This window comes from Neorhizobium sp. SOG26 (assembly GCF_003491345.1).
GTDB lineage: Bacteria > Pseudomonadota > Alphaproteobacteria > Rhizobiales > Rhizobiaceae > Neorhizobium > Neorhizobium turbinariae.
Map to the genome: position 1 here is coordinate 57,672 of NZ_CP025513.1, position 113,693 is coordinate 171,364.

The following is a 113,693-nucleotide window of genomic DNA, read 5'->3' on the forward strand; positions in this document are numbered from 1 at the left end:
ACCTATGAGGTGCGGATGAAGGCCGCCGAGGGCTCCGGTTTCAACTCAGCCTTCTTCACCTATATCGGCCCGACCGACAAGAAGCCGCACGACGAGATTGACTTCGAAGTTCTAGGCAAGAACCCGCGCCAGGTGCAGGTGAACCAGTATGTTGGCGCCAAGGGCGGTAACGAGAAACTGGTCGACCTCGACAAGAAGGCCGACGCGGCCTTCAACGACTTTGCCTTCATCTGGGAAGAAGGCCGGCTGCGCTACTTCGTAAATAGCAAGCTCGTCCATGAAGTCACGGACCCCAGGAAAATCCCGTCCAACCCCCAGAAGATTTTCCTGAGCTTCTGGGGCTCCGACACGCTCAAGGACTGGATGGGCGCGTTCTCCTATCAGGGTCCACGCACGATGGAGGTCGAACGCGTTGCCTTCACAGCCCAAGGCGACGACTGCCAGTTCCCGAAATCGGTTGCTTGCAAGCTTGACTGAAGAGTTCGCAGACCCAACGCAGCAAGGGAAGCAGGCATCAATGACAGAGATTCTGTATCTTGCGCATGACCTGAGCGACGCGGCGGTACGCCGACGGGTGCTGATGCTGAAGACCGGCGGCGCCCGCGTCACCGTGGCAGGCTTTCAGCGCGCGGGTAATGTTCTTGCCGATGACCCGGATGTGCCGATCGTGGTTCTCGGACGGACGGCTGATGCCAAGATGGGCCAGCGGATGGCCGCCGTGCTGGGCGCCTCGTTTGCGCTCAAGCAGAAGCTCGCTCATGTGCGCAAGCCCGACGTCATCGTGGCGCGTAATCTTGAGATGCTGGCCCTTGCAGGACGTGCCTCGCGCTTGTTCGGCGGCGAAATTCCGGTCGCCTATGAGTGTCTCGACATCCACCGGCTGCTTCTTGATGAGGGCGCTAAGGGATACATGCTGCGATTGGCTGAAGGGCATTTTGGCCGCAACGCCAGCCTTCTTTTGACAAGCTCTCCGGCATTCATCGAGAACTATTTCAAGCAGCGTTCGCGGTTGGATCTTCCGACGCTGCTTGTTGAGAACAAGGTACTGGACATCGAGGGCGACCTCGCGACGGCATGGCGTCGACCGCCGGCTCCGGCTGTTGGTCAGCCGTGGCGGATTGGCTGGTTCGGAGCGCTTCGTTGTCGCAAGTCCCTGCAGATCTTGACGGACCTCGCGGCGCGGCTGGAAGGGCGCGTCGAAATCGTGTTGCGAGGCCGGCCCGCCCATACCGAATTTGATGACTTCGACGGACAGGTCGGGCAGGCGCCGCATGTCGAGTTTCATGGGCCTTACCGCAATCCGGAGGATCTCGGCGACATCTACGGGGACATCCACTTCGCCTGGGCGATAGACTTTTTCGAAGAGGGCCTGAACTCGCGATGGCTGCTCCCGAACCGGCTCTATGAAAGCTCGCTCTACGGGGCGGTGCCGATCGCTTTGGCTTCCACCGAAACGGGCCGTTTTCTCCAACGTAGATCGGTCGGCCTGACAGTTGAAGCTGCGACGTCGGACCAATTGGTCAACCTGTTCAACGGGATGGATCGCGAGCGCTACAACGATCTCGTCGGCACCATCGCGGCTAGCGACAGGAAATCCTGGATCACCGGGCCAGAGGAATGTCGTGCACTGGTGCGGCACCTGGCAGATCTTCCGCGTCACGCTGACGCGAAAGTCGTCTCCCTTTCATCCCCCCTGCACTCCGGAGGCACGTCATGATGACGGATACGAACACCAGTCAGACGGCAGCACTGATCGTGATCCCCTGCCTCAACGAGGAGGCGAACATCGAGCGGCTGTTACGCCAACTCGTCCAGGAACGCGGTGATCAGTGCATGCCGATCGTTGTGGTCGACGGAGGCAGCACCGACAGTACCCGCGGCATCGTTCAGGCACTGAGGGCGGAGGTTGCAGACCTCTACCTCCTCGACAATCCGAAGCGGCTGCAGGCGCCAGGGATCAATCTTGCGGTCGAACGGTTCGGTGACGATTGCGAATTTCTCATCCGGATCGATGCCCACGGCGACTATCCGTCAGACTATTGCCAGGTTCTGTTGCGAGAAGCGGTCGATCGACAGGCTGACTCCGTTGTCGTCGGCATGAAGACCGTCGGGTTCGGCTTTTTCCAGAAGGCAACCGCGGTTGCCCAGAACTCAAAACTCGGAAACGGCGGGTCGAAACATCGCGACGGCGGCGGCGGCCAGTGGGTCGATCATGGCCACCATGCATTGATGCGGATCGCCGCCTTCCGCGCCGTCGGTGGTTATGACGAGAGCTTCAGCCACAACGAAGATGCTGAACTCGATCACCGCCTGCGTACTGCGGGCTTCCGCATCTGGATGACCAGCGAGACTTACATGACCTACTATCCACGTTCCTCCGCATGGTCCCTTTACCGCCAGTATTTCGGTTACGGCCGGGGACGGGCGCGGAACATGATGAAGCACCGGATGCTGCCCAAGCTCCGTCAGGCGCTTCCCTTAGCTGTGGTTCCGGTCTTTGCCGGGGCGCTTCTCGCGTTCCTGTACTGGATTGTCGCGGTTCCCTTTATCCTTTGGGCCGGCCTCTGTGTTGCCTATGGTTTCTGGATTGCCGTTTCGCAGAAGAACCCCTACGGGGCGGCCGCGGCCGTGTCGGCGATGATCATGCACTTTGCCTGGTCGGCCGGGTTTTGGGCGGAACTGCTGACACCTCGAAAACGGAGGGCCGTGCAGTGACCCATTCCCCACAAACTAGGGCATCTATCAACATCGCCGTGTGCACCTACCGCCGCCCGGCGCTACGCAAGACGCTGTCATCGCTTTTCGCGCTGCAGGTTCCGGAGGAGTTCGAGGTGCGGATCATCGTGGCAGACAATGATGCAGAGCCAAGCGCACACGCGCTGGTCCACGAGATGCGGGCCGCCTCGCCGTTCGAGATCGAATATGTGCATTGCCCGAAATCGAACATCTCGATCGCGCGCAACGCTTGCCTCGACGCCAGCAAGAGCGATTACCTCGCTTTCATCGATGACGACGAAGTGGCGTCCCCGGAATGGCTGCAGGAGTTGCTCGAAACAATACGCGCAACCGGCTCCGATGCCGTCCTTGGACCCGTCCGCGCGATATATGACGATGACGCGCCGGGATGGATGCGACGCGGCGACGTGCATTCCACCTTCCCCGTCTGTGTCTCCGGCGCGATCAGGACCGGATATACCTGCAACGTGATCCTCGACATGCGCTCACCCCATGTCGCTGGCCGGCGCTTTCATCTGGGTCTCGGGCAAAGCGGGGGCGAGGATACGCAGTTCTTCTCGGCGATGACCGAGAGCGGCGGGCGGATCGAGTTCGCCCCTGCGGCCCTCGTCACGGAACCGGTTCCGGACAGCCGCGCCAGCCTTTCCTGGCTCTGCAAGCGTCGCTTCCGGTCCGGACAGACGCATGGACGGATCCTGGCAAGCAAATACGCGAGCAACAGTCGGCTCCTGCAGGTCGGCCTCGCTGCGGCGAAGGCCAGCTACTGCATGCTGGCCGCACTACTGACGGCCGCGGCCACGGTTCGCCGCAATCAATTCATCCTGCGCGGCGTGCTCCATGCCGGTGTCGTTTCGGGCCTCGTCGGGATGCAGGAAATTCGTCAATACGGATTGGTGGAAATATCATGAGTGAGCCGTCACAACAGCCGGACGTCAGCTTCGTCATCGCTGCCTACAATGCGGAGGATACCCTCGCTCCCGCGATACAGAGCGCGCTGGAGCAGGTGTCCGTTTCCGTGGAAGTCGTTGTGGTCGATGACTGCTCCACGGATAGCACCTTAGAGATTGTTCGTTCGTTCGATGATCCACGGGTCAAGCCAATCCGCCAACCGGAAAACGGCGGGCCGGGCAAGGCGCGCAACACGGGAATTGCCTCGGCAACTGGTCGCTGGATCGCGGTTCTGGATTCAGACGACACGGTTCTCCCGGAGCGGACCGCCGCAATGATTACACGTGCCGATGACATGGGTGCCGAAGTGGTCGTCGACAACCTCGAGATTGTACCGATGGACGGCTCGCCGACCTACCGGATGTTCGACGCTGGCGAACTGGCGAAGCGGAAGACCATTTCGCTTGCGGACTACATCGGCTCGAACGTGATCTTCAGCGAGACCTTCAACTTCGGCTACATGAAGCCGATGTTTTCGCGCGCGTTTCTTATCGAGCACGGCCTCGGCTACGGCGAAGACCTGCGCATCGGTGAGGACTACATCATGATGGCATCGGCTCTGGCAAGCGGTGCTTTGTGCGCCATTGAACCGTCCGCCGGTTACGTCTACCATTTGCGGCAGGACTCCATCTCACGAGTCCTGAACCTCGGCCATGTCGATGACATGCTGAGGACCGACCAAGCCTTCAACGCACGTTTCCCGCTGACGGGCAGCGCGCTTGCGGCACAGCTGCGCCGCACCCGCAGCCTCCTCGATGCCAGGGCCTTCCTGACGCTTGTTGATGCGATCAAGACACGCTCACCCGGCGCGGCCATCGGAACGGCAATCGCAAATCCTTCGGCGCTACGTCACCTGCGCATGCCGATTACCAAGCGGGTTCAACGCGTTTTTGCGCGCTGGTCGGTCAATCGCAACAAGCCGAAGCCCCCGAAGCGCATGCAGGAAGCGGGTTGATCCGCCGCGGCGCCCGTTGTCGTGGCGGCCGCCAACAAGTTCATGGCGATCCGGCTGGAGAACTGCACCGGGCCGCAGAAACAAATGGCGCACCAGCGCCGAACCTGAGGTAGCCGCATGGATCAGATGAACTTTCGATCGCGGTCGATGTTTCGAAACAGCGAGCCGAACAGCGACGGCTTCATTGACCTGGACAAACTCTGGTCTGCCGTCGTGCGTCGGCTGGGCATCATTATCGCCTGCGTGCTTGTCTCGATGGTGCTGGCGGCGATCTACCTGTTTGCCGCAACACCGACCTACACCGCCGCGACGCAGATACTCATCGACGACAACCTCTCGCGCTACGCGGAGGAGCAGGAAGAGATCAAGAGCGCGCAGCAGATCGACAACCGCATGTCAAGCGCCGTCGAAATCCTGAAATCGAAGGCGCTCGCCCTGCGCGTGGTGGATGAGGCGCAGCTGGCGGACAATCCACTGGTCACCGATCCCCCGCGCTCGCCGGTCGATTTTCTCAAGAGCACGGTCAAGAGCGTCGTTTTCGCCCTGACGCCAGCATCTACGCCAGCATCTGAAGACGCCGTGCGGAATGGACGACGGGAGAAGGCTGCGGCGGTGCTTCAGCAATCGCTGACCGTCAACAGGATCGGCCGCAGCTCGGTCATCGCGCTTGCCGTCGGCTCGCCGGATCCGGTTCTCTCCACCAAGATCGCCAAGACCTATGCCGATGCCTATATCGAGGAGCAGTTGAACGCCAACTTCGACGCGAGCGAGAAAGCGTCTGTCTGGCTGCAAGAGCGGCTCAACGACCTGAACAAGCGCTCGCAGGAAGCCTCACTTGCCGTCGAGAAATACAAGCGCGAGCATGGCCTCGTTTCTCCACGCGGCGAACTGCTTTCTTCCCAGCAACTGTCGGATCTCAACAGCCAGCTGATTGTGGCGCAGGCCGATGCCGCGACCGCCTCCGCACGCTACCATCAGTACAAGGCGATCATCGACAAGGGTCCCGAGGCGGCGGTGAACAACGCCGTCGTGTCCACTCGCGAAACCGATAATTCCATCCTCCAGGACCTAAGGAAGCGCTACCTCACCGCCAACGAACGCGAGCAGGCGATCGTCCAGCAGTTCGGCGCCGATCACCCGCAGGCCGTTGCGCTTGCCTCCGAAAAGGGGGACCTGTCACAGCAGATCTATCGAGAACTGGAGCAACTGACCGGCAGCTTCCGAAACGAGTTCGAGGTGGCGAGTTCACGCGAGAAGTCGCTGCGGGAGAGTATCGAAAAGGTTGCCGGCACCAATTCCGAGGCCAATGTCTCGCTGGTGCAACTGGCCGAACTTGAACAAAAGGCGGCAGCGCTGAAGACGCTCTACCAGTCTTATCTCACCAGGTTCGAGCAGGCATCGCAGCAGCAGTCCTTCCCAATTGCCAAAGCGCGGGTGATCTCCGAAGCAGGCGTTCCGACCGCTCCGTCCAGCCCCAGAAAAACACTCACCATGGCCCTATCCGTCGTGCTGGGGCTGATGGCGGGCGGCGTCTCCGCTGGTTTCCTCGAAATGCGCGAACGCTTCTTCCGCACCGGTGACGAGATCCAGGACAAGTTGGGGCTGCGGTTCCTTGGCTACCTTCCGCATATCACTGGCAAGAAACTCGGCGCAGAACCGCCTGCCGCCGAGGAGCCGAAGCCACTATCGGATGGCGCACCGGTCGATTTCCGGCAAATGATGCGCTACGCCGTCGATGCCCCACGCTCGAGCTTCGCCGAAACGCTGCGCAACGCGCGCCTCGCCTGTGATGTGCTGCTGCAAGGCAAGAGCCCACGGGTGATCGGTGTTGTCTCCTGCCTGCCGGGCGAAGGCAAATCGACTGTTGCGGCGAATTTCGCCGGCATCCTTTCGACGGCCGGTGTGCGCACCTTAGTGGTCGATGCAGACCTTCGCAATCCAGGCCTCACCAAGATGCTTTCAGCCGAGCCGCAGACGGGGCTGGTTGAAGTCGTTCTCGGCGAAGTCGACTGGATGCATGCTGTTCGCGTAGACCGACGTTCAAAGCTCGCCATCATGCCGATCGCCGGTTATGCGGGGAAGCTCGCCCATACCAGCGAACTGCTTTCATCGCCGGGGATGTCGCGGTTCCTCGACAGCGCACGGGAAAAGTTCGACGTCATCGTTGTCGACCTCGCGCCGCTGGTGCCGGTGATCGATGCCAAGGCGCTGGAGGCGCAAATCGATGGCTTCATCTTCGTCACCCAGTGGGGTGTGACGCCGAAGAAGACGGTCCAGAACGTTCTGTCGGCCGAACCGCAGATCGCCTCAAAGCTGATCGGCGCGATCCTCAACAACACCGACATGTCCCAACTTTCGCGTTATGCGGACCCGGGAACACCTGAGCGGTTCCGCGATCGGTACATGTCGTATTACGAATCCTGAAAAAGAGAAGGCGGGACAATGCCCGCCTACTCAAGCTCACCTAAGTTTTAGTCTCAGAACTCTTCCCAGCTCTCGTTGCTAACCGCGACTGCAGCATTACCCTTGCTGGTAAAGGCGCGCGCGATCTTGTTGACCATGCCACGTGCCGGCGAAGAGACCGGGGCGGCGGCAGGGCTGGCAACGGCCGGAGCGGCACGTCGAACCGGGTTGGCGGCTGAAACTGCGCCCACCTGGAACTGCGAGACGATTTCGCGCAGGCGGCTTGCTTCGTTGGCGAGCGTTGCGCCGGCGGCATTGGCTTCCTCCACCATGGCGGCGTTCTGCTGCGTCACCTGGTCCATCTGGTTGACGGCGGTGTTGACTTCCGACAGGCCGACCGACTGTTCGCGAGCAGAGGTGGCGATCGCATCCATGTGCTGGTTGATGGTGACGATATAGCCCTCGATGGTCTTCAGTGCTTCACCCGTTTCGCTGACCAGCTTGACGCCGGTGGCGACTTCGCCAGACGAGTTGCGGATCAGATCCTTGATCTCCTTGGCGGCCGTGGCGGAACGCTGTGCAAGTTCGCGTACTTCCTGGGCGACGACTGCAAAGCCCTTGCCGGCGTCGCCGGCGCGTGCCGCTTCCACACCGGCGTTCAACGCCAGCAGGTTGGTCTGGAAGGCGATGTCGTCGATGACGCCGATGATGTTGGAGATCTGGTTCGACGACTGTTCGATTCGGCCCATGGCGTCAACAGCGTTGGCAACCACCGAGCCGGAATGATTGGCGCTTTCGTTCGCCTGGATTGCCACTGCGCGGGCCTCTTCGGCACGCTTGGAGGAATTCGCGACATTGGTGGTGATCTGGTCGAGTGCTGCGGCGGTCTCTTCGAGCGAGGCAGCCTGCTGTTCAGTGCGCTTCGACAGATCCTCGGCGCTCTGGCTGATTTCGCGCGAGCCGCTGTCGATCGAGCCGGTGGATTCAGCAACCGAGGCAATCGTCTGCCGAAGCTGCGCCACGGCCTGGTTGAAGTCGGTCCTGAGGGTCTCGAATTCCTGTGCGAAGGACTGCGACAGCTGGAAGGTCAGGTTGCCGGCGGCCAGTTGCTTCAGACCATCGGCAAGGCCGGAAGTCGCCTGTGCCATGGCTTCGGCACGAATGCGCTCCTGTTCGGCGGCGCGGCGACGCTGTTCTTCCGACTGCGAGCGCTGCGCATTGGCTTCCTGCTCCAGCCGGCGGTTTTCCAGGGCGTTGCTACGGAACACCTCGACAGCCGCAGCCATCTCGCCGAGTTCATCCGTGCGATCGGCGAAGGGAATCGGCGTCTCCGCGTCACCCTTGGCGAGATTGTTCATCGAATGGGTGATGGTGGCGATCGGGCGAGCGATATTGGTGATTGCAAACCAGATGGCAGCCACCACGATTGCGGCAAGCACCGCGAGGGCCACGAACGTTACCGTCAGTGCAGAGGCATAAGCCTGTTCCGCCCTTGCTTCGGATCCGACTGCATCCGCAACACTCATCTTGGTAAGCTCTTCGAGGCTCGCGGCTGCGGCTTCAGCCGGCTTCACCATCTGACTCGTGAGAATCCTGTTTGCACCTTGTACGTCACCGAGCTTCGAGAGCTCGAGCACGCGCGCGCCGGTTGCGACGTAGCTCTCGACCGCAGCTTCAACTTCAGCAAGCATCTGCTTTTCGCGTTCACTCGGGTTGAGCAGCTTGAACTTCCGCGAACGTTCCGCAAGCGCCTTGCGCGCCTTGTCGATGGACCGTTCGGCCGCGGCCTTGCCCTCGGCATCCGACCACAGCAGATGGCTGCGATAGCCGTTGCGGATGGTCATCACCTGGATCTCGACATCCTTGACCGAAGCGATCTTCGGCATCGTCGTCTCGATAACCTCGATAAACTGGTTATTGAGCATTCCCATGCGGTTGATCGCGAAGGTCGCAAACACAGCGAATGCCACGCCTAACAGGACCAGGATCCCGGCGAGTGCGGTTTTAACTTTGGGTCGTGACATTGGGCTCATCCATCCAGCGTACGAGAAACGAAGCAGAGCATCTTGGTATTGCTGCTGGCGCGACCCTAAGTCTTCGAATTTACTAAAATCCGAACTAGAAAACCCTATAGTTGCATGGCGAAAATTAGTAGCTTGCGGTTTGGGGTCAAATCGCTCTCTGCGAGAGTCACTGGTCGGTTCGTTACGGGCGTCACCGACGACTCCAATGAAACGAATGCCTTAGCCAAACCGGGGCAGCCGGAACCGCGCAGATCCGAAGGAGCTGCCGACGCCCCCCGGCGCGAGCCCCCCCGATTTTTCATGGGTGCAATGACGAATATGAGCGTTGTCTGTTTCAGGCAAGGCGCGTAAGCGACCCGCGTCACACATATCATTAAATAGCCACAATTGGTGTGGCGCGGAAACAAATCAAGGAGTAGGACTTGTCTGGGTCCCAACGTATATCGGAGCGGACGCTGTACATAGCGTCGCTCGTCATCGCCGCCCTCTTCCTCGTAAACATCTATTACCAGCTTCATGTCGCTCCCGGCTGGCAGTGGGGCCCTGCCCTGGACAAGATGCCAAAGACCATGCTCACGGACTTCCGTGACGAGGTCTATACCAATGCCAAGGGCGGATGGGCTGCCGGCGAATACATCGCCTCGGACGCGAAATTCGACAAGGCGCTCTTCCCGGAGTTCGTTGATGGCGCCCAGGTGAAGTCGGAACTGCTCCAGCCACTCGTTGGCGACGGCCGTACCGTCGTCGCGATCCACAAACTAACGGATGCAGGCATCGAAAAGACGGTTGTCGACGTCTATCACATCGGCCCGCGCGGCGGCCGCATCGACAGCATTCAGCGCTACGTTTCGCAGGAGTAATCAGACATGTCGAAGGAAATCACCTACTCCTGGAACCTCGCAACGGCCGTGAAGATCCTGCTGACGCTTGGACGCCTTTACCTTGGTGGCTGGATGCTCACCTCGGGCACGTCCTACTGGCTGACGCAGGCTGGCCTGCCGACGATCTTTCCGCAGCCGGTCGGCAACACGCCGCTGTCCTCGCAGATGCTCGTCACCATGATCGAGGTCGGCCTGTTCGACATCGTCAAGACGCTGGAAATCGTCTGCGGCCTGATGCTGATCTTCAACCGCTTCGTGCCGCTCGGGCTGGTCATCGCCATGCCGATCTCGGCTGTCGTATGGTATAACGCCATCGTCCTGAACGGCCGTTACGACCGCCTGTTCAGCCCGACCTACATGGGCGTGATGTGCTTCTACCTGTCGATCGTGCTGATGCTCGCCTACCTGCGCTTCTACGCACCGCTGCTGACCTGGAAGGCCAAGATGGGCGGCCTCGGCGACGTCAAGGAACTGATCAAGGCTGCCAAGACCGAGGCCTGATAACCCCTCGATCCTCTTCGGATGTCTCGACCTTGGGCATCGACCGATGCCCAAGGTTTTTTAATGCCGTGAAGGTGGTGGCAGTCTTCAGACTAGCGCGTCGAACGCGTCTGCCTCACCCTGGGTGAGAAAATTGAAGGTGATCACCTCGCTGTCGTCGTCCTGACGAAGGCCGATCGCCGTGATGATCAACCGAGCGACCTCATCCTGCGCTTCCGTTCCCGAGCGCGCCGACCGCACCGCCTTTTCGATTGCGGGTGCAAAGACCTCGCTGATCAGGCCAAGGCGCATGTTGTGCTTCATGATGATATCCCGGTCCTCCATGATCGCGGCCTGTTCAGCCTTCGGGATCTCGGCGTTGTCCATCGCCGTCAGCGTGGCGTTGGTGGCGAGCTTGATCGGGCCTTCCTGCAGCCAGCGATCCACCATCTCGTTGAACTGGCGCATGCGCGCCGCGGGAATGGTTTTCTGTACTGTGATCGACATCTGAATTCCTTCGTCGGCACCCTGCCGACAGCTTTCTTGTGTTGCCGCGGAAGCTCGAAGTTCTACGACTCGAACTTGACGGTCACGCCGCGCTGGCGAAAGTAGGCCTGCATCAGCTTCCTGCCCTGCCGGTTGTTCTGCACCAGCTTGGCCGGGTCGAAGATCGCTTCCTTCAGACCCTCGCGTGCCAAGGCAGCCTTCAAGACTGCGATGTGCTGGTCAAGATCGGCGTTATCGGCCTGAAGCGACGCGTAGATCCGATCTATCGCCTCTGCTACCGTCGTTTCGCTCATGTGGTAAAACTCCTGTCGCTGTTTCGTTGGCCCTCCCTACAATATCCTGCCGCTCCTGCTTAGAGAAAATGCACCTCGATCAGGCGAAAGATGACTCGATCAGCCATTGTCGCGAAATTCCGGGTAGAGCGACATGCCGCCATCAACGAACAGCGTCGTACCGGTGACATAGTCGGCTTCGTCCGACGCCAGCCAGACCACAGCCCGCGCAACATCTTGAGGCGCGCCGATGCGGCCGTAGGGGATCAGCTTTAGCAGCGCCTTCAGCGCGTCCTCGGTCTCCCAGGCCTCCTTGTTGATCGGGGTCTTGATGGCGCCCGGCGCAATCGCATTCACCCGAATGCCTTCCGCCGCGACTTCCTGGGCGAGAGACTGCACGAACATGCGAACGCCGCCCTTGGAGGACGCATAGTTGATGTGCCCCGCCCAGGGGATCAACTCGTGGACCGAACTCATGGCAATGATGGTGCCCTTGCTTCGTGCCGGTGCGCCTTCCCTCCCCTGCGCTCGAAAGCGGCGGACAGCCTCCCGCGCACATAGAAACTGCCCGGTCAGGTTGACGCCGATGACAGTGTTCCAGTCCTGGAGGGTCATCCCGGCAATTGCGGCATCCTTCTGGATCCCGGCATTCGACACGACGACATCGACGCGGCCAAAGGCGGCGATGGTTTCGTCAAAGAGACGGATGACGTCTTCTTCCTTGGAAACGTCCGCTTTCACGGCCACGGATCGCCCGCCATTCGCTTTGATCCGCTCGACCAACGCGTTGGCAGCCTGCTCGTCCGAACGGTAGTTGACGACGACGCTTGCACCTTCGCCAGCCATCGCTTCAGCAATGGCCAAACCGATACCCGAGCTTGATCCGGTGACGAGGGCAACGTGATTTTCAAGACGGTTGGCGTATGCTGGCATTCAGGTCTCCTGCCGCAGTTCTGTTTCAGGTTTCGGGGGTTTAACTGACCGTGCCGGTCTTCGTTGCAGACCGAGTTTGAAACTGTCGCTCTTTCTCTTCTCACGCCTCTCGGTCTATGGAAGTCAAAGATAGTCGCTCGAGGGTGCAGAGGGTCATGGCAAGCAAGGACGCCCGTTCCGCAAAGCACGCAGACGCCTTGGCGCTTGCGGAAAACCTTCGCGTGGTTGTGGGGCGATTTGTTCGACGTATCAAGGCGGAAGCCAAGACACCAACGACGGCGCAATCAGAAACACTGTCGCTTCTCGATCGTGAGGGGCCACTTAGTGTCGCAGAACTGGCCGACCGCCGCGGCGTCCGACATCAGAGCATGCGGCTCGTCGCCGGCCAACTGGAAGCTGACGGGCTGATCAGCAAGACGCCGAACCCGGCGGATGGACGCAGCCAGCTTCTTGCCATTACCGATGCCGGGCGGTTCGAATTATCCCGCTTCCGCCAGGCCCGCGCATCACAGATCGCCCGCCTGATCGAGGAGCGTCTGTCAGACGAGGAGAAGCGCACGCTCGAAGCGGCGGTTCGTATGATCGAGCGGCTGTGCTAACGCACAAGATTTGGATTCGACAGCGAAGAGAGCACGTTTGACAGTGTGTTCAAGCCCCAGTGCTCTGCATATCTGCCGTGGTCGACGCGGACAATATCGATCACGCTGATCGCGACCTTTCGCCCTGTCGCAGGAACGCCCAGCAGTGTACCGGTATGGACGCCACTGATCGTCTTGCGGGTCGTCACCTTGTCGTGTTCGGCGATCTGGTCGTGGATCGTGACGGTGAGGTTCGACAGCGCGGGACGAAGAACCTTTTCGAACGTGTTCCACATGCTGTCCGGCCCGTTCGGCATTCCTTGCGGCGCGGCGTGGTTGATGAAATCGGGCGCCATCAAGGCTTCGAACGTGCTTCGGTCGCCATTTTGGATCACCTCGATGTTGAAGCGACGAACTACTTCCTTGTCCTCTGCAGACATGACCATTCCTCAAATTTGCCAGTTGTACAGTTCACCTGTATAATTACCTACGCTCCTTGTGCCCCAGTTGCAAGATGCCGACCTTGGCGTTTGCGCCTGACGCAGTTATGAGAGTCCGAGATTGTGAGGGCTTATGCAGCGCATCGTATTGTTTTCCGGCGGTACAGCGTGCCGCGCCATCAATATTGCGCTCGCGCGCAAGCAGGTGCACCTGACGCGGGTAGTTCCTGCCTGGGACAGTGGCGGCAGCTCAAAGCTGATCCGCGAGAAGCTCGGGATCCTGTCGGTGGGCGACATCCGGCAGGCGCTGATGACTATGGCTCACGGCGAACGTCGCTCCGGCGATGTGGTAAGGATCTTCAACACACGTATCTCTGCTCTGGGCGAGGCTGGAGATGCTCGGCAGGAATTCCAGCTTTATGCAGAGGGCCGACACCTTCTCCTGGAGCGCATGGAGCCGGGGCTTAGAGGCGCGATCCTGAACTATTTGCGAACCTTTGCGACCGCGGTCGGTCCTGACTTCGACTTCCGGAACGGCAGCATCGGCAACTTCATCCTGACCGGTGCATGCATCGCTCACAACGGCGACGTCAACACCGCCATCTTTGTGTTCCGCAAGCTCTGCGGCATTGACGGGAACGTCTGGCCGTCCTCGCTCGACAGCGATCTTATCCTGTCCGGCCGCCTCAGGAACGGCGCGCGCCGTGCGCCGCAGGACGTACTCTCGAAACTGTCGGAAGCCGATGCGGCAATCGGGATCGAGGACATCGAGCTCACCAGTGAGAGCGGTAAGAATCCTGCTGCAAACAACGCCGTCATCGAAGCCATCGAGGCCGCCGATGTGGTGGTGTTCGGCCCGGGGAGTTTTTACACCAGCATTCTCCCGCATCTGCTTGTCGGAGGCGTCGTTGAGGCCGTCGAGCGCGCACGTTGCCCGGTTCTGTTTGTCGGCAACATTCTGCAATGCCGCGAAACGCTGGGCATGACGCTGGACGACGTTATGGACCGGTTCCTTCGCACGTGGCGGAACGTGAGCAGCACCCAATCCGCACCGCTTGTACAGGTCCTGGCCAACCGGGTGCTGCTGCCGTTTGGACGTTCGCTCGGCGCTTTTCCCTACCTGACGGCACACGCCGAAACCCAAGGTGCCGGCACCGGCTACGATCTCATCGAAGATGAGCTCGAGGACGCCTGGAACAGAGGCCAGCATGACGGGGATCTGGTTGCCGAACGCATACTGGCGCTCGCGGGCTAGGCATGGCGCCTGCGCTTGAGCCACTGATCCGTTGCCTGAGTCAGGCAGGCTTCAAAACTGCGGCGCGAGTCACGTGAGATCGCAAAGAGCGCCGTCGCTGCCGTATAGATAATCGAGGCCTCGGCCAGATCGTCACGAGCCGCACCCGACCACACGGCCTCCCAATATTCCCTTTGACTGAAACCGCTGCTTGGCAGCCCGGTACCGGTGATACCTGAGCATGCCGGCACCCGCTCACTCGACTCCTCACCATTGATGATGCGCATCAGGTTTGTCACGCGGCTCGGATTGATCTGGGCGAAACTGCGCACGGCGCCCAAGATCGTCACGTTCTCCATCCCCAACAGCTTCACGACGTCTCCATAGATCGCCAACGAAGCGCCGCCAGGGGCTCCCGTCAATGTTGCAGACGCAGCGAATGGATTGATGAGCGGCACGACGTTGTGAAGCGGCGTGCGGGTTTCAAGCAGCGGGTGGAGGTTGAGGATGCTCTGCGTACGCGGCGCAAAGGCGGCCAGCGGCACATAAGCGATGTTGCACGCACCAAGCGCCGCAGAGACTTCCGGTGCCGTCACGCAGACCGGGATGCCGGCGTATTCGGCAGCCTGCTCGAGCTTGCCACTATCGCGACCGTTGCCGAAATGGCCGTGCATGACGACGCGGTAGCCCGCCGCCGCGACAAGCCGTGCCGAATGGATGAACCATGGCGGCCTCTTCCAGCGGGGCGATACATAGACCGGCCAGTCCAGATCCGGCTGATGATTGATCGCAACCGTTGGAGCGATTGCCTCGCGTATCGCCTCCACGAATCCCGCAAGCTCCAGCGCCGTCGGTCCACGATATTGCAGGGTCATCAACAGTGCACCAAGCTGCACCGCATCTGCCTCCCCCCGCAGGATGATGGTCAGAGCATCGCACGCTTCCTCCCGCGCGAGCGTGCGGCTTCGTCCCGGGCCCGGGGAGGTGAGCGCGATATATTTAGCCAGTCTGCGCTGCGGTTCTTCGTTGTCGCCGATTGCAGCAATCCGCCTTGCGATCACCGACGGCGTCGGTGCGGCTTCGAGAAGGTCACCGCGGGAGACCGCGAGCGGCGGGGCTGCGACCCTCGAGCGCTTCTGCCAGCCGTCCGCCGGCGGTTCGACCACTCGCTGGGCGACATGTACGTCCGGCGCTCGAGTCCATCCCTCTCCCTTCAGAAGCGCTTCCGTTTCTTCCGCCAGCGCGCGAACCCGCAACCTCAGGGATTCAGCAAACGGCGTTGGTCGCAAGCCCCGGCCGGTCCGAATGAAGATCGGATCGTTGTAGAGGTTTCTCAACTCACCCAGCATGCGGCTGACGGCAGACACCTGCAGTTCCAAGCTGGCGGCAGCACCCGTCACGCTTCCTTCCCGCAACAAGGCATCGAGCGCGAGAAGAAGCTTGATCTTGCCGATCGGTGGAAGCTTGCCGTCGTTCGTCATTTCGTGTCGTCAGATCGTTTGTCGGCACAAGCAGAACGATCAGGAACGACCTTGCTCGCCGGATTCCGTCGCGCCTAACATAAGCTTCCTCATCTTCTCAACTTTCTTTTTGAACCCGGTACCATTTTGCGATAATCGCAAATTGGAACGGCTAAAGAAAAGATGATTTGACGCTCCCCTTGGCCGATCGATAACTGGCTTCAACCACTCAACTTATCTTGGCCAAGCGCGTTTGGCCAAGCGCGGAGATGATAATGTTCGCAATACCCCGGACCTTCCACCTTGCTCTCGCCCTTGCCGGTGCGGTCTTTGCTGCTCAGGCAATGCCATCGGCGGCTGCCGAGATCGTCGTCAAGCACAGCAAGGGTGAAACCACCCTGCCGTCGACGCCTGCAAAGGTGCTTGTGTTCGACATGGCGAGCCTTGACACGCTCCATACCCTCGGCATCGAAGTCGCAGGCGTTCCTTCTGGGGCGAAGCCTGAGTATCTTTCGAAATATGCGGGCAAGGATGTCCTGAACATCGGGTCCCTCTTCGAGCCGGATTATGAAGCGGTTAACGCCGCACAGCCGGACCTCATCATCGTCGGCGGCCGGTCGTCAGCGAAGTTCGAGGACCTGGCAAAGATCGCGCCGACCATCGACATGACGATCGACCAGACGAAGTTCGTTGAAAGCGCCAAGCAGAACGTCGAGACGTTGGCGGAAGTCTTTGGCAAAAAAGCCGAAGCTGATGCTGCCCTTCAGAAGCTCGACGCCTCTGTCTCTACGCTGAAGGCCAAGGCAGCGTCTGCCGGCAAGGGGCTGCTCATCCTCACCACCGGTGGCAAGATGAGCACCTATGGTGCGGGTTCACGTTTCGGTCTGCTCTTCACCGACTACGGCGTTCAGCAGGCGGATGAGAACATCAAGGTCGGCCAGCACGGCCAGCCGATTTCGTTCGAATACATACTCGAGCGTAACCCTGACTGGCTGTTCGTCATCGACCGCGACGCAGCGATCGGCCGCGACGGACAGGCGGCTGCCAAATTCCTCGACAACGAGATCGTCGCCCAGACCACTGCCTGGAAAAAGAAGCAGGTTGTCTATCTCGACTCGACCGCATGGTACTTGGTTGGTGGTGGCCTCACCGCCATGCAGAACACCGTGGATCAGTTGACCAAGGCCTTCGACGCCAAGTAATCAGGTCCGAACAGAAATGATCGGCAGCAACCGGTTCATCGGTTGCTGCCGCTTCTGCATTTTCATGGTGACGTCTTGAAGCTCTTCCTCCTTGCCCTGCTGGCCACCGCTGCCGTCGCAGTCGCAAGCTTGTTTGTGGGCGTCAGCGAGGTGTCACTCCTTCGCCTGATTTCTGGCGAGGGTGACGAGAAGATGCTGATGGTGCTCGCCGGAAGCCGCGTGCCCCGGACATTGGCCCTGATCCTGGCCGGCGCCGGAATGGCCGTGGCCGGAACGATCATGCAGATGCTTTCCCGCAACCGCTTCGTTGAACCGTCGACGGCTGGTACGGTGGAATCGGCAAGCCTCGGCATGCTGTTTGTGCTTCTTGTGGCGCCGGACCTGCCGGTGATGGCGAAGATGCTGGTCGCGGCCGCCTTCGCGCTGGCGGGAACGGCTGTCTTCCTCGGCATTCTGCGGCGGGTACCGTTGCGCTCCCCTGTACTGGTGCCGCTCGTCGGCCTGATGCTCGGAGGCATCATCAACGCCTGCACCACCTTCTTCGCATACCGTTACGACCTGATGCAGGCCATGGGTGCCTGGACGAGCGGCGACTTCTCGGCGGTCCTGCGGGGCCGTTATGAGGTGCTTTGGATAGCGCTCGCGTTGACCATGGCCGCTTATATTGCCGCTGACCGCTTCACCGTGGCCGGCATGGGAGAGGATTTTTCGACCAATCTCGGGCTGAACTACCGCACGGTCGTCACGCTCGGCCTCGTCATCGTATCCATGGTGACGGCATCGGTGGTGGTGACCGCCGGCATTCTGCCCTTCATCGGCCTGATCATCCCTAATCTCGTCAGCATGGCGATGGGTGATCGGCTGCGCCACACGCTGCCGTGGATCGCGCTTAGCGGTGCAGCACTCGTGCTCCTGTGTGACACGGTCGGACGCATCATCAACGCGCCTTACGAGATCCCGGTCAGCTCGGTGCTCGGCATCATCGGCAGCATCTTCTTCCTGCATATGCTGTTGCGGAGGCGATACCGTGCAGCATGAGAAAAAGCGTTCGCCGATCGTGGTCCTCACGATCACCGCGGCCGTTGCGGCTGCCGCAGTTGTCGCCTTCATGACGGTTGGCGCCCGCGGCAACTGGGGCTTCGTCCTGTCATTCCGCGGCACCAAGCTTTTTGCGCTGATCCTCGTTGCCTACTCCATTGCCGTCTCGACGGTGCTGTTCCAGACGATCACCAACAACCGGATCCTGACACCGGCGATCATGGGCTTCGACTGGCTCTACATGCTGCTGCAGACGCTTTTCGTATTCGTGCTGGGCGCGGCTGCGACGTCCGCTATCGATGCGCGACTGATGTTTGCCATCGAGGTCGGCACCATGCTGGCCTTCTCCCTGGTGCTCTACCGCTTCATGTTTTCCGGCGCAGTGAAGGACCTGCACCTGCTGCTGCTGATCGGGGTGGTGTTCGGCACCCTGTTCCGCAGCCTGTCTGGCTTTCTCCAGCGTCTAATCGATCCGAACGACTTCGTGGTTCTCCAGGACCGGTTGTTTGCAAGCTTCAATGGGGTCGACTCGAACCTTCTGCTGATCTCAACGCTGTTCGTTGCCGGCGCTAGTGCATTGGGACTGCGGATCTTCCACACCTTCGACGTGATGTCCTTGGGGCGGGAAACAGCGATCTCGCTTGGTGTCGATCATCGGCGGGTGACGATGACGGTGCTTGCGATCGTGACCGTGCTCGTTTCGGTCTCTGCAGCACTGGTCGGCCCGGTAACCTTCTTTGGCCTGCTCGTCGCCAACCTCGCTTATATCCTGATGCCGACTGGCAAACATCGCTTCGTCCTTCCGGCGGCGATCCTGCTTGCAGTGATCTGTCTCGTGGGTGGCCAGACGATCCTTGAGCGGGTCTTTGCCTTCGACACCGCGCTCTCCATTGTCATCGAGTTTGCGGGCGGGCTTTTCTTCATCTTCTATCTTCTCAGGGGCAATGCCCGATGATCGAAATCACTGACGTCACCAAAGCCTATGGCAATACAACCGTGGTGGACCATGTTACCGCGAAGCTGCCGAAGGGCGGCATCACCTCCATCATCGGGCCTAACGGCGCCGGCAAATCGACGCTTCTGTCGATGATCGCCCGACTGATTCCGAGCGACCAAGGCACGGTGCTGGTGGACGGATTGGATGTTGCCCACACCTCAGGTGAAACGCTAGCACGCCGGCTGTCGATCCTGCGCCAGGACAACCACATGACGGCACGGCTTACCGTGAGGGATCTCGTGGCATTCGGGCGCTACCCGTACAGCAAGGGGCGGACGACTGCGGAAGATCAGGCTCATATCGCTCGCGCGCTTGGCTATCTCGGACTGGAAGAACTGGGTGACCGCTTCCTGGACGAGCTCTCCGGCGGACAAAGGCAGCGCGCCTTCGTTGCCATGGTGCTCTGCCAGGACACCGACTACATGCTTTTCGACGAACCGTTGAACAACCTCGACATCCGCCATGCTGTCGGCATGATGAAGCTTCTTGGCAACGCCGCGCGGGATTTCGGCAAGACCGTGGTCGTTGTCCTCCACGACGTCAACTTCGCCTCCTGCTACTCGAACCACATCATCGTCATGCGCAACGGCAAGCTTTTCCTGCAGGGCACACCACACGAGATCATCCGTCCCGAAACGCTGGAGCAGACCTATGGCTGCCCGTTCGATGTCCAGGACATCGGCGGAAACCGGATTGCCGTCTATTACACGTAATCGAGAGGGTCGCCTGCCGCGCTCCAAAACGTCACCTCAACGATAGAAGAAGATACCATGACCGAACAGCAGACCCGCGCCACAAGCCACGCCAGTATCCCGACTGAGCATGCGAGCAAATACCTGCAGCAGTTGTGCAAGCATTTCGCGCATAAGCGCCCCGTGACGTTCGACGAACACAGAGGTCAGATCAGCCTGATGAGCGGCGATTGTTACTTGCAGGCCGAAGACGCGGCGCTGGCTCTCCGCGTGGAGGCCGAAGACGCCGAGAACCTGCCACAGCTGGAGGATGTTGTGGTGCGCCACCTTGTCCGTTTTGCTTTCCGTGAAGAACTGCAGGTCGAGTGGACGAAGGCCTGATCAAAGCCTTCCGCAGCGAGGGTCAAAACATAAAAAGCCCTGCCGATCGATACTGGCGGGGCCTTTTTCGTTTGGGCAAACAGCCGGCACTGAATCCACCAGCGCCGGTTGTTGTCTTGATTAAAACGACTTGCTGACGCTGAGCCAGAAGCGGCGTCCTTCGACGACAGTGTTGAAGTCCGTCTGCTCGATCTTCTTGTCGAAGACGTTGTAGACGGCCGCATTCATCGTCACGCCTTCGCCCGCGTCGAACTTCGCGCCGATATCGAACGTGGCGTAAGCGTCGTACTTGCGTCCCGGCTGGCCATTGATCGTCACCGGACGACCATTCGTTCCAATCCGGGCACCAGCCGCGATTTCTTCACCGTGGTAGTTGCCGGACACCCATGCCTCAAGGCCTTCGATCGGCGTGACCCAGTCCAGGCGGATATTGGCCATGTGCTCTGGCGTGCGGGCGAGCGGGAAGCCAGCGTAATCACCGGTCTGCTGCTCCGAATGTGTATAGGTGTAGCTACCGCGGACCGTCAGCTCTGGCGTCGCATACCATTTGGCCGTCAGCTCAACGCCCTGGATCACCGCATCGTCAATGTTGTAGCTGTACCAGAGCCGGTAGTTCGGATCTTCCGACCAGCGCTCGGGCGTGCCATCGGGCCGTAGGACCAGCGCATTGCTGATCTTGTCCTTGAAGTCGGTGTAGAAATAGGTCGCACCGAGAACCAGATCATCCTGCTCCCAGACCGCACCGATTTCATAGCTGGTGCTAGTTTCCGCCTTCAGGTCCGGATCCCCGATGATGACACCGCAGGTGCCCGCCGGACCGTAGGAGCAGCCGCTGCCGCCGGTCGTCATGGCGTAACCGGGCGCAATCTGGCGGATGTCCGGTGCACGGAAACCGGTCGAAACGCCGCCCTTGATTGTCAGGTCGTCGGTCGCGTTCCAGACGCCGTAGATGCGTGGGGTCAGGTTATCGCCGTAAACGTCGTGGTGGTTAAGGCGCAAGCCCGTGGTCAGTGCGAAGTCATCCGTGATCTTCCACTCGTCTTCGGCAAATAGCGCCCACTGTTCAATGCTGAAGGTTTCGGTGACACCGGTGCGCCGGCCCGGGTTCTGGTCACGCAGCCGGCCTTCCATGTACTGCCCGCCTGTAATGACCGTGTGCTGACCCAGAAGTTCAAACGGCGTCGTGAACTTGCCGTCGACGACGGTGTTACGGATCTGCGGCGCACGCGGATTGCGCACGAAATCGCCGGTCGCAGCATCATAGTTGTAGGTCGTCCGCGTCCCCCATTCCTGCTGGATGGAGAATTCCGAGGTTGTCCGTCCCCAGCGCCCGGTATGCGACAGTGACCAATGATCACGGTCGTGGTGAGGCTCGGTGGCAGCGGCAGTCGCCTCCAGGGTTTCACCCGGACGCGCCTTGCGCTCGATGCGGCTCAGGCCGCCCTGAAGGACGATGTCATGGTCTTCATTCGGCGTCAGCGTCAGGCGGCCGGCAATATCGCCTTCCTTGGCACCCGTGATGCCGCTGAGGAAGCTGTCTTCGCCGCGCTTGTAGCCACGTCCCCAGATCTGCAGGCCGAGCGTATCCTTCAGGATCGGGCCATTGGCATAGAAGGAGACCTGACCGCTATTGCCGAACTTGCTGTGCTGCTGAAGGGTGGCTTCGGTCGTGACACTTCCGGACCAGGCGTTCGAGACCTTGCGGGTGATGATGTTGATAACACCGCCCATGGCATCCGAACCGTAGAGCGAGGACATCGGACCGCGAACGACCTCGATGCGCTCGATGGCGGAAACCGGAGGAATGAAGCTCTGCTCAAAGCCGGAGCTTCCGTTTGGGCGGGCGTCTCTGGTGCTCTGCCGCTTTCCGTCAACCAGGATCAATGTGTAGGTCCCGGGCAGGCCTCGGATATAGATGTCCTTCTCGTTGGCAACACCGGTCACGGCGACACCCTGGACTTCGCGAAGCGCATCGGTCAGGTCACGGAACGCACCTTTTTCCAAATCCTCGCGCGTGACGACGGTGATGCTCGCAGGTGCATCCTTCACGTTCTGCTCGAACCCCGATGCCGTCACGACGATCGTCTCGAGGACGGAATCGTCTTGCGCATCCTGCGCCAGGGAATTGCCGGCAGCGCTGAGGATTGTTCCGGCCAGCATCAGCCGAACCACCCTCTTGCGTCTAGCCTTGCTGTTATCCCGCCCCGGAACTGCTGCCCCTGTCATTTACGCATCACCCCATAAACTTGATTTTGCCGGTCAGGTTCTTAGCGGGGAAGAACTGAGCCAACAATACGGCTCTTTTAGAAGGTTTCTAAATGCATAAGATCGCAAATTGCCCCGCCGCACGCGATTGCACGACGGTCTACACACCCATTCGGGTCGGCGAAAAAACGGCAACGGGAAAGCAAAAACTGGCGGATCAATCGAGCAGAAAACGCAGGGCGCGCTGGACCTCGAAAAAGTCATCAGACTTAAAGGCGATAGTGCGTGGTCTGCAAATAGAAGCACCCGGATACCACGACGCGCGATAGGCATCGGTTGGGTTCACGAACTCGACCGTTACCTCGTACGGGCCATCGACGGTCGGCACGGTACGCGAGGAAAGACGTTCCAGGCCCGTCTTCACGCCGTTGAAGATCGACTCTCGCGCCTGCGCTGGCGAAATGGAAAGTGACGCACGGCCGAAACCTTCAAGGGTTGCGACCGTCTCGATGTTCGGCACTAACGCGCGTGCGTCAACGCAGATCTCCGCATCACCGGCGAGGAAGGCAGACGGCACCTTGTAGCGGGCTGCGCAGAGCGCATTGAAGGTGAACTCGGAAGCAACTTCACCGTTGAGGAGCACGCGCGAAACACGTCTTGTCGTGGTGTGGGCGAGCGGGTTGGCTTCCGACCCCGCCTTTGCATGATAGCCCGTATAGATGGCAGCGGCGAAGTCTGAACCGATGCCGAACATCATGGAGTCCGGGTGGCCGGACCAGCCGCGCATGATCTTTGCATAGGCTGGCAAACGATCAACGATGATGTTGCGGCCGCTCTCATGCGCGTCCTTGATCAAAACCTCGGTTGCACCCGCCGCACGCGCACCTTGGCAAGCCGCGAGCACCTCGCCGGTCATCAACTCGCGAAACTCTTGGTAGTCGGCCTTTTCACGATCGGCCTCATCCCAGTGGGCGATGCCGGCGGTACCCTCGATGTCGGCGGATAGGAAGACCTTCATCTCTGTTGCTCTTTCGCCCAATCCGCAAGCGACGGGAACACCTTGCCGGAGCGGCCAGTCGCTGCCGGGGCCGCAGCGAGAGCATTCAAGATCGCTTCCTGTGTCGCCTCTGCCGCCGCACGAAATGCCACGTCGATGTGGTCGTTGTCGAGCATCTGTACAGTCTGGAAATCAGGCCCTTCGTGCACAACCTGGTCGGCGGTCGTGAAACTCACCACAATGTCGCCAGAACCGTTGCCCCAGAAGGCACCGAGACGCGCAATACCGGCGCCTGCACGACGGGCAACGCGCTGCAATTGCCGATCGCCAAGCGGCAGGTCGGTGGCGAGGATGACGATGATCGAGCCCTTCTCCGGTGCGCTGACGTCATTCGGCGAAGGACGGCGTCCATCCGGTAAGGTCAGGTCGCCGGCGCGACCAAAGTTGGCGAGCACCAGGGAACCGAGCGTGAACTCCTGTTTGCCGATGCTCAAGCGGCGGGAGGATGTGCCAATGCCGGCCTTGAAGCCGAAGGCTGTCATGCCGGTTCCAGCCCCAACCGCGCCCTGTTCAACGACTCCGGGTGCGGCTGCATCCAACGCAGCGGATGCATCGTCCACGGTCACCGCCATGGCCTGGATGTCGCTGATCTGGCCATCGTTGCATTCGCAAACAACGGCGTTCACCGTCGACGTCTGTCTGCCGATCTTCGGGTTCTGCTCAATCGCCCGCCGGATCAGCGCCTCGGTGCAGGCAGCGACGCCGAAGGTATTGGTCAGCAGAATGGGCGTTTCGATTGTACCGAGTTCGGCGATCTGCACGAGGCCGCCTGACTTCCCGAAACCGTTGATGACCTCGACCGCCCCACGTACCTTCGAGCGGAAGAGATCGCCCTGATGCGGCACGACTGCCGTCACGCCGGTCGCAAGCCCGTTACCTTGAAGTGTGCGGTGCCCGACGGTCACGCCGGGTACATCGGTGATGGCATTGTTCGCGCCGGTCGGGAGGCTGTTGACGCCATCGGTCCAGAGGCCAAGGCTGCGGGCTGTACTCATGATCAATGTCCTCGTCCGGCTGCCGTTAGATGCGGCCAGCTTTCTTCAAGCTTCTCAGGAAGGCCTGCGTCCGCTCACCCTTCGGATTGCCGAACAATTCGGCCGGCGGGCCCTGCTCGTAAACCTGTCCAGACTGCAGGAAGCAGATCCGGTTGGCCACCTCGCGCGCAAAACCCATCTCATGCGTCGCAAGGATCATGGTCATGCCACGGGCCGCAAGATCGCGCACGATATCCAGCACTTCGGAAACCAGTTCCGGGTCAAGCGCCGAGGTGATCTCGTCGAGGAGGAGCAGCATCGGATCCATCATCAGGGCGCGGACAATGGCCACCCGCTGCTGCTGGCCGCCAGACATCCGGTCCGGATATTCGTTGGCCTTATGGGCGAGGCCGATCCGCTCCAGGAAGGCCATGGCCTTTTCGCTCGCTTCGCGCTTACCCATCCCGAGCACCTTCGTTGGTGCAAGGATGGTGTTCTCGAGCACCGTCATGTGCGGGAAGAGGTTATACCCCTGGAAGACGATGCCGATGTCGCGGCGCAACCGGTCAAGATCCACGCCCGGGCCGGTAATGCGATCGCCGTGGATGCGGATCTCGCCTGAGGAGATCTCCTCGAGCCGGTTGATACAGCGAAGCAGAGTAGACTTGCCGCAGCCCGACGGGCCGATGAGGCAGACGACCTCGTGTTCGTCAACATTCAGCGTCAGGTTGGATATGACTTCCAGCACGCCGTAGTGCTTTGTGACGCCATTGATTTCAAGAAGCGACATGCGCTCAACCCCCTGCTCGCATGCGTTTACGATCACGATCGATCAACTTGTCCACCAGGCGCGCCTGCGGAATGGTGATAACGATGAAGAGGATGGCGACCGTCGTCACAGCCGAAAGATTGAAGTTGTTGGCGGCGATGATCTTCGACTGGTTGAAGGCGTCGATCGTGCCGATGATGGCAACCAGCGCCGTATCTTTCTGCAAACTGATGCAGTTGTTCATCAGCGGCGGGATGATGTTGCGTACCGCGAGCGGCACCACGACATACCGCATCGTCTTGGTGTGGCTGAGCCCGAGCGAGCGCGCCGCAGCGACCTGGCTGTGGTGCACGCCTTCGATGCCTGCGCGATAAACCTCCGACGTATAGGCGCCATAGGTCAGCGTCAGGGCGATGATCGCATAAGAGGTAGAGCCGAGATCCGACAGGATCGGAAGATTGGTGAGCGGCAGGCCAAAACCGATGAGATAGATCGTGATGATGGCCGGAAGACCACGGAAAAGGTCACCATAGGCCGTTGCGAGATAACGCAAGGGCCGGCCAGCCTCGCCGGGAAGCGTACGGGCGATCGCGATCAGCAAGGACCATACAAGGATCAGCACCGCCGACACCGCGAAGATGGTCACATTGGTGCCGAAGGCCCAGATCACCTTGCCAGCCGAGCTTTGGATGAGTTCGAGGTCGAAGAACGTGCGGCTGACTGCGGCGTCATTGACTGCCATGAACCAGGCGCCGGCGGTCACCACCAGCAGCGCTCCGCTCCAGGACAAGGCCTTCCACGATGCCAGCGAGGCCTCGGCGCCGAGTGCGCGTGCCTCATAGACATCCGCATGACGACGCGCCGCTGCCGATTTCATCGCAGCCCGAATGGCCAGCAGCAGGACGTAACCCGCGGCCACGGCCGCAATGCCGCCGGGAATCAAGGCCGCGACTTTGGAAACGCCCTGCTCGACAGCATAGCTGCCGATGTGCTGCGCCGAAACGGCCACGAGGAAGAAACAGAAGATTGCGACGACAAGCGTCAGCGTTGTGCGCAGACCGTGGGTCTGCGTGGTGCCCCGGGCGCGCCACGTTGCAGCGCGCCCGGTTTCACTATGCAATTCTGAGGACGAACCAGCCATCAGCTCAGTATTTCCAGACCGGCACGTCTTCCGGCTTCAGCCCGCCGCGTTCGGCGGCGAGATACTGTTCTTCGAGAGCCTTGAGCGTACCATCTGCCGCAAGATCAGCAATAACCTTGTCGATTGCCGGCTTTGCAGCGGATCCCTTCTGGTAGATGCCGGCGGTATCGCGGCCGCTCGGGAACTGACCGACGACCTTCAGCTTGCCGTTGGAGTTTGCAACCTGACCGAGGATGACAGAGATATCTGTCATGACGACATCGACATTGCCCGCGGCAAGCGCGGTGAACATGGCGCCCGTATCGTCGAATACTGAGAGCTTGGCGTCCGGCAGGTTTTCCTGCGCCCACTGAACCATGATCGTGCCGGCCTGGGTCCCAAGCTTGGTGGTCTTGATGCCGGCTTCATCAACAGGAGCATCCGCACGCGTTGCGAGACCAAAAGCACCGCTCGCGTAAGGGGTCGAGAAGTCGACCACCTTCTTACGAGGCTCGGTCACGGAGATCAGCGCAAGCGCGATGTCGAATTCCTTGTTCTGACCAGCGACGATCGAGTCGAAGGAAGCGTTCTTCAGCACGACCTTGTCGATGCCCAGGCGGTGCGCAATGTTGACCGCCATGCAGAACTCGCGGCCGCTCTTCACTGTTTCAGGCGTGTCGCCGTTGAACTCGCCGACTGCCGGAAGGTTGATGACCACCGTGAACTGGCCGGGAACAGCCGTTTCGACCTTCTCGCTGCCACGCTCGCCATAGAGCTTGCAATCGCCATAGCCTTCGGCGGCAAGTGCCGGAGCGGACAATGCCATCAGGCAACCAAGAGCAGTTCCGATCAATTTCGAATTGAGTTTCATGTGTTCGCCTCTGTCGATGCTTCGTTGTGGTTTTGGTCTTAGCCCGCTGCCTTGGGTATGTTTACCGTTTCAAGGTAGTAGGCCTGCAATTGCCGGGTCACGGGACCGGGCACACCCCCATTCAGGCTGACGTCACTGATACGAACGATAGGCGTCACTAGACTGGTTGCGGATGTTTGGAACGCCTCAGCCGCACCCTGGGCTTCGGCAATGGTGAATGGGCGCTCCTCCAGGACAACGTCATGGGCGCTGCAAAGCTTGAGAAGCGCCGCACGAGTGCAGCCCGGCAGGATAGCCTTCGAATTGCCGCGCGTGATGATGCGCCTATCATGCGTCACGATGAACGCGGTCGAAGACGCCCCTTCGGTAATCGCGCCATCTTCGAAGAACCAGGTGTCGTCGAAACCCGTAGCCTTTGCCTGGCGCTTGGCCATCACCTGCCCGAGCAGCATGACCGTCTTGATATCGCGGCGCTCCCAGCGGGGGTCCTCAACAAGATTGACCGACAGGCCCTGCTTCTGGCCTTTGCTGCCGAGCAGGTTCTTGACCTGCGTGAAGGCAATGAAGGTCGGCTCGAGACCATCGGAATAAAGGAAATCGCGGTCTTCCGCGCCACGCGAAACCTGAAGATAAACCGTGCCCTCTACCAGCGCGTTCTTCTCGATGAGCGCGAGCTGGATCGCTTCGATCTCCTCACGTGAGAGCGGCATGGGAATGGAAAGTTCCGACAGCGAGCGCTCCAGGCGCGCCAGATGCAAGTCGTTGTCGACCATCTTGCCGCCGATCACGGCAGTGACTTCGTACACGGCGTCGCCGAACAAGAAGCCGCGATCAAACAGGCTCAGCTTGGCCTCGTTTTCGGCGACGAACTCCCCGCCGCAATACACTACTCTGGCCATATCCTAGCCCAGCCCCCGCATGTCATTTCCGAGTCGGAGCCTATTGCGCTGCACAAAGATTGGCCAATTCACATTGAGCAGCAGATGATGCAAAAAATGCATACTCATTCGAAATCAATGGCTTTATGAAGGGATGCGGGGGTTGAAGAAGATGCGCGACTTCGCGCGGGGCGGTGTTGAATGGAATTAAAGTGGCTGGAAGATTTTGTAACGCTTGCGGATACGTCGAGCTTTTCGCGCTCCGCTGAACTGCGGAATGTGTCGCAGCCGGCCTTCAGTCGACGCATCAAGCAACTGGAAGTCTGGCTTGGTGCTGCACTCATCAAACGCGGAGCGGTTCCCGCGGAATTGACACCCGCGGGCCGCAGCTTTCTTCCCGTCGCACAAGACACGATCCGGGCACTTTATGCGGCGCGCGAGACGCTGCAACCGGCTTCCGATGCAGGAATGGTCAGGTTCGCCGCGCTCCATACGCTGACTGTCACCTTCATTCCGAACTGGCTGCAGGCGCTCGAAAAGACCGCGCCCGACACGCGTCTCTGCTTTATACCCGACCGCGGCGGCATCGAAGCCAATCTCGCTGCTCTCGTGGATGGGGAGGCGGACTTTTTCCTCACCTATACAAACCCGCGGGTTCCGCTTCATCTCGACCGCGAGCACTTCGACTTCCTGTCGGTTGGCCGCGATCGCCTGCTGCCCGTCGCGGCACCCATGCTACGTCTCGATCGCGATCGCTGGACGGCGGGAGAAAACATTCTTGACAAGGCTTTGGCCGAACACTTCACCCTGCCCTATCTCAGCTATGGCTACAGCTCGTTCTTCGGCGTGGCGCTGGGCAAGCTCTTTTCCCAACACCCCAGCTTCCGCCGGCGCGCAGTCCATGAGAACGCGATCAGCGCTGGCCTCAAGACCATGACCTGCACGGGCGCCGGCATCTGCTGGCTGCCGGAAAGCCTGGTGGAGGAAGAACTTAGGACCGGCAAACTCGTTTCGGCAACATCCAGTTCGGACTGGACGCTTGACCTCGAGATCGTTCTCTACCGGCATGTCGGCAACCAGACGCGCAACGTCAACGCCTTTTGGAACAATGCCCGCCAGGTAAGCGGGACAGCCGTCGGGCAGAAGTTGCCTGTCGCGGAAACGGTGATGCAAATGGCTTCAGGAGAGTAGTTTTATCCGTAGGGAAGAAGCGTTCGTTGGCGGTCGCTCCGCCGCCGTCTGACGGCCACACGTTCGGCATCAGAGTACGTCATCGTGGTCTTGGCAGGTCCCAGGTGCGATACAACTGGTTCAGCGCGGCGGCCGTGCCGCACTCCACCGCAGGAAGACCGGACTGGCGGATCGCCTGCGCATACTTGAGGCTACTGTCCCGGGTCCTCACGGCGACCCAGTGGATCATCTCCCACTTGATGCTGTCTTGCGCACCTTCGAGATGCCCAGCGCGGTCGCTGCGGTTGATAAGCGTCCGCTTGAGGTACCTGCCGAGGCGGAGCCAGTGGTTGGAGGACAGGAGGATTGCGCCAGTCGCCCGGGCGAAGCGCTGGGGCATCAGGCGCGAATAATTGCCGTCCATTACCCATTGCTCTCCAAGGATCGCCGCATCATGAAGCGCGGCAAATTCTGCATCCGGGCGCTGCTGCCAGTCGGTGTTCGGCAGATGCTTGAGCTGGTCGAGATGAATGGCAGGAAAACCGAGCTTCTTTGACAGCGAGACGGCAAGGGTCGACTTGCCCGCATTGGACGGGCCGAGGACGACGATGCGTTCGCCAAGGGAGTGCAAGGGCAGCATGCGACACCAAGCGGGATTGGGTTCAACGTCCCTTGGCAAAGCAACCGATGGTGTCAAAGTCGAGGCAAGTGCATCGTCTCAACCAGGCCATCGCTCGTGTCTGGTTGCTGATCAGGGGTGGTGCCGTACTTTGGGCTTGGTTCGCCTTTGTTCGTCCGGTAAGAGATCTCTAAATCAAGTTAAAGCCCGCCGCTGCCTGCGGCCCGCTACATATTTCCTCGCGAGGCTTGATGCCTCGGTCGGAAGAGGCAAACACATGCTACATCTTCATCCAGGGAAGCGCCTCGCGTGCCGCACGCCATGCGTCGCATAGATGCCATTCGTCGTCTGCTGACGCCCCACCAGATCCGTGAAAGCATGACGCTCGCTCCCCAGGCGCGTTGGCGGGTCAGCGTAGTCGCCGGGGTTCAGGCGGCACTCTGTGCAGCCATAGCGCTCCCCTTGGTGTCAGTCTCGCCGTGGTCACACCTGATTGGCTTTGCCTCGCTTGGTTCTCTCGTGGCGTTGTTTGGCCGGTTTGCTCCGAGAGCAGATCGGAGCTCGATCATCCTGCAGTGCCTTCTCTGGCAGGTCTTCGCGGTGACGGTCGTCTCGCTTGCAGGTTGGGCAGGCGCACCTGATTGGCTGCAGCTTATGCTGATCGCAATCGGCTGCGGTGCGTTCTTCTTTATCAGCACCACGGGTCGGTTCGGTCCCCCTGGCGCCCTGATTTTCGTTTTTGCGGCAAGCGCCTCGGTCAATTTTACCGGTTCGTTTGCCCAGGTGGCCGAAAGAAGCACCGCAGTTCTCGTTGTTGGCATCTTGGCGTGGGTCATCTGCAGGCTGACCGATACACTGCGCTACAGGCGCGGCGATCCCGACTTGCCCCGTGAAACCCTCCACCCGCTACGAGACCGCCTCAACCGATCTCTGCAGATCGCCCTCGGAGGCGCGGCCTCTGCCTTCACAGCCTATGCGCTGGGCTTGGCACATCCCGGCTGGGCTGCATTGGGCACTGTTGCCGTCATGCAAGGACCGCACCTGCATATCGGCATGAACCGGGCGCTGCAGCGCACAATCGGCACGTTGGTCGGCGCGGGTTTCGTCTGGCTGCTCCTGACCCAGGAGCCACCGGTTTGGGTCGTCATCGCCGTCGTGGTTTGCCTGATGGTTGGGACGGAAATCGTCATCGGCAGCAATTATGCGCTGGGCCAAGTGCTGGTAACGCCGATGGCCCTGCTCATGACCTTCCTCGCCAGACCGACGACCGATCTTGGCATGGTGCCGGAGCGCGTGTTGGATACGCTGATCGGTGCCGCCGTGGGCATGGCGCTGGCGGTGCTTTTCTCCACCGTCGAGGAACGACGGCACCTGGAGGATCACCACTCCAGGCGTTCAGGCTGAGCGCGGTCAATTAAAGAGGAGCTTACGTGACCCGTTGGTGACGCCTCGCCCGGGCAGCCACGTTTCCAAACGCAGCGACGCCCACGGCTCCCAAAGCGGCGGTCCCAAACAACGACACCTCGATTCCGACCCGCTCCATCGCAGCGGCGAAGGCGAAGGGTGCGGCGGCTCCGGCGGCCAGTCGCACGGCGGCCATCTTGCCGGTCACCGCGCCGTATCCTTCACTGCCGAACAGATAAAGCGGCAGGCTGCCTTGCGCGATCGAATTGATGCCGGACCCCAGCCCCAGGCAGATGGCAAATGCCACCGCCCCCATAAGTGAGCTCCCTACACTTCCAAGGATGACGATGCCGCCGACCATTAAGGCAGCGGAAATCACCGCCAGCATGGGTGGCGTCAATCGCGTGCCAAAAACCATGTTTATCAATCGGCTCAGGACCTGAGCAGGACCGAACAAGGTGCCGACAACGACAGCAGCAGTGCCTAGCCCTAGAGCGCCGAGCATTGGAACCATGTGGGCAAGGATGGACGACAGGGCGAAACCCAGGATCGCGAAGGCGGTGGATACGATAAGCATCGTCTCGCGCCGGTTTTCCACTGGAATGGCCCCGACAATGGGTTCGCGGGTCTGTCTCACGCCACTTTCCCTGACGGCCTTGCGCTGCGCCATGATCCAGAAATGCAGAGGCATGCACAGCACGAGATTGAGCGCGGCGAACAGGACGTAGATTTCCCGCCAGGTGATGTGGTCGAGCAAGCTGGCGGAGATCGGCCAGAAGATCGTTGAGGCAAAGCCGCCGATCAAGGTGAGGTAGGTGATATTGCGCGATGCCGTCTTCGGATTGTTTTCCACCAGGGCTGCACAGGCCGCCTGGTACTGCACCATGCCCGAGGACACTTCGAGGAGGATGATCCCGATGGCAAAGGCGGCGATCGACGGTGACCAGGCGCAGAATACCAATGTCAGGGCCGAAAAAAGCGAGCCGACCGTCAATACGGTTGCGGCGCCGAGCCTGTCCATCTGCCGGCCTATGATCGGTGCTGCGAGCCCGCCGAATAGCAGGGAAACGGAGAAGACGGCAAAGACCTGCTCGAGGCTGATCTCGAGATCGGCGGCTATGTGCGGCGCGAGGATCGAGAACGAATAATACAGCGTGCCGTAGCCGATGATCTGCGTCAGCCCAAGCGCGACCACCACTGCTGCGCGAGAAATGCCATTACCCACGAAAACCACCCCGTTCGCTGCCTTGGAAATATTGCCCAGGTGAGGTTCCGAAGGCTGCTCTGAAAACGGCAATGAAGGCGCTAGGCCCTGAATAGCCAAGCGCGAAGGAGATGTCGCCAACGCTCTTGCCGGCCGCAAGCCACTCCACAGCCTTGAGGAGCTTTGCCTGCTGGCGCCACGCCCGGAAGCTCATGCCGGTTTCCAGCTGGAAATGACGCTGGAAGCTGCGTGGCGACATCGCTGCCCGGGAGGCGAGCTCCTTGAGCGGCCACTCCTCGCCCGGCTCGCGGCGGATGCCGGCCGCAATCGCTCGCAGCCGTCCTGAGGTGGGTGACGGAAGCGAAAGCGGCGCAACCGGGCTCGTCTCCAGTTGGTCGATGATGACCGCCGCCAGCCGCTCCGCACGCGGACTGCCGGCGTCTGCTCGCGGGATCTCCAGAAAGGCGAGGATAAGTTCGCGCAGAAGCGGCGTCGTGCCGATCACCGAGACATCTCGAGGGAGATCGACCACAGCCTCAGGACGGAAGAAGAGGTAACTGCGTTCAGTTTCCTGGAGATAAGTGACTTCATGCAAGACGCCTGAGGGAACGAAAACGGCCCGCTCGGGCGGCACGATGAAATAGCCACTCTCCGTCTCGAGCCGCAACGACCCGCGCACGATCTGAAACAACTGGGCACGGTGGTGTGTATGAAAAGTATATGTCTGGCCAGCGGGCTCTGATCCACCCTGGCCGACGGCGGTGAACGGATAGTCTCCAACCGCATCTTCAGGCAGATGCACGTTGATCAGGTTGTCCGCGGCAATCATGGCGTCTCCCCGACATTTATTGACAGGATACCGATAACAGGTCTTGACGCAAATACGTAGATTGACGGTCACACAGCAACCAAGGCTGGAGACAAAGTCATGTCAGTAGAACGAGTTGACCCGGTTGGACGGTTCTATCGGGACGCTGTTGCGGTGGTTTCGCGCTGGTGGCAGCAAGCGACAACCGAGCAGGAACTGCAGTGGCTATCCGATCGCGATCTGGCGGACATTGGTGTCGTCCGCAGAGATATCGCTGAGCTGGCGCGCAAACGCGCTGGCTCCGCGGCGACAACCGGCTTGGCCAAAGGCGCCCAAAATAACCCCTGCCGATACCGGAGTTCCGCGGCCTGTCCACAAAACCGTTGGCGGACCGATTTTCAACTAAACGCTCCACGGCTGGGCCAAGAATGCAGGAGAATTGTGTGATGCACGACGACGGAATTTTTGATGAAGCGGTCGCAGCAACTTACGACAATGATGATGCGATCTCGGCACCCGAGGTGGTTGATCCGATCGTTGATCTTCTTGTCGAACTGGCGGACGGCGGGCGGGCTCTGGAGTTCGCGATCGGAACCGGTCGACTTGCGCTTCCACTCTCCGCGAGAGGCGTTGACGTTGAAGGCATAGAGTTGTCGCGCGCCATGGTTTCTCGTTTGCGCGCCAAGCGGGGCGGAGAAAGGCTTCCGGTAGCGATTGGCGACATGGCGACAATTCGAACCGAAGGTGAGTTCTCGCTGGTGTATCTTGCCTTCAACACCATCAACAACCTGACAACCCAGGATGCGCAGGTTGCCTGCTTCCAGAACGCAGCCGCGCATCTTAAGCCGGGTGGTGTCTTCCTGGTGGAGGTCGGCGTTCCGCCACTTCAACGGCTGCCGGTCGGCGAGAGGCTGGTTGCATTTGCCTGCAGCGACACGCACTGGGGCATCGACGAGTTTGATGTGGTGACCCAGGAGTTCTCGTCTCACCATATCCAACTTCGGGACGGAGAAGCTCAGAAGCTGTCGGTGCCGTTTCGCTACGTCTGGCCCGCCGAACTCGACCTCATGGCGCGGCTGGCGGGCATGACACTCAAACACCGCTGGGGCGGCTGGAAAAAACAGCCCTTCACCTCTGTCAGCAGAAAGCATGTGTCGGTTTGGCAAAAATTATAGGCTCGCGGCGGTAGATCGGCGGCGAAGGCCGCCGTCGAAAGCCTTTACGATGTCGGCGCTAGCTCGAGAGATGATGCGCGTTCCCCGGCCAAGGTGTTTTGCGCCACGGCCACAGTCACCCATGCCGCCGCGCTGGCAAACACCGAGACCCAGAAACCGTTGCTCGGGCCGAATGTGTCGACCACCCAGCCGGACAGGAATGCACCAAACGCCATGCCAATCCCCACACCGGTCATCACCCAAGTCACGCCTTCCGTCAGCATGGCTTCCGGTACGCGGCGCTCGATAAGCCCGAAGGCGGTGATGAAGACGGGCGAGATTGCGATGCCGCTGAAGAAGACGGCTGCAGCCAGGAGTGCAACGGAACTGCTGGCGACGAGAAGCGGCAATGCGGTGAGCGCCAGCACGGTCAACGCGATCAGCAGTTGGCGTTGAAGCGCCATCTTGGGATTGAGTGCGCCAAGGATCAGGCCCACGATGAAAGAGCCGGTCGCATAAACGCCGATGACGAGGCTGGCAGTATCGGGACGCCCCAGTTCCTTGGTGATCGCGACCGCGCTGACCTCGGCGGTGGCAAAGGTTGAGCCAACGAAAATCAGGGCGAGCGTGATGATTTGGACCGGACGCAGCCAGATAGCGGAGCCTTGACGCGTCCCTTCCTCAACCACCCTCACCTTAGGTTCGGTGCCTCTTTGAAAAAGAAAGGCAGAGGTACCAAGCGCCAAGAAGCCTGTGCTCGCGACCATGCCCGCCTCGGGAAACAGCGAGACCGCGAGGCCGACGGAAAGCGAAGCCCCGGCGATATAGACAAGCTCGTCAGCGGCGGACTCAAACGCGAAGGCCGTGTTCAGCTCCGGCCTGCCGCGGAAGATTTCGGTCCAGCGAGCCCGTAGCATCGCTGGCATGCTCGGCATCGCGGCCGCAAAAAGCGCTGAAAGAAAAAGCGTCCATGCCGGCCAGTCCCGATTAGCCGCGAAGATTAGAGCTGCAAAGGCGATTACGGAAACCACTGTCGTCGGAAACAGGACGGCCATCTGGCCTTTCCGATCAACGAGACGCGAGATTTGCGGTGAGAGTAGCGCGTTGGTGAGCGCGAAAGTCGCGGAGACCGCGCCTGCGAGCCAGTATTCACCACTCGTCTGAGATAGCATGGCTACGATGCCGATCGGCGCCATCGCAATTGGAAGGCGGGCAAAGAAACCAGCGCTCGAAAAGCCCAAGGCGCCGGGGGCGCGGAATATCTCTCGGTATGCACTGTACATCGGAATGTTTCCTTGTTGAGAGGGAACTGCTACATACATACGCGGCGTATGTGAGATACGTAGAGACATACGTTGCGTATGTCAATTCACATACGCAACGTATGTGTGCTTGGAGGTCGGATGCGCAGATCACGCAACGAGATGATCGCAGAGACGCGCCAGAAACTGTTGTCCGCAGGAAGGCGCGCCTTTGGCGAGCTTGGTTATGCAGAAGCATCCATGGATGACTTCACAGCAAAGGCGGGATTGACGCGCGGCGCGCTTTATCATCATTTCGGTGACAAGAAGGGCTTGTTCGCGGCCGTCGTGGCAGAGATCGATGCGGAGATGTCTGCAAGGCTCTGCGACATCTCCTCCAAGGCAGCAGACCGTTGGCGGGGGTTTGTTGATGAGAACGTCGCTTATGTGCTGACCGCGCTCGAACCCGAAATCCAGCGCATCATGTTCCGTGACGGTCCGGCCGTGCTCGGCGATCCGTCGCAGTGGCCGAACGCCAATCACTGCATCGCGACCGTCGCCCGAAGCATCGAAACCCTGAGAAACGATGGCTTGATCGTCGATATCGATCCGGAGGCGGCTGCGCGTCTCATCAATGCTGCGAGCAGCAGTGCGGCTCAGTGGATCGCCAATTCCGACGATCCAGACGCGACATCAAAGCGGGCGGTGAAGAGTTTCAAGACGCTGCTGGAAGGCCTGCGCATCAAGAAGGATCCTAAGCGATGACCTCGCTCATCTGCACGATCGGCACGACGTCCGTGTAGTTCTGGACATCTGCTCCGACGTCTGCGCGGTGGGGCTCGAAGGCCTCCTTGAAGGTCTCAAGATCCGGCACGTAAACGTGGCATGCCGCGACGAACTCGGGGGTAGTCCCAGGTTCACGGCCAGATATGCCGCGGTCGATCTCGTAGCGCAGGCAGACGTCGCCGAGGCGCTCCTTGATCATGGGCATATGGCGGGTGCGGTAGTAGTCGTGATCGAATCTTGAGCCGCGGTTGGACGGGTAATAGACGCTCATCTTGATCATCACCTTGCTCCTCTCCGAGGGATCGGCGGTCCTAGGAACTTTCAAAGCCCCCGCCCAGAGATCGCGAGTAGTTCCGGCGGAACTCAAGACGTACCGCGTTCCGCACGAGATGGGAACGCATCCCCGTGATGGCAATCGCGAGGATGCTCGTTTTACAAAGTCTCAGGCGTGCACGATCTTCGTGCCGAGAACCTTCAGGCACTCGCGCATGAAGGCGGCAAGGCCGGTCCAGCCCTTTGCCGAAACCATGTTGCCATCAACGAAGGCTTCGGTCGGCTTCACGTCCACATAGATGCCGCCGACGGCAGTCACTTCAGGTTCGCAGGTACCAAGCCCGGCAACCTTGCGCCCCTCCAGCACGCCCGGAACCGCCATTAGGATCTGCACCCCATGGCAGATCGTGAAGATGGGTTTGCCGCTTTCGTGGAAGTAACGGACGATGTCCTGAACGCGCTTGTCTGTGCGGATATATTCCGGGCCGCGCCCGCCGGCCGCGTAAACGGCATCATATTCCTCAACGCGGATTTCCGAGAATGTCTTGTTGATGTCGGCGTAGTGGCCCATCTTTTCGGTATAGGTCTGGTCACCCTCGAAATCGTGCAGGGACGTCTTGATCCGGTCACCGGCGTTCTTGTCCGGGCACACCACGTGCACCGTATGCCCGACGGCCTCCATCCCCTGCTGAAATACGTAGATCTCGTATTCCTGGTGAACTCGCCGGTCAGCATGAGGATCTTCTTGCCACTCATGTCATATCTCCTATCGTTTGTTTGGTGGTGGTGCCGGGGCCAGAGCCACGGCACCACCAAAGCCGTTAGAAGGGGGAATCGGGGAAATAGAACTGATGCGCATTTTCCGGCGTGATCAGCGGCGCCCCCAGGAGGAAGGACCGCGCATCGGGGCCTGACCGTTGAACTGCGCGGCAGTCATGTAGATCGCCGTCTTGATCATCGATGGCGGGTAGGGCGTGGAGACCGGCGTGCGCTCGTCACCCTTCTTCACCATCTCGATAACCTGCTTCATGCCGTTGCCGCCGAGAGCGTACTTGATGTCCTTGCGGCCGGCGCTGTCGACCGCTTCCAGAACGCCGAGAAGCATGTCGTCGTCGTTTGCCCAGACAGCATCGATCTTGGGGTATTTCGCCAGGTAATCCTGCATCAGCTTGAAGGCCTGGTCCTGGTTCCAGTTCGCATACTGGATATCGAGGATCTTGATCTTCGTTTCGGCAATGGCGTCCGAGAAGCCCTTGATGCGTTCGTCGTCGATCACCGTCGGGATGCCGCGCAGCACCACAATCTCGCCCTCGCCGCCGAGCTTGTCGATCAGCCAGCGTGCGGTATTGGCGCCAACAGCGATGTTATCGCCGGCGACGTAAAGATCCTGTACGGCCTGGTCCGTCAGGCCGCGATCCACGACGGAGACGAAGGTGCCGTTCTGCTTGATCTGCTTGACCGGCTCAGTCAGTTCCTCCGAGGTGAAGGGCAGAATAACCAGCGCATCAAGCTTGCGCGTTGCGGCAATATCTTCCAGCGAGGACACCTGCGCAGGTGCGGACGAGGCGGTGGACAAGACCACGTCGATGTTCGGGAATGCGGCTTCAACTTCCTTTTCAGCCTGCTCAGCGTGGTAGACAACGCCTCCCGTCCAGCCATGCGTTGCCGCCGGAATAGAAACGGCGATCGTCTTCTTTTCCTGTGCCTGTGCCGCTCCCCACGACATGGCCAGCGCAATCGCTGCCGAAGACAATAAGATGCCTGCTCTTGGTAATAATGACTTCATGTTCTCCTCCTCTTGAAGTTCTGGTTGGATTTATCGGTTGTCCGTGAACCGGTGTGCGAGCATCGCGATGATGATGATCGCGCCTTGGACCGCAGCAACGAGATATTCGGACACCATGTCCGACAGGACCATGACGTTGGCGATGACCTCGAGGATCAGCACCCCGGCAATGGTCCCGCCGATGCGCCCGCGCCCTCCCCGCAACACCGTGCCTCCGATTACAACGGCGGTAATGACCTGCAATTCCCACAGTTGGCCGGTGGTCGGTGTCACGGCACGTAGCAGATGGCCGCGACAGCGACGCAGAAGCCCTGGACCCCATAAGCGATGGTCCGCACCCGGGCGACATTGACGCCGGAGAACCTCGCCACCTCGACATTGGAGCCGGTCGACGTCAAGCGCCGACCATACTTGGTCTTGTAAAGCAGGAAGGCCCCGAGCAGCACGATCACCGCGGTGATCAGCACCGGATAGGGGATGCCGACGATATTGCCGAAGTAAACCGGCCGGTACGCTTCACGCAGGCTGCGATCGATGGGTAGCGAGCCGCCATTCGTCATGAAGGTAATGAGTGCGCGGAAGATGCCCATCGTCCCCAGAGTGACGATGAAAGGCTCGATCCGGCCAACCGTGATGATCAGGCCATTGAACAGGCCACAAAGGGATCCGACCACCAACGCCAACACGGCGCCCATCGGTATCGCCCAAGTGCCGAAACCTGGCGCCAGGTAGTTCATCGCCATGATCATGATGCCGGTGACAAAGGCCAGCATCGAACCGACAGAAAGATCAAGCCCACCTGACGAAATCACGAATGTTGCGCCCAGCGCGATAATCGCGATGAAGGCGCTTCGCGTGACCACGTTGAGGATGTTCGTCGGCGCCGCGAAGTTCGGATTCACCAGCACGCCGAGGACGACAATCACCGCCAGCGCGATGAAGGGAGCCAGTTCGGCCCAACGGAACTTTATCCCTTCGTCAACCGATGCGAGTGTGGTTGTTGCTGTGGTCATGGCTATCCTCCCCGACGCCACCGCCACCACCTGTCGTGGCGGCATAGACGACATTCTCCTCATTGATCTCTTGTCCCCGGAACTCGGCGACGATCTTGCCGGCCCGCATCACCAGGACGCGGTCCGACAGGCCAACAAGCTCCTGCATTTCCGACGAGATGACGATGCAGGCCAACGGCCCTCGCGGCCGCCTGATCAACCGGAGGAGACATCGATGAACCTGTTCGGCACACTGAGGGCGCCGCGTGAGCTGCATGTCGGAAGCGGGCAGAGACATGCTCTCGGTGGCATAGCCGCCAAGCTCGGCAAGCGAGCACTTTTCGTTACCGACGCGCGCCTTTCTGCTGACGCCGAGTTTCTCGCCATGGTTCAGCACGTGAAAGACGCAGGTGTGACGTGCAGGATCGACGCCTCAACCCTTCCCGATGTGCCCGTCGAATCTGCCATCACGGCCGCCAATGGAGCACAAGAGTTCGCGCCGGATCTCGTCATCGGCGTCGGTGGTGGCTCCTGCCTCGACATGGCGAAATGCGTTGCCTTGCTGCTAACGCACGGCGGCCGCCCACAAGATTATTATGGAGAGAACCTGGTCTCTGGGCCCATCATCCCATTGATCGCCGTCCCGACGACTGCTGGCACCGGGTCCGAAGTCACGCCTGTCGCGGTGCTTTCAGATAGCGAGCGAACGCTGAAGGTTGGCATTTCGAGCCCCTTTCTCATCCCGACAACCTCGATCTGCGATCCTGACCTGACGCTCTCTTGCCCGGCCTCGCTGACGGCAATCGCCGGAGCTGATGCGCTAACACACGCAATCGAAGCATTCACTGCTGTTCGGCGCGAGCCTGTTCCCGGAATCGCGCAGCAACGTGTTTTTGTCGGCAAGAATGCGATCTCCGACCAGTTTGCGCTGAGCGCCATCACCCTGCTTTGGGAAGGGCTCGAAGCCGCCTGCCAGAATGGTTCGGATCGCACAGCGCGCGAAAAGGTCATGCTCGGCGCTACCCTGGCAGGGCTCGCCTTCGGCGTCGCTGGCACTGCCGCTGCCCATGCGATCCAGTATCCGGTCGGCGCACTCACCCACACGGCCCACGGGCTTGGGGTCGCCTGCCTGCTGCCCTATGTGATGACGTGGAATGCGCCCGCGATCGGCGCTGAGTTGACGCAGATCGCCCAGGCTGCGGGGCTTAGCGGAGGAGATGCGGTCATTCCCGCGCTGGCCTCCCTGTTCGAGCGCATCGGTATCCCCAAGAGCCTGAGCGCACTCGGTCTTGACGAGGCTCGCATCGATTGGGTTGCTGAACAGAGCCTCGGGATTGCCCGGCTCATCCAGAACAATCCTCGTCCCCTGAACGCGCACGAAATGCGCAACCTGGTCGCTGCCGCCCATGGCGGCGATCTCAGCAAACTGAACTGAACCCGAAAGGTCGTGTCCGATGATGTTGCAGTCCAAAACGCCGAACTACGCCGACCCTGCCCTCCATACTGCCGGCCTTTTCATTGGTGGTGAGTGGCTTCCGGGCGATGGAGTTCCGGTTCATGATCCGTCGACGGGCAAGGTCCTGGGTGAAGTCGCCGACGCATCCGTTGAGGATGCCATGCGCGCTGTCGATGCAGCCGAGGCTGCCGCCGCCGGCTGGCGCGACACACCTCCTCGCCAGCGATCAGAGATCCTGCGGCGCTGGTTCCAGTTGATGACGGAGCACGCCGAGGAACTGGCGAGGCTCATCTCTTTGGAGAACGGAAAGGCCCTGCCGGATGCCCGTGGTGAAGTCGCGTACGCCGCCGAATTTTTCCGCTGGTACGCCGAAGAGGCCACCCGGATCGCCGGCGAATATCGCCACACGCCGTCCGGTGCCCACAAAATTCTGGTAGATCATGAGCCGATTGGCATTGCCGTCCTCATCACGCCCTGGAACTTCCCTGCCGCGATGGCAACGCGCAAGATCGGGCCTGCCCTGGCCGCTGGTTGCACTGTCATTCTGAAACCCGCTTCGGAAACACCGCTCACCGCCTATGCAATGGCGCGGCTTGGCGAGGAGGCGGGCGTGCCGCCCGGCGTCGTGAATGTCCTCACCACCAGCAAGCCTTCCGATATCACCAGCCGAATGCTGCAGGATCCTCGGGTCCGTAAGCTGTCCTTTACCGGTTCCACCGGGGTGGGTCGCGTGCTGATTGCCGAGGCAGCGAAATCCGTCGTCAGTTGCTCGATGGAGTTGGGCGGCAACGCGCCATTCCTGGTCTTCGATGATGCCGACCTGGACGCAGCCCTCGACGGTGCGATGATCGCGAAGATGCGCAACGCCGGGGAAGCCTGCACCGCGGCAAACAGGTTAATCGTGCAAGCTGGCATCCACGACGCCTTCGTGGCGGGACTGACGAAACGCATGGCGGCGCTCAAGGTCGGAGCTGGTTATGAGGCTGAGACGCAGTGCGGACCGATGATTACGAAGAACGCGGTGAAGAAGATCGACCGCCTGGTGCGCCACGCGATCGCGACGGGCGCACGCGCCACCACCGGCGGTGAACCGCTGCAGCAGGATGGTTATTTCTATCCGCCGACCGTGCTTGAGAACGTGTCGCACGACACGACGATCGCGCGCGAAGAAATCTTCGGACCGGTCGCTGCGGTCTACAAGTTTGAGAGTGAGGATGATGCGGTTCGGCTCGCGAATGACACAGAGTATGGCCTCGCGGCCTACCTTTATTCGCGCGACCTGAAGCGGGCGATGCGGGTCGGCAAGCGGCTGGAGACGGGAATGCTCGGAATCAACCGCGGCCTGATGTCGGATCCCGCAGCACCATTTGGCGGAGTCAAGCAGAGTGGCCTTGGGCGAGAAGGCGGGGTCACTGGGATCCTGGAATTCATGGAGCCTAAATATTACGCCATCGAGCTCTAGGTCAGGGAGGGCAGCATGACGCCACAGGATCTTTACCGGATACGCGACTTCGTGCCCGACTTCGACGCGATCTCAGCGGAGTTCACCGAACGAAGCCGCGCCCTGGCGGCGCCCAATCGGGTCCTGCGGGACCTGCAATATGGCGAAAAGCCGCGTGAGGTGCTGGACGTAATTCTGCCGGAGCGTGCGGCGACCGGGGCTCCACTGCATGTTTTCGTACACGGCGGATACTGGCGCTCCAGTGAAAAACACACATACCACCTCGTCGCCGAACCGGTTCTTGCGGCAGGAGGCGTTGCGGCATTCGTCGAATATGACCTGATGCCGCATGCGCGTCTTGACGTTCTGGTGGACCAGGTTCGGCGAGCGGTGGTTTGGCTGCAGGCGCGTTGCATGGATTTTGGGGCCGATCCTGCACGTCTCACGGTCAGCGGCCATTCGGCTGGTGCTCACCTGGCTTCCTATCTCGCTGCCCAGGGGCCGGAGGAGAACCACCCCCCTACGCTGCCGAAGGTCCAGGGGCTGCTTCTTCTGAGTGGTATTTATGACTTGTCCGGCATACCAGGCAGTTTTCTCCGCGATGAAGCGCGGATGACCGATGCGGAGGCCGCGGCCTGGTCGCCGTCAACGTCGCATCAGTTTCCGGCCCGAAGGATCATCGCCTGTGGAGCGGAAGAGACCGCGCCGTTCCTGGAACAGGCGCGTCACCTGCAAAATGTACTGGCGTCTGCTGGCGAGACTGCCGAGCTCATCCTGGCGCCGCACCTCAACCACATGAACGTCGTTCTCGATCTCGCCGATCCGGACGGTTTCCTCGGCAGGCGCCTGCATGATCTTGTAGCAGAGCCGGCTACCTACTCGACCGACGCGCCAAGGTGATGTCTGATCCACTTCGACTCTTCTGACGCTGTTCGTCCGAAGTGTCTTTTGAAGTCCCGGCTGAACTGGGCGGGACTGGCATAGCCAACCGACATGGCCACCTCAGCGATGGTCCTGTTGCTGCGGGCCACCATTAATCTGGCTTCGTGAAGCCGTATGGCTTTCAGGTACTGGATCGGGCTCGTCCCGGTCAGTTCCCTGAACCGGGCATGATAGGATGGGATGCTCATGCCAACGTTATGCGCCAGTTCTGCAACAGAAATGTCAGAGCCGAAGTTCTCCCTTAACCAGTTGAGGCTCTTGATGATCCTCCCGGCCACCCCTTCCTGCCTTAATGCAGCAATCATTGCACCGCCTTGCGGACCAAGCAGAACCCGGAAATGCAGCTCACGCATGAGACCGGCACCCATCACCGCGCTTTCGACCGGATCTTGAAGCGCCCTCAGCAGCCGGAGAAGAACACCGCCGATGTCCGGCCCCATCTTGCTTGACACCAGCCCGCGAGGTCTCTGGACCGGCAGATCCCTGTGCTGCTCGATCTGCAGGATGATTTCTGCCGCGACCTGCAGGTCGAAATCGAAGTAGATCGCGAGCAACGGCCGCTCCGGGCTAGCATCGGATTGCATCCGGAAAGGAACCGGAACGGAAATGGCGAGGTAGTGCTCTTCGTCATAAACGAAGACGTCGCCATTGAGGCTGCCGCGCTTGCTCCCCCGGAGAACGAAAACCGCGCCGGGCTGGTAAAGAACCGGAACATCGTGGAGCACCGCTTCGGACCGCAGGATGCGGACGAGGGGCGATGTGGTGAAGTTATAACCATGACGAGGTGCAAGCTGGGCAGCGAGCCTCACCAGTTCATCCCGACTGGGTGCATTTAGCGTGTGGCTGATAGGATCTGGCAAGAAGCTCATAGGTTCTGCAATCGAGAAGGCCTCGTTCTCTTATTATCTGCCAACTCCTGATCCATACAAGGAGTAGGCAACATGACAGAGAAAACCATCTTCATCACCGGGGCCAATTCGGGATTCGGATTGGCAATCGCATCGGCGGCTGCGCAGATGGGACACAAGGTGATCGGTACCGTCCGGTCGGAAGCCGCACACGCAAGATTTCTGGAGAAGGTCCCGACAGCCAGCACGGTCCTCTGTGACGTGACGGAGTTCGAGCGCATCCAGCCAGTCGTTGGCCACGTCTACGAGGAGCATGGACCGGTTGATGTTCTGATCAACAATGCAGGCTACGGCCATGAAGGCGTAATCGAGGAGTCGTCGCTTGACGACATGCGCCGCCAATTCGACGTGAACGTCTTCGGTGCCGTTGCAGTCGCCAAGGCCTTCATTCCGCGGTTTCGCGAGCGTCGCAGCGGCTTCATCGTCAACGTCACATCCATGGGCGGCATGATCACCATGCCCGGGATCGGTTATTACTGTGGTAGCAAGTTCGCGCTGCAGGGCATTTCCGAAGTCATGCGCTCCGAAATGGCTGCCTTCGGCGTGCATGTCACGACGCTCTGCCCGGGTTCCTTCCGGACCGATTGGGCCGGGCGCTCCATGGTGCGCGCCGACCGGTCGATTGCGGACTACGATGCCCTCTTCAACCCCATACGCGAGGCGCGCCAGGCAGTCAGCGGCAAGCAACTTGGCAATCCAGAAAAGCTTGCAACCGCCGTGCTGAACCTGATCGAATCGGACAATCCGCCGCCACAACTGCTGCTGGGAAGTGACGCCTTCCGGCTGGTGTCGGAGCGGATTGCGCGTCTGAAGCAGGAACTCGACGCATGGAAGCCGGTCACCTTGTCGACGGACGGCTGAGTAACTAACTGCGACGCAACTGCTATCTCTGTTCGCGCGAGCCAGCCGGCGGCGGCACGTCCGCAGCGTCTCTCGCGACCGCATCAACGGTCAAGCAGTCCACTTCATGTGATCAACAGCTAGGATATTGATATGGATAGACTCGACCTCAACAGCGTCGAAAGCCGGCTGCGCATCATCGAAGACAAGCTCGCGATCTATGAGCTGATTGCCTCTCATCCACCGAGCGCCGATACCAGTCATTCGGACTACACCCGCTCTGTCTACAAGGAGGATGGTGTTTTTGATCGTGGCCCGACGCTGGATGGCGCGAACGGAGCTTCGGATATAGCCGCCTTCATCGAACGACCGGAGCACCATGAAGCAATCGCCAGTGGCCTTGCCCATTTCGTGGGCCTGCCGTTGATTGATCTTCGCGGCGATGAGGCCGTGGTGACGTCATATCTTCAGATCGTGCATCTGGACCACGAGGGTCAGCCAAGAAACCTCCCCAACCATGGCGTCTCGACCGGTTACCGGATCCATCGTGCGGTGGTGAACCGCTGGGAGCTTGAGCGGGTTGAGGGGCGATGGAAGATCAGGAGGCGCACGCTCCTGCCGGTCGACGGATCAGAAGCGCATCAGGACCTGCTCCGACGAGGCCTTGATGACTTGTATTTCTCGAAGCGCGATGACTGACCAGATCAGGTCTGCGCCCGGCAGAAGCTCGTCGCTTCATTGATCGGGCGCGGACTTGACCGTATCGAGGATAGCGCGCAGCGCCGGCGGGACGGCACGGTGGCCGGAATAATAGAGTGCCATCCTCTCCGGCCCATGCATCCAGGAGGATAACACTGGCTTCAACTGGCCTGCAGCAATGGGACGTTCGGCGACCCAATTCACGACATAGGCGATCCCCAAACCCTTTGTCGCGGCTTCGACCATCAGGTCCTCGTCATCCAGCACGACCGCGCCGTCCGTCTCGACGACGACCTCTTCTCCAGCCCGTTGAAACTCCCAGCGATACAGCTTTCCGCTCGGCAACCGATGGCCAACGCAGCGATGCCTGGATAGATCATCCGGAAGCTGAGGCTCTCCGGCTCGCTTGAGATAGGAAGGCGAGGCGACGCACTGGAAACTCACGGGCTTGCCGAAAGGCACCGCGATCATGTCCTTCGGGATCGTCTCCATGAGGCGTACACCAGCATCGAAGCCGGCCGATACGATATCGATCAGCCTGCCCTCGGCCACGAGGTCTACCTTCACATTCGGAAACCGCTCCGCCATCAGCGGCAGGATCTCGCGCACGAGATAACCGACGATCACGCGCGGTGCATTTACCCGCACCCGCCCTGCGATACTTCCTCGGAACGCCGCGGTCGCATCAAGCGCCTCGTCGAGCGAGTTCATCACACCATGCAGCCGGCCCAAAAGCGCGGCACCCGCTTCCGTCGGTGAAACGCTGCGGGTCGTCCGGTTGAGGAGACGCACGCCGAGCCGCTCTTCAAGAGCACGCACCGTATGGCTGAGTGTGGAAGGCGCCGTGCCAAGTTCATCCGCCGCGCGCCGAAAGCTACGATGGGTGGCGACCGCCATGAAGGCGCTGAGGTCGTTGAGCGAGGGGCGCATGATTGCTGGGATTTTTGCATCAACCCATCCGTATTTCAACGTCTAATCCCATGGATGAGCAATTGTTATCTCTGGTCCGCGGCTGACAAACACCGCCCCGACAACAGGAGAAGACAATGACCAAGCGCGAAACGATCTTTCCGGCCCGGCGACAAGCGCTCTATGAGATCAACAGATATTCAGCGGCCATCCGCTCGGGTGACCTGCTGTTCGTCTCCGGCCAGGTCGGCAGCCGCGAAGATGGCTCCCCCGAACCCGATTTTCCCAGACAGGTGCAATTGGCATTCGTCAATCTGAAGGAAGTTCTGGAGGCGGCGGGCTGCGGCGTCGACGACATCATCGACGTCACCACCTTCCACACCGACCCTCAGAACCAGTTCGAGGTCGTGCTGGCAGCGAAGAACAGGATATTTCCCCAGGAGCCTTATCCAAACTGGACCGCCGTCGGCGTGAACTGGCTCGCCGGCTTTGACTTCGAAATCAAGGTGATCGCTCGCATTCCGCAAACGTGACGCGCTTCCGCCCTTCTATCGAGTGCCCGAACCATGATCGTCGATGAGAGGCTAAATGGGCTGCCGAGGGAACGGGCGCTTCAAAACTCCGTTCTTGCAAGCCGGCAAGCGTGCCGGCTGACGAAGGAATGGCAGGTACATGGAAAGCGTTGTTGCGTCCCGAGATGAAAAAACCACAGCACCGCCTGCCGCCGCCGAAGAGAAACGAAGCCCGAAGTCGCCTCCGGGCTTCGTAGCAACCCGGCTTGTCACCCTGCTTCAGGAGTCGGAACAACCGCTTTGTTATATTGCGCGGAGCGAAAGTGCTGCTGCGAGGATTGCCGAGGCCATCGCGGCTCTTTTTCCCGAGCTCGAACAACTTGTTCTGCCGCCATGGGACTGCCTACCGTATGATCGCGTGCCGCCATCGCGGCATTGCATGGGCGTGCGCATGGACGCGTTGCGGATCTGGAAAACGTCGAGCGACACACCGCGCCTCCTGCTGACTTCGGTGGAAGCAGCACTTCAACGGGTTCCGCCGATGGGCGTCATCACGGATAGCCGGATGGAGCTTGCCGTGGGAGAGCCGTTCGATCGGGAGGCTTTTTCCAGCTTCACCCAACGGACCGGATATGTGGAAGAAGGCGTCGCCGACGATCCTGGCGAATTGGTTGTGCGCGAAGGCGGCGTGATCGACATCTACCCAGGTGGCGCGCCAGGCCCGATGCGGATTGTCCTGTCCGAGGACGACAAGGTCAAGGAATTGAGAGGTTTTGACCGGGTCTCGCAACGGACAGAAAGTTATCTGGAGCGGGTAACCATCGGTCCTGCCTCGGAAGCCATTCCGAGTGACGGTGTCATGGACGAACTGGCGTCAAAACAGGAGACGATGGAGCGCGTGCTTCTGCGCCTCTACCAGGACATGCCGTCTGTCTTCAACCTGTTGGGCGATGCGAAAGTGCTTCTTGCGCCGGATGCGGACGAGCGGGTTGGTCGATATCTCGAGATCATCGGGGACGCTTACCAGTCCCGCCAGAGCTTCGGCGAAACCGAGACCTCCGCCTCTCGATCGATCTACCTCGATCGTGAGGAATGGGGTCGATGCGTCGGCAAATCAGCAAATGTATTGGCACTTGCGGCAGGAGAGCTGTCGGTGGCGCCGGCCGACGGTGATCCACGAAGGGCATTAGCCAAGTTCGCTCGCGAAAGCATGGCCGAAGGGCGCACGGTCGTGGTTGCCGGGAGGAGCAACGGCTCAAGCACGCTTTTCCGGCGCCTTGCGAAGGCCGCGGGGACAGAGGCTCGAACCGTTGATCGATGGGAGCAGGTGCTCGAGGCAAAGCCGGGAAGCCTGCTGAAGCTATCGTGCGATCTGAATGAGGGTTTCATCGATCCGGAACGGAACATCGTGGTTCTCACCGCGGCCGGTGGTATCAGGACAAAGGGCAGCCAGAACAGGCTGCTCACCGAACCCGAACTTCAGATCGGCGATGTCGTTGTTCATGAAGACCACGGCGTAGGCGTTCTGAAGGATCTTGAAAGCATCACGGTGGAGGACGCTGCACGAGATGCCGCTCGCCTGGAATATCGCGACAACGGCTCCGTGCTTGTGCCCATGGAGGACTTCGGCAAACTGTGGCGGTACGGGTCGGAACCCGAGGCCGTCACGCTTGATCGCCTCCATACCGACGCCTGGGCGAAGAAGCGGGAGAAGATGGCCGCCGATATTCAGTCCACCGCGCGGCATCTGCTGAAGCTGGCCAAACAGCGGCTGGACGCGCAGGCGCAAACTTTCGTGCCGCCGCGTGCGGCATTCTCCGCTTTCATCCGCCGCTTCCCGTTTACGGAGACGCAGGATCAGGCGGAGGCGGTCGAGGCTGTTCTTTCCGATCTGGCTTCCGGTCGCCCGATGAACCGCCTGGTCTGCGGAGATGTTGGCTTCGGCAAGACCGAAATTGCACTACGCGCTGCCGCAGCCGTTGCACTTTCCGGCGGACAGGTGGTGCTGATCGCACCAACCACTGTGCTGGCCCGCCAGCACTTCACCACGTTCCGGCGTCGCTTTGCGGAGACGGGCGTTGAGGTTGGCATGTTGTCTCACCTGCTCAAGTCCAGCGAAGCCAAGGAGGTGAAGACGGCGCTCGCCGAAGGCCGGATGGGCGTTGTCGTGGGAACGCAAGCGCTTCTTGCAAAGGACGTCCAGTTCGCCAACCTGTCTTTGCTGATCGTGGATGAGGAACATCGGTTCGGGGTAAAGGAAAAGCGGGCGATGACGAAGCTCGCGCCCACCCTTCACACGCTCATCATGTCAGCGACGCCGATACCGCAGACATTGCAATCGGCGATGATGGGAATTCAGGAGGTAAGCCTCCTGACAACGGCTCCAGCGAGGCGCAGGCCGATCCGCACCTCACTCGCCGATTTTGACCAGGCCTCCATGCGGACCGGCCTGATGCGCGAATATCGGCGCGGTGGACAGAGCTTCGTTGTCGTGCCTCGCATCGAGGATATTGAGGAGGTTGAGGCGATCTTGCGGAAGATCGTCCCTGAACTTTCCGTCAAAGTCGCTCATGGCAAGATGCGGGCGGCGGAGATTGATGAGGTCATCGTTGGTTTTGCCGAGGGCGATGGCGACATCCTGCTCGCCACCAGCATTATCGAAAACGGCCTCGACGTGCCGCGCGCCAACACGATGTTCGTCTGGCATGCCGACCGCTTCGGGCTCGCGCAACTTCATCAGTTGCGCGGCCGCGTCGGCCGCGGCGCGGCACAAGGCGTCGCGACGTTGTTGACCGAAGCAGGAGCCGAACTGGCTGAAGAAACACGGCTGCGGCTTTCGACACTTGTTGAACATGATCGCCTGGGGGCGGGTCTTGCGATCAGCCTCCGCGACCTGGACCTGCGCGGCGGCGGGGATATCGCAGGAGAGGATCAGGCCGGGCACATGAAGGTGATCGGCACGGGCCTCTACCAACAGTTGCTCGCTGCTGCGGTGGCAAAGTTGCGCAAGCAGCCCGTGGTCAGCCAGGAACGACCCATCCTGAACCTCGGCAACGTGGGAACCATACCCACCGATTACGTTTCGGACCCGGCGGTAAGACTGAACCTTTATGGCCGGCTGCTGCGGGCGTCCAAACTGCGCGAGATCAACGACCTGGAAGAAGAGTTCGAGGACCGGTTTGGCGAGCCCCCGCAGGACGTGCTGCTTCTGTTGCGTACAACGAGGCTGCAAGTTGTCGCAGCACGGTTAGGCATCACAAAGCTGGAAGCCGGTCCGAAAGCACTTGCGATGACGCTGACACTCAAGACGCCCTCTAGGGCCATCACCGCTCTGACGAAGAAGGGCAAAGGCGTGCGGCGGGAAGACCGGCTCATCTTCGAGCAGGCGTACCAGGATAGCGACGAACAGATCCGGTTTTTCGAGAAGATCATGTCCGGCGTGAGCGGAGCCGCCAAAGGGAGTGCGGACAGAACGATCTAGGCATGCGGATACTTATCCACGATGGCCTGAAGCTTCGGTGACGGCGTCTTCGACCATTTGAGAAAGGCGCCAAGGCGCCGCGCGACCTTCAGGGCGTGGTTGCTGGCGATGTCCGCAATGCGGTGATCCAGGAAAGGGTTGTCGAAACGCTCCAGTGTGGTTGCGACATAGGCTCGTGCCTGTTCACCCATGCCTTGAGCCGCAAAACCGCCCATGACCTCGATGTCATAGATGTCGAGCAACCGCGCGCGCACGGCAGGATCTGACATGATTTCGCGGACAAACTCGTCCTTGCGCCTGTTCTCGGCAAGCCAGATCTCGGCAAGCACGGTGTGTCCCAGGTTCAGGATATGCAGCTTCAGCCTCTCGAACGGCTCTATGTCGTCCACAAGCTGGATGGAGGGATGGCGGCACGGCAGAACGAGACCAGGCGCTCGCTCGATAGCCCACAACGCATAAGGCTCGGCGACAGCGCCTGCCGGCTCAAGCGGCTCGGACACGATGCGGTCCACCAGCGTATTGGCAAAGATCACGTGGGCATCAAGCCAGGCCAGAAAGGCGGGCTCATCTCCACGCCGCTCCGCGATCCTCATCACCCGCGCCTTGAGCACGGGGCCATTGCCGTTGATCAGTTCGCAAGGCAAAACGGTGATGGGCTCACCGCCTGCCTGGAAACGCGCATGAAGCAGCTGCGCCAGCTTCCCCGGAAAGGACGCGGCTGGTTCGCTCCCGTCAAGCGAACCGGAGTCGTCACTGGACACTTCATATCCCGCATCACCCGTGTTGGAGATGATGAACCGCGATTGACGGGCAAAGAGATCCACAATCTCCGGCCAATGTGTTGCCGTCGACAACCCGCGTTTGACGCTTTTGACCGCCACTCGTCGTTCGACCTTTTGGCCATCCTCAAGACCGCGTATGATGACCGGGAATCCGTCGGGATCCGAGAAGGCAGCAAGGCGCCCCACCCGCTCGGCCGAGCCGGATGTCTGGACAATGGTGACAGGCAGGACCGCCTGCCCCGCTTCCGCCGCCTCGTGAAGAAAAAGGTCGGCATGCGCCTGAAGGAAGCGGCTCGTGCCGAACTGGAGAATGATCCCGTCGACGGTCATGCGCACCGCCCTCAATCGAGATGGAATACTTCATCCATCATGGCCCACCATTCACCCTCCGCCCGGGTCTCAAGCGGCTTCTGGCAGGGGATGCAGTAGGACCACCATTCCTGGTTCTTTTCACTCGCAGCCATCTTTGCCATGTCGGCTGCAAAATCAGTGCCGTGATATTCCCAGTAGCCGAACAATAGGTTCTCCGGCTCGCGCAGGAAGATTGAATAGTTGCGGATGTTGCAGCTGGAGATCAGTTGCAGGATCTCAGGCCATACCGCCGCGTGCAGTGCCTTGTATTCCTCAACCTTGTCCGGCTGCAGGCCGATCACCATGCCCATTCTCTGCATTTCAGTACCCCTTCAGCCCATAAACGCGGATCGCATTGCCGCCCATGATCGCATCCTGATCCGCTTGCGGTACAATGTGGAGACACTGGTTGATCCATCCCGAATATGAACCGGCGAGGTTCAACACCGGCCAGTCGCTGCCCCAGATCACCCGCTCCGCGCCAAACAGTTCCAGAATTGTCTCGATGTAAGGCCGAAGCGCCTCCTGGCGCTGTTCGCCGGCTTCGGTGAGCAATCCGGACAGCTTGCAATGCACATGGGAAAGCTTCGCGAGCCGCAACATCGCATGCCGCCAGCCGGTGAAGTGCCCCGAGGCAATCCTAGGCTTTGCGCCATGATCGATCACGATCGGCAGGCCAGGATACCGTGACGCGAACGCGTGGAGTGCCGGGAGATGTGGTTCCAGAACCAGCGCGTCGAAAACCAGGCGATGCTCGATCATGGCCTCCACCGCCGGCGCCAGCGCCGGATCATCGATCCAGTTCGGATCCGCCAGGTCTTGCAGCATTGGCCTCAGGCCTTTCAGCTTGTCAGCCTTGGCAAGCTCGGCAATCACTTGCGGTGCGTCAGGCGCCTTCAGATCTGCCCAGCCGACGACGCCGAGAACGAAGTCATGATCGCGGGCAAGCTCGAGCAGAAACCGTGTATCTTCCAGGCTCGGCAGCGATTGCACGAGCACCGTGCCTGAAACACCCGAAGTCTTCATCTCCGGAATGAGGTCCGCGGGGAGAAAATCGCGATGGATGGCAGCGAGCTCTGGGGGAGGCCAAGCGCCCAGACGGTCCTTCAGCAGCCAGAAATGCTGATGCGCATCGATGACCATCTTAAACGGCACCTTCGATAGGCGCATCGGCAGCAATGACGCCCCTGTCCTTGAGCCGGCTCCAGAAAGAAGCGGGAATGTCCTGTCCGAACCAGCTTACATTGGCATTCATCTGCTCTGCATTGCGAGCGCCCGACACGATGGTGACCACGGCCGGATGTAGTGCTGGAAAGGCCAGCGCCGCGGCCTGCATGGAAACACCTTCGGCCTTGCAAGCAGCCTCGATTTCGTCAACGCGTGCAAGAATTTCAGCGGGAGCGTCGGCGTAGTTGAACTTCCGGTTGCCGGCCAGAAGGCCGGAATTGAAGGCACCGGCGATAACGATACCGACACCCTCTCGTTGGCAACGATCCAGAAGCGGAAGGCTCTCCTGTTCCAGCAAGGTGTAACGACCGGCAAGCATGGTGACGTCAATGTCGAACTCGTCCATGGCCTGCGCGACCACCTGCCATTCGTTGACCCCAAGCCCTACGGCCTTCACCAGGCCACCAGCACGCAGTTCACCGAGAGCACGGAACCCGCCACCTGTTGTAAGCTGATCCCAATAATGTTGATGCCGATCGCCATGTGTGGCGCGGCCGATGTCATGGACATACAAAATGTCGGGCGCGAAGATGCCGATCCGCTGCCGGCTCGCTTCAAATGAGCGCATGACCGCGTCGTAGCTGTAGTCATAGGTTGGACGGAACGGAAGCGGCTCAACATAAGCGTCCTCCTCCGGCCCAACCGTCGCATCGGGCACCATGATGCGGCCGACCTTGGTGCTCAGCACATAGTCATCACGCTTTTGATCCGTCACCATCGTGCCGAGGCGGCGTTCGCTGCGCGTATATCCATAGAACGGCGCCGTATCGAAATAGCGGATGCCGGCATTCCATGCGGCCTCAAATGCACCAAGCGACTCCTGATAGCTGGTGAGGCGGTAAAGATTGCCCATCTGGGCACAACCAAGCCCCATAAGCGTGAACGAGACGTCGCGATTGCGCAGCTTGCGCTTGTCCGAAACCTTCATGATGCCCTTATATCTGATCTTGGTCTGGAAGAGGCGCGCGAACATCAGCCCGCGCGCCGGGATCCACCTCTTAGTAGAGGACGTTTTGCGCTTCCGGCTTGTCGATGTTGTCCTTGGTGACAACAACAACGCCAGTGTCGATGGTCTTTTCTACCTTCTCCTTGTTGAGGATCTTCACCAGCGTCGCCACGCCCATCTCACCCATCTGATAGGAACCCTGGACGACGGTCGCCGCCAGTGTGCCGTCCTTGACGAATTCCTGCAGGTCCTGGTTTCCATCGAAACCGACGGCAATCACCTGGCCGCTCTTGCCGGCCTGCTTGATTGCACGGCCCATGCCGATCGCGGTGGGCTCATTCGCGCCAAAGATTCCCTTCAGGTCGCTGTTGGCCGCCAGCACGTCAGTCACCTGGTTGAGCGCAGTGGCCATCTGGGACTGCGAATAATACGGCCCGACGATCTCAAGCTTAGAATTCGCCTTGATGTAGTCGGTGAAACCGCCAACGCGGCCAATTTCCGAGCCGGCACCGGCGACATAAGACATAACGGCGATTTTCCCGGTCGTGCCAACCTTGTCGATCAGTGCCTGTGCTGCGAGTTCGCCGGCTTTCTTGTTATCTGTGGCAAGGAACGACTGGTAATACTTGTCGGCGCCGTCGGCGAGTTGGCTGTCGATGATGACGACCGGAATGCGGGCTTCCCATGCCTTCTTCACCGCCGGCACCAGTGCGTCCGGATCAGACGGCGCCAGCAGGATCGCTTCCACCTTACGGTTGACGGCATTCTCGACCATGTTGACCTGGTCGGCGATCGCAGATTCCGACGCCGGTCCTTGGAAGGTCATCGTATGCTTGTCTTTGACTTCAGCAATCGCGGCATCTGCACCCTTCTGGACGTTCTGCCAGAAGGTCGAGTTGACCGTCTTGACAATGACGGCAATTTCTCCGGCGGAACCCGCGGATGCGCTTGCAAGCGCAATAGCCGAGGCCAGCAGCACAGTTTTCAGTTTTCCCATTTTCTCCTCCACAAGACGGGACCCGAACCGGGGTCCAAAGCGGGGGAAGGTGCTTCCCCTTCCCGACATCTTCCTCAGCGGCGGTTGCGCAACTGGTCGATCCAGACGGTCGCCAGGATCACAAGTCCGATGATGATCTGCTGCGTGAAGGCCGAGACGCCGTTCATGTTCAAGCCATTGCGCAGGATGCCGATCACGAAGGCGCCGATGAAGGTGCCGGAGATCGTGCCGACGCCACCGATCAGCGAGGTGCCGCCAATCACCGCGCTTGCAATCGCATCAAGCTCGTACATGACGCCTTCGTTGGGCTGCGCCGTCACGAGACGGGACATCAGCACACAGCCTGTAAGACCGGCCAGGGTGCCCGAGATCAGGTAGGTGTAGATGGTGACCCGCGAGACGTTGACGCCGGAAAGCCGTGCCGCATCCGCATTGGAGCCGATTGCATAAACGTGACGACCAAAGACGGTGCGGTTCAGCACATAGGCGGACGCAACAGCAATGATGATCATCAGGACGACCGGGTATGGGATTCCGGGGAAAGCCACGACCGGAAAACCCTGCTCGTCAATCGACTCGAAGCGAAGCAGCGACCCATTGCCGAGAACGCCAAAGCTTTCGCCAAGACCTGAGACGGCGCGGGCACCGGTGATCTGCAGCGCGACGCCGCGGGCAATCAGCATCATGCCAAGCGTGGCAATGAACGGAGGCAGTCTCAGCTTGGTGACGACGATGCCGTTGATCATCCCGCAGAGCGACCCTGTCAGGATACCTAGCACCATGCCAAGCCAGACCGGCAGTTGCAGTTCCTTGACCGCCAGCGCGGCAACGACGCCCGCCAGCGCCAGGACGGAACCCACAGAAAGATCGATACCGCCAGTGATGATGACATAGGTCGCGCCGATCCCCAGAAGCGCAATCGACGTCACCTGCAGGGCAATCGTCATGCCGTTGCCGACGGTGAAGAAGGCGCTGCTGGTTGCAGAGAAAAAGGCAGTGAGGACAACAAGGCTGGCGAGAGCCGCAAACTTTTGGATGATATCTTTCTGCCGCTCGCTGAGCCGTCCGGTCTTCACAGTCGGAGCTGCTCGTTGCTGCATATCCTTTTCGCCGGTCACGTCGGCCATTTCAGTATCCTTATTGCGCACGCCGGCCACTGCCGGACGCGTAATGCATGATCTCTTCCTGGTTTGTGTCGCGCGTGGTCAGCGTGGCGGTGATCCGCCCTGCGTGGAAGACAGCGATGCGGTCCGTCATTCCGAGAACTTCCGGCAACTCCGAGCTGATCAGCACCACGGCGATTCCACGCGCCGCCAGTTCGTCCATGATCTGGTAGATCGCAAACTTGGCGCCGATATCGATGCCCCGCGTCGGCTCGTCAAAAAACATCACCCGCGGCTCGCGGAACAGCCATTTGCCGATGATGATCTTCTGCTGGTTGCCGCCCGACAACAGCCTCACCGGCTGGGTGAGGCTCGGCGTCTTGATGTTCAGCAGATCGACATAATGCTGGCTGGCATCATGATGTTTCTTCCGATCAATGATGCCGAAGCGGTTGCTGACACCGTCCATCCGCGCCATCATCAGGTTCGCGTCAACGGGCATCTTGATGGCGAGGCCATTCGCCTTGCGATCTTCCGACAGATAAGCGATCCCTGCCTCGATCCCGTTACGCGGATCAGTGATCTTCAGCTCCTTCCCATCCAGGGTAATCGTACCGGAGTCGAGCGGATCGGCGCCAAAGATGGCGCGAGCGACTTCGGTGCGGCCCGCCCCCATCAATCCGGCAAACCCAAGGATCTCGCCGCGCCGGATCTCGAAGCCGATGTCGGAAAACACTCCATGCCGCGTCAGGCCGCTTGCCGAAAAGATGACGTGCTCGCCCGGTACTCGCGTCGGCTCTGGATATTTATCTTCCAGCGAACGCCCGACCATGCGCGCGACGATGTCGTCGAGCGTCAGATCCGCAAAATCATCCGTCGAGATATACCGCCCATCGCGCAGGACCGTGACGCGATCGACAATCTCGACCATCTCATCCAGCCTGTGGGAGATGTAGATGATGCCGGTGCCCTGCGCCTTGAGATCGCGGATCACCTTGAAGAGGAGTTGCGCCTCCTGCTCCGTCAGCGATGACGTCGGCTCATCCATGATGAGGACTGCAGCATCAAGAGATAGTGCCTTGGCGATCTCCACCATCTGGCGCTGCGCAACCGAGAGCGCCCGCACCTGCACGGTCGGGTCGATGTTCACACCGATCCGGTCGAGGCAGCGGCGAGCAGCGGCGATCAGTTTCCTTCGATCAACGAGAAAACCGCGCCGCGGCTCGCGCGCGAGATAGATGTTTTCCGCGACGGTAAGATGCGGAACAAGGTTGAGTTCCTGGTGGATGATCGCGATGCCGACCGCTTCCGACTGAAGCGTTGAGCTGAACCGCATTGGTTCACCCTTGAAGGTAATCGACCCTGAGTTCGGCTGGTAGACGCCGCTGATGATCTTCATCAAAGTCGATTTGCCTGCACCATTCTCACCGCAGACGGCGTGAACCTCACCGGCGCGCAGGTCGAAGTTGACGCCCGACAGCGCCTTGACCCCAGGAAACTCCTTGGAGATGTTTTCCAACCTCAGCAACACGCGCGCTGGCGCGGTCGCGGCAATAGCAGATGCTCCCATCATCGCGCCCTCCTCCAGTGCTTGATGCACCCGCAGAAAAGCGCCAAAAGTAAAATTGGTCAAGCCGATTTCTTCGAAGGTGCTTCGCCGTACGATAAAAGGCGCTTGCAAAACGCAACGAGGTCGCTTTGGTAAAACCACTTATGCCGACGCCCCTGAACATCAGGCCGCTGTTTTACGCAGGCTTCCACCTCGGCGCGAAGGCTCTTGCGGTGCTTTCACGGGCCTGCAGGCGGAACCCGAGATCGAGGTAGCGTGCCTCTTCCGTTTCACCTGACAAACGACGACGAACCATCTGCACCGCGTGTCGGCCAGTCTCATACCTTGGAGTGGTGACGCTGGTCACGCAGGGATGCGCAGCGCGCATCAGGTCGAGATCGTTGAAGCCGCAGATCCCGATGCGGTGCGGCACGCTGATCGCACGCCGTTGGCACTCGAAGAGCACGCCCAGGGCAAGATCGTCGTTATTGCAGAAGACGGCATCAAGGTCATGGTTCCGCGCCAAGGCCTCCGCCAGCAGTTCGCCGCCGAGCGGCACGCTGGATGGTGTTGGCGTCGTGGTAATCAGAGTCGGATCGAACATGCCGGCTTCTTCCAGAGCGCGCTGGTAGCCGGCCATGCGACGCTGCGAGCGTGGATCCATGCGCGCGCCGATGAATCCGATCCGGCGATAGCCGGCGTGGACAAGGTGCTCCGTCGCCGCCTTTCCCGCCTCGAAGTGCGAGAAGCCGACCAGCATGTCGATTGGCTCTTCGTGGTATTCCATCACCTGCACCACCGGGCAGCCAGCGGCCTTGAGGAGCTTCACCGTTGGACTCGACTGGTCGATGCCGGCGAGGATCAATCCGGATGGTCGCTGGCCAAGGAACATGCGCACAAGCCGTTCCTCTTCCTGCGGAGAGTAATGGGTGTTGCCGATCTGGACCTGCAACGTGCTGTCATCCAGCGCGTCATAGATGCCCCTGATAAAGTCGGCGAAGACGATATTCGTCAGCAACGGCACAAGGACGGCAATGACGTCTGCGCGCGAGGAGGCAAGGGCGCGCGCATTGACGTTTGGCTGGTAATGGAGTTCGGCAACAGCGCCGTCGACCAGCCGGCGCAACTCCACCGAGACCAGCGACGGATCGCGCAGCGCCCGAGAGACGGTGATTGGTGAAACGCCGGCCAGCCGCGCCACATCATTGATGGTGGGCCGGCCACTGCTGCGCCGTCCCATCTTCTTGACCGGCTCATTGACGTCGAGTTCTTCCACCGGTCAGGACAGCCTCGCACCGTTGACCATGAGCCGGATGGCGTAGAGAGAACTCGTCGCGCAGATATAGAGAATGTTGCGCTTCGGCCCGCCAAACACGCAGTTGGCCGTCGTTTCGGGAACAAGGATCTTGCCGATCAAGGTGCCGTCCGGATCATAGCAGTGGACGCCGTCCCCGGCACTCGTCCAGATTCGCCCGTCCTCATCAAGCCGGAAACCATCAAACAGGCCAACCGTACAGTCGGCAAAGACACGGCCGCCGGACACCTTGCCCGCCCGGTCCACGTCGAAGACACGCATGTGGGCCGGGTAATGCTCACCGTGAGTTCGCCCGGTATCGACGACATACAATTGGCTCTCATCCAGCGAGAAGGCGAGGCCGTTGGGGCGCACCATGTCAGTGATCACCGGCTCGATTGCCATCGTCTGCGGGTCCACACGGTAAACGTGGCAGGCGCCGATTTCGCTCGGTGCTCGATGACCCTCATAGTCAGTGTCGATCCCGTAGGTCGGGTCGGTGAACCAGATCGAACCGTCCGAGCGAACGACCACGTCGTTGGGTGAATTCAGCCGCTTGCCATCCCATCGATCGGCGATCGTGACGACGCTACCGTCATGTTCGGTGCGACTGACCCGGCGACCGCCGTGCTCGCAGGTTACGAGTCTTCCGTGGCGGTCCGTGGTGTTGCCGTTGGAGAAGTTCGCTGGCTGCCGGAAAACGCTGACATGCCCGTCGTTCTCGTCATACCGCAACGTGCGGTCATTGGGGATGTCGGACCAGATCAAATAGCGTCCGCCTGCAAAGTAAGCTGGCCCCTCGGCCCAGCGGCATCCGCCGTAAAGCTGCTCCAGTCGAGCGCTCGGATTGACCAGACGTGCGAAGCGTGCATCCAGCACCTGAAAATCTACGGCCATCGTTCCTCCCCCGAATGATACCAATCCAACAATGCTGATAGCGCTAACTTTATGCAAGTGGCACGGCCGCGCCAACGAATACTTCCAAAACACTTCAACGTTAAAATAATCCGACAAGTTGTTTCCGCAAAATCCTCTTTACAGTGAAATATGGTAGCGCTACCCATTAAGGACGGTGCGGCTGGTGAGGAGACTTTGCTGCGCTGTTTGGGAGATGGCCGCCGTGAGCGACGCCAAGGGAGTCGTGTCTGTATCGTGCCTCGCGACCACGCGAGAGAGCTCGTGCAAGCGCGCCAAAGGGAGGGAAAGCCGATGAAATCCGTGATACGTGGTGTTGTCGCAGCAACTGCATTCCTCATGCTGGGCTCGGCATCTTACGCTGAGCCAGAAGTCGTTTCAGGCCCGTCTGCCGATCCGGAGTGCTTTGCACCCTGGTCTGCCGAGACCAAGTTCTACAAGTTCCCCAAGAAGGATGGCCCGTTCCGCATTGCGCTCGCGAACGGCTATATCGCCAATACCTGGCGCATCCAGATGGTGCAGACGGCCAAGGCCTATGCTGCCCAGCCGGACGTCGCCGCCAAGCTGAAGGAATTCAAGGTCGTTTCGACAGGAGAGGATGTGCCGGCGCAGATCTCGGCCATCAACAACTTCATTGACTCTGGTTACGACGCGATCATCGTCAACGCCCAGAACCCGACCGCCTTTGCACCAGTCATCAAGCGGGCCAAACAGGCCGGCGTCGTTCTCGTCGCGTTTGACAATATTCTCGACACGGAAGACGCGATCAACGTCAATGTCGACCAGAAGGGCCTCGGTGAGCTTTGGGGCGACTGGCTGGTGAAATACCTGCCGAATGGTGGAAAGGTGCTCGAGGTTCGCGGCGTTGCTGGAACCTCTGTCGACACCGACCGTCATACCGGGCTTCACGAGAAGCTGCAGGCTTCGGGCAAGGAGTTCAAGGTGACCGAGGTCATGGGCAAATGGGACGACGGCGTGGCCCAGAAGGTCGCGGCTGACGCGATCGCCACCAATGGCCCGTTTGACGGCATCACCGCCCAGGGTGGCGACACCGGCGTGGTGCAGGCGATGATTGACGCCAAGCACCCATTCGTTCCGTTTGGCGGCGAGACCGAGAACGGTTTCCGCAAGCTTTGCGCGAAGCATTCGGCGGACGGGTTGAAGTGCACCTCGGCAGGCTCGGGACCGGCACAGGTGGCCGTGGCCATCAAGACGGCAATTGCAGCTCTTGAGGGTCAGGTCATCCCGCAGGAGGTCAAGCTGCCGCTGGCGATCACCTCGGATGGCGAGTTCAAGGAAGGGCAGGATTACTTCCCAACGGAGTCCGACAATTTCTTCGTTGGCAACTCCTTCCCGACGTGCGGGATCAACTTCACTGCCCAGGAGATTATGGGGCAGACAAAGGAAAATCAGTAGCCATCATGGAATTGGCAGGCACGAAGCCGATCGGCCTCGTGCCTGCTTCGCTCATGTCCCGGAGAAAATGATGCAGCAGTCTGATGACCTTTTCCGTATGGAAGGCATATCCAAACGTTACGGAGGGGTCAGGGCGCTTGAGCAGGCCAGCCTCACGCTGAAGGCCGGCAGAATCCACGCGCTCCTGGGGGAAAACGGCGCAGGCAAGTCGACGCTGATCAAGATCATGTCTGGCGTTGTGTCGCCTGATCAAGGCACCATGCTCATGGACGGGCAGCCGGTGACGTTCCCCTCGCCGGCGGCCGCCAACGATGCCGGCGTGGTCTGCGTCTTTCAGGAACTGTCACTCATTCCGGAACTTAGCGTTGCGGACAACATCATGGTATCCAGGCCGCCCACCCGTTTCGGCATGATTGACCGGAGGGCGCAACGTCAGATAGCCGAAGAGGCGCTGGCGCGCACGGGCGCCTCCGACATACATCCGCTTGCTCTCGTCAAGGACCTGCCGCTGTCACGCCGGCAGATGGTGGAAATTGCAAAGGCGCTGGCCCGCAAGCCGCGCATCCTCATTCTCGACGAGGCGACATCCGCCTTGACGGCGGGCGATGTCCGGAAAGTCTTCGAGGTCTTGAAGCGTCTTCGCAACGAACGGCTGGCGCTGCTCTACATATCGCATCGGATGAACGAGATCGCCGAGCTCGCGGACGACTGCACCGTGTTCCGTAATGGCAGCAATGTCGCAAGCTACCCCGCCGGGACAAAGAGCGATGAAGACGTGATCGAGATGATGATCGGTCGCGAATATCATAGCGCTTACCCGTCGAAACCTGAGCCCGTGCCGGACAAGAAGCCGGTCCTTGACGTTCAGAACCTCTCCTGGGGTGACCGCCTTCACGACATTTCCTTCTCGCTGAAAGCGGGCGAGATCGTTGGCCTCGGCGGGTTGGATGGCCAGGGGCAGAGAGACCTGCTGCTTGCCCTGTTCGGCGTGCTTCGCGATGTTAAGGGCACTGTTCTCGTAGATGGCGAACCCGTGCGAATAGAAAGCCCGACACAGGCGCGCGACCATGGCATCGGCATGGCGCTCATACCCGAAGACCGGAAGACCGAAGGACTCATGTTACCGATGACGGTGCGTGAGAACCTGTCATTTGCGGCCCTTGACCAACTCGCTAAGAGCGGCGTCATCGACGGCAAAAAGGAGCAGACGCTCATCGACCGCATGATGAAGTTGCTTTCGATCAAGGCCGGCAACCTTGATGTGCCCGTAGGCACGCTTTCAGGTGGTAACCAGCAGAAGGTCGTCATCGCCAAATGGTTGATGCGCAGCCCGCGGATCGTGCTGCTGAACGACCCGACCCGAGGCATCGACGTTGGCACGAAGCAGGAAATCTACCAGTTGCTGCGCCGGCTGGCCGATGAAGGTGCCGCTATTCTCTTTTATTCGACCGACTATGCCGAATTGATCGGCTGCTGCGACAAAGTTCTGGTTCTTTATGACGGCGCAGTGAAGCGGCAACTGGTGGGGTCCGAGATTACCGAACATGCTCTTCTCGCCAGCGCCCTAAACCTGCCCGAAGCGGAAAGAGTGCAGGAGCTCGCATCATGAAAGACTGGCGGTATTGGCTTTCAGCACAGCAAGGCACTTTGACCGCCGTTGCGATCTTCGTCGTGATGTTCGTCATCTACACGGCAAACCATCCAGCAGGGTTCACCGCCAATGTCGTCCAGACGGCTGCGAACAAGGGCGTGCTGCTGGCATTCGTCGCTATGGCGCAGACGCTTGTCGTGATCACAGCCGGCATTGATCTCTCGGTCGGCATGATCCTCCTGCTGACCAATTGTCTGGCGTCCTGGATCGTAATCGGCACACCCCTCGAAACAGCAATGGGCGTGATTGCGGTCCTGCTTGTCGGCGCGTTGTGCGGGGCGATCAACGGCGCCATCGTCATCTATGGCCGGTTACAACCGATCGTCACGACGATCGCGACAGGTGCCGTTTATTTCGGCATTGCGCTCCTCCTGCGGCCCTTCCCGGGCGGATCCGTCAATGAGGATCTGGCGGACGCGCTTACCGGCCGGCTGTTCGGCGTCATCCCGAGCAGCCTTGTTGCGCTGGCGGGCGTGGTGCTTGTCGTTTGGATCCCCTATAGCCGCAGCGTCTACGGTCGTGCGGCCTATGCCGCCGGTTCGTCCGAAACGGCCGCATACATGTCGGGCATGCCCATCCGCCGCGGCAAGTTCCTGAGCTACACGCTTGGCGGTCTGATCGCCGCCGTCGGCGGGCTCTTCCTGACTTTTTTCACCTATACAGGGGATGCAGCTCTTGCGAGCGGCAATGCCTATACGCTGTTCTCCATCGCGGCGGTGGTGCTGGGCGGGGTGTCTTTGTTTGGCGGCAAGGGCAGCGCGATCGGCGCCATCTTTGGCGCGCTCGCCTTCCGTACGATTGGCGACCTGCTGTTCGTCTTTGATTTCGACCCCATCTGGCAGCCCCTCTTCCAGGGCCTCATATTGCTTGTCGCTGTCAGCCTGGGAGCGATCGGCTTGGTCCGTGTCCGAAATAGGCTGGAGTGGTTCCTGTGAGTGAAACTGGAACGGTACGCATGACTGAACGCATGCCAAGCTTCGTCCGGCGGCTCGATCGGGCGGTGGTAATCGCTTTCGCCTGCATTGTCCTTCTTCTCATTTTGGGGAGCCTTTATTCCAGCAGCTTCCTCTCGCCGGAATACCTGCTGCAGCAGTTGAAAGTGGCCTCCTTCCTGGGTGTCATTGCCACGGGTATGATGCTGGTCATCCTGCTTGGCCAGATCGACCTTTCCGTGCCTTGGGCAGTCTCCACGGGCGCCATGATGGCCTGCGCGGCCGCCGCCTATGGCGACGTGGGCGCGGCCTTCGCTATCCCGTTTGGGATCTTGTGCGGCGTCGCGATCGGCGTCGTCAACGGCCTCGGCGTCGCCTATCTGCGCATCCCGTCGATGATCATGACGCTCGCCACCAATGCTGTCGCCCAGGGTGCCATGGTGGTTTACACCGGCGGCTTCTCCCCGCAGGACAGCGCCACCGGTGCCATGCGCTTCCTCGCTACAGGATCGATCATCCCCGGCATTCCGAACGTCGTAATCATCTGGGCACTTGTTGGCGCCGGAATGGTATTCGTGCTGACGCGTACGAGCTTCGGGCGATGCGTCTATGGCATCGGGAATCGCGAGCGGGCGGCTTATCTGTCAGGCATCAACACGCGGCGCATCGTAATGATAGCGTTTGCCGTGGCCGGCGGGCTGTCTGCGCTTGGTGGCATCCTGCTCGCAGGCTATGCTTCGAAGGCTGCGCAATCCATGGGTGACGCGTACCTGCTGCCGGCAATTGCCGCAGTCGTTCTTGGCGGAACCTCGATCATCGGCGGTCGTGGCTCTTACCTTGGCACCATCGCGGGCGTGATCCTCATCACGCTCCTGCAATCGATCCTGTCGGTGATGCAGATGCCTGAAGCCGGGCGCCAGATCATCTACGGCCTCGTCATCATTGTCATGCTGCTGCTTTACGGGCGCACAGCAGCTGAGCGGTGAAGCGCGAATATTTCCAGCCAGCATCCGTATCTTGACTTCCGATACATACCGGAAAGAATGATGCGAGCTCTGGGAGGAGATGGATGGCGGAAATTCGTCTGGAGAATGTATCGAAAAGCTTCGGTTCGGTATCGGTCATCAAGGACATCTCGCTGTCTGTCGAGGCGGGGGAACTCGTCGTCTTCCTTGGGCCTTCCGGATCGGGCAAATCGACGCTTCTTCGCATGATCGCCGGGCTTGAGACGATCGACTCCGGCTCCCTTACTATCGGCGGCGTGCGCAGCGAGACGCTGCCGCCGGGCCAGCGCAATGTTGCGATGGTATTCCAGAATTATGCTCTTTATCCGCACATGAGCGTGCGGGACAACATGGCCTTCGGGCTCCAGAATATTGGCCTTCCAGCGACGGAGATCGAAACGCGGGTGTTGACCGCTGCCCGCATGCTGGAGATGGAGCATCTACTGTCGCGCAAGCCCGCACAGTTATCCGGTGGGCAACGGCAACGGGTGGCCATTGGCCGGGCGATCGTCAAGGAGCCGAAGGCCTTTCTCTTCGATGAACCGCTGTCGAACCTCGATGCCGCGCTACGCGCGCGCACCCGGGTCGAGCTCGCCCAGCTTCATCAGCGCATGAAGGCGACGATGATCTATGTCACGCATGACCAGACGGAGGCGATGACGCTCGCAGACCGCATCGTCGTTCTCAACCAGTGCAAGATCGAGCAGATCGGGACGCCGATGGAGGTCTACCTCAAGCCCGCTTCGCGCTTCGTTGCAGGGTTCATCGGAAGCCCCGGCATGAATTTTCTTCCCGTCGAAGTTCTGCGCCCCGGGCGGACGCCGGTGCGGCTCGGAAACGGGTTCGAGTTCGAGATCGAAGCACCTGTTCCCCAAGCCGGGAAGTTTGATCTCGGTATCCGGCCGGAATCAGTGCGGATCGTGGCGGCGGGTACCGACCCATCCCGTCCCACGACAACGGCGCAGGTGGGGGTCGTGGAACAACTCGGCGAACGCACGCTTGCGTATTGCACGCTCGAAGATGGCTCCCAGCTTGTTGCGCAGGATAGCGGACGCTCGAGCGTGCGCCCCGGTGATCGCGTGCAGGTGGGCCTGGATCCTACGGCGGTTCATCTGTTTGACGCAGACGGAAGATCCTATCAAGCCGCTTGAGTCACCGCGGCAGGGCTCTCGCTCAAGCGAATGCGAAAGGCGTGGCCCTACCCCTTGATGCCCGCCGACAGGGTGATCGCTTCCGTCACCCTTCGCTGGAAGATCAGGTAGACGAGCGCCACCGGCAGACCAGCAAGCACCGCCGCCGTCAATTGCCGTGCATAATAGACGCCGAATGCATCATTGACCTGGGTGATGCCGACGGTGATCGTCATCATGTTGGTCTTGGTTACCGCCAGGAACGGCCACAGGAACGAATTCCACGACCAGATGAAGCACACGATCGACAGCGCCGTGGTGACACCCCAGTTCATGGGGATATAGACCCGCGTCAGGATGCGCCACTCGGAAGCGTTGTCCATCACCGCCGCCTCGCGAAAATCCTTCGGCACGCCATCGAAGAACTGCTTGTAGACGATGATGATGACCGGGTGGATGAGCTGCGGCAGCACGATGCCGCTCCATGTGTTGATAAGGCCGAGATCCGCCACCAGCTCGAAATGATTGATGATCAGGGTTTGCATCGGGACCATGAAGCTTGCCAGGATGAGCCACCAGAGCATGCTCCGAAACGGAAACTTCAGCTGCGAGATGGCGTAGCCGCAGAAGAGCGACGAGCTGACTGTGAGCACGGTGACGGCCGCCGCGGTCACGATCGAGTTGATGTACCAACGGCCGATTTCCGTCTTAGTCAACGCAAATACATAGTGCGACAGCGTGGGGGTATCCGGCCACAGCTCGATATAGGGCCGCACCACTTCGTCCTCCGGCTTCAGCGACGATACCACTGCCCAATAAAGCGGGAAGGCCCAGACCACGGCACACAACACGGTAATCACGGTGATGACGAGGCCGATGTTGTTCAGCCGACGTGCGGTTGCTGCTGTCATCGTGATCGCCCTCCCGAAAGGCGCGTCAACTGGAAGTTCAACACCGACACGACGATGACGATAATGAACAGCACGACAGCCACGGCCGCTGCCCTGCCCCCCTGGTCTGACTGGAAGGCTCTCTGGAACACGTAATAAACCAGCACGACGTTGTCGTTCGGGCGCCCCCCGGTCGAAAACAGATAGACCTGGTCGAAGATCTTGAGCTGGGAGATCAACTGGATCGTCAGCACCAGCGCAGTGATCGGCCACATCAGGGGCCAGGTGATGCGGCGAAAGGTCGACCAGATGCCGGCATTGTCCAACGCCGCGGCTTCGTAGATCTCAGCTGGTATGGCGCGCAATCCCGCAAGGAACAAGAGAATCGAAAAGCCGGCCGTCCACCAGATCGTGATCACACCCACCGCCGGCATGAACCACGCCGTCGACTTGAAGACCGGAATGCGCTGGATGCCGAGCAGGTCAAAGACATGCATCGCGATGCCGAACTGGAAGTTCAACGTCCAGTCCCAGAGGAGATAGACCACCGAGACCGGGAGAATATACGGCAGGAAGAACAGGGCGAGGATCGCGGCCTGAAGCCGCCCCCTAAGGCGATTGACGCCGAGCGCAATGGCGAACGCGATAAGGGTCCCCGGCACGACGGTGATGAGGACAAAGTATGCCGTGTTCCAAACTGCGGTGTTGAACCTCCGGTCAGACGCGAGACGCGTGTAATTGTCGAAGCCGACATAATTTCCCCCGCCGATCAGCGGCGCATCCGTGAGGCTGATCATGAAGAGCTTGATCGTCGGGTAGACGAAGACAAGGCCATAGATGGCGACGAAAGGCGCGACAAGCGCCAGGGCGAAAAGCGTCTCCCTGCGCCGGTTTCTGAGCATCATCCTCCCCCCCCTGCATTCAAACGCGTAAGGCCCGGGTGACCCTGGTCGCCCGGGCCAAGCTCGTCAAAGGTCCTCCAGACCAGCCTTGATCTCCTCGACTGCTTCTGCAGGCTCCATCTCGCCATTCAGCGTCGGCACGAAGAAGTTCGACATCACGTCGAAGATCGGCCCGGCGATGCCAGCGAGTGGCGTCTTCGGGTCGAAGATCATGTTGGTGGTGAGCGAGGAGTAGGTCGCATTCGGCTCCATCGCCTTGTATTCCGCCGAATTGGTCACGGGACCATAGGCGGGAATATGTCCGGCGGTCGCCCAAAACAGCGAGTTCTTCGAGATCCAGCTCATGACCTCCAGCACGGCCGCGCGCTTTTCCGGGCTCATCTCCTTGCCCTTGTTGGCCGGGATCGCGAAGCTGTGGCTGTCGGCATAGGTTGAAGGATGATCGAAGATCACCGGCAGTTCGACAGCACCCCAGTCGAAAAGCTTGCCGTTCTTGGCAAGGTCCGTCATCGTCGGGACCTCCCAGACGCCGTTGATCATCATCGCCGCCTCACCCGAGGTGAACAGCGCGACCGTTGCAGGATAGTCGGTATAGGTGGACTGCAGCCCCTCCTTGGTCCAGTCAGCCAGAACAGACAGCGCATTTTCGAGCTTCTTGGCGTTGTCGCCGGCAAGAAACTCCCCGTCTGTCATCAGTTCGCCGTCCTGCTGGCCCATGAACGAATAGATGGTGCGGAACATGAAGTTACCGTCGGCCGTCACAGAGCCGAGTGGGAACTTCACACCCGCCTCCTTCAGGGCCTTGAGTGTCGCGGTGAAGTTTTCGCGCGAGTCCATGCCCTTGGGCTTGCCGTCGTCGCCCAGTACGCCGGCCTTCTTCAGCAGGTCCTTGTTGTAGTAAAGCACGATCGGATGCGTATCGAGCGGCACGGCATATTGCTTGCCGTCGGAGGTCACCGCGTCCCAGGTGGCCGGCGCATAGTCGGACTGCGACAGCCCCATCGTCTTCCAGTGATCGGCCGTGATTTCCTGCAGGATACCCTGCTTGACCGCGAGCGGGATACGGCTCGCATGATAGGTCATGATATCCGGCGCCTCTCCCACGGCAGCAGATGTCTGGACCTTCGCGTAGAAGGGCGTCCCCCATTCAAGCGTCGTTGCATCGATCTTGATCTTGCCTTGATGAGCTGCGTTGAAGTCTGAGATGAGCTGCTTCATGCGCACGCCATCACCGCCGCTCAGGAAGTCCCACCACGTCACGGTTTCCTCGGCATGGGCGGCGGAGGCCATGAGACTGCCCGCCACAAGCACCGCCTTTGTCAGTCTGAACCAATTCGGCATGTCACTTTCCTCCCTAGACAGGCGGGATTTCACCGCCACCGATTGATCTTACAGTTGGATCCTGATCATGGAATACGAGTACGGCGGAACCGACAAACGAACGTCGTTGCCTTCCACCACCGCATCCGTCGTCTTGCGCGGAGCGACGTTGTCCGGATTGTCCTTGGTATTGCGCGCCTCCAGATCATCATGCTTGATCAGCGTGTGTTCAACGCTCCTGATGTTTCCGAAGCGCTCTACGCAAAGCTTGATGTTCGCCGACTCGGACCCGTGGCGGTTGATGGCGAAGAAGGTGAGCGTTCCTGCATCGCCGTCATGAACACCGGCAATATCGAGGTAAGGGACAGCATCCGCGACATCGGCCGTGTAGCTCGCGCAGTCCACATCAAGCTGTAGCGCAGTCCCCCGCCCATAACGAGACGCCAGATGAAATGGATGGTAGATCGTCTGCCGCCAGGAGGCGCCACCCGGCTCGGTCATGATTGGCGCGATCACGTTGACCAATTGCGCGATGCAGGCCACCCGCACGATGTCCGACCGGCGGATGAAGGTGTTGATGATACAACCGACCTGCAGCACATCCTCGAAATTGTAAATGTCCTCAAGCAGCACCGGAGCATGCGGCCAATCCCATTCGCGCATGCGCTTCGCGTCGTTCTTGCGCTCGTGATACCAGACGTTCCACTCATCAAAGGAGATCTTGACGTCTCGCTTCGAACGCTTGCCCGCCTTCACGAAGTCGATGACGCCGCTGACGGTGCCGATGTAGCGATCGAGCTTCTCAGGCAGGGCCAGGAATTCCGAGGTCTTCTTCTCGTAGTTCTCAAAATACATGTGCAACGAGATGTAATCGACCTGGTCGTAGGTCGCATCGAGAACGGTCGCTTCCCACTGGGGATAGGTCGCCATGTCGGAGTGGGAGGATCCGCAGACGACAAGCTCAAGCTTGTCATCGAAGGCGCGGATGGCCTTGGCTGTTTCGTTCGCCAGGTGACCGTATTCGGCAGCGCTTTTGTGGCCGACCTGCCAGGGGCCATCCATCTCATTGCCGAGGCACCAGAGCTTGACGTTCCACGGCTGCGCGCGGCCATTCTGGCGACGCAGGTCGGACCATTGGCTGCCACCGGGATGATTTACATATTCCACGAAGTTGCGCGCGGCATCCAGGCCACGCGATCCGAGATTGACCGCCAGCATCATCTCCGTGCCGGCAGCCTCAGCCCATTCGGCAAATTCATGTATGCCAACCTGGTTGGATTCGGATGTACGCCAGGCGAGGTCCAGGCGGGTCGGGCGGCTTTCCTTCGGGCCGATTCCATCTTCCCAATTGTAGGCTGAGACGAAATTGCCGCCGGGGTACCGGCAGACGGGCGTGTCGAGTTCGCGAACGAGGTCAATCACATCCTGCCGCATGCCGTTCGGGAGCGCTGTCGGATGATCGGGCTCGTAGATGCCAGTGTAGATCGCACGTCCTAGATGCTCGAGAAACGACCCGTAGAGGCGCTTGTCGATATCCGCGATTGTATAACGCGCATGCGCAGTAACCCGAGCGTCCAAAGCCCTCTCCTCCCGAGGCCATATCCATCTATTCGGTTTGTATCCGAATTGTTGGTATATGAGCCCGAACCGGCAGGGCGCGTCAAGTCAGTCTATGATCTCTAGACCTGAATGCGAAGCACGATATCCTGGCCGTAGTTCCCGAAGCCGCTGCCGAAAATGTTGATGCCGCCGGGATGTTCGGCATCGTCCTTTACCCCGATGCGCATCCGGATCGAACGATGCTGGTCCAGGTGTAGGTCATCGAGAGTGACGTTCGAAATCTTCATGCCGTCGACGAAACTGCCCTGTCCGTTGATGCGCCAGTTCTTCAGCATTCCGTATTGCGATCCGGCCAGCTTCCACCAATCCGGGGTAAAGTTACCGCGTTTGTCGCCATAGTCGCCGGGAGACGTCCATGTGCCGATCTCGATGCCGTTGACCTGAAGAAAGATGTCTGACGGCCAGTTGGCGGATGTTCCCGGCACCTCGGAGCTCAATTCCATCGCGAACTCGATTGCCTTGGGCCTTGCTTTCTTCAGCAGGGTATTGTTGGGAAACTGGTATTCAACAAAGCCAGTATTGAACCACAGAAGGCCCGCCTTCATGCGGTTCGGATCAAGGAAGGTGTCCGGAACATCGAGTAAGCCGATGACACCATCCCTCGAGCACATCCCGCACGGGCCGGAGACTTCAAATTCGGTATAGAGACCCAGAGGCATGGACACGGTGATCGCTTCCGCCAACCGATCGGTGACTGGTTCCGAAAACGAGATGAGGATCTCGCGGAACGCCGAATAACAAAGCTTCTGGCTGCCCTTCTTGGCGCGCTGACCCTCGGTGTAGATCAGGCCGCAATCCTCGAGCACTTTAAGATTGATCGACGCGGTCGACTGCGGGAGCTTCAGCTCTTCGGCGATCTCATTGACATTCTTCGGGCCACTCGTGCGCAGGAGCTTCAGCATCATGACGCGGACATCGCTAGCCAGGCCCTTGATGAGGTCTTGCCGCTCAATCGGATCAATCACCAGTACCTTGTCAGCCATCTTGTCCCCACGCCGCTCGCTCCTTCATATCAGAGATTGCGATATGGTGACAACAAGGGCTGTGAGAGGTGCTGCCACGCCACTCGGCAGGCGGACGAGCGGGAACCCGCTCCCGCAAATGCGGCTACCAGTTGGTGAATGATCCATCCGTCCGGCGAAGATGCGGCGGCTCTGAATACTCAAATGGCATCTTCTGAAGCTCTGCCTCGTCGACTTCGATGCCCAATCCCGGCGCATCGGGAACGACATAGAAAGCGCCATCCACCTCGATCTGTTTCGGGAACAGTGTCCGGTTGTCAAAGCCCCAATGTTGTTCTGCAGGGCTTTGCCGGCATTCGAGCCAGCCGAAGTTTGCGACCGCCGCGCCAAGATGGACCGAGGCGGCGGTACAGATCGGCCCTAGCGGATTGTGCGGCATCAGGTCGATGTAATGCGCCTCGCACCAGCCAGCAACCTTCATCGCTTCGGTGAAACCACCGACGTTGCAGATGTCGATCCGGCAGAACTGCATGATGTCACGTTCCACGTAAGGCAGGAACTGCCACTTGGACGAAAACTCTTCGCCGATTGCAAAGGGGACATCAGTCATCCGGCGGAGCGCCTCGTAGGCCGTGGGCGTCTCGTCTCGAATCCCCTCCTCGAGGAAGTCGATCGTCCCCTTCGGCATTTTCTGGCAGAAAGAGGCCGCTTCAGCGACGCTGAGGCGATGGTGGTATTCAACGCCCAGTGTCATGGCATGACCGACTTCTGCACGCGCCTTGGTCACCCATTCCGCCGTGGTTGCGATCGAGTCGCGAGGTTCGAAGTGGTCTAGGTTCTCCTGCCCCGTTGCAATGAATCGAACGCAGTTCCAACCCGCTTCTTTCAGCATCACCGTCTGCTGGATCATTTGCTCGCCGGGCTCCGCCGAAGTGGTGGCGAAAGCCGGCACAAGGTCACGCTGCTTGCCGCCAAGCAGTTGATAAACCGGAACACCAAGCGCTTTGCCCTTGATATCGTGGAAGGCGATGTCGAGCGCGGCTATCGCCGCGGCAAGAACCCGCCCGCCCTCGAAATACTGACTGCGGTACATTTCCTGCCACAGGGCGCCACAACGCATCGGATCCCTGCCGAGCAAGAACTGCGCGTAATGATCCAGCGCACCGGCCACAGCCTTCTCACGATAGGAAAGGCCTGACTCGCCCCAGCCATGGATGCCGCTGTCTGTCTCCACCTTGACGACAAGCTGGTTTCTCGCGCCCACGCGAGCGATGTACGGTTTGATTGCAGTGATTTTCATTCGTTCATCCGAGAGTATGAAAAGGCGTCAGCGCAGCAAGTTCGGCAGCCAGGTCGACAATGACGGGAAAAGTATAAGGAGCAGGATGACGCCGATCTCTGCGAGGATGAACGGCATCAGATCCCGCATCAGCGGGGTCATGCGGATGTTCCCGATCTTCATCAGGATGAAGAGCACGACACCAACGGGAGGCGTGATGAGCCCCATGGCAAGCGACAGGATGATCACCATCGAAGCTTGGATCGGGTCGATGCCAAGCTGAATGATGGTCGGCATAACCAGCGGCACGAAGATCAACAATGCCGCGCCGATATCCAGGAACATTCCAAGAAACAGCATCAAAAGCATGACGCCGAGCAGGAACAGCATTGGGCTGCTCTGGAAATAGGGAGCGATCGCCTTCACCACACCCCCGATCCCCAGAAGGTTGAGTGCATAGGAGAGGATCGATGCTGCGGCGACCAGAAGATAGATCGTGGCGCTGCCGCGCGCTGATATGACAAGAGCATCCCAGAGATCGCGTAGAGTGATAGACCGGAACAGGAAGAGGCCAAGCAGGGCGGCAACGAAGACCGCGATCCCTCCCCCCTCGGTGGCGGTGAACGCTCCGGTGACCATCCCCCCGACGATGATGAACGGCAGCAGCATGACCGCCGTGCCCTCGATCAACAGCCTTGGAAGATCCTCGCGCTTGACCGTCACGATCGACTTTGGAAGTCCGCTTCGTACCGACTTGATGAGGATGACCACCGCACACGCTACGCCAAAGAGCACACCCGGTATTACGCCCGCCACGAAAAGATCAACGACTGAGAGGCCGGTCACCGCCGCCATGATGATCGCCAGGCCAGACGGCGGGATGATCGGCCCGATGATCGAGGACGCGGCGGTAACGGCTGCGGAATACGGCTTCGTATATCCCTCCTTCGGCATGACCGTCATGAAGAAGCGGCCAAGCGCACTGGCATCAGCGACGGCCGAGCCCGACACTCCGGCAAACAAGACCGAGGTGCCGACGTTGGTATACGCGGTGCCTCCCGGCAGGCGACCGGTAAAGATGGAAGAAAGATAGATAAGCCGGGTCGTGATGCCGCTGCGGTTCATGATCTCCGCAGCCAAAATATAGAACGGCATAGCGAGGAAGACGAAGCTGTCTACCCCCGCGAAGAAGCGTGTGATGATGACCTGCAGAGGGATGCCAGCCAGCCAGACCCCGAGCGTGCCCCCAAGGCCCAACGCCATTGCAATCGGGACACCGCCCAGCAACAGCACCATCGAAAGGATTGCAACCCAAAGCATTTTCAGTCCTCGGAGGGGATTAAATTCGCGGCGTCACTCGGCCTCTTCGATGCCGAATCCCGAGATCCAGCACAGCACGATCTGGACAAGGATCAGCACGGAGCCAACCGGGATCGCCATATAAGGAACGATCATGGGCATGCCTGACGCCGCAGCATTCTGGGCGGCATTCCGCATTGCAGCCGACCAGCCATAGTAAGCGAGCAGGACGAACAGAACGCCACCAACAGCGTAGAGCGCGCCGCGAACGGCGTGCCGGAACTTCGGCGACACGATGTCCTGGAGACCTTCGACTGCCATATGCTCAAGGCGGTAGACCGCAGTCACACTGCCCAGCATCATCAGCCACATCATGATGTACCGCATGGTCTCTTCGCCCCAACTCAGCGACGTTCCCAAGAGGTACCGTCCACCGACCTGCGTGAAATTGATAAGACACACCACAAGCAGGATGGCCGCCGCGATGATTTCACAACCTCGGGCGAGGCCACGGGAAATGTCGGAGATCTTCATGTTCAGGGATCCAACAAGAAAAAAGGATGTGCCGTCATGATGGCGGCACACCCTGACGGTCGTCAGTTCGCCTGACCGTAGAGCTTCTTTTCAGCCTCAGCGACTGAGGTCTCCACCTTGGAAAGCAGGTCCTCGCCCACCTGCTCGGCGATGTATTTCCGCACAGGCTGGTACACGGCATCCTTGAATGCCTGCTTTTCTTCCGGCGTGGACGTATGAACCTGAACGCCCTTCTCATCGGCGATCATCTTGGCATAGATCCAGTCGCCCTTCGTCTTCTCGACGTTTTCGACTGTTGCCATTACGCGCGCGCCTTCCCGGACTATCGCCTGATGCGCAGGGCTAAGTCCTTCGAACCAGGCCTTGTTGGCCACGATGATATGAAGGCCGAGAACATGCTCGTTTAACGTCAGATGCTTTGCGACATCAGCCGCACCGCCAGCATAAAGCACCGGCGGAGGGTTCTCGAGGCCATCAACAACGCCCTGCTGCAACGCCATCACGGCTTCGGAACCGGCGATAGGCGTCGGGTTGGCACCAAGCGCCTTCACCATTTCCATGTAGACCGGGCTTTCCATGGTCCGGATCTTCATGCCCTGCATGTCTGCGGGAGTCTTGATCGGTCGAACATTGTTGACGAAGGACCGGAAGCCGTTCTGCGAGAAAGCCAGCGCTTTGATACCCGTTTTCTCCTCGATGTCCTTCAGCATCCATTCGCCAAACTCGCCGTTCATGACCTCCCATGCAACGGGCGCGGAACGGAACAGATACGGCAGAGACCAAGCCTGGATTGGCTTGTAGAATCCCGCAAAGGCGCCGTCCGACGGTAGCGTCATTTCCAGCGTTCCGGACTGGACCATTTCCGTAGTGTCTCTTACGGAGCCCATCTGGTTGCCCGGAAACAGGCGCACTGTCAGTTCGCCATTGCTCTTGTTCTCGACGTAGTCCTTGAACGCCTTCGCAGCGTTGTACTCGGGGTTGTCACCCTCGAACATCTCGAAAGCGAACTTGATTTCCGCCGCTGACGCGGCAGCCGCGCCGAACACTGTGGCAGCGCCAAGGGCCAGCGCCCCGAGGATGCGTGATTTTAGCATGAACATCGGTAGTTCTCCTCCACCTTTCCCTTCTCTTTCACCTATCAAAATTCAGAAATTGTACAAAGTCAATGGGCGTTGATGTATGATTCCAGCTGGGCTAAATGAGTGAAATGTTCTGAAGAGGCGAACCTTGATGTTGAATGGGAATGTCGAACCTGCCGGTGCCGCTCGTCAGGCTCTACCAGAGGTTTCGTTCCAGCCGCTGCATGAGCGGATACGCGAGGACATCATCAACGGTGTCCTTCCCGAGGGATCATGGTTGAAGACCCATGATCTCGCCCGCCGCTATGAGGTCAGTACAAACCCCATCCGCGAGGCCCTGCACCAGCTGAGCGGCGAAGGATTTGTCATTATTCACCGCAATCGAGGCGCACGCGTCAGGACGTTGGATGAGGCGTTCGTCCGCAACATCTTCGATATTCGCGCCCTGATTGAGCCTTATCTCGTCAGCCTCTTCGTGGAACAGGCGACAGAGGAAGACCTGGCGGCGATGGAGCAGGTTCAGGTACGCATTGAAGCGCGACCGTCGGACCAGATCGAGTTGGATCGGCTGGATGATGCCTTCCATGGGATCATGTATGACCGCCACTTCAACCAGGAGGCGCTGGCAATCCGCCAACGCCACAGCGAAGTCGTTCGGGGACTTGCCCGTCGGTATCCGGTGAGCCCGGCGCGACGCGTCGCCATGATTCGGGAGCACAGAGCAATCATGGAAGCGGTTGCGCGGCACGACGTGAAGGCAACCCAAGACATCGTAGAGAAGCACGCTCGCGCGGCGGAACGAAACCTGATCCAACGAATGAGGCAGGCGATCAAGGGATCGCCATCGGCTTGGTCGGAATAGGATAATCCTTTGCAACCCTGCCTGCCCATGCCCGCCACCAAAACGGCTGGGGGTCGCTCGTGACGTACGCGCCATGGCAAGGCTTGGTGGTGACATGAGAGCTTCAGGCCAAGGCTGCAGACGTTAGAAAGATCGAAGGTCTCACCCACGGCGGGGGCCATTGTCATGGACCGAGATGGAGATGAGGCCTCCCTGCGTGGCTACATCTATTGCCACGCGGCCGAACGCTCTGCCCTGAGACGCAACATATGAGAGCCGCTCTGACAGTCCTTCCAGAGCGGCCTTCGCGTGTTCTATTTCGGGTGGAAGCAGAAAGACTTAGCTTGCCTTTGCCAGACCAGCCTCCGTGGCCAGGATCCGGTCCAGCGCGCGCGTCATGCGGTCGACCTCTTCAACGGTGTTGTAATGCACCATAGAGACCCTGACCATACCGCCATGATCGGTCACGTTCAGGTATTCGGCCAAACGTCGTGAATGGAAATCGCCAAAGCGGATGGCGATCTTTTCCTCATCCATCGCCCGGCAAATCTCGCCAGCATCCCGACCATCGAAGCGGAACGCGATGGTGGGCACCCGGCTTCCTTCGCGGTTCAGCGACTGGCCGACAATATGGCAGTCGTTGCGGGAGCGCAGGTAACCGAGCAGCCTGTCAGTGAGTTGGTTCTCCTGCGCGGTGATGGCGGCATAGGCCGCCTCGACCTTCTGGCGGGTCGTTCCCGACTCGCCCGCCTGCTCGCCGAGTGCCAAGAGATAATCGACGATGCCGCAGGTGGCATAGGCAAGCTCGTAGTTCGGATTGCCCGGCTCCAGCTTTCCCGGCACTTTATCCTTGCCGTAGAAGTAGTGGTACAGCGGATCGAGTTCGAGCAACAAATCATACTTGCCAAACATCAGCGCGTAATGCGGGCCGTAGGTCTTGTAGAGGCTGAAGACGTAATAATCGACGTCGAGCGCCTGCACATCCACGGCACGGTGGGGGGCGTAGGCCACGGCATCAACGCAAATCTTGACACCGCGTTCATGGACGAAGTCGGCGATCTGGCGGATCGGGTTGATCGATCCGAGCAGGTTGGAGCAATGCGTGACACAGACGAGCTTGGTGCGGTCGCTCATCAGCGGGGCAAGATCCGCCAGATCCAGCGTCAGGCTTTCCTTGTTCAACGGCCAGACCTTGAGGACAATGCCGCGCTCCTGCAGCCTGTCCCAAGGACCGATATTAGATTCATGGTCCGCCACCGTAACGATGATTTCATCGCCGGGTGAAAGCTGGCCTTGCATCGCCCGAGCCAGATTCTGGAGCAGTGCGGTCGTGGAATTCCCGAACACGATCTCTTCCGGTCGGTTGGCATTAACAAGGTGCATAGCGGCCGTGCGAGCCTCGTAGAGCGCGTCGGCGGCAGCCTGCGAAACCTCGTAGGAGCCGCCGATCTGCACATTCTTCTCAATCAGGAAGGTGTTGATCCGCTCAAGCGCGCCCTTCAGGATCTGCGAGCCGCCGGCGTTGTCGAAAAACGTCCATCCCTGTTGCAGACCGGGAAACTGACTGCGCACGAAATCCATGTCGAGGGGTGAGTTGGTGTTCATCCTTGGTCCTCCGTCTTTTGTTGTTCAGTGGTTGAGGACTGCGCGCAGGAAGCCGCGCGTCCGTTCTTCCCGAGGTGCATCGAAAATCTCGCTCGGCTCGCCGACCTCAACAAGACGGCCGCCGTCCATGAAGATCACCCGATCCGCCACCTGGCGGGCGAAGCCCATTTCATGGGTGACGATGACCATCGTGACGCCGGTGCCGGCGAGCGTGCGCATCACGTCCAGCACCTCGCCCACCATTTCCGGATCGAGGGCCGAGGTTGGTTCGTCGAAAAGCAGCACCTTTGGCTCCATCGCCAGCGCCCGGGCGATTGCCACGCGCTGTTGCTGGCCACCGGAAAGCTGTCCGGGATATTTCTCCGCCTGTTCGGAAATTCCGACGCGGGCGAGCAGTTGGCGCGCCCTGCGCTCAGCTTCCGGAGCGGGAATCTTGCGCACCCGCATGGGGGCGAGCATCACGTTCTTCAGCACCGTCATGTGCGGAAACAGATTGAAGGACTGGAAGACCATGCCGACCTCTGCCCGCACCTTTGCGAGGTCCGGCCCCGGTTCAACACGGATGCCGTCGACCGTAATTCTGCTATCCTCGGCAAATGCTTCCAGGTGGTTGATGCAGCGGATCAGCGTCGATTTGCCGGATCCGGATGGGCCGATGACGCAGACGACTTCGCCTTCCGCGATATCGAGATCGATGCCATGAAGTACCCTGAAGGTGCCATAGGCTTTCGTAAGTCCCCGGACAGAGATGAGCGGACGAGCCTGCTTTTCCATTAGCGCGTCCCCCTGCTCAAGTGCTTTTCGAGGCGCGCAACGACAGCAGTCATTGGCCAAAGCAGCGCGATGTAGATCAAGGCCGCGCCGATTAGAGGCGTCGGATTTGCCGAAAGGGCCTGCGCCTGGGTTGCCTGTTTCAGCAAGTCCGGCATGGCAACCACCGAGGCGAGCGCGGTATCCTTCATGACATTGATGCAATTGTTGGTAAGCGGTGGAATGACGATCCGGATCGCCTGCGGCAGGATTACGTCAACCATTGTGTGCCGGTTGGAAAGGCCAAGCGCTGCGGACGCTTCGAACTGGCCGTTTGGGATGGCCTCGATGCCAGCGCGAAAGATTTCCGATGTATAGGCGGCCGATACCAGTGACAGTGCGGTCACCGCCGATACGAACGGAGACAGGCGGATGCCTACGAACGGCAGAGCGTAATAGACGACTATCAGTAGCACCAGCAGCGGGACTGAGCGGCAAATGTCGACATAACCACGGATGAGGATGCGGACGAAAAACGGCGCGTAAAGCCGGCCTACTGCAAGGACCAGTCCGCCGACAAGACCGAACAGAATGCTCGTGACGCCGATCTTCAGCGTCACGACAAGCCCCCACATCAGTTGCGGAAGACTGTCTGCCAGCACCTGGACGTTCAGGAAGGTATTGATGAGATTCATGCCGTCGAAGGCTCCCTTGACGAGCCGACGGGATGGGTTATCCCGCCGGCTGCAGTTCTGGCCTTACTTGCCCTTCGGCATATCCATTACCTTGACGGTCGAAGTGGTATCTTCCGCCTTGGCGCCGAACCACGTCTCGTGCAGTTTGGCGATGAAGCCTTCTTCCTTGAGCGTCTTGATGACGGTATCGACCTCTTCAGCAAGCGGATCGCCCTTGTTGAACATGATCGAGTACTTCTCGCCGGTCGGAATGCGTTCGACCACCTTCAACTCCGGCTTGTCCTTGGCGTAGTAGAGGAGCGCCGGGATGTCGGAAATGTAGCCATCGACACGGCCCGCAACGAGATCGAGCATTGCAGGCTGCAGGCCCTCAAAACGACGGATGTCGCCCAACTTGTACTCGTCCGTGTGTTCTTTGGCCCACATGTCGCCGGTCGAGCCCGTGTCGACACCAACGACTTTGCCGGACATGTCCTTCAGCCCGCCAATGCCGGAGGCTGCCGTGACAGTCAGCGACTGGTCGCTGTCATAATAGGGCTGCGCGAAAGAAACCGATTCCAGGCGTTTCTCAGTGATCGTGATCGACGAGATCGCCATGTTGATACGACCTGACTGGACCGCCGAAAACAGGCCATTGAACGGCGTGTTGACGAACTCGACCGACTTACCGAGGCGACTGGCGATCTCGTTGACGAGGTCAACCTCAAATCCTGTCACCTTACCGCTGGCGTCCTGGAACTCCCACGGGACGTTGCCAATGTTGGCGCCGACGGTGAGGTCTGCAGCTTGGATGGCGGTGGCGCCGAAGAGGCCGAAAACTGCGGCTCCGAGCGTTCTTGTGAAAGTAGATGCAAGTGTCATGCGGTTCCCCTTGTTTTTTTGGATCAACTTGACTTAGATTGGTCGGACTGGTCAGACCAGTAGGACCAGAGAAACACGATGTTTTCTTCTTGGCAAGATGGCTGAAGGAAAAATACGGTGCAATGCCCCGATTGGCAGCTGAGGCGGATGCTATGTTGAACAAGACGCTCGTTCCCCAATCCGTGGCACGAGAGATACAGACGATGATCCAGAGTGGCGAGCTCAAGGCGGGCGACAAAATCCCGTCGCAGCGAGAGTTCGCCCAGAGGTTCGGTATCAGCCGAGCGTCGCTACGTGAAGCTCTCCTGACGCTCGAGACTCTGGGCTTGGTGAAGACCGAACCGGGTCGCGGAACCTTCGTCGCGCTTGGCGGTCCGAAAAGCGCCGCGGGCAATATGGCTCCTTGGCGGTACTCCGACAGCTACCCGGCTTTCGATGTGTTCCAGACTCGTATCCTGCTAGAAGGCGAAATTGCTCGCCTTTCTGCGGGTCGGCTGACTCAAGTTCAATTGGACGCCATGGAGAATGCGACGAAAACCATGGAAGAGGCTTGGGCGAGTCAGGACCTCATTTCGAATGTCGAAGCTGACCTTCTCTTTCACGGGACGATCGTTTCCGCCTGCGCCAATTCGATGCTGAAAGCGCTCTACCAGACGGTCAGGGACCAGGTGACGGAAACGCAGCGCCAGCCGATCCCGATTACTGACCCGGAACGCATGGGCCAGTCGATCGCCGAGCACCGACGGATCATTGCGGCGCTCAGGGCAAACGACGGGCCGGCCGCACGCCACGAGATGGAAAACCACATCCGCAATACCGCCCGATGCGCTGGTCTCGCGCCTTGAGGCCGCTCTATTCAAGTGAATGACGTAAGGACTCTTCCATGAAACTCGACCTGGCAATTCGCGGCGGCACGATCGTGACGGCGAGCGACATGTATCGCGCAGACATCGGCATAGCCGGCGGACAGATCGTGGCAATTGCGAACGCGGTCAGCGCGGCTGATCAGGAGATCGATGCGACCGGCCTCTACGTCATGCCGGGCGGCATCGATAGCCATGTCCATGTCTCCCAGCCCCAGGGACCGGGCATCATCCTAGCCGACGACTTTGCATCGGCGACGGCATCCGCTGCAGCGGGCGGCAACACCTGCATCATGCCCTTTGCCCTGCAGCAAAGGGGAACGTCACTGCGGCAGTCCGTTGAAGACTATCGACGCCTCGCAGAAGGTGAGTGCCACATCGACACGTCCTTCCATCTGATCATCTCGGATCCCACGCCTGCGGTGCTTGGCCAGGAGTTGCCAGCCCTGGTGAAGGACGGCTACACCTCCTTCAAGGTCTTCATGACCTATGACGACCTGGTGCTGAATGACCGCCAGTTGCTGGAGGTGTTGGAGGTGGCCCGGGACGAGCACGCTCTGGTGATGGTGCACTGCGAGGGATATGATACCATCAAGTTCATGACCGAGCGGCTGGAGCGCGCGGGCAAGACGGAACCGTATTACCATGCTGTGTCCCGTCCGGAGGCCATCGAGCGTGAAGCGACCCACCGGGCCATCAGCCACGCCGAGCTAATCGATGTACCGATGATGGTCGTGCATGTCTCCGGCCGGGAAGCGATGGAGCAGATCCGGTGGGCGCAACAGCGCGGCTTGAAGGTCTATGGCGAAACCTGCCCACAATACATCACGCTGACGGCCGAGGACCTGAAGGGCCTCAACATGGAAGGCGCAAAATACGTCTGTTCGCCACCGCCGCGAGACACCGAGAGCCAGGCATCCATCTGGGACGGCATCACCCAGGGCGTGTTCCAGACTTTCTCGTCGGACCATTGCCCCTTCCGCTACCATGCCACTGATGGCAAGCTCAACGAAAAGGGCCGCACTTCCTTCCGCTGGGTGCCAAACGGCATCCCGGGTGTTGAGACCCGCTTACCAATTCTCTTCTCGGAAGGTGTTTCGAAGGGACGCATCACGCCGCAGAAGTTCGTGGAGCTGTCGTCCACCAACCACGCTAAGATGTACGGGCTTTACCCACGCAAGGGATCGATCGGCATTGGCTTCGACGCGGATATTGCGCTTTGGGATCCTTTCAGGAAGGAAACGATCCGTCAGGACATCCTGCATCACGGCTCCGACTACACACCCTGGGAAGGGTTCGAAGTCACCGGCTGGCCCGTAATGACGATCGCGCGCGGCACTGTCGTCATGGACGACGGCAAGATCGTCGGCTCGAAGGGCTACGGGCAGATCCTGTCGCGTGACATCAGCGACTACGCGAAGAAGCGCTAGGTCAGGCTTCGACTCCAAGCCCGTGCGACGATCTCGGTAGGTTCTCGCTCTATCGCGAGATCCGCGTCGAAAGGATGATCGATGACAGCGTTCGCTCCACGCCGGCAATTGCCCCAATCTCATCGATGAGCGAATCGAGCTCGGAGATGGAGGGAGCGGCAATGATGGCGATCAGGTCAAAAGTGCCGCTCACCGAGTGAAGCGCCGTGACGGCCTTAACCTTCTCCAGCGACGCGGTCACCTGCGCGAGCGCCTTCGGGGCGATGGTGATGAGGATATGAGCACGCACGAGGCTTGAACGGTACTCGTCTGACAGCCTCACCCCATAGCCGGTAATCACCCCTGCCCTCTCGAGGCGCTCCAGCCGCGCCTGTACCGTCGTTCGCGACAGCGATAGCTTTTTCGCCAGCGAAGCAACCGGTAGGCGCGCGTTTTCGCCGAGCAACGCCAGAAGTTCGCGGTCCTTGTCCGTTAGCTGCATAAATCCTGCATCCTGTCAAAAGAGCTCGTCATAATGCCGATATCTATACTCCATTCTGTTCAATCTGCAGCTATGAAACAGCGAACCCGTGGTCCCTTATAAGGGGAATGTTGCTCGCGCTGAGAATGGGGAATTGCATGAAGGACGTTGTGGTTATCGGAGCCGGCAAGATCGGTGGAGCGATCGCGCTGATGCTAGCGGAGACGGGAGACTACAAGGTCGTCATCACCGATCGGGACGAGCAGCAGCTTGCCAAGATTGACCGTCATCCCGCGATCTCTACCGCCGCAGTTGATATCACCGACGGCGCCGCACTCGTCGACATCATCAAGGGCAAGTTCGCCGTCCTCTCGGCCGCGCCCTTCAACTTGACCGGAAAGGTTGCCGAAGCCGCGCTGGAAGCGTACGTCCACTACCTCGACCTCACCGAAGACGTCGCGACGACAAAAAAGGTGGAAGAACTTGCCACCGGTGCCGAAGTGGCCTTCATCCCCCAGTGCGGTCTCGCGCCGGGCTTCATCTCGATCGTCGCCAATGAACTGGCGGGCCGGTTCGACACGCTCGACAGCGTGCGCATGCGCGTTGGCGCGTTACCGCAATATCCGTCAAATGCCCTGAACTACAACCTGACCTGGAGCACCGACGGGCTCATAAATGAATATATCGAGCCCTGCGAAGCTGTGGTTGAAGGCAAGCTCGTGACGGTTCCGGCGATGGAAGAGCGCGAGGAATTCTCACTTGATGGCGTCACCTACGAGGCCTTCAACACGTCTGGTGGCCTCGGCACGCTTGCAAAGTCGCTCGAAGGTCGCGTGCGCACCATGAACTACCGCACGATCCGCTATCCGGGTCATCAGGCGATTATCAAGGCGCTTCTCAACGACCTCAACCTCAAGAACCGTCGTGATGTCCTGAAGGACCTCTTCGAAAATGCGCTTCCGGCCACCATGCAGGACGTCGTCGTCATCTTCGTCACCGTCTGCGGCTGGAAGGATGGTCGCTACCTGCAGGAAACCTATGCGAACAAGGTCTATGCAGGCGTCGTTGCCGGCAAGAAGATGAGCGCGATCCAGATCACCACGGCAGCCGGCATCACGACGGTTCTTGATCTCCTCGCGGAAGGCAGGCTTCCGCAGAAGGGATTCGTACGCCAGGAAGAGATCGCATTAGCCGACTTCCTCAACAGCCGCTTTGGTCGAGTTTATGATCCGGAAGCCGTGCGCCTGAAGCAGGCCGTCTAGTCCACCAACGATCATCCGGAGGCTCCCGACCGGAGAGTTGATCGGGAGTTTTTGGCTGTGACCGCCAGATGCTTACATTGCTGATGCCGCTCGAAAGAAGCGCCTTGAGCACGCCCTGGCGGGTGTGCTCGCTGTGCTCGATCTTGTGCCCGCACCTTTTCGCTGCCCGCAGGCATAGCGCGCCTACGATATGCCGGTGATCGTCACTTCGTCTCGGGGTTCACGTCTGCGCGCATCGAGATAGACCCATTGTTTGCTCGCATCCATATCGGTCAGCCAAGACAGGCAAATCAGAATTCAAGGCCTTCCAGGCTCCGCCACGTGGCGGCTAACTGACCTGCCGTCTCTCCGGCGACCGCGTCGAGCGTGAAGGAAGCGGCGTCTTCTTTATCGAGGGACGGGCGGAGATCGACCTCTGATAGGAGCTGCCGAGTTGATCCATTGTAGTCCGGCGATGACTACCGCTCGCGCCACCGTCACGATCCGTTAAGCATCCTTGACTAAAAAAGCCCCAGCTAATGGGGATGCACGACATGTTTTTCAAGCCAAAACCGACCATGCACAGCCAGGTCTGCGAGTACCTGTTCGAAAGTTCGCCGGATGCCTATTTCGTCATCGAGAACGGCCGGATCATCAACTGCAACCGCTCGATGGAAAAGATGCTTGGCCTGCCGAAGGAAAAGATCATCGGTGTTGAACCGGGCAAGCTTTCGCCGGAATTCCAGCCAGATGGCCGGCGCTCTGCCGATGCTGCGGCCGAGGTGTTTGCGGCCGTCGAGCGGGACGGTTCGCATCGCTTCGAATGGGTTCACCAGACACTGGATGGCAAGCCATTGCAGGTCCTGGTGACGATGATGCTCGCGATGATTGAAGGCAAGCCGGTGATGGTGTCGTTCTGGCAGGATATTGCCGAACTCGTGGCCTATCGCAAACGTACTGAAGAAACCATGAAGCGGGACGCGGCCAAGCGGCAGGAGCAGGAGCGCGTCTTCGCAGCGCTTGCCACCTCACTTAGCGCCCTCTCGCGCGGTGACCTTCGCTGCCAGCTGAACGAGCGGTTCGGCGACGAATACGAAAGCCTGCGCGGCAACTTCAACGCCATGATCAACCAGCTTGCGTCCGTCATGGGCGAAGTCAGCCAGAATGCCGCGGCCCTCACCGCCGTCAGCGAAGAGATCAGCTCCGCAACAAATGATCTTGCCGAGCGCACGGAGCAGCAGGCGACCTCGGTTGAGGAAACCGCCGCCGCCCTGGAGCAGATCACCACGGCCGTCGAACAGTCCGCCAGCCGCGCCGAGGAAGCCGGCCGGATCGTCGACAACACCCGCCAGAGCGCCGAACTCTCCGGCGAAGTGGTGCATGATGCCGTCTCGGCGATGGAAGACATTGAAAGATCCTCGGACGAGATCAACAACATCATCAGCGTGATCGACGAGATCGCCTTCCAAACGAACCTCCTGGCGCTGAACGCCGGCGTCGAGGCCGCTCGCGCCGGGGACGCCGGCAAGGGCTTTGCGGTCGTGGCACAGGAAGTCCGTGAACTTGCGCAACGTTCCGCCTTGGCGGCCAAGGAAATCAAGGCGCTCATCAGCGCGTCGAGCGGACAGGTGAAGAACGGCGTGACGCTCGTCGCCAAGACCGGCGATGTTCTCCAGAAGATTGCCGGTGACGTGCAGGAAATCAGCCGTCACGTGAGCGCGATCGTCTCGTCGACCCATGAACAGGCAACGGCCGTGCGCGAAATCAAGATGGCCGTCGGCACCATCGACCGCGGCACGCAGCAGAACGCTGCCATGGTTGAAGAAACCGCTGCCGCGGCAAGCCAACTTGCAACCCAGGCACAGATGCTCAACAACGTGGCAGCACAGTTCCAGACGGAGCAGCAGGTACGGCTTCAGCAGCGTCTCGCCGCCTAAGGCATATTTGCCGGATCAGTTGATGAGGCGGCGTGGGCGACCACGCCGCCTCAATCTTTTCGGACCCGTCTTACTCGCCATGACTTCGTGAGAACCAAATTCTGCCCGATATATTTTAGCAAGACCTTGTTAATCTGAAGTTGGCATGATGCGCATACGCCCCTCGTAGCTCAACGCCAGAGCAGCTACCTTGTTTGTAGCAGATCCAGGTTCAACTCCTCGGCAGGGGCACCAAGCCGCTAGCAACTTTGGGGCTAAGCTTACGTGAATGCCGAGGAACAGGATCGACAACCGCCTTTACGCGTTCAGGCGTGATGGCAGGCGACCACCGCTCCATCATCCCTACGCGTAAGCTCCGGGCGGACTTTCGAACAAATCTCGGTTGCCAGCGGGCAACGCGTGTGGAACGCGCAGCCGGAGGGAATGTTGGCGGGACTCGGAAGTTCTCCCTGCAGGATAAACCGTTGCTTGCTCCGCTGAGCGATCGGATCCGCTTCGGGAACTGCCGACATGAGCGCCCGGGTATAGGGATGTTTCGGGTTGGCGAAGAAGCTGTCTCTGTCGGCAATCTCGACGAAACGGCCAAGATACATCACCACCACGCGGTCGCAGATGTGTCGCACAACGCTCAGGTCGTGCGACACGAACAGATAAGACACGCCCATGCGCTTTTGCAGCGCGACGAGCAGGTTCAGGATCTGTGCGCGCACCGATACGTCAAGAGCCGAGACAGGTTCGTCGCAGATCAGAAGATCCGGCTCAAGCGCAAGGGCACGTGCAATAACAACCCGCTGGCGCTGGCCCCCAGAGAACTGGTGCGGGTAGCGATCCGCGTGCTCGGGCCTGAGCCCAACTTGCGTCAAAAGATCTGCAACGCGCTTTTCCAAGGCCTTTCCACGCGCGATGCCACGCACCAGCAACGGCTCACCGATTGTCGCACCAATTGTGGACCGAGGATCCAGGGACAGGGCCGGATCCTGGAAAATCATCTGCACCTTGCGGCGGATATCGTTGAGCTTTCGGCGATCAGCGCCAACCACCTCCTCGCCGCTGATCTTCACGCTGCCCGAATTCGGCGCCTGAAGTCCAACGATCGTGTTGGAAAGGGTGGACTTTCCGCAGCCCGATTCACCGACAAGCGCGACCGTCTCAGCCTTTCGGACCTCCAGATCGACGCCATTCACGGCCTTGACGACTGCCCCAGAATTGCCAAACAGCCCCGAACGGCCGCCGAAGTGTACCGAAACGTCCTTCAGTTCCAGAACATTGCGAAGGTCTTCCATCAGGCGGCTACCTCGCTAATTTCAGGCATGCGATCAATGTGCCAGCAGGCGGAGCGGTGACCACCTCCGCAATCGAAAAGAGGCGGTTGTTCGGCCCGGCATTTTTCTGACGCCAGGGGACAACGGTCAGCGAAGCGGCAGCCGGCACCAAACTCATCCGGCGTAGGCACCCTCCCCTCAATCGTCGCGAGATCTGCCTTTGGGGCATCGGTCAGCTTGGGAACGCTGGCGAGAAGGAGCGCCGTATACGGATGCTGAGGCTTGTGGAAGAGTGCCTGCACAGGAGCGATCTCGGCAATGCGGCCTGCATACATGACCGCCACGTCGTCGGCGATGTCGGCAACGACGCCCATGTCGTGGGTGATGATCACGATCGACGTGCCGCGCTCAGCGACGAGCTTCTTCATAAGGTCAAGGATCTGCGCCTGGATCGTCACGTCCAAGGCCGTTGTAGGCTCATCTGCGACCAGAACGCGGGGGTTACAGATCAGCGCGATCGAGATCATGATGCGCTGGCACATGCCGCCCGACAGTTCGAACGGATACTGGTGGAGGCGGCGGTCGGGATCGGGAATGCCGACGTCCGCGAGCATCTGGCGGGCCTTCGCATAGGCCTCTGTGCGTGACACTTTTGTATGGGTCCGATACGCAGCAGCGATCTGCGCGCCCACTGTCGTCAGCGGGTCAAGCGAGGCGCTCGGCTCCTGGAAGATGATCGAGATATCCTTACCCCGGGCCTTGCGGAGGTCACGTGGCGACAGGGTGGTGAGATCAAGATCGTCGAGACGGATGCGACCTCCAGACCGGCGCGCCGCGGGCGGCAGCAAACCGAGCATTGCGTACGACGTCAACGACTTCCCGCAGCCGGATTCACCAACCAGCGCCATCACCTTTCCCGGCGCAACGGTGAATGACACGCCGTCCACCACATTGGCGCCGGCGATCTCGATCGTCAGGTCCTCTACCGAAAGCAATGGACGCAGGTCATTCTCCATCCAGCGTTCCCTCAGCCTGCGACTGTCGGAGAGGCGGATGCAGGACGCTTGTAGTTTCCGATGGAGTTTCCGCCGTCGACGCTGAGGACCGCTCCAGTAATGAAGGCAGCCTGTTCGGAGCAGAGATAGGCAATCGCGCCCGGCGCGTCTTCCGGTCCGCTCGCGCGTCCTAGCGGGATGTTGTTCAGCATGTTCTGCACGTAAGCCTCATCGAGGGCAGAGACCTCGCTGCCCGGTGCGAAGCCGGGCTCCACTACGTTGACGCGGATCCCGTGGTGAGCGAGCTCCATAGCGAAGCCTTTGGACAGGCGCTCGATAGCCGTCTTGGACGTGCAGTAGGGCACGGACTGCTGGTTCATCTTGCGGGCCGCACCGGAGGAGATGTTGATGACTGAACCCTTCTTGCCGTCAGCAATCATCAGCTTGGCGAATTCGCGGGTCAGCACGAATGGTGCACGGAGGTTTACCCCAAAGACGCGGTCCCAGTCCGAAAATTCCATATCAAGCAGGCTGAAGCGGGTGTAGATGCCCGCGTTGTTGACTAGGATATCGGGCGCCGTCCATTCGCGCCGCACCAGATCGACGAGCTCGAGCATCGAAGCGTCGCTCGTCAATTCGGTCGCATGCAGCAGCGTGGTGGCAGGATCGAGACCCAGATCAGCCGCCAGCTTATCGAGCGCGTCCTTGCGAACGTCGCTGAGGCAAAGCTTGGCACCGCGCTTGGCAAAATAAGCAGCGATCCAGCCGCCGAAGATACCGGCAGCACCGGTGATGACCATCGTTTTATCTTGGAAATCCATGGCGAAACCTCAGCGGGAACGGGAGCGCGGGTCGAGCTGGTCACGCAGCCAGTCACCGAGCACATTGACGGAGAAGACGAGAAGGAAAAGGCAAACACCCGGGACAGCAACGATCCACCACGCGCGTTCGAGATACTGCCGGCCGACGCTCATGATCGAGCCCCAGCTGGCGGCCGGCGGCTGAATGCCGAGACCGAGGAAGGAAAGTCCCGATTCCATCAGGATCATCAGGCCGAACTCAGCTGTTGCCACAATGAGGATCGGGCCGGCAATATTGGGTAGGACATGATGGAACAGGATGCGGACCGCGCCTGCGCCGGCAAGCTCCGATGCCTTGATGAAAGGCAGGTTCGAAACCTGCAGCGTCTGCGCATAGGCGACGCGGGTGTAACGTGGCCAGCGCGTCAGGCCGAGAACCAGCACGAGCTTAAGGAAACCCGGCCCCAGTACCGCGACCGTCAACACGGCCAGCAGGATCGCCGGTATTGACATCATGATGTCGACGAGACGCATGATGATCGTCTCGGTCCAGCCTCGGAACCAGCCGGCAAGCATACCGAGCGAGACGCCAACGAGCGTCGACACGATGACCGAAAGGACGGCAACCCCAAGGGAAACGCCTGCGCCGTAAAGGGTACGGGACAGAAGGTCGCGACCAAGATCATCCGTTCCAAGCCAGTAAGTCACACCCCGATAGGTGAAACCTGGCGCCTTCAGGCGCGCCAACAGCGTCTGGTTGTTCGGGTCGGCGGGGGCGACGAGCGGTGCGAAGACCGCAAGCACAATGATGATTGTCAGGAGGATTGAGACGACAATCACCGAGAGCGGAACGCGGCGGAGGCGCTGGGTGAAGGCACGGGCGCTTGCGATCAAGATGTAATCCTTATCTGACCAAGCGGATCCGCGGATCGACAACCACGTACACGAGGTCGGCGAGCACGCTGGTCAGCACGTAAACGAATGAAATAAGCAGCACGATTACCTGAACCACCAGGAAGTCGCGCGCCTGAATTGACTGGATGGCCAGCTGCCCAATGCCGGGCCAGGCAAAGACAGTCTCGATGATCACGGCGCCGGCTAGAAGATTGCCGATTTCGAGCGCGGCGATGGTGATGACGGGTATCGACGCGTTTCGCAGCACATGGCGGAAAACGGTCTCGCCAAGAGACAATCCCCGTGCAAGACCCGCCCGCACGTAGTCCTTGCTGAGTTCATCGATGATGGCGATGCGCGTCATACGGGCGAAGGTCGACATGGACAGTGCACCGAGCGCAATGGACGGCATGATCATCGCGCGAAACTCACCAGCTCCGGAGGTTGGCAGCCAGCGCAAGGTAACGCCGAAGATAAAGATCAGCAGGATGGCGGAGAGGAATGTCGGCACGCTCTGACCGGTCACCACGACTGCAGCAAGAAACCGCTCGATGGCGCTGCCGCGCATCGTGGCCATGATGATGCCGGCAGGGATTCCGACACCGATTGCCACGACGAGTGCCCCCGCCGCTAGCTGGACAGTGTAGGGGATGCGCGACGCCACGATGTCGAATGCTGGAACACGCTGGACAACGGACATGCCGAAGTCCAGTTGCGCCAGGCCATAGAGATAGTCGAGATACTGGACCCAGATCGGACGATCGAACCCTAGCTGGCGGCGCAACTCGGCTATCATTTCGGCCGAAGCATCCTGGGGGACCAGAAGCAAGGTCGGATCCCCCGAGAGATGCATGACAACAAACACGATCGTGAGCACGCCAAAGATTGCAATGACTGCCTGTATCAATCTCTGGACAGTGTAGTTCAACACGATCGCGCCCTCGTTATTTACTGCTGCCAGCTCATGTCCATGACGAACATCGCTTCATTGGCCGTTGGCTGCCACTGCAGGTTCTTCGATACGCCGTAAAGTGCATAAACCTGGTAGAGGCCGAGACCTGGGACATCTTCACGCAGGATTTCGTAAGCCTGTGCGTAGAGCTCCTTGCGCTTCTGTTCATCAAGGATGATGCGAGCTTCGTCCACCAGAGCGTCGTACTTCTCGTTCTTGTACTTCGCCCAGATGCTGCCGCTGCGGAACAGCGGGAAGATGATGCCGTCCGCGTCCTGGCAAGCGCAAGACCAGGCGCCGAATGCCATGCCACCGGCATTTTCTGCATCACCTTGGCGACGCTTCAGGAAGGTCGCCTGATCGCTCGACGAGATTGTCACGTTTAGCCCGACCTCGTTGACCATCTGCTGGATGGCTTCCACCAGCGCACGCGGATATGAGGGCGAGGTTAGGAACTCAACCGTTGCACCTTCTGCGCCGGCTTCCTTGATGAGTTGGGCGGCCTTTTCCGGATCAAAGGGATAACCCTCAACGGCATCCGTATACCCGAAGATCGGTTCGGCACCGACGACGTTGACCGGTTTGCCGTAACCTTCAAGCAGGGCGTCCACGAGACCCTGCTTGTCGATCGCATAAGCGATCGCCTGCCGCACGCGCACATCCTTGGTCGGGCCAGCCTCGGCATTGATATAAAGATAACCAACGCGTTCGGTCTCGCCTGCAAGGAGCTTCGTGTTGCTGTCGCTCTCAATGGCCGATGCCTGATCCGGGGGCACCTCGCGAATGAGGTCGGCCTTGCCGGTCTTCAGGTCAGCGATACGCGTCGAAACGTCCGGGACGGCTCGGAACACGACCTTCTTGAAGGGCGGATTGCCGCGCCAGTACTTGTCATTGGCCTCCAACTCGGTTTGGATACCCTTCTTCCACTCAACCATCTTGTAGGGGCCGCTGCCCATGGGCTTGAGGTTGAAGTCCTGGTCACCGACTTTCTCGACATAGGACTTGGGCACGATCGACAGCTTCACGAGCTGGGCAAGCAGTGCGGGATAAGGAGACTTGGTCGTCACTTTGACCGTGGTCGGATCCACGACCTCTGCCTTCTCGATCTGGTCGAACTGCGACAGCTGCGGGCTCTTCAGAGCCGGATCAATAATGCGGTTCATTGAGAACGCTACGTCTTCGGCCGTCAGCTTGGAGCCATCCTGGAAGGTAACGTCATCCCGGATCTTGAAGATGATGGTCTTGTCGCCGTCATACTTCCATTCGGTCGCGATCTGCGGGACGATCTTGCCCGACGTGTCGCGGGTCAGGAGATTGTCGAAGATGTTGCGGTACACCGTGTAGCTGTCGGTGTTCCATTGCAGATGCGGATCGAGCGTCGCCGCGTCGTTCGGCAGATCAATCGTCAGTGTTTCCTTTGTCTGGGCAAAGGCCGCAGAGGCCATCAGGCCTAGAACGACGGCTGCAACAGTGGCTAGCTTGAGTTTCATTGTTTCACCCTCTTGTTGTTCATTATTCCCTCATGAATTCGGTGTCAGGCAGCCGGTGCGGCCGTCACCAGGCCGCACTCCTGTGCGCAGTATTGTGCAAGCTCTGCATGGGTGCAGAACCAGACGCTGCCCTTCGATTGAGCAAGCCGTATGATCTCCTCGAGAATAAAGATGCGCGAGCGATGTCCCACATGGTGTGGATGCAGCGTGACCTGGAACAGGCCGCCCTCCTCCCAGGCATGCTCCAGTTCCCGCTGCAGGATATCGAGGACCATGGCAGGGCCGCCATATGGGCGTGCACCGGCCATTCTATCCATCGCTACATAAGGCGCGTCGTCCCGAATCCACTCCACAGGAATTTCCACGATACCCGTCGGCTGGCCGTCCTCGAGCAGTTCGTAGGGTTCGTCGTCGGCCATCAGCGAGGAATCGTAAAGCAGCCTCATCTCCCGTGCGATCCCCAACGTGTAGGGGCTAAAATCCCAGGATGCGGTGCGCATGCCGACCGGACGGACGCCTGAAATCTTCTCCAGCATATCCGCAGCCCGAAATGCCAGATCCCGCTCCGTGGCATGATCGAGCCGCGAGTTGAACTCGTGGATCCAGCTGTGCATTCCAAGTTCGTGGCCGCCCGCTATAACCGCCTTGACCTCTTCCGGATTGATCATCGCCGAGACCGCTGGCATGAAGAAGGACGCGGGCACGCAATACTTCTCGAGGAGCGCCAAGATCCGCGGCGTCCCGCGGCGCGCACCATACTGCCCTTGGCTCAAGCGGCTGATGGATATGCCGCCATTCCTCAGCTCGAAAGTTTCGTGATCACTGTCGAACGAGACCGCCACCGCCATTCGAGCCCCGTTCTTCCAGGAAGCCGGCTTGAGGCAGCGCCCAGCTCGTGCTTTGAGGAGCTTCTCACGCCAGGTTTCCTCTGCCCATGTCCAGGGTTGGTTCTGATCGTGCTCTTGGGTAACGCTCATCCGTAACCTTCGTCCTCTGGAGCTTCGCGATGCGGCCTATTGCCTCTGCTTCAAAATCGTTACATGTCCAACAATTAGCCAGCAAGCGAGGTATTGTTCACATCCATGAACTCAGAAGTGAAGAGCGCCGGACGCATCCTTGACCTCCTCGACTACCTCTCGCGTCGGCGCGAACCGGTAACGTTATCTCAGATCATCCGAGACCTCGGTTTTCCTAAATCCAGCACTCACGGCTTGTTGCAGACGCTCGCGGCGCGGGGCCACCTCATGCAGGACATCTACGGTCGCTATATCCTGATTGAATCGAGCCACGGCTTCCCCTTTCGGCAGCATGAAGAGCCGCTTGTCATCACGGCGCGCCCATTCATGGAGCGGTTGCGCGACCAGTCTGGAGAGACGGTGCTTCTTTCGACAATGAATGCTCGCTGCGAAATCAGACGGCTGGCCAAATGCGTGAGCAACGAACCAATCCGCTATGACGTGAACATGGACGCGGCTATTGTTCCCTACTGCACGGCCACCGGCCGCTTGTTGCTCGCCCACGCACACCCGGACGTGCTCGAGGACTATTTTTCGCGAGTGCAGCTTCTGACCTATACGCGCTACACCGTCTGCGACCGTGAGCAGTTGCGGCGATTGTTGGTCAAAGTTCGCCAAGATGGCTATGCGCTGAACGATCAGGAATTCGTTACCGGATCCACCGGAATCGCCGCGCCCGTGCGGGATCGCGAAGGGAATGTGGTGGCAGCGCTGAATCTGGGCACGCTGACGTCTCGCTTTTCTGAACGCCGTGAGCTGCTGATCCTGATGGTCCGCAGCTTTGCACACGACATCAGCCGTGCCTTTGGCTTCCAGGCAACGACTGGGGGGCGCATGGCGGACGAAGGAAAGCCACCCAACCGAATGAAGGACCCGCGGGCTTAGGGCTCAATGCAACGGTATCACTCACAGCTTGTTGTGCACCCGAATACTGGCTCCGACAGCGCTCCGCCCTAGATGGACATTCGCAACAGGGGGGAACCGACAGCCGATGCCATATTCAGGTTTGCTCACAACACGCACGGTGCGAAACGGCTCGAACGCAACAGACACTAGGGCATTCCCGAATAGCATGAGCGGGAACCCGGCGTGATCCTGGCGCTGAAGGTCATACATATCGCAGCCATTGCCATTTGGGCGGGTGGTATCGTCAGCCTTCCGGGCCTTTACGTCCAACGCGCGCACGTCCAGGATAAGGAGTCCCTGTATCGCCTGCAGATGATGGTGCGGTTCGCATATGTCTCCATTATTTCTCCGGCAGCCTTCCTTGCAGTCATCAGCGGCACACTGCTGATCTTCGGAAGAGAAACCTTCGCCGGCTGGTTCTCCATCAAGCTCTTTTTCGTGGGGCTCCTGGCCATCCTCCATGTCCTCACAGGCCTCATCATCATCCGCCTGTTCCGGGAGGGCGAGATCTATCCCGTCTGGCGCTTCATCGTAGCGACCATCATCACCTGCGCCGTCATCCTCGTCATTTTGCTGGTTGTTCTGGCAAAGCCGTCGATCGACATCGCCATTCCCGCCGCGCTCATGGAACCGGGCGGCCTGCGGCGCCTCGTCCAGGGCCTCAGTCCCTGGACGATACCATGAGGCCGATGCCATGATCGAAGATCAGCTTGCCGCCATGCCATCCGGCCATTCCGGTGATAACCGCGGCCATCGCCGACACGAGCAGGCCGTGGGGCAACACATCGGCGGCATCCGTGACCCTCATTCCCCAGTTGAGGCCGCAAATCGCGATCAAGGTGACTGCAGCAATGGCATGAGCCCAGCTGGCCACCCTTTCACGGATGCCCGCAACGGCCAGCAGTTCGGCTGTGCCCACCGCGCCGGCCGCCAGTCCCAGAAAGAAGGCGCCGCCGGAAGACCATACACCTGCCCGCAGCCAGAATGGGTCGGCAGACCACCAGTAGAAGACGTCAACGCCCAGTGTGACGAAGACGAGCGCGATCGGAAAATGCACGGTCATGGCATGAAGGGGATGACCGGCGACAGCCACCGCGGAACTGGCATCTTTCTCCTCGATCTTGGAGATCACCGGATTGGCGCTGTCGCTCGTCTGTACCATTGCGTCGCTCCTCTTTCGCGAACAATACCGGTGCCGCGCCGCTTGTTCCCGAAATTCACCGGCATGGGCAGCCTCGGTATAGTTGCCGGCTGCAGCGGCGACCTTTCGGCTCTGGACCCTGCTGGTCCTTCGGCCGCTTCCATCGCCACTTTATGGTGGGTGATGCTTGCGGCCGCAGCCGTCCTGTTCCTGCTGGTCGTCGGGCTGTTCCTGACAACCGTCTTCGTCCCCCATTTCGGCCGACGCGTGACACAGGGTCAATGGATCATCTATGGCGGGATTGCGCTTCCGCTACCCCTGCTGGCCCTCCTCACCTTCTTTGCCTTCTGGCAGGGCGAGTATCTGCTTCGCGGAGCAGGTCCGCCGCCCGATGATATCTACCGTGTTGAGGCGCATGGCACGATGTGGTCGTGGCAGTTCTCCTATCCAGACGCACCGGGGAAAGCGCCGACGCAAGACGTGCTGCATGTTCCGGCAGCGCGCACGGTCGAAATTGCCGTCACAAGCGGCGATGTCATCCACAGCTTCTGGATCCCCCGTTTGGGCGGCAAGATAGATGCTGTACCGGGACACGTTAACTACCTGAGGCTTCGCGCAGATCACCCCGGACGATACGGCGGGGTCTGCTCGGAGTACTGCGGCACAGGGCATGCCGGCATGCGTTTCGAGGTGGAGGCGTTCGAAGATGCCGCTTCTGCAGCGGAGTCTGAAAGCAAGGAGCGGAAATGACCGAGCGTCACGAGCAAAAGCTGTCTCCGGTGGCGCTCCACCACGCTCTTGAGGAGGTGTGGGGCACCAAACCGGGTTGGCGAAGGCTGGCGACGATCAACCACAATGTCGTCGGCAAGCGCTTCATGCTGACGGCGCTGATCTTCTTCGCGATCGGCGGTTTGTTGGCGATGCTGATCCGGGTGCAACTTGCCTCGTCGGAAAGCGTGTTCATGGATGCGGACCAGTACGCCCAGGTCTTCACCATGCACGGTTCCATCATGATGTTCCTGTTTGCCATACCCTTCTTCGAAGGGCTGACGATCTATCTGCTGCCTAAGCTTCTCGGAACGCGTGACCTCGCCTTCCCCCGCATGTCCGCCTATGGTTACTGGTGTTATCTTTTTGGTGGGTCCATCCTCATCGCCGCATTGGTCGGCGGCGTCGCGCCCGATAGCGGCTGGTTCATGTACACGCCGCTTTCCTCCTCGACCTATGCGCCCGGCATCAACTCCGACGTCTGGCTGCTCGGCATCACCTTCGTTGAAATTTCCGCTCTGTCCGCCGCGATCGAGATCATCGTGACGATCCTGAAGTTGAGAGCCGCAGGCATGTCCCTGGACAGGATGCCGATCTTCGCGTGGTACATGCTGGTGGTCGCGACGATGATGCTGGTCGGCTTTCCGCCGCTCATCCTTGGCTCCATTCTGCTCGAACTCGAGCGCGCCTTCGACCTTCCCTTTTTTGATCCAACACACGGCGGCGATCCGCTTTTGTGGCAACATCTTTTCTGGCTGTTCGGCCATCCGGAAGTCTACATCATATTCCTGCCCGCGGCGGGGGCGATATCCACGATCCTGCCGGTCTTTGCCAGCACACCGTTGGCGGGCTACCGCATCATCGTTGCCGCGCTTGTTTCCATGGCCTTCCTCTCGTTCGGGCTCTGGGTCCACCACATGTACACGACCGGCATTCCGCATGTGGCGCTGTCGTTCTTTTCAGCGGCAAGCGCGCTGGTGGCGGTGCCGACCGCAATCCAAATCTTCGCCTGGCTCGCGACCATCAGCCATGGAAGGCCGCGGTTCAGCATCCCGATGCTGCACATCTTCGGCTTCTTCTTCGTCTTCGTCATTGGTGGTCTGACGGGGGTAATGCTGGCCATGGTCCCATTCGACTGGCAGGCCCACGACACCCATTTCGTCGTCGCGCATCTCCACTATGTCCTGGTCGGCGGCTTCGTATTCCCGATGATGGCTGCCGCATACTATTGGCTGCCTCACATCACCGGGCGACAGCCGGTCCAGCACCTGTCGCAAGCCGCGTTCTGGATGATCTTCATCGGGTTCAACGTGACCTTCTTCATGATGCACCTGACTGGGTTGCGCGGCATGCCGCGGCGAGTCTTCGAATATCCCAGGGAGTCGGGATGGGAGACGCTGAACTTCATCTCCTCCCTGGGAAGTTTCGTGATGGCGATGGGTTTTGCCTTGCTGGCGCTGGACTTCATCCTGCTCTTCCGGTTCGGGCGGCGATATCATCGCAACCCGTGGAAAGCTGGAACACTCGAATGGGCAATGCCGACACCTCCAGCGTCCTACAATTTCGCTTCCCTGCCATCCGTCGACCGGCGCGCAGATCAGCTCGACCCAAATATGCTGGGCGCGCAACTTGCTGCGGGCGAAGGATATCTTGGATTTCTTCGCGATGACCGCATGGAACTCCTCGCGGTTAATATCGTCTCGGGCGAACCGGAGCATGTGGTTCGCTTCCCCCGCCAAAGCTACCTTCCGCTTCTGACCGCGGTTGCGACTGGCGGCGTCTTTGGCTCGCTGTTGCTGAAACTTTACTGGCTGACGCCACTTGCGTTCATCGCCGTTGTTCTTCTCTTCCTGTGCTGGACACCCGACACCGGTGAAAAACGTGACATGCATAGCCTGCCAATCGGCAACCACGTGGAAGTTCCGCCGCATCTCGAAGCCGAACGACCTCCGTCCTGGTGGGCCATGATACTTGCGATCGTGGCAGATGCGACAAGCTACATCTCGCTACTCTTCGGTGGGCTTTTTCTTTGGGTTTCGGCACCGAACTGGCCACCCGCCGTCACTGTCGAGATTGCCATTGCGCCTTGCGTGGTCATCGCCGTTTTGTTGATGCTGTCCGCGCTGTGCTCTCATAGGGCAACTCCGGCAGGACAACATGCTTCCCGCTACCTGCTGATTTGCGCGCTTACCCAGGCAGCCAGCACGGTTGGGTTTGTCTGGCTTTCGCTGACTAGCGTTCCGGACCCCAGCCAGCACGCAGTGGCGGCCACCGTCTTCATTGTCTTCGTTTATGCCGGGCTTCATTGTGGCCTAAGCGCGGTCTTGGGTGGCTATGGCCTATGGCGCATCCGCAACGGCTATGTCTCTGCACGGCGGAACCTTGATCTGCGCATCTCGAATCTCTGGCAGGAATATTCGACGATAATCGGCGGCGCGTCACTCGTGTTTCCTGCCCTTCTTGCGAGCCTTGCCAACGGATCAGCACCATGACTGTCCCGCCGCTCATCGCACTGATCGCCAGCTTTGCCCTGTGGAGCCTGATCTTCATCCTGTTCTACGCCGCACAGGCAACAGGGTGTCATCTCGTAGGCGGCGACAATGCAATGCGCATGTCCGACCCGTACATTCTGCGTGGCGTGCTGAGCCTTTGCGTTGCTGTCGCGTCGGTGGCGATGTTGCTGCTGTTCCTGAAAAGCCTACGACTGCGCCGGCAGCAACCACAGCAGGCGGAAACAACCTCCAGCTTTTTCAGCGAACTCGCTACCTATGTCTGGGCCGCGGCACTCTTCGCGACACCGTTCTGCTTCGGCGGTGTCGCGTGGCTGACCCTTTGCGGGACCTGAATCCTTAGGGTTTGGTCGTCTGGGCGAGCGCCTTAAACTTCGTCCAGATAACGCTCCGCCAACCTCGCCCACATCGCTGCACCCGTGGTCAGGCTGCCGTCGTTGAAGTCGTACTTCGAGGAATGAAGAATGGCGGAGTCCGTACCGTTGCCGAGACGGAGGAAGCTGCCGGGACGGTGGTGGAGGAAATAGGCAAAGTCTTCGCTGCCCGGCAAGGGTGGGCAAGTCGAGACATTGTCCGAGCCTACAAGCTCTTCGGCCACCTGACGTGCAAAGGCGGTCTCAGTCTCTGAGTTCATCACGACCGGATAACCGTACTCGTATTCGATTTCTGCGGTCGCGCCATGACCCTCGGCAACGCTGTGCGTCAGCTTGCGGATGCGTTCTTCCAGAAGCGTAGCGACAACCGGATGGAAATAGCGAACGCTCATCGAGATCTTCGCGGTGTTCGGGATGACGTTCGAGGCTTCGCCCGCATGGATCGTGCTGACCGTCACGACCGCGGTTTGGGTCGGGTCGACGTTGCGGGAGACGATCGACTGCAGCGTCATGACCAGATTACAAGCAACGAGGACGGGGTCCACCGTCAGGTGCGGCCGAGAAGCGTGGCCACCCTTGCCGGTGATGGTGATGCGAACGGTGTTGCCACCCGCCATGATGGCGCCCGGACGCGTCAGGATCGCACCCGCCGGCATTCCCGGATGATTGTGCAAGCCGAAGATCGCATCGATCGGGAAGCGCTCGAACAGACCGTCAGCGATCATTTTCTGCGCTCCGCTCTCGTTTCCGGCCTCCTCGGCCGGCTGGAAGATTAAGGTCACGGTGCCGTTGAACCGCCGCGTACGCGCCAGGTATTCCGCCGCGCCCAGGAGCATGGTCGTATGGCCGTCGTGGCCGCAGGCGTGCATCTTGCCCGCGAAGGTGCTCGCATAGGCGACGCCCGTCTCTTCCATGATGGGCAGTGCATCCATGTCGGCTCGGATGCCGATGCTCTTGGTGCCGGTGCCGTTCTTCAGCGTCGCGACGACCCCGTGGCCACCAACATTACGGGTGACCTGGTATCCCCAGCTCTCAAGCCTGTCTGCCACGAAACGGGCCGTTTCAACTTCCTCGAAGGAGAGTTCCGGATGGCTGTGCAGATGCTGGCGCGTGGCCTTCAGCTCTGCCTCCATCGTATCGAAGTCGGAGACGCGGGCGTAGAGATTGTCTTGAGCAGGCATAGATTGTCCAGACTTGATCCAAATGCATGAAGCCACGGCCATGCAGCCGTGGCGGCTCGGCAGAACTACAGGAAGCGCGACAGGAAGGCCTGGGTGCGAGGATGCTGCGGGTTTCCGATCACGTCCTCCGGGCGTCCCTGTTCAACAATGACCCCACCGTCCATGAACACGACACGGTCGGCCGCCTCCTTTGCGAAACCGATCTCGTGGGTGACGACGATCATCGTCAGGCCCTGTTTGGCCAGATCCTTCATCGTCGCCAGCACTTCGCCAACGAGCTCCGGATCCAGCGCAGAGGTCGGTTCATCAAACAGCATCAACTTCGGCTTGATTGCCAGCGCACGCGCGATTGCGACGCGTTGCTGCTGACCGCCGGAAAGCTGGCGCGGATAGCTGTTTTCCTTCTCGGAAAGGCCAACGCGCTTGAGCAGCTGGCGGGCGTTCTCGATCGCGTCCCTGCGGCTTTCGCCATGCACCCCGACCGGCGCTTCAATGATGTTCTGCAGCACAGTCATGTGCGGGTAGAGATTGAACTGCTGGAACACCATACCGATCTTGCGGCGCTGGCGGGCGATACCGTTCGGCGTCAGCTTCTGCAGCTTGTCATTCTTCACCCGGTAGCCGATCTGCTCGCCGTCCACCTCGATGAAGCCCTTCTGGATCGCTTCTAGGTGGTTGATGCAGCGCAGGAAGGTCGATTTACCGGAACCCGACGGGCCCAGGATGACGACGACCTCGCCCGGAGCGACGTCGAGGTCGATGCCTTTCAGCACCTCAAGTTGGTCGAAGGACTTGTGGACGTTGCGTGCCTGCACAAGCGGCCTGGTGCCCACAGCACTTTGATTGAGAGCGCCGGTCAATGGCTCGCCTCCTCGGTAGTGGCAGCAGTCTTGGCAGCACCGGCATTGCGGCGATCGCTGCGACCGTAATAGGCCTCTATATAGCTCTGCCCGACGTTCAGGACCGAAGTGATGAGCAGGTACCAGATGACGGCGACCATCAGCATCGGGATGATCTCGAACGTCCGGTTGTAGATCGACTGCACGGAGTAAAGCAGGTCGGCCATGGCGATGACGCTGACGAGCGAAGTTGCCTTGATCATGCTGATGAGCTGATTGCCTGTCGGCGGCACGATGGACCGCATTGCCTGCGGAATGATGATCCGGCGCAGCGCGCGGCCCTTGGTCATGCCAAAAGCCTCAGCGGTTTCAGCCTGGCCGCGCTCGACCGAAAGCAGTCCGCCCCGGATGATCTCGGCCATGTACGCTGCTTCGTTGAGCGCGAGGCCGACGATGGCTGCGGTCATCGGTGTAATGACGGAATTGGTATCCCAGCTCGCCAGCGTGGGGCCGAACGGGATTGCGATCGACAGCTGCGGAAACAGCGTCGACATATTGTACCAGAAGATCAACTGGACAAGCAGCGGCGTGCCGCGGAAGAACCAGATGAACAGAGACGCAAAACCACTTGCCAGCCTGTCGTTCGACATGCGCATGATGGCAATGACGAGGCCAAGCGCGACACCCAGGATCATTGCGACGACGGTCAGGCCAAGGCTGACGTAGAGGCCGCTCAGCACGATCGGGTCAAAGAAATACTGAGCGACAACCGGCCAGCCGAAATTCTCGTTCTTGGCAACGATCCAGCCGAAATCGACAACTACAATCGCCACGATCAGCCAGAGTGCGAGGCGTCCAAACGGGAACGGCGCATGCGCCGTCGCTACGTCGCGGAACTCCGTAGCCCCCGAGGGGGCTACGCGTGGTGTGGCGTTTGAGCTCATTTCGGCAACTGCCCGCCGAGGTTGATGCCCGGGCTCTCCAGCATGTTGTTCTCAAGACCCCACTTCTTCATGATCTCGGCATAGGTGCCGTTTTCCATCAGAATCTTGATGCCGTCCAGAAGGACGGGGCCGAGCGGCGAACCCTTCGGCACAACGGCACCTTGGTAGAGGTTGTCAAAACCGTTCTTTTCGCCAACGCCGGTCAATTCCAGCTGCCCATTTGCCTGCGAAACGAAGTAGGTCAGCGGGGCCTGCGAGGAGAAAAATGCATCTGCGCGCTTGGAGCGTACCGCGAGGATCGATGCAGGCTGGTCGGTGTATGACTGCACGACGATGGCATCCTTGCCATCTGCCTTGCACTTTTCCGCCTGGGCCTGGATGACACGCTCCGCAGAGCCGCCGGCCATGACGGCGATGGTGTTGCCACAAGCAGTATCGAGCGAGGTGATGCCCTTCGGGTTACCCTTCTGCACGGCGAAAACCACGAATTCCTGAACCCAGTCGACGAAATCGTTGGCTTCTTCGCGGCTCTTGAAGTCGCCGATCGGGCCAAAGGCAAACTGGTAGCGGTTGGAGTTCACACCCGCCAGCAGAGCTGGCAGACCGCCAACCGTCGCATGGTCGATCTTCACACCCAGGACCTGTCCAAGCGCGTCCGTAAGGTCGGCGCTGGCCCCGGTCATCTCGGTGCCGGTCACGATTTCATAAGGAGGGAAAGAGCCGTTGTTGACGGAGGTCATCTTTCCGGCTGCCTTGATCTCCTCCGGCAGGCGATCATGCAGTTCCTTCACCATTTCAAGCTTGGCGGCTTCCTGCGCGCCAGCACTAATTGGGAGCACGACGCTAGCAAGAGCGGCGCCAACCAATGCGAGGGTTTTCAGTTTCGTGTGCGACATTTTCATTCCCTTTGTTATACCGAATTCTAGGCTTCAGCGCCGGGCGGACTCACATCTATCCGATCCGGCTTCCGTCAGTGTCGTAGGCAAAAAGCTCTTCCGGCGTCATATGACGCTTCATGATGCCCTGGACATGGAGTTCCCTGGCGAAATCATCGATCATCTTGCGGTTCACCGTGAAGCCGCTTGCATCCCAACCCTTCGGCAGGTCGCGGGCTGTCTTCAGCACCTCGTCAAACATCCACGGCGTGGTCTCGGCATATTTGCGGCGCTTCTCGGTCCACATCTTCTGTGACTCATCGATCAGGTGATTGAGCTCGGCGATCACCCATGGATGAGCCGCGACAATGTCTGACTTGATGCCGATGAGGTGCATCCCCGGCACATAGCCAACATCATTGAAGTAACGCTGCTCCTCGCCCCGGAAGTCTGCCAGAACCTGCCGGAATGGGGAACCGGGCTCAAAGTAGCCGTTCGGCATGAACGGCGTGAAGATGGCATCCAGTTGCCCCTCCCGAAGGAGGTCCACCATCGGGCGCTCGCCGGGGCAAGCCTCGATCAGGCCGGGCTGGCCAAAACCATCGAGGCGATCGGTGATGGGATGGGCTTCAGTGAGGCGACCGGCAAACCACCTCGCGTCCTTCACCTCGACACCTTCGCGACGAATGGCAGCGCGAGTCCAGGTGTTGCCGCTATCGCGCCATCCGGTAACGCCGATGCGTTTCCCCTTGAGCTGGCCCAGCGTGGTGATGTCGCTGTCGACCATTGTCATGATGCAGCGATGGCGAAACCCGCGCATGATGAAATTGGGAATGCCGACGACGCTCTCGTCGCCATCATGACGCATCTGCGTGTAGCGGCTGAAGGACATTTCGGCCGCTTGGTAGTCGGGGTCCGTCCCGAGATGCGAGATCAGCGTGCCAACGCGATCCACCTCCACCTCGAGCTTGTCCGACGTGACGTCGCCCAGCACGAGCGGCGTCATGTAGTCCCAGTCACGCAGTGCAATCTTCAGGCGCAATTTCATCAGTCACTCTTCACAACAGGCTTGTTATCCGGAGGATAGAATGTTCAACTCTTCCTGATCAAATGTTATTACGTTATTGAACATTAAAGCTGGTGATGAAATGAGCGACGCCTTCACGTCGAGTTGGTTTGCCGAAAAAATAAGCGACCGCTCCATTCGCGGAATTGCATTGGAAACCAGGGGTTTAATTCGAGCCGGCGTGTTGCCGGTTGGCGCAAAGCTGCCCCCCATCCGCGATCTGGCTTTTATGCTGGGGGTTAGCCCTGCGACTATCTCGGAGGCTTGGAGCGAGCTGCGCCGGCAGAAGATCATTACCGGCAGGGGACGCAATGGCACACGCGTAAGCGGCGATAGCTTCACCGCCAAGCCGGAAAGGCTCGCAAGTTCCGGCAACTACGGCGCAGGCGTACTTGATCTGACGATGGCCGTTCCAGATCAGACGCTGCTTCCGCGACTTGACCAGGCACTCGTCTATGGCGCTTCAGTCAGTGACCTGAACAGTTATGAGCGCAGCCGCATCCTGCCGGAACTGGAGGCGCAGGTACGGCAAAGCTGGCCATACGAAGCGGAAGCATTCCTTGCCACCAACGGCGGATACAACGCGGTCTATACGCTCATCCACGCGCTCGTTCCGCCCGGCGCCGCCGTGGCGATCGAGGAGCCGACCGGCATGCGTCTCCTCGACATCCTGGAGGATCACGGCGCGAAAATCCTGCCGGTGCAATGCGATGAGCACGGGCCAAAGCCGGAGGCTCTCCGGCAGGCACTGCGGGAAAAGCCCGCAGCATTTCTTTTCCAGCCCGGGCTGCATTCGGTAACCGGGCAGACCGTCTCGGCCGAACGCTTCCAGGAATTGGCGGACGAGCTACGGCACAGCGATGTGATGATCGTCGAGGATGACGGCGTCGGCGCCATTTGCGCAACGCCTCGACGGTCGCTCGGCACGGAGTTTCCGGATCGGCTCATCCACATCCTGTCCTATTCAAAGACATTGGGCCCGGACCTGCGCCTGGCGGTCTTGTCTAGCACACGCGCGATCATCGACCAGATCCAGTCCTATCGAAGCTTCAGTTCCGGCTGGACAAGCCGCATCCTGCAGGGTGCCGCAGCATGGATGCTGCGCGATCCGCACGTTGCCGAACAGCTGGAAAAGGCGCGCGCGATATATAAAGGCCGCCGCGACAGTCTCACAGACGCCCTTCATGCGCGTGGCCTGGAAGTACCGCAAGGCAGCGGGCTTTGCGCCTGGGTTCCCGTCGCGTCAGAACAGTTCGCCCTCGTGACACTTGCGGCACGCGGGATTGCCGTGCAGCCGGGGGCTAAGTTCGCACTGCAGCCGTACAATCATCTGCGTGTATCGACGAGTACGCTCACCGACCGTTGCGAAGAGGTCGCCGATGCTCTGGCCTTAGCCGCCGATCCCGGCGACTTTGGCCATTGAGAACAACTACCGGTTCACGCTTGTGGAGCGAGTGGATTCGCGCGAACCCCGCTGCTGTCGAAGACGTGGATCTGCGTTGACGGGAAGGCAACATGGACCGTCGGACCGGCTGACAAGGCGGCCCGATCAGTCGTGAAGACCTTGAATGCCAACCCATGCAGCGAGAGGTGGAGGATAATTCCAAAGCCAGTAGGCTCCACGAGGTCGACGGTAGCCGCCATGCCCTCCCCTTCTGCGGCGAGTACCACGTGCTCGGGACGGATACCAACCGTCACCTTCGCTCCATCGTCTAACGCGAGCGCGCCCGGCAGGGTAACGACCGTTCTGTCCGCCAGGGTAACGCTGCCGCCGGCGTAGGTCGCTTCCAGGAAGTTCATTCCTGGGGAGCCGATGAAGCCGGCAACGAACATGTTGGCCGGACGATCATAGAGTTCCAGCGGCGCGCCCACTTGCTGCACCACCCCTCCATGCATGGCAACAATCCGGTCCGCCAGCGTCATCGCTTCGATCTGGTCATGGGTCACGTAGATCGAGGTGGCCTTGAGTTCGCCGTGCATCTTTTTGATCTCGGCGCGCATCTGTTCGCGCAGGCGCGCGTCGAGGTTCGACAATGGCTCGTCGAACAGAAACGCTTTCGGCTGCCGCACGATCGCACGCCCCATGGCAACGCGTTGCCGCTGACCGCCGGACAATGCGCGTGGTCGGCGATCGAGCAGTGCTTCGAGACCGAGCTTGGAGGCCGCGCCGGCCACCGCCGCGGTGATCTTCTCCTTGGCCGCCTTACGCAGTTTGAGGCTGTAGCTCATGTTCGCGGCGACGTTCATGTGCGGATAGAGCGCGTAGGACTGGAACACCATCGCGATGTCGCGGTCTTTCGGATGCAGTTCATTCACCCGCTTTCCGTCGATGCGCATCTCGCCCGCGGTGACGCCCTCCAAGCCCGCAATCATGCGCAACAACGTCGACTTCCCGCAGCCGGACGGGCCGACGAGAACGACGAACTCGCCGTCCTTGATCTTCAGGTCGATGTCATGCAGCACCTGCACATGGCCGTATGCCTTCTTGACGTTCTGGATATCGATCGATGCCATGTGTTTACCCTTTGACCGCGCCGGCCGTCAGGCCCTGGACGAGGTAGCGCTGGATGAGCAGGAAGAAGAGAGCGGCCGGGATGAGCGCAAGAATGCCCGCGGCCATCATCTGCCCGAAGTCAACCGAGAATTTTGAGACGAAGGTCAGCAAGCCGACCGGGAATGTGGCGGCGTTGTTGCCGTTGATCAGCATCAGCGCGAACAGGAGCTCGCTCCAGGCCGCGGTGAAGACAAAGCCAAGCGTGGCGGCGATCCCGGGAAGCGTCAAAGGCAGGATGATTTCGCGGAAAGCCATGAACTTGGTGGCGCCATCGATAATCGCGGCTTCCTCCAGATCCTTCGGAATTGCGTCGAAGAAGGACTGCATCAGGAAGGTTGCAAACGGCACGTTGAACGCAGTGTAGACCACGATCAGCCCGGTCAGGCTGTTCGTCAGCCCCAACGGCGTGAGGATCTTGAAGATCGGCGCCACCAGCATGACCAGCGGAAACATCTGCGTCAGCAGCATCAGCGCCACGATCCAATACTTGGCGCGGAAATGGAAGCGAGAGAGCGCGTAACCGGACAAGGAGGCGCAGATCGTCACGATGACGGCGGTGGAGCCGGAAACGATCAGGCTGTTCTTGAAGAAGGTCGGGAAGGCGCTGTGCTGCAGCACGAAGGCGTAGTGCTCCCACGTTGTCTGCGAAGGCCACATGCGCACGCCCTCGGAATAAAGCAGGGAATTCGGCGTGACCGATACTTTCAGCAACCAGAACAGCGGGAAGAGCGCAAAGATGACGTAGGCAAGCAGCGCCAGGCGGTGCGCGACGGTCGGAAGAAGCGATGTTTTCATTACCCTCATCCCTTGTTCAGCAAAGTCTGCCGCAGCAGGATGATCAACAGCGAATAGGCCAGCAGCAGCACGAGCAGCACCAGTGCGATCGCCGAGGCATAACCAAAGTCGAGCGCCTTGAAGGCCTGAGTGAAGATATAGCTGGCAACGATCTGGGTTCTATCGGCCGGACCGCCACCCGTCATGACAACGATGAGGTCGGCGAAGTTGGAGACCCAGACCGTGCGAAGAAGCACCGTGATGGCGATGGTCGGCGCGAGGAACGGCAGCGTGATCGACCAGAATCGCTGGAACCACGAGGCGCCATCGATCGAAGCCGCTTCATAAAGATCGCGCGGGATGGATTGGAGCGCTGCGAGAAGCGTGATCGCGAAGAACGGGATACCCCACCAGACGTTGGCGATAATCGGTCCCCACATCGCATATTGCGGATCTGAAAGGATGTTGCCGGGCTGGCTCATCAGGCCGAGACCGTAAAGCCAGTGCGGGAGCGGCCCGATCACTGGGTTAAACAGCCAGGCCCAGTTGAGACCGCCGAGAAAGGACGGCACGGCCCATGGCAGAAACACCAATGCCTGGACGATGCCGCGGCCCATGAACGGCTTGTCGAGCAGAAGCGCCAGGATGAGCCCGAATACGAACTGGAGGAACACGGAGGCGCCGGTCCACCACAGTGTGTTCTTCAGCGCGGTGTAAAAAGCCTTGTCCTTCGACAGGGTTTCGAAATGTTCAAGCCCGATGAACCCGCCGGAGAACGGATTGAGCAGTTGGATGTCGCGAAATGCGTAAGAGATGCCAACGACGAGCGGCACCAGCATGACAACGATGATGAGGATCAGCGCTGGCGCGCTGTACAGATAAGGCTCCGAGGCATCGGCAAGGCGCTTTTGCCACGGCCTGCGATCCTGGCGACGCGCATGGGCGTCGGCGGTCATGGACATCGGACAGTATCCTGTTCGCGGCGCAGTCCTGCGCCGTCATTGCATCACGGAAGGAGTGGTGGCGGCGCGGGCATGGCCGCACCGCCACTGCATCGACTACTTCTTGGAAAGGTTCTTCTTCTGAGCCTTGGTCAGGTAGTCTGCCCACTGGTCAGCCAGTTCCTTGGCGGAAATGTCGCCCAGCAAGGCCTGCTGCGACGTCTTGATCGCAAGCGAATCCTTGAAGAAGGCGAACTCCTCAAGGAAGGTCGGCATGACGGTCGGAACGGTATCCTTGTCGGCCAGTTCCTGGAACCAGCCCTTGAACTGGTCACCGGCGTAGAACGGATCCTTCTCAGCGGCTGTGTAAGCCGGCAGTGCCCCGATCCGCTTGTTCCACTCGATATTGCCTTCAGGGCTCTCCAGCGTTTCGATCAGCTTCCAGGATAGATCCTTGTTCTTGCTGCTGGCGAACATCGACCAGCCAGCATAACCGATCGTCGGATAAGACTTGCCGGTTGGGCCCTTCGGCAGCGGAGCGACGCCGAAATCTTCCGGCTTCATGCGTTCGGCTACGGCAATCAGTGCATCGGGATCCTGATCGAGGAAGGCACAGGTGCCGGAATAGAAGCCGGCAACGACCTCGTTGAAGCCCCAGTTGACGCTGTCCTTCGGCGCCAGGCCCTTCTTGTAGAGATCGACCATCCACTCGATACCCTTGGCCCAGCCTTCGCTGTTCATGGTCGAGGTGCCGTCTTCGGTGAAGTACTTGTTGTCGCCGGCCATGGAGGCAGCAAAGATCATCCAGCCATTGAGACCGCCCGGTCCACCGCGCATGCAGTAACCATACTTGCCGGGCAGCTTGGACACGGCTTCCGATGCCTTGACGAACTCGTCCATCGTCTTTGGCGGTTCGGAAACACCGGCTTCACTCAGGAGCTTCTTGTTGTAGAACATTGCGCGGAGATAGAAGCCGTAGGGCAGCATATAAGCGGTGTTCTTGACGTCGCGGCCAAGTTCAAGCGCGCGAGGGGTCAAGCCTGCGGTGTGCTCCCACTTTTCGAGGTAGGGCTCAAGGCTCTCAAGCATGCCGTTGTTGCCATAGAGCGAAAGCCAGGTGTCCGGCATTTCCATCACGTCCGGCGTATCCCCGGCCGAGACCATCGTCGCGAACTTCTGGAACGCTTCGTTCCAGGGAAGCGAGATGATCTCCACCTTCGTGCCTGGATTGGCCGCCTCGAACTTGCCGACCAGCGACTTTAGCGTTTCCGTACGCTCGGGGCTGGTGATGACTTCGACCAGCTTCAGCGTCGTGTCCGCCATGGCGCTGCCCGCCATCATCGCGGCGAATAATGCGGCTGTTATGAGTGTTTTCTTCATTGTCCTGTTCCCGGTTGTTTATCGTTGATGCACTACGAGGCTACGGCGATGGCCTCCTGGAGATCGCTCCACAAGGCCTCTGTTCCTTCGAGACCGACATGGAGGCGAACGGACCGCGCATGGATGCCGAAGGTATGCGCGGAATTCGGCTGGGCCTTCTGCTGCAGCACCACTTCGCCTGGTACAATCAGGCTTTCGTGGCCGCCCCAGCTGACGCCGAGCTTGAAGAGTTTGAGATGATCGGCAAAGGCGCGAACATCGACGCCTTCCTTGAAGATGAAGGAAAACAGCCCGGACGTGCCGTTGAGGCCGGGCGGCAGCCGGTTTGCAAGCGCCGGGTGGCAGACCTGCTCGACCACATCGAGTTCCTGCAATCGTCGCGCGATGGTCAGCGCCGACTCCTCATGGGCCCTCATCCGCAAGGGCAGCGTCCGCAACCCGCGGATCAGTAGCCAGGCATCAAAGGGTGAAAGCTTGCCACCCAGATAGGGGTATGCCTCAGCCTTCAATCGGGCGATCATCTCCTTCGATCCTGCCACGACGCCGGCAACGACGTCGCTGTGCCCGCTGAGGTATTTCGAAGCCGAGTGGATGACGAGGTCGACGCCGAGCGTGATCGGCCGCTGGAAGAACGGGCTCGCCCAGCTGTTGTCGATCATCGAGACGACGCCGTGCTTTTTTGCAAGCGCCGCCAGCGCGCCGACGTCATGCGCTTCCATGACCCAGCTTGTCGGGCTTTCCAGGTAGAAGACCTTGGCGCCCGGAAGCGCCTTCTCGACAGCTTCCTCGTCGCGACCATCAACATAGGTGACTTCAACCTTCATTCGCTTGAGGATCGTGCCGAACAGGCGGAAAGCATCGGGATAGACGTGCTTGACAGCGACGATCCTGTCGCCCGGCTCAACGAAGCTGAGAACCGCCGACGAGATGGCGGACATGCCGCTGGCGAAACCCAGCGCATCTTCCGCCCCTTCGAGCTTGGCGAGCATCTCCTCGAACATGCGCACCGTGGGATTGAGGCCGCGCGTATAGATCGGGCGCACCTTTTCGCCGCGATAGGCGGCGAGCATCTCGTCATATTGTGAGAAGGTGAAAAGCGAGGTCTGGAAAATCGGTGGCACAACCGCATCAGCAAAATTGCCGTCATCATGCGCGGTGATGAGCGAGGCAAGTTGCGACGGGTCCAGCATTTCATTCATCGGGACATTTCCTTGATGTCTTCCTCGACAACCTCGAGGATCTTCAGTGTTTCGCGTCGCGCCCTGTCGGAATCCCGAGCGGCAATCGCGTTAAAAAGGGTGCGATGAAACGGAAAGGAGCGCCTGGCGAAATCCTTCCGGTCGAAAGGCGAGGCCCAGAAATGCTCAAAGCTTTCGCGCATCTGCTCGAGGATCTGGCGGAATAGCGGATTATGCGTGGCGTCGTAGACGGCGAGATGAAAGGCCAGATCTTCGGGCCCCGACGTCCCCTGCTCAAGATGCACCTTTTCCATCTGGTCGAGCTTGGCTTCAATGACAGTGAGATCTTCTGCAGTGCGCATGCGCGCCGCGACCATTGCGGCCTCGCACTCGATGCCGCGCCGGACTTCCAGCGTCTGCAGGAGCACGTCGCGCAGTCGCGTCGTATCTAGCGACAACGGCATGTGAATCGTGTCAGGAGAAACTGGCCGCAACAGATAGGTTCCGCTGCCCTTGCGGGTTTCGATGACACCCAGCGCCTGAAAGTGACGGATCGCCTCACGGATGGTCGAGCGTCCAACGGCAAGCGATGCCATCAACTCTCGCTCGGCCGGAAGTCGGTCGCCAGCCTGCAGCTTCGCATCGGCAACGTAGCGCGCAAGCGCCAGCGTCACTTGTCTCGCCCGGTCTAGTGCCGGCAAAGGCTGCAGTACACTCCCAGCGTCCACGCTCGCTCCCAAATTGGTCTGACATCTGAGCAAAGCATCGACTCATCCAGATGTCAACGAGCGCAGACCGGTGCCATCTCGGACTTCACAACGTTAGATTTGCCTAAAAATGAATGTAGTGATGGACGTCGCGAACCCCGAAGCCAAACACCGCTGCGGAGGCTGCGGAAGCGAAATTGGGATGCGCGCGGGTTAAGGTTACTCCGTAACCGCATTCCGGAGTTCGTGTTGCCGCGCCGAAGATGGACGGTATGGTTCCGGCATGAGAGTTTTCACGACACGACGAACAGCCCACTCCAGCCGCAGTCTCAGGATCAGCTATCGCCGACGCCCGAAGCCATCCGTTCGAAATGTCCCCGTCCCGAAGACAATCGTTCTTCACGTCGTGTACGGCTGAGGCCTCGTCGGCCAATCCGTGATCAGGCGAAACAGAAAGGGCGGTCACTGGGCCGCCCTTTCCTACCTTATTCCGAGATCAACCGGTCTTCGCCGCGCTCGTCCTTCAGGAAAGTCTTCAAGCCATTCTGGTGAAGCCCCTTGATGAACGGCCAAGGTGACAGTTCCTCAACATTGGCCATCTTGCGCACGTCCCAGTCGCCCTGCGCGATAAGCAGGGCTGCAACGGCAGCGGGAACTCCGGCGGTGTAGGAAATACCCTGCGCGCCGACTTCGTTGAAGGCTTCCTTGTGGTCCGCCACGTTGTAGACAAATATCTCCTTGTCCACCCCATTCTTCGTTCCCGAGATGAAGTCGCCGATGCAGGTCTTGCCGGTGTAATCCGGAGCAAGCGAAGCCGGATCCGGCAGCACAGCCTTAACCACCTTCAGCGGAACGACCTCGAGGCCTTCAGCCGTCTTCACCGGCTGCTCCGACAGGAGGCCCAGGTTTTTCAGCACGTTGAAGACCGTGATGTAGTGATCTCCGAAACCCATCCAGAACCGGACGTTGGCGTCCGGGAAGTTACGAGACAGCGAGTGGATCTCGTCGTGGCCGGTGAGGTAAGCCTTCCTCTTGCCAACAACAGGCAGATCGAACTCTTTGCCGATCTCGAACATCTTGTTGGTCTGCCAGGCGCCGTTCTGCCAGGAGTAGACCACCCCCGTAAATTCTCGGAAGTTGATCTCCGGATCGAAGTTGGTCGCGAAGTACTTACCGTGCGAACCAGCATTGATGTCGACGATGTCGATATCCTTGATCTGGTCGAAATGCTCGTCCTTCGCCAGCCGCGCATATGCGTTCACGACGCCGGGATCGAACCCGGCACCGAGGATTGCGGTGACGCCGCGCTTCGCACATTCCTCGGCACGCTTCCACTCGTAGTTGCCGTACCACGGGGGCGTTTCGCAGATCTTTCGGGGGTCTTCGTGGATGGCGGTATCGATGTAAGCCGCACCGGTCTCAAGGCAGGCCGACAGCACCGACATGTTGACGAAAGCCGAACCCACGTTGATGACGATTTGGGCGTTCGTTTTACGGATGAGATCAACAGTCGCCTGGACATCCATTGCGTCAAGCTGGTGCCACTCCAGCTTCGCGTTCGAGCGCATGTGCTTCTTCTCGTGGATCGACTCCACGATTGCACGGCACTTCTCGGCGCTGC

At 60.0% G+C, this 113,693-nt stretch carries 105 protein-coding genes, 1 tRNA gene and 6 pseudogenes (2 of these 112 cut by a window edge); 45 read left to right on the forward strand and 67 right to left on the reverse strand.

Annotation, left to right across the window (positions count from 1 at the left end):
• The 6 genes from CYG48_RS16880 to CYG48_RS16900 all read left to right on the forward strand — a co-directional run.
• On the forward strand, window positions 1-477 hold the 3' portion of the coding sequence (locus tag CYG48_RS16880) for a glycoside hydrolase family 16 protein (protein ID WP_118851768.1). The gene continues 321 nt to the left of window position 1, outside the view; the window shows 477 of its 798 coding nt (coding positions 322-798); its start codon lies beyond the left edge, outside the window; its stop codon occupies window positions 475-477.
• A 40-nt stretch (window positions 478-517) separates the two neighbouring features.
• Entirely contained in the window at window positions 518-1,717 is a 1,200-nt protein-coding gene (locus tag CYG48_RS22575; RefSeq protein WP_199925331.1) for a glycosyl transferase family 1, read from the forward strand.
• Window positions 1,717-2,715 (forward strand): glycosyltransferase family 2 protein, encoded by a 999-nt coding sequence (locus tag CYG48_RS22580; RefSeq protein WP_199925358.1) that lies wholly within the window; start codon window positions 1,717-1,719, stop codon window positions 2,713-2,715. The genes CYG48_RS22575 and CYG48_RS22580 overlap by 1 nt, the downstream gene beginning before the upstream one ends.
• Window positions 2,712-3,644 carry a glycosyltransferase family 2 protein gene (locus tag CYG48_RS16890; RefSeq protein WP_118851769.1) on the forward strand — a complete coding sequence of 311 codons (933 nt, stop codon included), beginning with the start codon at window positions 2,712-2,714 and terminating at the stop codon, window positions 3,642-3,644. Before CYG48_RS22580 ends, CYG48_RS16890 begins: the two co-directional genes overlap by 4 nt.
• Window positions 3,641-4,639: a glycosyltransferase family 2 protein gene (locus CYG48_RS16895; protein ID WP_118851770.1), complete on the forward strand. Its 999-nt coding sequence runs from the start codon at window positions 3,641-3,643 to the stop codon at window positions 4,637-4,639. Before CYG48_RS16890 ends, CYG48_RS16895 begins: the two co-directional genes overlap by 4 nt.
• A gap of 117 nt (window positions 4,640-4,756) precedes the next feature.
• Window positions 4,757-7,063 carry a polysaccharide biosynthesis tyrosine autokinase gene (locus CYG48_RS16900; protein ID WP_118851771.1) on the forward strand — a complete coding sequence of 769 codons (2,307 nt, stop codon included), beginning with the start codon at window positions 4,757-4,759 and terminating at the stop codon, window positions 7,061-7,063.
• Between the two features lie 53 nt (window positions 7,064-7,116).
• Here the strand turns inward: CYG48_RS16900 and CYG48_RS16905 are convergent, their stop codons facing one another.
• Window positions 7,117-9,066, reverse strand: coding sequence for a methyl-accepting chemotaxis protein (locus CYG48_RS16905; RefSeq protein ID WP_118851772.1), 1,950 nt, complete (start codon window positions 9,064-9,066; stop codon window positions 7,117-7,119).
• A gap of 422 nt (window positions 9,067-9,488) precedes the next feature.
• Here CYG48_RS16905 and CYG48_RS16910 point away from each other — a divergent pair, with 422 nt between their 5' ends.
• A complete protein-coding gene (locus tag CYG48_RS16910) occupies window positions 9,489-9,926 on the forward strand; it encodes a hypothetical protein (RefSeq protein WP_118851773.1) in 438 nt (145 codons plus the stop codon).
• Window positions 9,927-9,932: 6 nt separating this feature from the next.
• Window positions 9,933-10,448: a DoxX family protein gene (locus CYG48_RS16915; protein WP_118851774.1), complete on the forward strand. Its 516-nt coding sequence runs from the start codon at window positions 9,933-9,935 to the stop codon at window positions 10,446-10,448.
• Between the two features lie 87 nt (window positions 10,449-10,535).
• Here CYG48_RS16915 and CYG48_RS16920 read toward each other — a convergent pair whose 3' ends face one another.
• The 3 genes from CYG48_RS16920 to CYG48_RS16930 form a co-directional block, all read right to left on the reverse strand.
• Window positions 10,536-10,934 carry a hypothetical protein gene (locus CYG48_RS16920; protein WP_118851775.1) on the reverse strand — a complete coding sequence of 133 codons (399 nt, stop codon included), beginning with the start codon at window positions 10,932-10,934 and terminating at the stop codon, window positions 10,536-10,538.
• A 62-nt stretch (window positions 10,935-10,996) separates the two neighbouring features.
• Complete coding sequence (locus CYG48_RS16925; RefSeq protein ID WP_118851776.1) at window positions 10,997-11,227, reverse strand: hypothetical protein; 231 nt, start codon at window positions 11,225-11,227, stop codon at window positions 10,997-10,999.
• 99 nt (window positions 11,228-11,326) lie between these two features.
• The gene (locus CYG48_RS16930; protein WP_118851777.1) at window positions 11,327-12,139 is read right to left on the reverse strand and encodes an SDR family oxidoreductase; all 813 of its coding nucleotides are present in this window, start codon (window positions 12,137-12,139) and stop codon (window positions 11,327-11,329) included.
• A gap of 155 nt (window positions 12,140-12,294) precedes the next feature.
• Between CYG48_RS16930 and CYG48_RS16935 the strand changes: the two genes are divergently transcribed.
• Complete coding sequence (locus CYG48_RS16935; protein ID WP_118851778.1) at window positions 12,295-12,738, forward strand: MarR family winged helix-turn-helix transcriptional regulator; 444 nt, start codon at window positions 12,295-12,297, stop codon at window positions 12,736-12,738.
• On the opposite strand, the gene CYG48_RS16940 is transcribed toward CYG48_RS16935, so the two are convergent.
• Window positions 12,735-13,157 (reverse strand): ester cyclase, encoded by a 423-nt coding sequence (locus CYG48_RS16940; RefSeq protein WP_118851779.1) that lies wholly within the window; start codon window positions 13,155-13,157, stop codon window positions 12,735-12,737. The genes CYG48_RS16935 and CYG48_RS16940 overlap by 4 nt on opposite strands.
• Window positions 13,158-13,290: 133 nt before the next feature.
• Here CYG48_RS16940 and CYG48_RS16945 point away from each other — a divergent pair, with 133 nt between their 5' ends.
• Window positions 13,291-14,412 (forward strand): gluconeogenesis factor YvcK family protein, encoded by a 1,122-nt coding sequence (locus CYG48_RS16945; RefSeq protein ID WP_118851780.1) that lies wholly within the window; start codon window positions 13,291-13,293, stop codon window positions 14,410-14,412.
• Here CYG48_RS16945 and CYG48_RS16950 read toward each other — a convergent pair.
• Window positions 14,409-15,872 carry a glycosyl transferase family protein gene (locus tag CYG48_RS16950; protein WP_118851781.1) on the reverse strand — a complete coding sequence of 488 codons (1,464 nt, stop codon included), beginning with the start codon at window positions 15,870-15,872 and terminating at the stop codon, window positions 14,409-14,411. The two genes, CYG48_RS16945 and CYG48_RS16950, sit on opposite strands and share 4 nt — an antisense overlap.
• A gap of 254 nt (window positions 15,873-16,126) precedes the next feature.
• On the opposite strand from CYG48_RS16950, the gene CYG48_RS16955 reads away from it, so the two are divergent.
• The 5 genes from CYG48_RS16955 to CYG48_RS16975 all read left to right on the forward strand — a co-directional run bounded on the left by CYG48_RS16955 (window position 16,127) and on the right by CYG48_RS16975 (window position 20,161).
• Window positions 16,127-17,053 (forward strand): siderophore ABC transporter substrate-binding protein, encoded by a 927-nt coding sequence (locus CYG48_RS16955; RefSeq protein WP_118851782.1) that lies wholly within the window; start codon window positions 16,127-16,129, stop codon window positions 17,051-17,053.
• A gap of 75 nt (window positions 17,054-17,128) precedes the next feature.
• Window positions 17,129-18,091 carry an ABC transporter permease gene (locus CYG48_RS16960; protein WP_118852809.1) on the forward strand — a complete coding sequence of 321 codons (963 nt, stop codon included), beginning with the start codon at window positions 17,129-17,131 and terminating at the stop codon, window positions 18,089-18,091.
• Window positions 18,081-19,046 carry an iron chelate uptake ABC transporter family permease subunit gene (locus CYG48_RS16965; RefSeq protein WP_445304359.1) on the forward strand — a complete coding sequence of 322 codons (966 nt, stop codon included), beginning with the start codon at window positions 18,081-18,083 and terminating at the stop codon, window positions 19,044-19,046. Before CYG48_RS16960 ends, CYG48_RS16965 begins: the two co-directional genes overlap by 11 nt.
• Complete coding sequence (locus CYG48_RS16970) at window positions 19,043-19,801, forward strand: iron ABC transporter ATP-binding protein (protein ID WP_118851783.1); 759 nt, start codon at window positions 19,043-19,045, stop codon at window positions 19,799-19,801. The genes CYG48_RS16965 and CYG48_RS16970 overlap by 4 nt, the downstream gene beginning before the upstream one ends.
• A gap of 57 nt (window positions 19,802-19,858) precedes the next feature.
• On the forward strand, window positions 19,859-20,161 hold the full coding sequence (locus CYG48_RS16975) for a DUF2218 domain-containing protein (protein WP_118851784.1): 303 nt from the start codon (window positions 19,859-19,861) through the stop codon (window positions 20,159-20,161).
• Window positions 20,162-20,281: 120 nt separating this feature from the next.
• Here the strand turns inward: CYG48_RS16975 and CYG48_RS16980 are convergent, their stop codons facing one another.
• The 7 genes from CYG48_RS16980 to CYG48_RS17010 form a co-directional block, all read right to left on the reverse strand.
• On the reverse strand, window positions 20,282-22,321 hold the full coding sequence (locus CYG48_RS16980; RefSeq protein WP_118851785.1) for a TonB-dependent receptor domain-containing protein: 2,040 nt from the start codon (window positions 22,319-22,321) through the stop codon (window positions 20,282-20,284).
• A 262-nt stretch (window positions 22,322-22,583) separates the two neighbouring features.
• Window positions 22,584-23,384, reverse strand: a complete 801-nt coding sequence (locus CYG48_RS16985; RefSeq protein WP_118851786.1) for a M55 family metallopeptidase — start codon at window positions 23,382-23,384, stop codon at window positions 22,584-22,586.
• Window positions 23,381-24,418, reverse strand: a complete 1,038-nt coding sequence (locus CYG48_RS16990; RefSeq protein WP_118851787.1) for a P1 family peptidase — start codon at window positions 24,416-24,418, stop codon at window positions 23,381-23,383. The genes CYG48_RS16985 and CYG48_RS16990 overlap by 4 nt, the downstream gene beginning before the upstream one ends.
• Window positions 24,419-24,443: 25 nt before the next feature.
• Window positions 24,444-25,187 (reverse strand): amino acid ABC transporter ATP-binding protein, encoded by a 744-nt coding sequence (locus tag CYG48_RS16995; RefSeq protein ID WP_118851788.1) that lies wholly within the window; start codon window positions 25,185-25,187, stop codon window positions 24,444-24,446.
• A 4-nt stretch (window positions 25,188-25,191) separates the two neighbouring features.
• On the reverse strand, window positions 25,192-26,307 hold the full coding sequence (locus tag CYG48_RS17000) for an amino acid ABC transporter permease (RefSeq protein ID WP_118851789.1): 1,116 nt from the start codon (window positions 26,305-26,307) through the stop codon (window positions 25,192-25,194).
• Window positions 26,308-26,311: 4 nt separating this feature from the next.
• Window positions 26,312-27,112: an ABC transporter substrate-binding protein gene (locus tag CYG48_RS17005; RefSeq protein ID WP_245450574.1), complete on the reverse strand. Its 801-nt coding sequence runs from the start codon at window positions 27,110-27,112 to the stop codon at window positions 26,312-26,314.
• A gap of 83 nt (window positions 27,113-27,195) precedes the next feature.
• The gene (locus CYG48_RS17010) at window positions 27,196-28,056 is read right to left on the reverse strand and encodes a D-amino-acid transaminase (protein WP_118851791.1); all 861 of its coding nucleotides are present in this window, start codon (window positions 28,054-28,056) and stop codon (window positions 27,196-27,198) included.
• A gap of 180 nt (window positions 28,057-28,236) precedes the next feature.
• Here CYG48_RS17010 and CYG48_RS17015 point away from each other — a divergent pair, with 180 nt between their 5' ends.
• The gene (locus tag CYG48_RS17015) at window positions 28,237-29,226 is read left to right on the forward strand and encodes a LysR family transcriptional regulator (protein WP_118851792.1); all 990 of its coding nucleotides are present in this window, start codon (window positions 28,237-28,239) and stop codon (window positions 29,224-29,226) included.
• A 79-nt stretch (window positions 29,227-29,305) separates the two neighbouring features.
• Here CYG48_RS17015 and CYG48_RS17020 read toward each other — a convergent pair whose 3' ends face one another.
• Window positions 29,306-29,845, reverse strand: coding sequence for an AAA family ATPase (locus tag CYG48_RS17020; protein WP_118851793.1), 540 nt, complete (start codon window positions 29,843-29,845; stop codon window positions 29,306-29,308).
• Window positions 29,846-30,145: 300 nt separating this feature from the next.
• On the opposite strand from CYG48_RS17020, the gene CYG48_RS17025 reads away from it, so the two are divergent.
• Complete coding sequence (locus CYG48_RS17025; protein ID WP_118851794.1) at window positions 30,146-31,228, forward strand: FUSC family protein; 1,083 nt, start codon at window positions 30,146-30,148, stop codon at window positions 31,226-31,228.
• 22 nt (window positions 31,229-31,250) lie between these two features.
• On the opposite strand, the gene arsK is transcribed toward CYG48_RS17025, so the two are convergent.
• Both arsK and CYG48_RS17035 read right to left on the reverse strand, forming a co-directional pair.
• Window positions 31,251-32,453: an arsenite efflux MFS transporter ArsK gene (gene arsK / locus CYG48_RS17030; RefSeq protein WP_118852811.1), complete on the reverse strand. Its 1,203-nt coding sequence runs from the start codon at window positions 32,451-32,453 to the stop codon at window positions 31,251-31,253.
• A complete protein-coding gene (locus CYG48_RS17035; protein ID WP_118851795.1) occupies window positions 32,446-33,261 on the reverse strand; it encodes an AraC family transcriptional regulator in 816 nt (271 codons plus the stop codon). The genes arsK and CYG48_RS17035 overlap by 8 nt, the downstream gene beginning before the upstream one ends.
• A gap of 99 nt (window positions 33,262-33,360) precedes the next feature.
• On the opposite strand from CYG48_RS17035, the gene CYG48_RS17040 reads away from it, so the two are divergent.
• The gene (locus CYG48_RS17040) at window positions 33,361-33,687 is read left to right on the forward strand and encodes a DUF1127 domain-containing protein (protein WP_118851796.1); all 327 of its coding nucleotides are present in this window, start codon (window positions 33,361-33,363) and stop codon (window positions 33,685-33,687) included.
• On the forward strand, window positions 33,687-34,415 hold the full coding sequence (locus CYG48_RS17045; RefSeq protein ID WP_118851797.1) for a class I SAM-dependent DNA methyltransferase: 729 nt from the start codon (window positions 33,687-33,689) through the stop codon (window positions 34,413-34,415). The genes CYG48_RS17040 and CYG48_RS17045 overlap by 1 nt, the downstream gene beginning before the upstream one ends.
• Before the next feature lie 44 nt (window positions 34,416-34,459).
• Here the strand turns inward: CYG48_RS17045 and CYG48_RS17050 are convergent, their stop codons facing one another.
• A complete protein-coding gene (locus CYG48_RS17050; protein ID WP_118851798.1) occupies window positions 34,460-35,677 on the reverse strand; it encodes an MFS transporter in 1,218 nt (405 codons plus the stop codon).
• 120 nt (window positions 35,678-35,797) lie between these two features.
• On the opposite strand from CYG48_RS17050, the gene CYG48_RS17055 reads away from it, so the two are divergent.
• A complete protein-coding gene (locus CYG48_RS17055; protein WP_199925333.1) occupies window positions 35,798-36,400 on the forward strand; it encodes a TetR/AcrR family transcriptional regulator in 603 nt (200 codons plus the stop codon).
• Here the strand turns inward: CYG48_RS17055 and CYG48_RS17060 are convergent.
• The 5 genes and pseudogenes from CYG48_RS17060 to CYG48_RS17080 all read right to left on the reverse strand — a co-directional run.
• Window positions 36,390-36,701 carry an EthD family reductase gene (locus CYG48_RS17060; RefSeq protein WP_118851799.1) on the reverse strand — a complete coding sequence of 104 codons (312 nt, stop codon included), beginning with the start codon at window positions 36,699-36,701 and terminating at the stop codon, window positions 36,390-36,392. The two genes, CYG48_RS17055 and CYG48_RS17060, sit on opposite strands and share 11 nt — an antisense overlap.
• A gap of 162 nt (window positions 36,702-36,863) precedes the next feature.
• Window positions 36,864-37,450: pseudogene (locus CYG48_RS17065) on the reverse strand (DJ-1/PfpI family protein).
• Window positions 37,451-37,515: 65 nt separating this feature from the next.
• Window positions 37,516-38,420 (reverse strand): annotated as a pseudogene (locus CYG48_RS17070) (substrate-binding domain-containing protein).
• A 90-nt stretch (window positions 38,421-38,510) separates the two neighbouring features.
• Window positions 38,511-39,493: pseudogene (locus tag CYG48_RS17075) on the reverse strand (ABC transporter permease).
• A pseudogene (locus CYG48_RS17080) lies at window positions 39,459-39,677 on the reverse strand (sugar ABC transporter ATP-binding protein); the annotation flags it as partial. The pseudogenes CYG48_RS17075 and CYG48_RS17080, both read right to left, overlap by 35 nt.
• A gap of 30 nt (window positions 39,678-39,707) precedes the next feature.
• On the opposite strand from CYG48_RS17080, the gene CYG48_RS17085 reads away from it, so the two are divergent.
• From CYG48_RS17085 to CYG48_RS17095, 3 genes are read left to right on the forward strand one after another with little or no spacing between them, the layout of a single operon-like run.
• Window positions 39,708-40,907 carry an iron-containing alcohol dehydrogenase gene (locus CYG48_RS17085; protein WP_118851800.1) on the forward strand — a complete coding sequence of 400 codons (1,200 nt, stop codon included), beginning with the start codon at window positions 39,708-39,710 and terminating at the stop codon, window positions 40,905-40,907.
• Between the two features lie 19 nt (window positions 40,908-40,926).
• A complete protein-coding gene (locus CYG48_RS17090; protein WP_118851801.1) occupies window positions 40,927-42,390 on the forward strand; it encodes an NAD-dependent succinate-semialdehyde dehydrogenase in 1,464 nt (487 codons plus the stop codon).
• Window positions 42,391-42,405: 15 nt separating this feature from the next.
• Window positions 42,406-43,269: an alpha/beta hydrolase gene (locus CYG48_RS17095; protein WP_118851802.1), complete on the forward strand. Its 864-nt coding sequence runs from the start codon at window positions 42,406-42,408 to the stop codon at window positions 43,267-43,269.
• Here CYG48_RS17095 and CYG48_RS17100 read toward each other — a convergent pair.
• Window positions 43,245-44,180 carry an AraC family transcriptional regulator gene (locus tag CYG48_RS17100; RefSeq protein WP_118851803.1) on the reverse strand — a complete coding sequence of 312 codons (936 nt, stop codon included), beginning with the start codon at window positions 44,178-44,180 and terminating at the stop codon, window positions 43,245-43,247. The two genes, CYG48_RS17095 and CYG48_RS17100, sit on opposite strands and share 25 nt — an antisense overlap.
• 72 nt (window positions 44,181-44,252) lie before the next feature.
• Between CYG48_RS17100 and CYG48_RS17105 the strand changes: the two genes are divergently transcribed.
• Window positions 44,253-45,080 carry an oxidoreductase gene (locus tag CYG48_RS17105; RefSeq protein ID WP_118851804.1) on the forward strand — a complete coding sequence of 276 codons (828 nt, stop codon included), beginning with the start codon at window positions 44,253-44,255 and terminating at the stop codon, window positions 45,078-45,080.
• 132 nt (window positions 45,081-45,212) lie between these two features.
• Window positions 45,213-45,758, forward strand: coding sequence for a nuclear transport factor 2 family protein (locus CYG48_RS17110; RefSeq protein ID WP_118851805.1), 546 nt, complete (start codon window positions 45,213-45,215; stop codon window positions 45,756-45,758).
• A gap of 36 nt (window positions 45,759-45,794) precedes the next feature.
• Here CYG48_RS17110 and CYG48_RS17115 read toward each other — a convergent pair whose 3' ends face one another.
• Window positions 45,795-46,691 carry a LysR family transcriptional regulator gene (locus tag CYG48_RS17115; RefSeq protein ID WP_118852813.1) on the reverse strand — a complete coding sequence of 299 codons (897 nt, stop codon included), beginning with the start codon at window positions 46,689-46,691 and terminating at the stop codon, window positions 45,795-45,797.
• 113 nt (window positions 46,692-46,804) lie between these two features.
• Here CYG48_RS17115 and CYG48_RS17120 point away from each other — a divergent pair, with 113 nt between their 5' ends.
• Window positions 46,805-47,200: a RidA family protein gene (locus CYG48_RS17120; RefSeq protein ID WP_118851806.1), complete on the forward strand. Its 396-nt coding sequence runs from the start codon at window positions 46,805-46,807 to the stop codon at window positions 47,198-47,200.
• 430 nt (window positions 47,201-47,630) lie between these two features.
• On the forward strand, window positions 47,631-50,660 hold the full coding sequence (locus tag CYG48_RS17125) for a DEAD/DEAH box helicase (protein ID WP_245450575.1): 3,030 nt from the start codon (window positions 47,631-47,633) through the stop codon (window positions 50,658-50,660).
• Here the strand turns inward: CYG48_RS17125 and CYG48_RS17130 are convergent.
• The 9 genes from CYG48_RS17130 to CYG48_RS17170 all read right to left on the reverse strand — a co-directional run bounded on the left by CYG48_RS17130 (window position 50,657) and on the right by CYG48_RS17170 (window position 59,806).
• Complete coding sequence (locus tag CYG48_RS17130) at window positions 50,657-51,772, reverse strand: mannitol dehydrogenase family protein (protein ID WP_118851808.1); 1,116 nt, start codon at window positions 51,770-51,772, stop codon at window positions 50,657-50,659. The two genes, CYG48_RS17125 and CYG48_RS17130, sit on opposite strands and share 4 nt — an antisense overlap.
• Before the next feature lie 11 nt (window positions 51,773-51,783).
• The gene (locus CYG48_RS17135) at window positions 51,784-52,113 is read right to left on the reverse strand and encodes an L-rhamnose mutarotase (protein WP_118851809.1); all 330 of its coding nucleotides are present in this window, start codon (window positions 52,111-52,113) and stop codon (window positions 51,784-51,786) included.
• 1 nt (window position 52,114) lies between these two features.
• A complete protein-coding gene (locus CYG48_RS17140) occupies window positions 52,115-52,936 on the reverse strand; it encodes an amidohydrolase family protein (protein WP_118851810.1) in 822 nt (273 codons plus the stop codon).
• Between the two features lies 1 nt (window position 52,937).
• Window positions 52,938-53,948, reverse strand: a complete 1,011-nt coding sequence (locus tag CYG48_RS17145; protein ID WP_118852814.1) for an aldo/keto reductase — start codon at window positions 53,946-53,948, stop codon at window positions 52,938-52,940.
• A gap of 70 nt (window positions 53,949-54,018) precedes the next feature.
• Window positions 54,019-54,963, reverse strand: a complete 945-nt coding sequence (locus CYG48_RS17150; RefSeq protein ID WP_118851811.1) for an ABC transporter substrate-binding protein — start codon at window positions 54,961-54,963, stop codon at window positions 54,019-54,021.
• Window positions 54,964-55,037: 74 nt separating this feature from the next.
• On the reverse strand, window positions 55,038-56,063 hold the full coding sequence (locus CYG48_RS17155; protein ID WP_245450630.1) for an ABC transporter permease: 1,026 nt from the start codon (window positions 56,061-56,063) through the stop codon (window positions 55,038-55,040).
• A gap of 37 nt (window positions 56,064-56,100) precedes the next feature.
• On the reverse strand, window positions 56,101-57,639 hold the full coding sequence (locus tag CYG48_RS17160) for a sugar ABC transporter ATP-binding protein (protein ID WP_445304360.1): 1,539 nt from the start codon (window positions 57,637-57,639) through the stop codon (window positions 56,101-56,103).
• Window positions 57,640-57,811: 172 nt separating this feature from the next.
• Window positions 57,812-58,855, reverse strand: coding sequence for a LacI family DNA-binding transcriptional regulator (locus CYG48_RS17165; protein ID WP_118852817.1), 1,044 nt, complete (start codon window positions 58,853-58,855; stop codon window positions 57,812-57,814).
• A 39-nt stretch (window positions 58,856-58,894) separates the two neighbouring features.
• Complete coding sequence (locus tag CYG48_RS17170) at window positions 58,895-59,806, reverse strand: SMP-30/gluconolactonase/LRE family protein (RefSeq protein ID WP_118851812.1); 912 nt, start codon at window positions 59,804-59,806, stop codon at window positions 58,895-58,897.
• 312 nt (window positions 59,807-60,118) lie between these two features.
• Here CYG48_RS17170 and CYG48_RS17175 point away from each other — a divergent pair, with 312 nt between their 5' ends.
• The 5 genes from CYG48_RS17175 (at window position 60,119) to CYG48_RS17195 (ending at window position 65,978) form a co-directional block, all read left to right on the forward strand.
• Window positions 60,119-61,240, forward strand: coding sequence for a sugar ABC transporter substrate-binding protein (locus tag CYG48_RS17175; protein WP_118851813.1), 1,122 nt, complete (start codon window positions 60,119-60,121; stop codon window positions 61,238-61,240).
• Window positions 61,241-61,310: 70 nt separating this feature from the next.
• Window positions 61,311-62,849: a sugar ABC transporter ATP-binding protein gene (locus tag CYG48_RS17180; RefSeq protein ID WP_118851814.1), complete on the forward strand. Its 1,539-nt coding sequence runs from the start codon at window positions 61,311-61,313 to the stop codon at window positions 62,847-62,849.
• Complete coding sequence (locus CYG48_RS17185; RefSeq protein WP_118851815.1) at window positions 62,846-63,826, forward strand: ABC transporter permease; 981 nt, start codon at window positions 62,846-62,848, stop codon at window positions 63,824-63,826. The genes CYG48_RS17180 and CYG48_RS17185 overlap by 4 nt, the downstream gene beginning before the upstream one ends.
• Before the next feature lie 20 nt (window positions 63,827-63,846).
• Window positions 63,847-64,809, forward strand: coding sequence for an ABC transporter permease (locus CYG48_RS17190; RefSeq protein ID WP_118851816.1), 963 nt, complete (start codon window positions 63,847-63,849; stop codon window positions 64,807-64,809).
• Between the two features lie 83 nt (window positions 64,810-64,892).
• Window positions 64,893-65,978: an ABC transporter ATP-binding protein gene (locus tag CYG48_RS17195; protein ID WP_118851817.1), complete on the forward strand. Its 1,086-nt coding sequence runs from the start codon at window positions 64,893-64,895 to the stop codon at window positions 65,976-65,978.
• 47 nt (window positions 65,979-66,025) lie between these two features.
• Here the strand turns inward: CYG48_RS17195 and CYG48_RS17200 are convergent, their stop codons facing one another.
• From CYG48_RS17200 to CYG48_RS17240, 9 genes are all read right to left on the reverse strand, one after another.
• Entirely contained in the window at window positions 66,026-66,868 is an 843-nt protein-coding gene (locus tag CYG48_RS17200; RefSeq protein ID WP_118851818.1) for a carbohydrate ABC transporter permease, read from the reverse strand.
• Window positions 66,865-67,749: a carbohydrate ABC transporter permease gene (locus CYG48_RS17205; protein WP_199925360.1), complete on the reverse strand. Its 885-nt coding sequence runs from the start codon at window positions 67,747-67,749 to the stop codon at window positions 66,865-66,867. Before CYG48_RS17205 ends, CYG48_RS17200 begins: the two co-directional genes overlap by 4 nt.
• Before the next feature lie 66 nt (window positions 67,750-67,815).
• The gene (locus CYG48_RS17210) at window positions 67,816-69,090 is read right to left on the reverse strand and encodes an extracellular solute-binding protein (protein WP_118851820.1); all 1,275 of its coding nucleotides are present in this window, start codon (window positions 69,088-69,090) and stop codon (window positions 67,816-67,818) included.
• 48 nt (window positions 69,091-69,138) lie between these two features.
• Window positions 69,139-70,647 carry an arabinosylfuranosidase ArfA gene (gene arfA / locus CYG48_RS17215; protein ID WP_118851821.1) on the reverse strand — a complete coding sequence of 503 codons (1,509 nt, stop codon included), beginning with the start codon at window positions 70,645-70,647 and terminating at the stop codon, window positions 69,139-69,141.
• 101 nt (window positions 70,648-70,748) lie between these two features.
• Window positions 70,749-71,672: an ArsR/SmtB family transcription factor gene (locus tag CYG48_RS17220; RefSeq protein ID WP_118851822.1), complete on the reverse strand. Its 924-nt coding sequence runs from the start codon at window positions 71,670-71,672 to the stop codon at window positions 70,749-70,751.
• Window positions 71,673-71,796: 124 nt separating this feature from the next.
• Window positions 71,797-72,951 (reverse strand): mandelate racemase/muconate lactonizing enzyme family protein, encoded by a 1,155-nt coding sequence (locus CYG48_RS17225; protein ID WP_118851823.1) that lies wholly within the window; start codon window positions 72,949-72,951, stop codon window positions 71,797-71,799.
• Between the two features lie 27 nt (window positions 72,952-72,978).
• Complete coding sequence (locus CYG48_RS17230) at window positions 72,979-74,250, reverse strand: TRAP transporter large permease (protein WP_118851824.1); 1,272 nt, start codon at window positions 74,248-74,250, stop codon at window positions 72,979-72,981.
• A 33-nt stretch (window positions 74,251-74,283) separates the two neighbouring features.
• Window positions 74,284-74,763, reverse strand: coding sequence for a TRAP transporter small permease (locus CYG48_RS17235; RefSeq protein ID WP_118851825.1), 480 nt, complete (start codon window positions 74,761-74,763; stop codon window positions 74,284-74,286).
• Window positions 74,764-74,825: 62 nt separating this feature from the next.
• Window positions 74,826-75,863, reverse strand: a complete 1,038-nt coding sequence (locus CYG48_RS17240) for a TRAP transporter substrate-binding protein (protein ID WP_245450576.1) — start codon at window positions 75,861-75,863, stop codon at window positions 74,826-74,828.
• Between the two features lie 133 nt (window positions 75,864-75,996).
• Here CYG48_RS17240 and CYG48_RS17245 point away from each other — a divergent pair, with 133 nt between their 5' ends.
• On the forward strand, window positions 75,997-76,704 hold the full coding sequence (locus CYG48_RS17245) for a GntR family transcriptional regulator (protein ID WP_245450577.1): 708 nt from the start codon (window positions 75,997-75,999) through the stop codon (window positions 76,702-76,704).
• A gap of 318 nt (window positions 76,705-77,022) precedes the next feature.
• Here CYG48_RS17245 and CYG48_RS17250 read toward each other — a convergent pair whose 3' ends face one another.
• The 4 genes from CYG48_RS17250 to CYG48_RS17265 form a co-directional block, all read right to left on the reverse strand.
• Complete coding sequence (locus CYG48_RS17250; RefSeq protein ID WP_118851827.1) at window positions 77,023-78,288, reverse strand: cysteine desulfurase-like protein; 1,266 nt, start codon at window positions 78,286-78,288, stop codon at window positions 77,023-77,025.
• A 24-nt stretch (window positions 78,289-78,312) separates the two neighbouring features.
• Window positions 78,313-79,062 (reverse strand): amino acid ABC transporter ATP-binding protein, encoded by a 750-nt coding sequence (locus CYG48_RS17255; protein ID WP_118851828.1) that lies wholly within the window; start codon window positions 79,060-79,062, stop codon window positions 78,313-78,315.
• Window positions 79,062-79,733: an amino acid ABC transporter permease gene (locus CYG48_RS17260; protein ID WP_118851829.1), complete on the reverse strand. Its 672-nt coding sequence runs from the start codon at window positions 79,731-79,733 to the stop codon at window positions 79,062-79,064. The genes CYG48_RS17255 and CYG48_RS17260 overlap by 1 nt, the downstream gene beginning before the upstream one ends.
• Window positions 79,734-79,796: 63 nt before the next feature.
• Complete coding sequence (locus tag CYG48_RS17265; RefSeq protein ID WP_118851830.1) at window positions 79,797-80,594, reverse strand: ABC transporter substrate-binding protein; 798 nt, start codon at window positions 80,592-80,594, stop codon at window positions 79,797-79,799.
• A gap of 152 nt (window positions 80,595-80,746) precedes the next feature.
• Here CYG48_RS17265 and CYG48_RS17270 point away from each other — a divergent pair, with 152 nt between their 5' ends.
• Window positions 80,747-81,439, forward strand: coding sequence for a FadR/GntR family transcriptional regulator (locus CYG48_RS17270; RefSeq protein ID WP_118852819.1), 693 nt, complete (start codon window positions 80,747-80,749; stop codon window positions 81,437-81,439).
• A 38-nt stretch (window positions 81,440-81,477) separates the two neighbouring features.
• Complete coding sequence (gene hydA / locus CYG48_RS17275) at window positions 81,478-82,887, forward strand: dihydropyrimidinase (protein ID WP_118851831.1); 1,410 nt, start codon at window positions 81,478-81,480, stop codon at window positions 82,885-82,887.
• 49 nt (window positions 82,888-82,936) lie between these two features.
• Here hydA and CYG48_RS17280 read toward each other — a convergent pair whose 3' ends face one another.
• Window positions 82,937-83,368, reverse strand: coding sequence for an Lrp/AsnC family transcriptional regulator (locus CYG48_RS17280; RefSeq protein WP_118851832.1), 432 nt, complete (start codon window positions 83,366-83,368; stop codon window positions 82,937-82,939).
• Between the two features lie 137 nt (window positions 83,369-83,505).
• On the opposite strand from CYG48_RS17280, the gene CYG48_RS17285 reads away from it, so the two are divergent.
• The 4 genes and pseudogenes from CYG48_RS17285 (at window position 83,506) to CYG48_RS17295 (ending at window position 86,759) form a co-directional block, all read left to right on the forward strand.
• Window positions 83,506-84,609, forward strand: a complete 1,104-nt coding sequence (locus tag CYG48_RS17285; protein ID WP_118851833.1) for a saccharopine dehydrogenase family protein — start codon at window positions 83,506-83,508, stop codon at window positions 84,607-84,609.
• A 557-nt stretch (window positions 84,610-85,166) separates the two neighbouring features.
• Window positions 85,167-85,529, forward strand: a pseudogene (locus tag CYG48_RS22920) (PAS domain-containing protein); the annotation flags it as partial.
• Between the two features lie 6 nt (window positions 85,530-85,535).
• Window positions 85,536-86,525, forward strand: a pseudogene (locus CYG48_RS17290) (methyl-accepting chemotaxis protein); the annotation flags it as partial.
• Between the two features lie 158 nt (window positions 86,526-86,683).
• Window positions 86,684-86,759, forward strand: a tRNA-Thr gene (locus tag CYG48_RS17295).
• Window positions 86,760-86,830: 71 nt separating this feature from the next.
• On the opposite strand, the gene CYG48_RS17300 is transcribed toward CYG48_RS17295, so the two are convergent.
• From CYG48_RS17300 to CYG48_RS17330, 7 genes are read right to left on the reverse strand one after another with little or no spacing between them, the layout of a single operon-like run.
• The gene (locus tag CYG48_RS17300) at window positions 86,831-87,808 is read right to left on the reverse strand and encodes an ABC transporter ATP-binding protein (protein ID WP_118851835.1); all 978 of its coding nucleotides are present in this window, start codon (window positions 87,806-87,808) and stop codon (window positions 86,831-86,833) included.
• Window positions 87,808-88,803 carry an ABC transporter ATP-binding protein gene (locus tag CYG48_RS17305; RefSeq protein WP_118851836.1) on the reverse strand — a complete coding sequence of 332 codons (996 nt, stop codon included), beginning with the start codon at window positions 88,801-88,803 and terminating at the stop codon, window positions 87,808-87,810. The genes CYG48_RS17300 and CYG48_RS17305 overlap by 1 nt, the downstream gene beginning before the upstream one ends.
• 11 nt (window positions 88,804-88,814) lie before the next feature.
• The gene (locus tag CYG48_RS17310) at window positions 88,815-89,603 is read right to left on the reverse strand and encodes an SDR family NAD(P)-dependent oxidoreductase (protein ID WP_118851837.1); all 789 of its coding nucleotides are present in this window, start codon (window positions 89,601-89,603) and stop codon (window positions 88,815-88,817) included.
• Between the two features lie 9 nt (window positions 89,604-89,612).
• Entirely contained in the window at window positions 89,613-90,476 is an 864-nt protein-coding gene (locus CYG48_RS17315; protein WP_118851838.1) for an ABC transporter permease, read from the reverse strand.
• 10 nt (window positions 90,477-90,486) lie between these two features.
• The gene (locus CYG48_RS17320; RefSeq protein WP_118851839.1) at window positions 90,487-91,407 is read right to left on the reverse strand and encodes an ABC transporter permease; all 921 of its coding nucleotides are present in this window, start codon (window positions 91,405-91,407) and stop codon (window positions 90,487-90,489) included.
• A gap of 17 nt (window positions 91,408-91,424) precedes the next feature.
• A complete protein-coding gene (locus CYG48_RS17325; RefSeq protein WP_118851840.1) occupies window positions 91,425-92,918 on the reverse strand; it encodes an ABC transporter substrate-binding protein in 1,494 nt (497 codons plus the stop codon).
• 44 nt (window positions 92,919-92,962) lie between these two features.
• Window positions 92,963-93,895, reverse strand: coding sequence for a polysaccharide deacetylase family protein (locus tag CYG48_RS17330; RefSeq protein WP_118851841.1), 933 nt, complete (start codon window positions 93,893-93,895; stop codon window positions 92,963-92,965).
• A 105-nt stretch (window positions 93,896-94,000) separates the two neighbouring features.
• On the opposite strand from CYG48_RS17330, the gene CYG48_RS17335 reads away from it, so the two are divergent.
• Together CYG48_RS17335 and CYG48_RS17340 are read left to right on the forward strand one after the other, a co-directional pair.
• Window positions 94,001-94,819 (forward strand): IclR family transcriptional regulator, encoded by an 819-nt coding sequence (locus CYG48_RS17335; protein ID WP_118851842.1) that lies wholly within the window; start codon window positions 94,001-94,003, stop codon window positions 94,817-94,819.
• Between the two features lie 204 nt (window positions 94,820-95,023).
• Window positions 95,024-95,524 carry a CopD family protein gene (locus CYG48_RS17340; protein ID WP_118851843.1) on the forward strand — a complete coding sequence of 167 codons (501 nt, stop codon included), beginning with the start codon at window positions 95,024-95,026 and terminating at the stop codon, window positions 95,522-95,524.
• On the opposite strand, the gene CYG48_RS17345 is transcribed toward CYG48_RS17340, so the two are convergent.
• Window positions 95,502-96,002, reverse strand: coding sequence for a DUF2231 domain-containing protein (locus tag CYG48_RS17345; protein WP_118851844.1), 501 nt, complete (start codon window positions 96,000-96,002; stop codon window positions 95,502-95,504). The genes CYG48_RS17340 and CYG48_RS17345 overlap by 23 nt on opposite strands.
• Window positions 96,003-96,032: 30 nt before the next feature.
• Between CYG48_RS17345 and coxB the strand changes: the two genes are divergently transcribed.
• Genes coxB through CYG48_RS17360 form a run of 3 tightly spaced genes read left to right on the forward strand, consistent with a single transcriptional unit; the run spans window position 96,033 to window position 99,594 of the window.
• The gene (gene coxB / locus CYG48_RS17350) at window positions 96,033-96,731 is read left to right on the forward strand and encodes a cytochrome c oxidase subunit II (protein WP_245450578.1); all 699 of its coding nucleotides are present in this window, start codon (window positions 96,033-96,035) and stop codon (window positions 96,729-96,731) included.
• Complete coding sequence (ctaD, locus tag CYG48_RS17355) at window positions 96,728-99,241, forward strand: cytochrome c oxidase subunit I (protein WP_118851845.1); 2,514 nt, start codon at window positions 96,728-96,730, stop codon at window positions 99,239-99,241. The genes coxB and ctaD overlap by 4 nt, the downstream gene beginning before the upstream one ends.
• Entirely contained in the window at window positions 99,238-99,594 is a 357-nt protein-coding gene (locus tag CYG48_RS17360; RefSeq protein ID WP_118851846.1) for a hypothetical protein, read from the forward strand. The genes ctaD and CYG48_RS17360 overlap by 4 nt, the downstream gene beginning before the upstream one ends.
• Window positions 99,595-99,626: 32 nt before the next feature.
• Here the strand turns inward: CYG48_RS17360 and CYG48_RS17365 are convergent, their stop codons facing one another.
• From CYG48_RS17365 to CYG48_RS17385, 5 genes are all read right to left on the reverse strand, one after another.
• On the reverse strand, window positions 99,627-100,814 hold the full coding sequence (locus tag CYG48_RS17365; RefSeq protein WP_118851847.1) for a M20 aminoacylase family protein: 1,188 nt from the start codon (window positions 100,812-100,814) through the stop codon (window positions 99,627-99,629).
• Between the two features lie 65 nt (window positions 100,815-100,879).
• Window positions 100,880-101,674 carry an amino acid ABC transporter ATP-binding protein gene (locus CYG48_RS17370; RefSeq protein ID WP_305778824.1) on the reverse strand — a complete coding sequence of 265 codons (795 nt, stop codon included), beginning with the start codon at window positions 101,672-101,674 and terminating at the stop codon, window positions 100,880-100,882.
• A complete protein-coding gene (locus CYG48_RS17375) occupies window positions 101,671-102,597 on the reverse strand; it encodes an amino acid ABC transporter permease (RefSeq protein WP_118851848.1) in 927 nt (308 codons plus the stop codon). The genes CYG48_RS17370 and CYG48_RS17375 overlap by 4 nt, the downstream gene beginning before the upstream one ends.
• Entirely contained in the window at window positions 102,594-103,493 is a 900-nt protein-coding gene (locus CYG48_RS17380; protein ID WP_118851849.1) for an ABC transporter substrate-binding protein, read from the reverse strand. Before CYG48_RS17380 ends, CYG48_RS17375 begins: the two co-directional genes overlap by 4 nt.
• Before the next feature lie 55 nt (window positions 103,494-103,548).
• Window positions 103,549-104,520 (reverse strand): nitrate ABC transporter substrate-binding protein, encoded by a 972-nt coding sequence (locus CYG48_RS17385; protein WP_118851850.1) that lies wholly within the window; start codon window positions 104,518-104,520, stop codon window positions 103,549-103,551.
• 100 nt (window positions 104,521-104,620) lie between these two features.
• Between CYG48_RS17385 and CYG48_RS17390 the strand changes: the two genes are divergently transcribed.
• Window positions 104,621-105,961 carry an aminotransferase-like domain-containing protein gene (locus tag CYG48_RS17390; protein ID WP_118851851.1) on the forward strand — a complete coding sequence of 447 codons (1,341 nt, stop codon included), beginning with the start codon at window positions 104,621-104,623 and terminating at the stop codon, window positions 105,959-105,961.
• Between the two features lie 14 nt (window positions 105,962-105,975).
• Here CYG48_RS17390 and CYG48_RS17395 read toward each other — a convergent pair whose 3' ends face one another.
• The 7 genes from CYG48_RS17395 to CYG48_RS17425 all read right to left on the reverse strand — a co-directional run.
• Complete coding sequence (locus CYG48_RS17395) at window positions 105,976-107,052, reverse strand: ABC transporter ATP-binding protein (RefSeq protein ID WP_118851852.1); 1,077 nt, start codon at window positions 107,050-107,052, stop codon at window positions 105,976-105,978.
• Between the two features lie 4 nt (window positions 107,053-107,056).
• A complete protein-coding gene (locus CYG48_RS17400) occupies window positions 107,057-107,887 on the reverse strand; it encodes a carbohydrate ABC transporter permease (RefSeq protein WP_118851853.1) in 831 nt (276 codons plus the stop codon).
• A 5-nt stretch (window positions 107,888-107,892) separates the two neighbouring features.
• Window positions 107,893-108,828 carry a carbohydrate ABC transporter permease gene (locus tag CYG48_RS17405; protein WP_118851854.1) on the reverse strand — a complete coding sequence of 312 codons (936 nt, stop codon included), beginning with the start codon at window positions 108,826-108,828 and terminating at the stop codon, window positions 107,893-107,895.
• A 96-nt stretch (window positions 108,829-108,924) separates the two neighbouring features.
• A complete protein-coding gene (locus tag CYG48_RS17410; protein WP_118851855.1) occupies window positions 108,925-110,187 on the reverse strand; it encodes an ABC transporter substrate-binding protein in 1,263 nt (420 codons plus the stop codon).
• Between the two features lie 32 nt (window positions 110,188-110,219).
• A complete protein-coding gene (locus CYG48_RS17415; protein WP_118851856.1) occupies window positions 110,220-111,386 on the reverse strand; it encodes a PLP-dependent transferase in 1,167 nt (388 codons plus the stop codon).
• Window positions 111,383-112,093, reverse strand: coding sequence for a FadR/GntR family transcriptional regulator (locus CYG48_RS17420; protein ID WP_245450579.1), 711 nt, complete (start codon window positions 112,091-112,093; stop codon window positions 111,383-111,385). Before CYG48_RS17420 ends, CYG48_RS17415 begins: the two co-directional genes overlap by 4 nt.
• Before the next feature lie 464 nt (window positions 112,094-112,557).
• Window positions 112,558-113,693: the 3' portion of a saccharopine dehydrogenase family protein gene (locus CYG48_RS17425; protein WP_118851858.1), read on the reverse strand. Its footprint extends 106 nt past the window's final position; only the last 1,136 of its 1,242 coding nucleotides appear in the window; the start codon falls outside the window, past its right edge — the gene reads right to left on this strand; the stop codon is at window positions 112,558-112,560.

Coding starts and splice junctions, on each gene's coding strand:
- CYG48_RS22575 (WP_199925331.1), top strand. CDS start 518: ATGACAGAGATTCTGTATCTTGCGCATGACCTGAGCGACGCGGCGGTA.
- CYG48_RS22580 (WP_199925358.1), top strand. CDS start 1,717: ATGACGGATACGAACACCAGTCAGACGGCAGCACTGATCGTGATCCCC.
- CYG48_RS16895 (WP_118851770.1), top strand. CDS start 3,641: ATGAGTGAGCCGTCACAACAGCCGGACGTCAGCTTCGTCATCGCTGCC.
- CYG48_RS16900 (WP_118851771.1), top strand. CDS start 4,757: ATGGATCAGATGAACTTTCGATCGCGGTCGATGTTTCGAAACAGCGAG.
- CYG48_RS16905 (WP_118851772.1), bottom strand. CDS start 9,066: ATGTCACGACCCAAAGTTAAAACCGCACTCGCCGGGATCCTGGTCCTG.
- CYG48_RS16915 (WP_118851774.1), top strand. CDS start 9,933: ATGTCGAAGGAAATCACCTACTCCTGGAACCTCGCAACGGCCGTGAAG.
- CYG48_RS16920 (WP_118851775.1), bottom strand. CDS start 10,934: ATGTCGATCACAGTACAGAAAACCATTCCCGCGGCGCGCATGCGCCAG.
- CYG48_RS16925 (WP_118851776.1), bottom strand. CDS start 11,227: ATGAGCGAAACGACGGTAGCAGAGGCGATAGATCGGATCTACGCGTCG.
- CYG48_RS16930 (WP_118851777.1), bottom strand. CDS start 12,139: ATGCCAGCATACGCCAACCGTCTTGAAAATCACGTTGCCCTCGTCACC.
- CYG48_RS16935 (WP_118851778.1), top strand. CDS start 12,295: ATGGCAAGCAAGGACGCCCGTTCCGCAAAGCACGCAGACGCCTTGGCG.
- CYG48_RS16940 (WP_118851779.1), bottom strand. CDS start 13,157: ATGTCTGCAGAGGACAAGGAAGTAGTTCGTCGCTTCAACATCGAGGTG.
- CYG48_RS16945 (WP_118851780.1), top strand. CDS start 13,291: ATGCAGCGCATCGTATTGTTTTCCGGCGGTACAGCGTGCCGCGCCATC.
- CYG48_RS16950 (WP_118851781.1), bottom strand. CDS start 15,872: ATGACGAACGACGGCAAGCTTCCACCGATCGGCAAGATCAAGCTTCTT.
- CYG48_RS16955 (WP_118851782.1), top strand. CDS start 16,127: ATGTTCGCAATACCCCGGACCTTCCACCTTGCTCTCGCCCTTGCCGGT.
- CYG48_RS16970 (WP_118851783.1), top strand. CDS start 19,043: ATGATCGAAATCACTGACGTCACCAAAGCCTATGGCAATACAACCGTG.
- CYG48_RS16975 (WP_118851784.1), top strand. CDS start 19,859: ATGACCGAACAGCAGACCCGCGCCACAAGCCACGCCAGTATCCCGACT.
- CYG48_RS16980 (WP_118851785.1), bottom strand. CDS start 22,321: ATGCTGGCCGGAACAATCCTCAGCGCTGCCGGCAATTCCCTGGCGCAG.
- CYG48_RS16985 (WP_118851786.1), bottom strand. CDS start 23,384: ATGAAGGTCTTCCTATCCGCCGACATCGAGGGTACCGCCGGCATCGCC.
- CYG48_RS16990 (WP_118851787.1), bottom strand. CDS start 24,418: ATGAGTACAGCCCGCAGCCTTGGCCTCTGGACCGATGGCGTCAACAGC.
- CYG48_RS16995 (WP_118851788.1), bottom strand. CDS start 25,187: ATGTCGCTTCTTGAAATCAATGGCGTCACAAAGCACTACGGCGTGCTG.
- CYG48_RS17000 (WP_118851789.1), bottom strand. CDS start 26,307: ATGGCTGGTTCGTCCTCAGAATTGCATAGTGAAACCGGGCGCGCTGCA.
- CYG48_RS17005 (WP_245450574.1), bottom strand. CDS start 27,112: ATGGCATTGTCCGCTCCGGCACTTGCCGCCGAAGGCTATGGCGATTGC.
- CYG48_RS17010 (WP_118851791.1), bottom strand. CDS start 28,056: ATGGCCAGAGTAGTGTATTGCGGCGGGGAGTTCGTCGCCGAAAACGAG.
- CYG48_RS17015 (WP_118851792.1), top strand. CDS start 28,237: ATGGAATTAAAGTGGCTGGAAGATTTTGTAACGCTTGCGGATACGTCG.
- CYG48_RS17020 (WP_118851793.1), bottom strand. CDS start 29,845: ATGCTGCCCTTGCACTCCCTTGGCGAACGCATCGTCGTCCTCGGCCCG.
- CYG48_RS17025 (WP_118851794.1), top strand. CDS start 30,146: ATGCGTCGCATAGATGCCATTCGTCGTCTGCTGACGCCCCACCAGATC.
- CYG48_RS17035 (WP_118851795.1), bottom strand. CDS start 33,261: ATGATTGCCGCGGACAACCTGATCAACGTGCATCTGCCTGAAGATGCG.
- CYG48_RS17040 (WP_118851796.1), top strand. CDS start 33,361: ATGTCAGTAGAACGAGTTGACCCGGTTGGACGGTTCTATCGGGACGCT.
- CYG48_RS17045 (WP_118851797.1), top strand. CDS start 33,687: ATGCACGACGACGGAATTTTTGATGAAGCGGTCGCAGCAACTTACGAC.
- CYG48_RS17050 (WP_118851798.1), bottom strand. CDS start 35,677: ATGTACAGTGCATACCGAGAGATATTCCGCGCCCCCGGCGCCTTGGGC.
- CYG48_RS17055 (WP_199925333.1), top strand. CDS start 35,798: ATGCGCAGATCACGCAACGAGATGATCGCAGAGACGCGCCAGAAACTG.
- CYG48_RS17060 (WP_118851799.1), bottom strand. CDS start 36,701: ATGATCAAGATGAGCGTCTATTACCCGTCCAACCGCGGCTCAAGATTC.
- CYG48_RS17085 (WP_118851800.1), top strand. CDS start 39,708: ATGAACCTGTTCGGCACACTGAGGGCGCCGCGTGAGCTGCATGTCGGA.
- CYG48_RS17090 (WP_118851801.1), top strand. CDS start 40,927: ATGATGTTGCAGTCCAAAACGCCGAACTACGCCGACCCTGCCCTCCAT.
- CYG48_RS17095 (WP_118851802.1), top strand. CDS start 42,406: ATGACGCCACAGGATCTTTACCGGATACGCGACTTCGTGCCCGACTTC.
- CYG48_RS17100 (WP_118851803.1), bottom strand. CDS start 44,180: ATGAGCTTCTTGCCAGATCCTATCAGCCACACGCTAAATGCACCCAGT.
- CYG48_RS17105 (WP_118851804.1), top strand. CDS start 44,253: ATGACAGAGAAAACCATCTTCATCACCGGGGCCAATTCGGGATTCGGA.
- CYG48_RS17110 (WP_118851805.1), top strand. CDS start 45,213: ATGGATAGACTCGACCTCAACAGCGTCGAAAGCCGGCTGCGCATCATC.
- CYG48_RS17120 (WP_118851806.1), top strand. CDS start 46,805: ATGACCAAGCGCGAAACGATCTTTCCGGCCCGGCGACAAGCGCTCTAT.
- CYG48_RS17125 (WP_245450575.1), top strand. CDS start 47,631: ATGGACGCGTTGCGGATCTGGAAAACGTCGAGCGACACACCGCGCCTC.
- CYG48_RS17130 (WP_118851808.1), bottom strand. CDS start 51,772: ATGACCGTCGACGGGATCATTCTCCAGTTCGGCACGAGCCGCTTCCTT.
- CYG48_RS17135 (WP_118851809.1), bottom strand. CDS start 52,113: ATGCAGAGAATGGGCATGGTGATCGGCCTGCAGCCGGACAAGGTTGAG.
- CYG48_RS17140 (WP_118851810.1), bottom strand. CDS start 52,936: ATGGTCATCGATGCGCATCAGCATTTCTGGCTGCTGAAGGACCGTCTG.
- CYG48_RS17145 (WP_118852814.1), bottom strand. CDS start 53,948: ATGAAGGTTTCGGACAAGCGCAAGCTGCGCAATCGCGACGTCTCGTTC.
- CYG48_RS17150 (WP_118851811.1), bottom strand. CDS start 54,963: ATGGGAAAACTGAAAACTGTGCTGCTGGCCTCGGCTATTGCGCTTGCA.
- CYG48_RS17155 (WP_245450630.1), bottom strand. CDS start 56,063: ATGCAGCAACGAGCAGCTCCGACTGTGAAGACCGGACGGCTCAGCGAG.
- CYG48_RS17160 (WP_445304360.1), bottom strand. CDS start 57,639: ATGATGGGAGCATCTGCTATTGCCGCGACCGCGCCAGCGCGCGTGTTG.
- CYG48_RS17165 (WP_118852817.1), bottom strand. CDS start 58,855: ATGGGACGGCGCAGCAGTGGCCGGCCCACCATCAATGATGTGGCGCGG.
- CYG48_RS17170 (WP_118851812.1), bottom strand. CDS start 59,806: ATGGCCGTAGATTTTCAGGTGCTGGATGCACGCTTCGCACGTCTGGTC.
- CYG48_RS17175 (WP_118851813.1), top strand. CDS start 60,119: ATGAAATCCGTGATACGTGGTGTTGTCGCAGCAACTGCATTCCTCATG.
- CYG48_RS17180 (WP_118851814.1), top strand. CDS start 61,311: ATGCAGCAGTCTGATGACCTTTTCCGTATGGAAGGCATATCCAAACGT.
- CYG48_RS17185 (WP_118851815.1), top strand. CDS start 62,846: ATGAAAGACTGGCGGTATTGGCTTTCAGCACAGCAAGGCACTTTGACC.
- CYG48_RS17190 (WP_118851816.1), top strand. CDS start 63,847: ATGACTGAACGCATGCCAAGCTTCGTCCGGCGGCTCGATCGGGCGGTG.
- CYG48_RS17195 (WP_118851817.1), top strand. CDS start 64,893: ATGGCGGAAATTCGTCTGGAGAATGTATCGAAAAGCTTCGGTTCGGTA.
- CYG48_RS17200 (WP_118851818.1), bottom strand. CDS start 66,868: ATGACAGCAGCAACCGCACGTCGGCTGAACAACATCGGCCTCGTCATC.
- CYG48_RS17205 (WP_199925360.1), bottom strand. CDS start 67,749: ATGCTCAGAAACCGGCGCAGGGAGACGCTTTTCGCCCTGGCGCTTGTC.
- CYG48_RS17210 (WP_118851820.1), bottom strand. CDS start 69,090: ATGCCGAATTGGTTCAGACTGACAAAGGCGGTGCTTGTGGCGGGCAGT.
- CYG48_RS17220 (WP_118851822.1), bottom strand. CDS start 71,672: ATGGCTGACAAGGTACTGGTGATTGATCCGATTGAGCGGCAAGACCTC.
- CYG48_RS17225 (WP_118851823.1), bottom strand. CDS start 72,951: ATGAAAATCACTGCAATCAAACCGTACATCGCTCGCGTGGGCGCGAGA.
- CYG48_RS17230 (WP_118851824.1), bottom strand. CDS start 74,250: ATGCTTTGGGTTGCAATCCTTTCGATGGTGCTGTTGCTGGGCGGTGTC.
- CYG48_RS17235 (WP_118851825.1), bottom strand. CDS start 74,763: ATGAAGATCTCCGACATTTCCCGTGGCCTCGCCCGAGGTTGTGAAATC.
- CYG48_RS17240 (WP_245450576.1), bottom strand. CDS start 75,863: ATGTTCATGCTAAAATCACGCATCCTCGGGGCGCTGGCCCTTGGCGCT.
- CYG48_RS17250 (WP_118851827.1), bottom strand. CDS start 78,288: ATGAACACCAACTCACCCCTCGACATGGATTTCGTGCGCAGTCAGTTT.
- CYG48_RS17255 (WP_118851828.1), bottom strand. CDS start 79,062: ATGGAAAAGCAGGCTCGTCCGCTCATCTCTGTCCGGGGACTTACGAAA.
- CYG48_RS17260 (WP_118851829.1), bottom strand. CDS start 79,733: ATGAATCTCATCAATACCTTCCTGAACGTCCAGGTGCTGGCAGACAGT.
- CYG48_RS17265 (WP_118851830.1), bottom strand. CDS start 80,594: ATGACACTTGCATCTACTTTCACAAGAACGCTCGGAGCCGCAGTTTTC.
- CYG48_RS17270 (WP_118852819.1), top strand. CDS start 80,747: ATGTTGAACAAGACGCTCGTTCCCCAATCCGTGGCACGAGAGATACAG.
- hydA (WP_118851831.1), top strand. CDS start 81,478: ATGAAACTCGACCTGGCAATTCGCGGCGGCACGATCGTGACGGCGAGC.
- CYG48_RS17280 (WP_118851832.1), bottom strand. CDS start 83,368: ATGCAGCTAACGGACAAGGACCGCGAACTTCTGGCGTTGCTCGGCGAA.
- CYG48_RS17285 (WP_118851833.1), top strand. CDS start 83,506: ATGAAGGACGTTGTGGTTATCGGAGCCGGCAAGATCGGTGGAGCGATC.
- CYG48_RS17300 (WP_118851835.1), bottom strand. CDS start 87,808: ATGGAAGACCTTCGCAATGTTCTGGAACTGAAGGACGTTTCGGTACAC.
- CYG48_RS17305 (WP_118851836.1), bottom strand. CDS start 88,803: ATGGAGAATGACCTGCGTCCATTGCTTTCGGTAGAGGACCTGACGATC.
- CYG48_RS17310 (WP_118851837.1), bottom strand. CDS start 89,603: ATGGATTTCCAAGATAAAACGATGGTCATCACCGGTGCTGCCGGTATC.
- CYG48_RS17325 (WP_118851840.1), bottom strand. CDS start 92,918: ATGAAACTCAAGCTAGCCACTGTTGCAGCCGTCGTTCTAGGCCTGATG.
- CYG48_RS17330 (WP_118851841.1), bottom strand. CDS start 93,895: ATGAGCGTTACCCAAGAGCACGATCAGAACCAACCCTGGACATGGGCA.
- CYG48_RS17335 (WP_118851842.1), top strand. CDS start 94,001: ATGAACTCAGAAGTGAAGAGCGCCGGACGCATCCTTGACCTCCTCGAC.
- CYG48_RS17345 (WP_118851844.1), bottom strand. CDS start 96,002: ATGGTACAGACGAGCGACAGCGCCAATCCGGTGATCTCCAAGATCGAG.
- ctaD (WP_118851845.1), top strand. CDS start 96,728: ATGACCGAGCGTCACGAGCAAAAGCTGTCTCCGGTGGCGCTCCACCAC.
- CYG48_RS17360 (WP_118851846.1), top strand. CDS start 99,238: ATGACTGTCCCGCCGCTCATCGCACTGATCGCCAGCTTTGCCCTGTGG.
- CYG48_RS17365 (WP_118851847.1), bottom strand. CDS start 100,814: ATGCCTGCTCAAGACAATCTCTACGCCCGCGTCTCCGACTTCGATACG.
- CYG48_RS17375 (WP_118851848.1), bottom strand. CDS start 102,597: ATGAGCTCAAACGCCACACCACGCGTAGCCCCCTCGGGGGCTACGGAG.
- CYG48_RS17380 (WP_118851849.1), bottom strand. CDS start 103,493: ATGTCGCACACGAAACTGAAAACCCTCGCATTGGTTGGCGCCGCTCTT.
- CYG48_RS17385 (WP_118851850.1), bottom strand. CDS start 104,520: ATGAAATTGCGCCTGAAGATTGCACTGCGTGACTGGGACTACATGACG.
- CYG48_RS17390 (WP_118851851.1), top strand. CDS start 104,621: ATGAGCGACGCCTTCACGTCGAGTTGGTTTGCCGAAAAAATAAGCGAC.
- CYG48_RS17395 (WP_118851852.1), bottom strand. CDS start 107,052: ATGGCATCGATCGATATCCAGAACGTCAAGAAGGCATACGGCCATGTG.
- CYG48_RS17400 (WP_118851853.1), bottom strand. CDS start 107,887: ATGAAAACATCGCTTCTTCCGACCGTCGCGCACCGCCTGGCGCTGCTT.
- CYG48_RS17405 (WP_118851854.1), bottom strand. CDS start 108,828: ATGTCCATGACCGCCGACGCCCATGCGCGTCGCCAGGATCGCAGGCCG.
- CYG48_RS17410 (WP_118851855.1), bottom strand. CDS start 110,187: ATGAAGAAAACACTCATAACAGCCGCATTATTCGCCGCGATGATGGCG.
- CYG48_RS17415 (WP_118851856.1), bottom strand. CDS start 111,386: ATGAATGAAATGCTGGACCCGTCGCAACTTGCCTCGCTCATCACCGCG.